General features: G+C 39.0%; 138 protein-coding genes, 2 tRNA genes and 4 pseudogenes. 118 read left to right on the top strand and 26 right to left on the bottom strand.

Annotated features, from left to right (window positions below):
- Window positions 1-514: 514 nt before the first annotated feature.
- The 4 genes and pseudogenes from BTR25_RS13000 to BTR25_RS28180 all read left to right on the top strand — a co-directional run.
- Entirely contained in the window at window positions 515-1,630 is a 1,116-nt protein-coding gene (locus BTR25_RS13000; RefSeq protein ID WP_175596771.1) for an alpha/beta hydrolase, read from the top strand.
- Between the two features lie 165 nt (window positions 1,631-1,795).
- The gene (locus tag BTR25_RS13005; protein WP_075688484.1) at window positions 1,796-2,587 is read left to right on the top strand and encodes an ABC transporter ATP-binding protein; all 792 of its coding nucleotides are present in this window, start codon (window positions 1,796-1,798) and stop codon (window positions 2,585-2,587) included.
- A 270-nt stretch (window positions 2,588-2,857) separates the two neighbouring features.
- Window positions 2,858-3,688 (top strand): rhamnulose-1-phosphate aldolase, encoded by an 831-nt coding sequence (rhaD, locus tag BTR25_RS13010; protein WP_254842711.1) that lies wholly within the window; start codon window positions 2,858-2,860, stop codon window positions 3,686-3,688.
- Window positions 3,689-3,777: 89 nt separating this feature from the next.
- Window positions 3,778-3,925 (top strand): annotated as a pseudogene (locus BTR25_RS28180) (lactaldehyde reductase); the annotation flags it as partial.
- Here the strand turns inward: BTR25_RS28180 and BTR25_RS13020 are convergent.
- Together BTR25_RS13020 and BTR25_RS28765 are read right to left on the bottom strand one after the other, a co-directional pair.
- Window positions 3,919-4,374 (bottom strand): annotated as a pseudogene (locus BTR25_RS13020) (iron-containing alcohol dehydrogenase); the annotation flags it as partial. The pseudogenes BTR25_RS28180 and BTR25_RS13020 overlap by 7 nt on opposite strands.
- Window positions 4,375-4,434: 60 nt before the next feature.
- Window positions 4,435-4,509 (bottom strand): annotated as a pseudogene (locus BTR25_RS28765) (hypothetical protein); the annotation flags it as partial.
- Window positions 4,510-4,533: 24 nt separating this feature from the next.
- Between BTR25_RS28765 and BTR25_RS13025 the strand changes: the two are divergent.
- Both BTR25_RS13025 and BTR25_RS28770 read left to right on the top strand, forming a co-directional pair.
- Window positions 4,534-4,869 (top strand): annotated as a pseudogene (locus tag BTR25_RS13025) (lactaldehyde reductase); the annotation flags it as partial.
- Window positions 4,870-5,035: 166 nt separating this feature from the next.
- The gene (locus BTR25_RS28770) at window positions 5,036-6,490 is read left to right on the top strand and encodes a CAP domain-containing protein (RefSeq protein WP_483295259.1); all 1,455 of its coding nucleotides are present in this window, start codon (window positions 5,036-5,038) and stop codon (window positions 6,488-6,490) included.
- 56 nt (window positions 6,491-6,546) lie between these two features.
- Here BTR25_RS28770 and BTR25_RS13035 read toward each other — a convergent pair whose 3' ends face one another.
- Together BTR25_RS13035 and melA are read right to left on the bottom strand one after the other, a co-directional pair.
- Entirely contained in the window at window positions 6,547-7,251 is a 705-nt protein-coding gene (locus BTR25_RS13035) for a potassium channel family protein (protein WP_075688485.1), read from the bottom strand.
- A gap of 163 nt (window positions 7,252-7,414) precedes the next feature.
- Complete coding sequence (melA, locus tag BTR25_RS13040) at window positions 7,415-8,731, bottom strand: alpha-glucosidase/alpha-galactosidase (RefSeq protein ID WP_075688486.1); 1,317 nt, start codon at window positions 8,729-8,731, stop codon at window positions 7,415-7,417.
- Window positions 8,732-8,911: 180 nt separating this feature from the next.
- Here melA and BTR25_RS13045 point away from each other — a divergent pair, with 180 nt between their 5' ends.
- Window positions 8,912-9,817: an AraC family transcriptional regulator gene (locus BTR25_RS13045; RefSeq protein WP_254842707.1), complete on the top strand. Its 906-nt coding sequence runs from the start codon at window positions 8,912-8,914 to the stop codon at window positions 9,815-9,817.
- Between the two features lie 110 nt (window positions 9,818-9,927).
- Here the strand turns inward: BTR25_RS13045 and BTR25_RS13050 are convergent, their stop codons facing one another.
- Genes BTR25_RS13050 through BTR25_RS13060 form a run of 3 tightly spaced genes read right to left on the bottom strand, consistent with a single transcriptional unit; the run spans window position 9,928 to window position 12,990 of the window.
- The gene (locus BTR25_RS13050) at window positions 9,928-11,019 is read right to left on the bottom strand and encodes a Gfo/Idh/MocA family protein (protein WP_075688487.1); all 1,092 of its coding nucleotides are present in this window, start codon (window positions 11,017-11,019) and stop codon (window positions 9,928-9,930) included.
- Window positions 11,020-11,077: 58 nt separating this feature from the next.
- The gene (locus tag BTR25_RS13055; protein WP_075688488.1) at window positions 11,078-11,803 is read right to left on the bottom strand and encodes a ThuA domain-containing protein; all 726 of its coding nucleotides are present in this window, start codon (window positions 11,801-11,803) and stop codon (window positions 11,078-11,080) included.
- Window positions 11,804-11,829: 26 nt separating this feature from the next.
- A complete protein-coding gene (locus BTR25_RS13060) occupies window positions 11,830-12,990 on the bottom strand; it encodes a Gfo/Idh/MocA family protein (protein ID WP_075688489.1) in 1,161 nt (386 codons plus the stop codon).
- A gap of 132 nt (window positions 12,991-13,122) precedes the next feature.
- On the opposite strand from BTR25_RS13060, the gene BTR25_RS13065 reads away from it, so the two are divergent.
- A complete protein-coding gene (locus BTR25_RS13065) occupies window positions 13,123-13,890 on the top strand; it encodes a helix-turn-helix transcriptional regulator (protein ID WP_075688490.1) in 768 nt (255 codons plus the stop codon).
- A gap of 178 nt (window positions 13,891-14,068) precedes the next feature.
- Window positions 14,069-16,000, top strand: coding sequence for a fructose-1,6-bisphosphatase (gene fbp / locus BTR25_RS13070; RefSeq protein WP_075688491.1), 1,932 nt, complete (start codon window positions 14,069-14,071; stop codon window positions 15,998-16,000).
- Between the two features lie 153 nt (window positions 16,001-16,153).
- Here the strand turns inward: fbp and BTR25_RS13075 are convergent, their stop codons facing one another.
- Complete coding sequence (locus tag BTR25_RS13075; protein ID WP_075688492.1) at window positions 16,154-17,197, bottom strand: LacI family DNA-binding transcriptional regulator; 1,044 nt, start codon at window positions 17,195-17,197, stop codon at window positions 16,154-16,156.
- 356 nt (window positions 17,198-17,553) lie between these two features.
- Here BTR25_RS13075 and BTR25_RS13080 point away from each other — a divergent pair, with 356 nt between their 5' ends.
- The 6 genes from BTR25_RS13080 to BTR25_RS13105 all read left to right on the top strand — a co-directional run bounded on the left by BTR25_RS13080 (window position 17,554) and on the right by BTR25_RS13105 (window position 24,328).
- The gene (locus tag BTR25_RS13080; protein WP_075688493.1) at window positions 17,554-18,990 is read left to right on the top strand and encodes an L-fucose/L-arabinose isomerase family protein; all 1,437 of its coding nucleotides are present in this window, start codon (window positions 17,554-17,556) and stop codon (window positions 18,988-18,990) included.
- Between the two features lie 15 nt (window positions 18,991-19,005).
- A complete protein-coding gene (locus tag BTR25_RS13085; protein WP_075688494.1) occupies window positions 19,006-19,836 on the top strand; it encodes a transketolase in 831 nt (276 codons plus the stop codon).
- Entirely contained in the window at window positions 19,833-20,798 is a 966-nt protein-coding gene (locus BTR25_RS13090) for a transketolase family protein (RefSeq protein WP_075688495.1), read from the top strand. Before BTR25_RS13085 ends, BTR25_RS13090 begins: the two co-directional genes overlap by 4 nt.
- A gap of 12 nt (window positions 20,799-20,810) precedes the next feature.
- Window positions 20,811-22,301, top strand: coding sequence for a glycerol kinase GlpK (gene glpK, locus BTR25_RS13095; protein WP_075688496.1), 1,491 nt, complete (start codon window positions 20,811-20,813; stop codon window positions 22,299-22,301).
- A gap of 108 nt (window positions 22,302-22,409) precedes the next feature.
- Window positions 22,410-23,897 (top strand): glycoside hydrolase family 140 protein, encoded by a 1,488-nt coding sequence (locus BTR25_RS13100; RefSeq protein WP_075688497.1) that lies wholly within the window; start codon window positions 22,410-22,412, stop codon window positions 23,895-23,897.
- A gap of 308 nt (window positions 23,898-24,205) precedes the next feature.
- A complete protein-coding gene (locus BTR25_RS13105) occupies window positions 24,206-24,328 on the top strand; it encodes a cytochrome c biogenesis protein CcdA (RefSeq protein ID WP_175596772.1) in 123 nt (40 codons plus the stop codon).
- A 566-nt stretch (window positions 24,329-24,894) separates the two neighbouring features.
- Here the strand turns inward: BTR25_RS13105 and BTR25_RS13115 are convergent.
- The gene (locus tag BTR25_RS13115; RefSeq protein WP_075688499.1) at window positions 24,895-25,446 is read right to left on the bottom strand and encodes a cysteine hydrolase family protein; all 552 of its coding nucleotides are present in this window, start codon (window positions 25,444-25,446) and stop codon (window positions 24,895-24,897) included.
- Between the two features lie 122 nt (window positions 25,447-25,568).
- Between BTR25_RS13115 and BTR25_RS13120 the strand changes: the two genes are divergently transcribed.
- Window positions 25,569-26,003 (top strand): Lrp/AsnC family transcriptional regulator, encoded by a 435-nt coding sequence (locus BTR25_RS13120; RefSeq protein ID WP_075688500.1) that lies wholly within the window; start codon window positions 25,569-25,571, stop codon window positions 26,001-26,003.
- A gap of 182 nt (window positions 26,004-26,185) precedes the next feature.
- On the opposite strand, the gene BTR25_RS13125 is transcribed toward BTR25_RS13120, so the two are convergent.
- Window positions 26,186-26,521 (bottom strand): winged helix-turn-helix transcriptional regulator, encoded by a 336-nt coding sequence (locus BTR25_RS13125; RefSeq protein ID WP_075688501.1) that lies wholly within the window; start codon window positions 26,519-26,521, stop codon window positions 26,186-26,188.
- 209 nt (window positions 26,522-26,730) lie between these two features.
- On the opposite strand from BTR25_RS13125, the gene BTR25_RS13130 reads away from it, so the two are divergent.
- The 10 genes from BTR25_RS13130 (at window position 26,731) to BTR25_RS13170 (ending at window position 34,592) form a co-directional block, all read left to right on the top strand.
- Window positions 26,731-27,615: an SIR2 family NAD-dependent protein deacylase gene (locus BTR25_RS13130; RefSeq protein WP_217696970.1), complete on the top strand. Its 885-nt coding sequence runs from the start codon at window positions 26,731-26,733 to the stop codon at window positions 27,613-27,615.
- 117 nt (window positions 27,616-27,732) lie between these two features.
- Complete coding sequence (locus BTR25_RS13135; protein ID WP_075688502.1) at window positions 27,733-28,578, top strand: SIR2 family NAD-dependent protein deacylase; 846 nt, start codon at window positions 27,733-27,735, stop codon at window positions 28,576-28,578.
- On the top strand, window positions 28,575-29,198 hold the full coding sequence (locus BTR25_RS13140) for an HD domain-containing protein (RefSeq protein ID WP_217696971.1): 624 nt from the start codon (window positions 28,575-28,577) through the stop codon (window positions 29,196-29,198). The genes BTR25_RS13135 and BTR25_RS13140 overlap by 4 nt, the downstream gene beginning before the upstream one ends.
- 73 nt (window positions 29,199-29,271) lie before the next feature.
- Window positions 29,272-30,753, top strand: a complete 1,482-nt coding sequence (locus BTR25_RS13145) for a nicotinate phosphoribosyltransferase (protein ID WP_075688504.1) — start codon at window positions 29,272-29,274, stop codon at window positions 30,751-30,753.
- A 45-nt stretch (window positions 30,754-30,798) separates the two neighbouring features.
- Window positions 30,799-31,341 carry a cysteine hydrolase family protein gene (locus BTR25_RS13150; protein WP_075688505.1) on the top strand — a complete coding sequence of 181 codons (543 nt, stop codon included), beginning with the start codon at window positions 30,799-30,801 and terminating at the stop codon, window positions 31,339-31,341.
- A 49-nt stretch (window positions 31,342-31,390) separates the two neighbouring features.
- On the top strand, window positions 31,391-31,588 hold the full coding sequence (locus BTR25_RS13155) for a DUF896 domain-containing protein (RefSeq protein ID WP_075688506.1): 198 nt from the start codon (window positions 31,391-31,393) through the stop codon (window positions 31,586-31,588).
- A 27-nt stretch (window positions 31,589-31,615) separates the two neighbouring features.
- Window positions 31,616-32,494, top strand: a complete 879-nt coding sequence (gene hslO / locus BTR25_RS13160; protein WP_075688507.1) for an Hsp33 family molecular chaperone HslO — start codon at window positions 31,616-31,618, stop codon at window positions 32,492-32,494.
- Between the two features lie 71 nt (window positions 32,495-32,565).
- The gene (mnmA, locus tag BTR25_RS13165; RefSeq protein WP_075688508.1) at window positions 32,566-33,681 is read left to right on the top strand and encodes a tRNA 2-thiouridine(34) synthase MnmA; all 1,116 of its coding nucleotides are present in this window, start codon (window positions 32,566-32,568) and stop codon (window positions 33,679-33,681) included.
- A 36-nt stretch (window positions 33,682-33,717) separates the two neighbouring features.
- Window positions 33,718-33,876 carry a DnaD domain protein gene (locus BTR25_RS27600; protein WP_175596774.1) on the top strand — a complete coding sequence of 53 codons (159 nt, stop codon included), beginning with the start codon at window positions 33,718-33,720 and terminating at the stop codon, window positions 33,874-33,876.
- Window positions 33,877-34,319: 443 nt separating this feature from the next.
- Window positions 34,320-34,592 (top strand): YolD-like family protein, encoded by a 273-nt coding sequence (locus BTR25_RS13170; RefSeq protein WP_075688509.1) that lies wholly within the window; start codon window positions 34,320-34,322, stop codon window positions 34,590-34,592.
- Window positions 34,593-34,706: 114 nt separating this feature from the next.
- On the opposite strand, the gene BTR25_RS13175 is transcribed toward BTR25_RS13170, so the two are convergent.
- Window positions 34,707-35,135, bottom strand: a complete 429-nt coding sequence (locus BTR25_RS13175) for a hypothetical protein (protein ID WP_075688510.1) — start codon at window positions 35,133-35,135, stop codon at window positions 34,707-34,709.
- 781 nt (window positions 35,136-35,916) lie between these two features.
- Here BTR25_RS13175 and BTR25_RS13180 point away from each other — a divergent pair.
- Window positions 35,917-36,672, top strand: a complete 756-nt coding sequence (locus BTR25_RS13180; protein ID WP_075688511.1) for a phBC6A51 family helix-turn-helix protein — start codon at window positions 35,917-35,919, stop codon at window positions 36,670-36,672.
- 120 nt (window positions 36,673-36,792) lie between these two features.
- Here BTR25_RS13180 and BTR25_RS13185 read toward each other — a convergent pair.
- Together BTR25_RS13185 and BTR25_RS13190 are read right to left on the bottom strand one after the other, a co-directional pair.
- A tRNA-Arg gene (locus BTR25_RS13185) sits at window positions 36,793-36,866 on the bottom strand.
- 383 nt (window positions 36,867-37,249) lie between these two features.
- Complete coding sequence (locus BTR25_RS13190; protein ID WP_083652369.1) at window positions 37,250-37,957, bottom strand: YwaF family protein; 708 nt, start codon at window positions 37,955-37,957, stop codon at window positions 37,250-37,252.
- Between the two features lie 205 nt (window positions 37,958-38,162).
- Between BTR25_RS13190 and mutS the strand changes: the two genes are divergently transcribed.
- From mutS to BTR25_RS13205, 3 genes are all read left to right on the top strand, one after another.
- A complete protein-coding gene (mutS, locus tag BTR25_RS13195) occupies window positions 38,163-40,772 on the top strand; it encodes a DNA mismatch repair protein MutS (RefSeq protein WP_175596775.1) in 2,610 nt (869 codons plus the stop codon).
- A gap of 13 nt (window positions 40,773-40,785) precedes the next feature.
- Window positions 40,786-42,648: a DNA mismatch repair endonuclease MutL gene (gene mutL, locus BTR25_RS13200; RefSeq protein WP_075688512.1), complete on the top strand. Its 1,863-nt coding sequence runs from the start codon at window positions 40,786-40,788 to the stop codon at window positions 42,646-42,648.
- Between the two features lie 362 nt (window positions 42,649-43,010).
- A complete protein-coding gene (locus tag BTR25_RS13205; RefSeq protein WP_075688513.1) occupies window positions 43,011-43,463 on the top strand; it encodes a hypothetical protein in 453 nt (150 codons plus the stop codon).
- 46 nt (window positions 43,464-43,509) lie between these two features.
- Here the strand turns inward: BTR25_RS13205 and mreBH are convergent, their stop codons facing one another.
- Window positions 43,510-44,517, bottom strand: coding sequence for a rod-share determining protein MreBH (gene mreBH, locus BTR25_RS13210; RefSeq protein WP_075688514.1), 1,008 nt, complete (start codon window positions 44,515-44,517; stop codon window positions 43,510-43,512).
- A 390-nt stretch (window positions 44,518-44,907) separates the two neighbouring features.
- Here mreBH and miaA point away from each other — a divergent pair, with 390 nt between their 5' ends.
- From miaA to spoVK, 3 genes are all read left to right on the top strand, one after another.
- On the top strand, window positions 44,908-45,864 hold the full coding sequence (miaA, locus tag BTR25_RS13215) for a tRNA (adenosine(37)-N6)-dimethylallyltransferase MiaA (RefSeq protein WP_075688515.1): 957 nt from the start codon (window positions 44,908-44,910) through the stop codon (window positions 45,862-45,864).
- A gap of 25 nt (window positions 45,865-45,889) precedes the next feature.
- Window positions 45,890-46,123: an RNA chaperone Hfq gene (gene hfq / locus BTR25_RS13220; RefSeq protein WP_075688516.1), complete on the top strand. Its 234-nt coding sequence runs from the start codon at window positions 45,890-45,892 to the stop codon at window positions 46,121-46,123.
- Between the two features lie 239 nt (window positions 46,124-46,362).
- Window positions 46,363-47,310, top strand: a complete 948-nt coding sequence (gene spoVK / locus BTR25_RS13225) for a stage V sporulation protein K (protein ID WP_075688517.1) — start codon at window positions 46,363-46,365, stop codon at window positions 47,308-47,310.
- Between the two features lie 47 nt (window positions 47,311-47,357).
- Here spoVK and BTR25_RS13230 read toward each other — a convergent pair whose 3' ends face one another.
- Window positions 47,358-47,963: a trimeric intracellular cation channel family protein gene (locus BTR25_RS13230; RefSeq protein WP_075688518.1), complete on the bottom strand. Its 606-nt coding sequence runs from the start codon at window positions 47,961-47,963 to the stop codon at window positions 47,358-47,360.
- 218 nt (window positions 47,964-48,181) lie between these two features.
- On the opposite strand from BTR25_RS13230, the gene hflX reads away from it, so the two are divergent.
- The 4 genes from hflX (at window position 48,182) to glnA (ending at window position 52,660) form a co-directional block, all read left to right on the top strand.
- Window positions 48,182-49,441, top strand: a complete 1,260-nt coding sequence (gene hflX / locus BTR25_RS13235; RefSeq protein WP_075688519.1) for a GTPase HflX — start codon at window positions 48,182-48,184, stop codon at window positions 49,439-49,441.
- Between the two features lie 14 nt (window positions 49,442-49,455).
- Window positions 49,456-50,730: a methionine gamma-lyase family protein gene (locus BTR25_RS13240; RefSeq protein ID WP_075688520.1), complete on the top strand. Its 1,275-nt coding sequence runs from the start codon at window positions 49,456-49,458 to the stop codon at window positions 50,728-50,730.
- A 187-nt stretch (window positions 50,731-50,917) separates the two neighbouring features.
- Window positions 50,918-51,292 (top strand): MerR family transcriptional regulator, encoded by a 375-nt coding sequence (locus tag BTR25_RS13245; RefSeq protein ID WP_175596786.1) that lies wholly within the window; start codon window positions 50,918-50,920, stop codon window positions 51,290-51,292.
- A gap of 33 nt (window positions 51,293-51,325) precedes the next feature.
- Window positions 51,326-52,660 (top strand): type I glutamate--ammonia ligase, encoded by a 1,335-nt coding sequence (gene glnA, locus BTR25_RS13250; RefSeq protein WP_075688522.1) that lies wholly within the window; start codon window positions 51,326-51,328, stop codon window positions 52,658-52,660.
- Window positions 52,661-52,775: 115 nt separating this feature from the next.
- Here glnA and BTR25_RS13255 read toward each other — a convergent pair whose 3' ends face one another.
- The 3 genes from BTR25_RS13255 to BTR25_RS13265 form a co-directional block, all read right to left on the bottom strand.
- A complete protein-coding gene (locus BTR25_RS13255) occupies window positions 52,776-53,930 on the bottom strand; it encodes a tyrosine-type recombinase/integrase (protein ID WP_254842708.1) in 1,155 nt (384 codons plus the stop codon).
- A gap of 26 nt (window positions 53,931-53,956) precedes the next feature.
- Window positions 53,957-54,490, bottom strand: a complete 534-nt coding sequence (locus tag BTR25_RS13260) for an ImmA/IrrE family metallo-endopeptidase (RefSeq protein ID WP_075688523.1) — start codon at window positions 54,488-54,490, stop codon at window positions 53,957-53,959.
- A 65-nt stretch (window positions 54,491-54,555) separates the two neighbouring features.
- The gene (locus BTR25_RS13265) at window positions 54,556-54,921 is read right to left on the bottom strand and encodes a helix-turn-helix domain-containing protein (RefSeq protein WP_075688524.1); all 366 of its coding nucleotides are present in this window, start codon (window positions 54,919-54,921) and stop codon (window positions 54,556-54,558) included.
- A gap of 153 nt (window positions 54,922-55,074) precedes the next feature.
- Between BTR25_RS13265 and BTR25_RS13270 the strand changes: the two genes are divergently transcribed.
- The 59 genes from BTR25_RS13270 (at window position 55,075) to BTR25_RS13530 (ending at window position 89,065) form a co-directional block, all read left to right on the top strand.
- Window positions 55,075-55,311, top strand: coding sequence for a helix-turn-helix transcriptional regulator (locus BTR25_RS13270; RefSeq protein ID WP_075688525.1), 237 nt, complete (start codon window positions 55,075-55,077; stop codon window positions 55,309-55,311).
- A 41-nt stretch (window positions 55,312-55,352) separates the two neighbouring features.
- On the top strand, window positions 55,353-55,622 hold the full coding sequence (locus BTR25_RS13275; RefSeq protein WP_075688526.1) for a group-specific protein: 270 nt from the start codon (window positions 55,353-55,355) through the stop codon (window positions 55,620-55,622).
- 11 nt (window positions 55,623-55,633) lie between these two features.
- Entirely contained in the window at window positions 55,634-55,984 is a 351-nt protein-coding gene (locus BTR25_RS13280; protein ID WP_075688527.1) for a hypothetical protein, read from the top strand.
- Complete coding sequence (locus BTR25_RS13285; protein ID WP_075688528.1) at window positions 55,984-56,325, top strand: YqaI family protein; 342 nt, start codon at window positions 55,984-55,986, stop codon at window positions 56,323-56,325. The genes BTR25_RS13280 and BTR25_RS13285 overlap by 1 nt, the downstream gene beginning before the upstream one ends.
- A 124-nt stretch (window positions 56,326-56,449) precedes the next feature.
- Window positions 56,450-56,761, top strand: coding sequence for a hypothetical protein (locus tag BTR25_RS13290; RefSeq protein ID WP_075688529.1), 312 nt, complete (start codon window positions 56,450-56,452; stop codon window positions 56,759-56,761).
- Window positions 56,758-58,740 (top strand): ATP-binding protein, encoded by a 1,983-nt coding sequence (locus BTR25_RS13295; protein ID WP_075688530.1) that lies wholly within the window; start codon window positions 56,758-56,760, stop codon window positions 58,738-58,740. The genes BTR25_RS13290 and BTR25_RS13295 overlap by 4 nt, the downstream gene beginning before the upstream one ends.
- The gene (locus tag BTR25_RS13300) at window positions 58,740-59,618 is read left to right on the top strand and encodes a recombinase RecT (protein ID WP_075688531.1); all 879 of its coding nucleotides are present in this window, start codon (window positions 58,740-58,742) and stop codon (window positions 59,616-59,618) included. Before BTR25_RS13295 ends, BTR25_RS13300 begins: the two co-directional genes overlap by 1 nt.
- A 42-nt stretch (window positions 59,619-59,660) precedes the next feature.
- Window positions 59,661-60,125 (top strand): hypothetical protein, encoded by a 465-nt coding sequence (locus BTR25_RS13305; RefSeq protein WP_075688532.1) that lies wholly within the window; start codon window positions 59,661-59,663, stop codon window positions 60,123-60,125.
- The gene (locus tag BTR25_RS13310) at window positions 60,094-60,795 is read left to right on the top strand and encodes an MBL fold metallo-hydrolase (protein ID WP_075688533.1); all 702 of its coding nucleotides are present in this window, start codon (window positions 60,094-60,096) and stop codon (window positions 60,793-60,795) included. The genes BTR25_RS13305 and BTR25_RS13310 overlap by 32 nt, the downstream gene beginning before the upstream one ends.
- A 39-nt stretch (window positions 60,796-60,834) precedes the next feature.
- Complete coding sequence (locus tag BTR25_RS27605; RefSeq protein ID WP_175596776.1) at window positions 60,835-61,002, top strand: hypothetical protein; 168 nt, start codon at window positions 60,835-60,837, stop codon at window positions 61,000-61,002.
- A 112-nt stretch (window positions 61,003-61,114) separates the two neighbouring features.
- Window positions 61,115-61,768 (top strand): Rha family transcriptional regulator, encoded by a 654-nt coding sequence (locus BTR25_RS13315; RefSeq protein ID WP_075688534.1) that lies wholly within the window; start codon window positions 61,115-61,117, stop codon window positions 61,766-61,768.
- Window positions 61,769-61,940: 172 nt separating this feature from the next.
- A complete protein-coding gene (locus BTR25_RS27610) occupies window positions 61,941-62,768 on the top strand; it encodes a replication protein (protein WP_075688535.1) in 828 nt (275 codons plus the stop codon).
- Entirely contained in the window at window positions 62,674-63,522 is an 849-nt protein-coding gene (locus tag BTR25_RS13325; protein ID WP_075688615.1) for an ATP-binding protein, read from the top strand. Before BTR25_RS27610 ends, BTR25_RS13325 begins: the two co-directional genes overlap by 95 nt.
- Window positions 63,519-63,893: a hypothetical protein gene (locus BTR25_RS13330; RefSeq protein WP_075688536.1), complete on the top strand. Its 375-nt coding sequence runs from the start codon at window positions 63,519-63,521 to the stop codon at window positions 63,891-63,893. The genes BTR25_RS13325 and BTR25_RS13330 overlap by 4 nt, the downstream gene beginning before the upstream one ends.
- The gene (locus BTR25_RS13335) at window positions 63,886-64,140 is read left to right on the top strand and encodes a hypothetical protein (RefSeq protein ID WP_075688537.1); all 255 of its coding nucleotides are present in this window, start codon (window positions 63,886-63,888) and stop codon (window positions 64,138-64,140) included. Before BTR25_RS13330 ends, BTR25_RS13335 begins: the two co-directional genes overlap by 8 nt.
- Complete coding sequence (locus BTR25_RS13340) at window positions 64,133-64,360, top strand: hypothetical protein (protein ID WP_075688538.1); 228 nt, start codon at window positions 64,133-64,135, stop codon at window positions 64,358-64,360. The genes BTR25_RS13335 and BTR25_RS13340 overlap by 8 nt, the downstream gene beginning before the upstream one ends.
- Before the next feature lie 194 nt (window positions 64,361-64,554).
- Entirely contained in the window at window positions 64,555-64,710 is a 156-nt protein-coding gene (locus BTR25_RS27615; RefSeq protein WP_175596778.1) for a hypothetical protein, read from the top strand.
- A 114-nt stretch (window positions 64,711-64,824) separates the two neighbouring features.
- Window positions 64,825-65,031 (top strand): hypothetical protein, encoded by a 207-nt coding sequence (locus tag BTR25_RS13345; RefSeq protein ID WP_075688539.1) that lies wholly within the window; start codon window positions 64,825-64,827, stop codon window positions 65,029-65,031.
- Between the two features lie 16 nt (window positions 65,032-65,047).
- On the top strand, window positions 65,048-65,695 hold the full coding sequence (locus BTR25_RS13350; protein ID WP_075688540.1) for a dUTP diphosphatase: 648 nt from the start codon (window positions 65,048-65,050) through the stop codon (window positions 65,693-65,695).
- Entirely contained in the window at window positions 65,695-65,838 is a 144-nt protein-coding gene (locus BTR25_RS27620) for a DUF6011 domain-containing protein (RefSeq protein ID WP_175596779.1), read from the top strand. Before BTR25_RS13350 ends, BTR25_RS27620 begins: the two co-directional genes overlap by 1 nt.
- Entirely contained in the window at window positions 65,838-66,305 is a 468-nt protein-coding gene (locus BTR25_RS13355; protein ID WP_075688541.1) for a DUF1064 domain-containing protein, read from the top strand. The genes BTR25_RS27620 and BTR25_RS13355 overlap by 1 nt, the downstream gene beginning before the upstream one ends.
- A gap of 110 nt (window positions 66,306-66,415) precedes the next feature.
- Window positions 66,416-66,541, top strand: a complete 126-nt coding sequence (locus BTR25_RS28450; protein ID WP_303046833.1) for a hypothetical protein — start codon at window positions 66,416-66,418, stop codon at window positions 66,539-66,541.
- The gene (locus BTR25_RS13365; protein ID WP_075688543.1) at window positions 66,541-66,780 is read left to right on the top strand and encodes a helix-hairpin-helix domain-containing protein; all 240 of its coding nucleotides are present in this window, start codon (window positions 66,541-66,543) and stop codon (window positions 66,778-66,780) included. Before BTR25_RS28450 ends, BTR25_RS13365 begins: the two co-directional genes overlap by 1 nt.
- A gap of 136 nt (window positions 66,781-66,916) precedes the next feature.
- Entirely contained in the window at window positions 66,917-67,885 is a 969-nt protein-coding gene (locus BTR25_RS13370) for a phosphoadenosine phosphosulfate reductase domain-containing protein (RefSeq protein ID WP_075688544.1), read from the top strand.
- A gap of 181 nt (window positions 67,886-68,066) precedes the next feature.
- Window positions 68,067-68,258 carry a hypothetical protein gene (locus BTR25_RS13375; protein ID WP_083652371.1) on the top strand — a complete coding sequence of 64 codons (192 nt, stop codon included), beginning with the start codon at window positions 68,067-68,069 and terminating at the stop codon, window positions 68,256-68,258.
- 51 nt (window positions 68,259-68,309) lie between these two features.
- Window positions 68,310-68,468, top strand: a complete 159-nt coding sequence (locus tag BTR25_RS27625; protein WP_175596780.1) for a hypothetical protein — start codon at window positions 68,310-68,312, stop codon at window positions 68,466-68,468.
- Window positions 68,469-68,515: 47 nt separating this feature from the next.
- Window positions 68,516-68,692, top strand: coding sequence for a hypothetical protein (locus tag BTR25_RS27630; protein ID WP_175596781.1), 177 nt, complete (start codon window positions 68,516-68,518; stop codon window positions 68,690-68,692).
- Window positions 68,665-69,102, top strand: a complete 438-nt coding sequence (locus tag BTR25_RS13380; RefSeq protein WP_139311239.1) for a helix-turn-helix transcriptional regulator — start codon at window positions 68,665-68,667, stop codon at window positions 69,100-69,102. Before BTR25_RS27630 ends, BTR25_RS13380 begins: the two co-directional genes overlap by 28 nt.
- 84 nt (window positions 69,103-69,186) lie before the next feature.
- Window positions 69,187-69,258: transfer RNA gene (locus BTR25_RS13385), tRNA-Arg, on the top strand.
- Window positions 69,259-69,285: 27 nt separating this feature from the next.
- Window positions 69,286-69,420, top strand: coding sequence for a hypothetical protein (locus BTR25_RS28455; RefSeq protein ID WP_303046834.1), 135 nt, complete (start codon window positions 69,286-69,288; stop codon window positions 69,418-69,420).
- 60 nt (window positions 69,421-69,480) lie between these two features.
- A complete protein-coding gene (locus BTR25_RS13390) occupies window positions 69,481-69,696 on the top strand; it encodes a hypothetical protein (protein WP_075688546.1) in 216 nt (71 codons plus the stop codon).
- 207 nt (window positions 69,697-69,903) lie between these two features.
- Window positions 69,904-70,278, top strand: a complete 375-nt coding sequence (locus tag BTR25_RS13400; protein ID WP_075688548.1) for a PH domain-containing protein — start codon at window positions 69,904-69,906, stop codon at window positions 70,276-70,278.
- A gap of 52 nt (window positions 70,279-70,330) precedes the next feature.
- The gene (locus BTR25_RS13405; protein ID WP_075688549.1) at window positions 70,331-70,759 is read left to right on the top strand and encodes a terminase small subunit; all 429 of its coding nucleotides are present in this window, start codon (window positions 70,331-70,333) and stop codon (window positions 70,757-70,759) included.
- A complete protein-coding gene (locus BTR25_RS13410) occupies window positions 70,749-71,996 on the top strand; it encodes a PBSX family phage terminase large subunit (RefSeq protein WP_075688550.1) in 1,248 nt (415 codons plus the stop codon). The genes BTR25_RS13405 and BTR25_RS13410 overlap by 11 nt, the downstream gene beginning before the upstream one ends.
- Entirely contained in the window at window positions 71,997-73,319 is a 1,323-nt protein-coding gene (locus tag BTR25_RS13415; protein ID WP_075688551.1) for a phage portal protein, read from the top strand.
- Window positions 73,319-73,573: a hypothetical protein gene (locus tag BTR25_RS13420; RefSeq protein ID WP_075688552.1), complete on the top strand. Its 255-nt coding sequence runs from the start codon at window positions 73,319-73,321 to the stop codon at window positions 73,571-73,573. The genes BTR25_RS13415 and BTR25_RS13420 overlap by 1 nt, the downstream gene beginning before the upstream one ends.
- Entirely contained in the window at window positions 73,573-74,475 is a 903-nt protein-coding gene (locus BTR25_RS13425) for a minor capsid protein (protein WP_075688553.1), read from the top strand. Before BTR25_RS13420 ends, BTR25_RS13425 begins: the two co-directional genes overlap by 1 nt.
- Window positions 74,476-74,485: 10 nt before the next feature.
- Complete coding sequence (locus BTR25_RS27635) at window positions 74,486-74,656, top strand: hypothetical protein (RefSeq protein ID WP_175596782.1); 171 nt, start codon at window positions 74,486-74,488, stop codon at window positions 74,654-74,656.
- 7 nt (window positions 74,657-74,663) lie between these two features.
- Window positions 74,664-74,969, top strand: coding sequence for a hypothetical protein (locus tag BTR25_RS13430; RefSeq protein WP_075688554.1), 306 nt, complete (start codon window positions 74,664-74,666; stop codon window positions 74,967-74,969).
- A gap of 9 nt (window positions 74,970-74,978) precedes the next feature.
- The gene (locus tag BTR25_RS13435; protein ID WP_075688555.1) at window positions 74,979-75,281 is read left to right on the top strand and encodes a hypothetical protein; all 303 of its coding nucleotides are present in this window, start codon (window positions 74,979-74,981) and stop codon (window positions 75,279-75,281) included.
- A 3-nt stretch (window positions 75,282-75,284) separates the two neighbouring features.
- Window positions 75,285-75,557, top strand: a complete 273-nt coding sequence (locus BTR25_RS13440) for a DUF2829 domain-containing protein (protein WP_075688556.1) — start codon at window positions 75,285-75,287, stop codon at window positions 75,555-75,557.
- Between the two features lie 43 nt (window positions 75,558-75,600).
- Window positions 75,601-75,783 (top strand): ribosomal-processing cysteine protease Prp, encoded by a 183-nt coding sequence (locus BTR25_RS13445; protein ID WP_075688557.1) that lies wholly within the window; start codon window positions 75,601-75,603, stop codon window positions 75,781-75,783.
- A 95-nt stretch (window positions 75,784-75,878) separates the two neighbouring features.
- The gene (locus BTR25_RS27640; RefSeq protein ID WP_175596783.1) at window positions 75,879-76,535 is read left to right on the top strand and encodes a DUF4355 domain-containing protein; all 657 of its coding nucleotides are present in this window, start codon (window positions 75,879-75,881) and stop codon (window positions 76,533-76,535) included.
- A 13-nt stretch (window positions 76,536-76,548) separates the two neighbouring features.
- Complete coding sequence (locus BTR25_RS13455) at window positions 76,549-77,463, top strand: hypothetical protein (RefSeq protein WP_075688559.1); 915 nt, start codon at window positions 76,549-76,551, stop codon at window positions 77,461-77,463.
- Window positions 77,464-77,484: 21 nt separating this feature from the next.
- Window positions 77,485-77,853, top strand: coding sequence for a hypothetical protein (locus tag BTR25_RS27645; protein WP_075688560.1), 369 nt, complete (start codon window positions 77,485-77,487; stop codon window positions 77,851-77,853).
- A 2-nt stretch (window positions 77,854-77,855) separates the two neighbouring features.
- Window positions 77,856-78,182 (top strand): phage head-tail connector protein, encoded by a 327-nt coding sequence (locus BTR25_RS13465; protein WP_075688561.1) that lies wholly within the window; start codon window positions 77,856-77,858, stop codon window positions 78,180-78,182.
- Window positions 78,179-78,520 carry a hypothetical protein gene (locus tag BTR25_RS13470; protein WP_075688562.1) on the top strand — a complete coding sequence of 114 codons (342 nt, stop codon included), beginning with the start codon at window positions 78,179-78,181 and terminating at the stop codon, window positions 78,518-78,520. Before BTR25_RS13465 ends, BTR25_RS13470 begins: the two co-directional genes overlap by 4 nt.
- On the top strand, window positions 78,517-78,864 hold the full coding sequence (locus BTR25_RS13475) for a hypothetical protein (protein WP_075688563.1): 348 nt from the start codon (window positions 78,517-78,519) through the stop codon (window positions 78,862-78,864). The genes BTR25_RS13470 and BTR25_RS13475 overlap by 4 nt, the downstream gene beginning before the upstream one ends.
- A gap of 4 nt (window positions 78,865-78,868) precedes the next feature.
- Window positions 78,869-79,201 (top strand): DUF3307 domain-containing protein, encoded by a 333-nt coding sequence (locus tag BTR25_RS13480; RefSeq protein ID WP_075688564.1) that lies wholly within the window; start codon window positions 78,869-78,871, stop codon window positions 79,199-79,201.
- A gap of 14 nt (window positions 79,202-79,215) precedes the next feature.
- A complete protein-coding gene (locus tag BTR25_RS13485; RefSeq protein ID WP_075688565.1) occupies window positions 79,216-79,626 on the top strand; it encodes a DUF5072 family protein in 411 nt (136 codons plus the stop codon).
- Between the two features lie 11 nt (window positions 79,627-79,637).
- Complete coding sequence (locus tag BTR25_RS13490) at window positions 79,638-80,114, top strand: phage major tail protein, TP901-1 family (RefSeq protein ID WP_075688566.1); 477 nt, start codon at window positions 79,638-79,640, stop codon at window positions 80,112-80,114.
- Window positions 80,115-80,133: 19 nt separating this feature from the next.
- Window positions 80,134-80,436 carry a segregation and condensation protein B gene (locus BTR25_RS13495; protein ID WP_075688567.1) on the top strand — a complete coding sequence of 101 codons (303 nt, stop codon included), beginning with the start codon at window positions 80,134-80,136 and terminating at the stop codon, window positions 80,434-80,436.
- A 56-nt stretch (window positions 80,437-80,492) separates the two neighbouring features.
- Window positions 80,493-80,870, top strand: coding sequence for a phenylalanine racemase (locus BTR25_RS13500; RefSeq protein WP_075688568.1), 378 nt, complete (start codon window positions 80,493-80,495; stop codon window positions 80,868-80,870).
- 4 nt (window positions 80,871-80,874) lie between these two features.
- Window positions 80,875-83,952, top strand: a complete 3,078-nt coding sequence (locus BTR25_RS13505) for a phage tail tape measure protein (RefSeq protein WP_075688569.1) — start codon at window positions 80,875-80,877, stop codon at window positions 83,950-83,952.
- Window positions 83,949-84,734: a phage tail domain-containing protein gene (locus BTR25_RS13510; protein WP_075688570.1), complete on the top strand. Its 786-nt coding sequence runs from the start codon at window positions 83,949-83,951 to the stop codon at window positions 84,732-84,734. The genes BTR25_RS13505 and BTR25_RS13510 overlap by 4 nt, the downstream gene beginning before the upstream one ends.
- A gap of 19 nt (window positions 84,735-84,753) precedes the next feature.
- A complete protein-coding gene (locus BTR25_RS13515; RefSeq protein ID WP_075688571.1) occupies window positions 84,754-85,326 on the top strand; it encodes a hypothetical protein in 573 nt (190 codons plus the stop codon).
- A gap of 15 nt (window positions 85,327-85,341) precedes the next feature.
- Window positions 85,342-85,686: a hypothetical protein gene (locus tag BTR25_RS13520; protein WP_075688572.1), complete on the top strand. Its 345-nt coding sequence runs from the start codon at window positions 85,342-85,344 to the stop codon at window positions 85,684-85,686.
- A gap of 30 nt (window positions 85,687-85,716) precedes the next feature.
- The gene (locus BTR25_RS13525) at window positions 85,717-88,113 is read left to right on the top strand and encodes a hypothetical protein (protein ID WP_075688573.1); all 2,397 of its coding nucleotides are present in this window, start codon (window positions 85,717-85,719) and stop codon (window positions 88,111-88,113) included.
- A 76-nt stretch (window positions 88,114-88,189) separates the two neighbouring features.
- Complete coding sequence (locus BTR25_RS13530; protein WP_254842709.1) at window positions 88,190-89,065, top strand: hypothetical protein; 876 nt, start codon at window positions 88,190-88,192, stop codon at window positions 89,063-89,065.
- Window positions 89,066-89,161: 96 nt separating this feature from the next.
- Here the strand turns inward: BTR25_RS13530 and BTR25_RS13535 are convergent, their stop codons facing one another.
- On the bottom strand, window positions 89,162-89,494 hold the full coding sequence (locus BTR25_RS13535) for a hypothetical protein (RefSeq protein WP_075688574.1): 333 nt from the start codon (window positions 89,492-89,494) through the stop codon (window positions 89,162-89,164).
- Window positions 89,495-89,653: 159 nt separating this feature from the next.
- Here BTR25_RS13535 and BTR25_RS13540 point away from each other — a divergent pair, with 159 nt between their 5' ends.
- Genes BTR25_RS13540 through BTR25_RS13560 form a run of 6 tightly spaced genes read left to right on the top strand, consistent with a single transcriptional unit; the run spans window position 89,654 to window position 94,010 of the window.
- Window positions 89,654-92,266 (top strand): phage tail protein, encoded by a 2,613-nt coding sequence (locus tag BTR25_RS13540; protein ID WP_075688575.1) that lies wholly within the window; start codon window positions 89,654-89,656, stop codon window positions 92,264-92,266.
- Between the two features lie 11 nt (window positions 92,267-92,277).
- The gene (locus tag BTR25_RS13545) at window positions 92,278-92,601 is read left to right on the top strand and encodes a hypothetical protein (RefSeq protein WP_075688576.1); all 324 of its coding nucleotides are present in this window, start codon (window positions 92,278-92,280) and stop codon (window positions 92,599-92,601) included.
- Window position 92,602: 1 nt separating this feature from the next.
- The gene (locus BTR25_RS28460) at window positions 92,603-92,731 is read left to right on the top strand and encodes a CD1375 family protein (RefSeq protein WP_303046835.1); all 129 of its coding nucleotides are present in this window, start codon (window positions 92,603-92,605) and stop codon (window positions 92,729-92,731) included.
- A gap of 26 nt (window positions 92,732-92,757) precedes the next feature.
- Entirely contained in the window at window positions 92,758-93,042 is a 285-nt protein-coding gene (locus BTR25_RS13550; protein ID WP_075688577.1) for a hypothetical protein, read from the top strand.
- Window positions 93,042-93,308 (top strand): phage holin, encoded by a 267-nt coding sequence (locus tag BTR25_RS13555; protein ID WP_075688578.1) that lies wholly within the window; start codon window positions 93,042-93,044, stop codon window positions 93,306-93,308. Before BTR25_RS13550 ends, BTR25_RS13555 begins: the two co-directional genes overlap by 1 nt.
- 15 nt (window positions 93,309-93,323) lie before the next feature.
- A complete protein-coding gene (locus tag BTR25_RS13560) occupies window positions 93,324-94,010 on the top strand; it encodes an N-acetylmuramoyl-L-alanine amidase (RefSeq protein WP_075688579.1) in 687 nt (228 codons plus the stop codon).
- Window positions 94,011-94,052: 42 nt separating this feature from the next.
- On the opposite strand, the gene BTR25_RS13565 is transcribed toward BTR25_RS13560, so the two are convergent.
- From BTR25_RS13565 to BTR25_RS13580, 4 genes are all read right to left on the bottom strand, one after another.
- Complete coding sequence (locus BTR25_RS13565) at window positions 94,053-95,063, bottom strand: type II TA system antitoxin MqsA family protein (RefSeq protein ID WP_075688618.1); 1,011 nt, start codon at window positions 95,061-95,063, stop codon at window positions 94,053-94,055.
- 58 nt (window positions 95,064-95,121) lie between these two features.
- Window positions 95,122-95,469, bottom strand: coding sequence for a hypothetical protein (locus BTR25_RS13570; protein WP_075688580.1), 348 nt, complete (start codon window positions 95,467-95,469; stop codon window positions 95,122-95,124).
- A 258-nt stretch (window positions 95,470-95,727) separates the two neighbouring features.
- A complete protein-coding gene (locus BTR25_RS13575) occupies window positions 95,728-95,934 on the bottom strand; it encodes a hypothetical protein (RefSeq protein ID WP_075688581.1) in 207 nt (68 codons plus the stop codon).
- Window positions 95,935-96,108: 174 nt separating this feature from the next.
- The gene (locus BTR25_RS13580) at window positions 96,109-96,300 is read right to left on the bottom strand and encodes a helix-turn-helix transcriptional regulator (protein ID WP_075688582.1); all 192 of its coding nucleotides are present in this window, start codon (window positions 96,298-96,300) and stop codon (window positions 96,109-96,111) included.
- 151 nt (window positions 96,301-96,451) lie between these two features.
- Here BTR25_RS13580 and BTR25_RS13585 point away from each other — a divergent pair, with 151 nt between their 5' ends.
- The 7 genes from BTR25_RS13585 to BTR25_RS27650 all read left to right on the top strand — a co-directional run bounded on the left by BTR25_RS13585 (window position 96,452) and on the right by BTR25_RS27650 (window position 101,004).
- A complete protein-coding gene (locus tag BTR25_RS13585; protein ID WP_075688583.1) occupies window positions 96,452-96,706 on the top strand; it encodes a hypothetical protein in 255 nt (84 codons plus the stop codon).
- A 143-nt stretch (window positions 96,707-96,849) separates the two neighbouring features.
- Window positions 96,850-97,221, top strand: a complete 372-nt coding sequence (locus tag BTR25_RS13590) for a hypothetical protein (RefSeq protein ID WP_075688584.1) — start codon at window positions 96,850-96,852, stop codon at window positions 97,219-97,221.
- Between the two features lie 13 nt (window positions 97,222-97,234).
- A complete protein-coding gene (locus tag BTR25_RS28465) occupies window positions 97,235-97,363 on the top strand; it encodes a hypothetical protein (RefSeq protein ID WP_303046836.1) in 129 nt (42 codons plus the stop codon).
- Entirely contained in the window at window positions 97,353-97,487 is a 135-nt protein-coding gene (locus BTR25_RS28470) for a hypothetical protein (RefSeq protein ID WP_303046837.1), read from the top strand. The genes BTR25_RS28465 and BTR25_RS28470 overlap by 11 nt, the downstream gene beginning before the upstream one ends.
- Complete coding sequence (locus tag BTR25_RS13595) at window positions 97,468-98,139, top strand: M23 family metallopeptidase (protein WP_075688585.1); 672 nt, start codon at window positions 97,468-97,470, stop codon at window positions 98,137-98,139. The genes BTR25_RS28470 and BTR25_RS13595 overlap by 20 nt, the downstream gene beginning before the upstream one ends.
- Complete coding sequence (locus tag BTR25_RS13600) at window positions 98,118-100,799, top strand: ATP-binding protein (RefSeq protein WP_083652374.1); 2,682 nt, start codon at window positions 98,118-98,120, stop codon at window positions 100,797-100,799. The genes BTR25_RS13595 and BTR25_RS13600 overlap by 22 nt, the downstream gene beginning before the upstream one ends.
- Before the next feature lie 46 nt (window positions 100,800-100,845).
- Entirely contained in the window at window positions 100,846-101,004 is a 159-nt protein-coding gene (locus BTR25_RS27650) for a hypothetical protein (RefSeq protein WP_175596784.1), read from the top strand.
- A 322-nt stretch (window positions 101,005-101,326) separates the two neighbouring features.
- Here the strand turns inward: BTR25_RS27650 and BTR25_RS13605 are convergent, their stop codons facing one another.
- Together BTR25_RS13605 and lexA are read right to left on the bottom strand one after the other, a co-directional pair.
- Window positions 101,327-101,620: a hypothetical protein gene (locus tag BTR25_RS13605; protein WP_075688586.1), complete on the bottom strand. Its 294-nt coding sequence runs from the start codon at window positions 101,618-101,620 to the stop codon at window positions 101,327-101,329.
- Between the two features lie 141 nt (window positions 101,621-101,761).
- On the bottom strand, window positions 101,762-102,385 hold the full coding sequence (gene lexA, locus BTR25_RS13610) for a transcriptional repressor LexA (RefSeq protein WP_075688587.1): 624 nt from the start codon (window positions 102,383-102,385) through the stop codon (window positions 101,762-101,764).
- 160 nt (window positions 102,386-102,545) lie between these two features.
- On the opposite strand from lexA, the gene yneA reads away from it, so the two are divergent.
- The 8 genes from yneA to BTR25_RS13650 all read left to right on the top strand — a co-directional run bounded on the left by yneA (window position 102,546) and on the right by BTR25_RS13650 (window position 111,529).
- Window positions 102,546-102,866 (top strand): cell division suppressor protein YneA, encoded by a 321-nt coding sequence (yneA, locus tag BTR25_RS13615; RefSeq protein WP_075688588.1) that lies wholly within the window; start codon window positions 102,546-102,548, stop codon window positions 102,864-102,866.
- Between the two features lie 12 nt (window positions 102,867-102,878).
- On the top strand, window positions 102,879-103,526 hold the full coding sequence (locus tag BTR25_RS13620; RefSeq protein ID WP_075688589.1) for a YneB family resolvase-like protein: 648 nt from the start codon (window positions 102,879-102,881) through the stop codon (window positions 103,524-103,526).
- 84 nt (window positions 103,527-103,610) lie between these two features.
- A complete protein-coding gene (locus BTR25_RS13625) occupies window positions 103,611-103,841 on the top strand; it encodes a DUF896 domain-containing protein (protein ID WP_075688590.1) in 231 nt (76 codons plus the stop codon).
- An 818-nt stretch (window positions 103,842-104,659) separates the two neighbouring features.
- Window positions 104,660-106,666: a transketolase gene (tkt, locus tag BTR25_RS13630; RefSeq protein WP_075688591.1), complete on the top strand. Its 2,007-nt coding sequence runs from the start codon at window positions 104,660-104,662 to the stop codon at window positions 106,664-106,666.
- A gap of 411 nt (window positions 106,667-107,077) precedes the next feature.
- Complete coding sequence (sirA, locus tag BTR25_RS13635) at window positions 107,078-107,518, top strand: sporulation inhibitor of replication protein SirA (RefSeq protein WP_075688592.1); 441 nt, start codon at window positions 107,078-107,080, stop codon at window positions 107,516-107,518.
- 75 nt (window positions 107,519-107,593) lie between these two features.
- Window positions 107,594-107,815, top strand: a complete 222-nt coding sequence (locus BTR25_RS13640; protein WP_045519419.1) for a YneF family protein — start codon at window positions 107,594-107,596, stop codon at window positions 107,813-107,815.
- A gap of 167 nt (window positions 107,816-107,982) precedes the next feature.
- Window positions 107,983-109,734, top strand: coding sequence for an ABC transporter transmembrane domain-containing protein (locus tag BTR25_RS13645; protein ID WP_075688593.1), 1,752 nt, complete (start codon window positions 107,983-107,985; stop codon window positions 109,732-109,734).
- Between the two features lies 1 nt (window position 109,735).
- Complete coding sequence (locus BTR25_RS13650; RefSeq protein WP_075688594.1) at window positions 109,736-111,529, top strand: ABC transporter ATP-binding protein; 1,794 nt, start codon at window positions 109,736-109,738, stop codon at window positions 111,527-111,529.
- 210 nt (window positions 111,530-111,739) lie between these two features.
- Here the strand turns inward: BTR25_RS13650 and BTR25_RS13655 are convergent, their stop codons facing one another.
- Window positions 111,740-111,913: an aspartyl-phosphate phosphatase Spo0E family protein gene (locus BTR25_RS13655; RefSeq protein WP_075688595.1), complete on the bottom strand. Its 174-nt coding sequence runs from the start codon at window positions 111,911-111,913 to the stop codon at window positions 111,740-111,742.
- Window positions 111,914-112,170: 257 nt separating this feature from the next.
- On the opposite strand from BTR25_RS13655, the gene BTR25_RS13660 reads away from it, so the two are divergent.
- The gene (locus tag BTR25_RS13660; RefSeq protein WP_075688596.1) at window positions 112,171-112,878 is read left to right on the top strand and encodes a cytochrome c biogenesis CcdA family protein; all 708 of its coding nucleotides are present in this window, start codon (window positions 112,171-112,173) and stop codon (window positions 112,876-112,878) included.
- The last annotated feature ends 26 nt before the right edge of the window (window positions 112,879-112,904 follow it).

The raw sequence follows: 112,904 nt of genomic DNA on the forward strand, positions 1-112,904 counted from the left end.
GAGGACGAGGAAAAAGCGCTGCAACGGTAAAAACTGAGCTAAAGTTTTGCCCGAGGACGAGGAAAAAGCGCTGCAACGGTAAAAACTGAGCTAAAATTTTGCCCGAGGACGAGGAAAAAGCGCTGCAACGGTAAAAACTGAGCTAAAGTTTTGCCCGAGTACGAGGAAAAATAGTTACAACGGAAAAACTAAGCTAAGTTTTGCCCGAGTACGAGGAAAAATAGTTACAACGGTAAAAACTGAGCTAAAGTTTTGCCCGAGGACGAGGAAAAATAGTTACAACGGTAAAAACTGAGCTAAAGTTTTGCCCGAGGACGAGGAAAAAGCGCTGCAACGGTAAAAACTGAGCTAAAGTTTTGCCTGAGGACGAGGAAAAAGCGCTGCAACGGTAAAAACTGAGCTAATTTATATTAATGAAGCTCACTATGATATAAAAGACTTTTATAAATCAGATAGACTAAAAGAAAAAGGATAAATGCCCAATTCTACCACTAACCTTAAAGGAGCCGTCAAGATGCGAAAATACGATTCTACTGCAATTGAAAAACTCCAACATGGTACTACTATCATTGAAAATAATGGAGTCAATATTATCTTAAAACCTAGTCCAGGGGAAGAAAGATCCGGATTTATTGATCCAATGGAATTGAGTCTGTTGGAAAATCATTGGGCGGGAAATCCAAATGATGATGCCCCGAAAGAACTGCCACCAATGGAAGTACTCATTCCGATTATGAGAGAAAATATGGGATTTCCCAACTTTAATTTAAATACAGTGGAAATACACACAAAATATGAAGAGATAACTGAAAGTGGAAATAAAGTTGGATTGTGGCGGTACTATCCAAGGAAATCTGAAAAGAATCGAAAGCGTCCAGCACTTGTATTTTTCCATGGAGGCGGCTGGATCGGCGGAAGTGTCTATACGGTAGAAAACTTCTGCAAATTAATAGCTGAATTAGCAGATGCAGTAGTATTTAATGTAGATTATTCTTTAGCTCCTGAAAAGCCCTTTCCAAATGGTTTAAATGATAATTATTATGCTGTAAAACATGTATTTGATCAGGCGGAAGAATATGGTATTGATCCTGATAAAATTTGTGTGGGTGGAGATAGTGCGGGTGGAAATTACGCTGCTGCAGTTTGTTTAAAATCAAAAGATGAAGGTACACCAAAAATTGCGATGCAGGTACTGATCTATCCAGGAGTAACCAAAGCTGACGCAAAAGTTGAGGGATATGAATGGAGTGAGGACTTTTTTGAGGTTTCTGAAGAGCACAAATCCATTATTAATAATGGATTACTTTCGCTCGGAAAACCATCCAAACCTGAGGACAGTCTTTTTCTAGGAGCATACCTTTCAAATTTTGAAGATATTTATCATCCATACGTTAGTCCAATGTTAGCAAAGTCGCATGAAGGACTTCCAAAGGCGGTTTTGGCGGGGGCAGAATTTGACGGCTTACGTGTGCATACGGAATTTTACGCAAAGCAGCTTCAGGACGCCGGAGTAGATGTGATCTGTTTTCGTTATAAAGGGATGACTCATGCCTTTATTGATAAATTAGGACATGTTCCACAAGCAGAAGACCTCGGTATGGAAATCGCAAATGCGATAAGGAAGCTATAGTAGTAGAGTAATAGAGGATGATCATTTATAAACAGCACTCCAATTATTTTATTAATAATCGGGTGCTGTTTTTTCTGTATCAAAGAGTTAAGCAAGTCGAATGAAAATTTTAAATACTAGGATAATATTACAATATAAATGTTCGTTTGGTGGGGGAAAGTTATGATGATACTGAAGTTAGAAGATGTTTCATTAAGACGAGATGGAAAATCGATTTTAAAAAATATTGATTGGGAAATCAAAAGGGGTGAGCATTGGGCTCTTTTTGGATTGAATGGTGCAGGAAAGACGGCCATATTGAATATACTCAATGCTTATTATTTTCCCACTTCGGGCAGTGTAACGGTACTGGGTAAAGAATTTGGCAAAACCTATCTTGGTGAGAAGCTAAGAAAACAGATTGGGTTTGTCTCCTCCTCTCTTCAAGAAAAGTTCCACCAGGGAGACAATGCCTTTGAGGTAGTATTAAGCGGGGCCTTTGCATCGATTGGCCTTTATGAAACACCGACAGATGATATGAGAGAGAGGGCTATTCGTTTACTTAAGGATCTTGGATGTATGAACTATGCAAACCGCAACTACGAAACATTGTCACAAGGGGAAAAGCAGCGAGTTTTAATCGCCCGCGCCTTAATGGCTGATCCATCACTGCTCATATTCGATGAACCTACAAATGGGCTTGATTTTATTGCTAGAGAAGAGTTTTTAGAAACGGTTGAGAGGATTACCAACAACGATAATGCCCCAGCGATTATTTATGTAACCCATCATGTAGAAGAAATTTTGCCGATTTTTAATAAAACGCTCTTACTGAAAGCAGGACAAGTTTTTGCAGCTGGGGATACTTTTGAAATGATATCCAGTCATCAGCTTACCGATTTTTTCAATATCCCGGTTGAAGTAATTTGGACCAACAAAAGACCTTTGCTTTCCAAAGTACGCCAAAACGTAGAATAAAGGACTCAAGAACAAGCAGACCTTCTTATGGTCTGTTTTTTTATTTTAAACAAAAGAAAACGGATACAATCGTGACGAGGATGTTAACGAAACAAAGGTAAACAAACTATAATTGTGTCAAAAATGTTAAATAAACAATTATAAACAAAAGTTAAATCTGTGTTTATGTTGTTTTTTGTTGGTTGTGGGAGTATGATAAACATGTAAAGAGAAATCAATTAAATTAATTAACATAAAGACTAATCGAATAAGGAGAGATTGACCATGAGTATGACAATGATCGGAAGTCCATTATATACAGCACCGTTTTTTCAAGAAATGTTGGAAACTACCTCTAACCTATACCGTTTAGGCTGGGACGAACGAAATGGCGGGAATATCAGTTATTTATTACACGAATATGAAGTCCTTCCATATTTAAATGTAGACAATGTTTTACGAACAATCCCGATGAATTTTGATGCTTCAGCACTTGCGGGCAGATATTTTATCGTAACTGGTTCTGGAAAATACTTCAAAAATGTAAAGACAGATCCTGCCGCTAATTTAGGTATCATTCGCATTGGAGCAGATGGAAAAAGCTACGACATTCTCTGGGGATTTGAAAATGGCGGTGTTGCAACAAGTGAGCTTCCAACGCACTTAATGAACCATATGAAACGTTTATCAGTGGATAAAAACCATCGTGTGATTATGCACTGCCATGCGACCCATCTACTAGCAATGACGTTTACGCATAGTTTGAAGGAAGAAGATATTACAAAAACATTATGGGAAATGTGTACAGAATGTATTGTTGTGTTTCCAGATGGTGTTGGAGTTATACCGTGGATTGTACCTGGTACGAATGAGATTGGCGAAGCTACTGCAGAAAAGATGGAGCATGTACGCTTAGTGCTTTGGCCGCATCATGGTATATTCGGCGCTGGGACTACAATGGACGAAACCTTTGGTCTGATTGAGACCGCTGAAAAAGCGGCAGAAGTTTATACGATTGTTTGTTCTCAGGTCGGGAAAAGACAAACCATTACCGATGCTCAACTACAGCAACTTGCAGATGCGTTTCATGTGGTTCCTCGTAAAGGAATTTTGAATATATAGATTTCATATTTAAATAGTAGGGACAATTTTTGTTCCTTATTTTAAAAATAAATTTGTGAAAAGTTGAACAATCTTAAGGAGGAAAAAATATGAGTGTCTATTATGTTCCGAGTACAAATTTAATGGGTAGAGGCTGCTTGAAGGAGCTGGCTCCACTTGTAAAAGACCTTGGGTTTAAAAAAGCTTTAGTCGTAACTGATAAATTTTTAAACCAAACAGGTATTGCTGGGAGCCTCAATTGCATGTGTTAGGGCATCCATTCCCGTGGCGGCTGTTAAAGCAGCAGGCTTATCTACCATTAATTCAGGGTCATTAACAGAAATCGTGACTAAACTGTTTTTATCCACCATTACCATCTTCACTTCACGTTCTACATCTGTTATGACATAGTTTATCGTAAACTCACTAGACGTCCCGGCCGTCGTATTAACTGCCACAATTGGAATCGATTTATATTCGGTTTTGCCTACTCCTTCATAATCCCGAAGGTCCCCACCATTTGTTACAAAAAGGCCGATTGCCTTTGCTGCATCCTGTGGAGAGCCACCTCCAACAGAAACGAGTACATCGCATTCATTCGTATTAAAAGCACCCACTCCTGCATACACATTTTCAATCGATGGATTTGGTTTAACATCGTCAAATACAACATAATCAAGTTGGATTGAATCAAGCTCAGTTAAGACTGCCATCGCATGGACAAATCCTAGACCTGCATTATTAAAGGCGATTCCCCCTAAGAACATCACATAGGTCATTTGTTCACGAGCTTCAATATCATGTCCGTCTTTTACCGCACGAGGCAGGTAGTTAAAAATAATCTCAACTGCCGCAAGGGCTGTTGCGTCTGTAACAGCATAGGCACCAGGTGTAACGAGCTACTGCCAATCGTAGAACGTGAAAATGCTAAACGTGATCCAAGAAAATTCCGTGCGATAGCAAAAGCTACTGGTATTAAGGTTGACGGGAAAACGGATGAACAATGTGCAACAGAAGTAATTTTGGCTATCCAAGCTTTATCTAAAGAAGTGGGAATACCAAGCAAATTATCTGAATTAGGTGTGGATCAAGTTGATCTTGAAAAACTGGCGGATAACTCTTTGAAAGATGCCTGTGCACCAGGTAATCCATTCCAGCCTACAAAAGATGAAGTAATCGCTATGTTTAAAGAAATTATTTAAGAACCTTAGTTAAAATATTTTTCCCTATATGTTTTAAAAAGCATTCGGTAATTTTTACCGAGTGCTTTTTTTATTGAATACCTTAAAATTTACCATCAATATAATCCATCAAAAAATCAAAAATAAGAAGGCAAAAACAATTTATTTTTGCAAGGGGGTAATAGTGTTGATAAAAAAACCATTAGGTATATTAATGACTGGAGTTTTGACTTTAGGACTTGCGGCTTGTAATAACGGTGATAACGCTACTAATGATACAAGAACGAGCAGGGTGGACCGAGACAATAATATTACAAATGTACGAAACGGTCGTGACAATACCTTTAGGAATGTTCGCAATGACAGCGGTACTGTTAATGACAATGGCCGTACTAACCGTGGGCGCAATGTCAACAATAATAATAATGGTTTCTTTCTGGGAAATGGCCGGGATGATGGTATTGACCACAATGGTCCGCTGACAGAAGATTATACAAATAGAGATAACAGTGATAGCGATCTCGACCGTGGTCGAAACAACAATAATCGTGGGTTGTTCAATGTTAACAACAACCGTAATGGTGATCGATTAACTGGTAATAATACGAATCGAAATGTGAATAACACAAATCGAAATGCCAACAATAGCCGATTAAATGTAAACAACAATAATCGTACTGGTACCCAGAACTTAGAATACGACCGAAACTTTAATTCAAATTGGTACAATGTCAACAATGGCCGTTACGACCAAAACCGCAGTTTCTTTAACAATAGTACAAGACGTGATCAAGATAATGGTTTGTTTAATGTAAATAATCAAAGAGACAATGACCGTAATCTATTTAACGTCAACAATACAAGAGATGATGTTCGTCTTCCAAATAAAGCCAACAATAACCGTACTAACGCAACTGATGTTGGTGATGACAATATCTCAGCTGACCGAACATCACTAGATAGCAAAAATTACCCTCATACAAGAGCAATCTTGATACAAGAGGCGAAGTTTAAGTATATACCGTTTGGATCTGCTCAGTGGCGTAGTTATGGACAGCAAGGACAAACACAGCAGCAACCAGGACAACAGCAGCAGGCAACACCACAACAACCTGCAAAACAGCAACAGCAAGCAACGCCACAAAAACCAGCTGAGCAGCAACAGCAAACAGCACCACAACAACCTGCACAGCAGCAACCGGCTCAAAAACAACCTGCAGCACAAGAACAACCAAAAGCACAAGCACCGGCCGCTACAGGTGATGCTAGTCAATTTGTACAACAGGTAATTGATTTAACAAACGCAGAGCGTAGCAAGAACGGGCTTCCTGCCTTAAAAGCTGATGCGCAGCTTAACGGAGTAGCACAAAAGAAATCCGTTGATATGCAGCAAAATAATTATTTCTCACACACAAGTCCAACATATGGTTCTCCTTTTGACATGATGAGAGACATGGGTGTGAGCTACAAAACTGCGGGTGAAAATATCGCCCAAGGACAACGGACACCACAAGAAGTTGTTAAGGCATGGATGAACAGCGAAGGACATAAAAAGAACATCTTAAGCAAAAACTTTACCCACATTGGTGTAGGATACGATAAAACAGGGCATCACTGGACACAAATGTTTATTGGGAAATAAGCCATATAAATACGAAAGGAATCCCTATAGTGGATTCCTTTCGTTTACATAATCGTTCATGAGTCATGCTTTTTTAGCTGTTTCAACATAACAATGAGCATTTCTAAATCTTCATTTGACAAATTGGGATATTTATTTAGTTCGCTTTTGATAAAAGCTATATGTGTTGTGCTTTCAGTCTCTTTATTGTTTGTTGTAAAGTAGGTTGCTACGCTACCGGTTATAGCCCCAATAATTCCGATCCCAGTTAACATCAGAATAATGGCAATAAATCGTCCTAAACCTGTTTCTGGAGAGATATCCCCATAACCCACTGTAGTTGTTGTAACAACAGCCCACCATATAGCATCAGTGAAATTTTCGATGTTTGGCTCTATCATTACAATGGGGATAGAAGAGACTAAGATGAGAATCACAACGATGCCAATCATTTTATCCAAGTTATTTGTCTTAAGAATGGAAATAAGAGTAGGGAAGTAACGATTTAGAAACCCAACTAGGCGGAACAAGCGCATTAGTCGTACTAAACGAGCAGCCCTAAAGATAGAATCAAATGGGATAATTGCAATAAACTCGAATGGATGTTGTTTAATAAAAGCCCATTTATTTTTTGCTTTACCTAATCGATAAAAGATATCAGCAGCAAAAATGATTAAAATGATACGATCAAGCCATAGGTACTGGTTTTCCGTATCGAATATGAGCAAAACCGAAGTGATCGCCATCACCGCAAAAATAACCTCATATATTTTACTCAGCATAAGTCACCTTCTTTTTTTAGGGGGAACCCATGTTAAAATTTATTCCCCATTTAAAATGATTAATACAATAAAGGTTTTGAACACGTATAGTTTATCTCAAGAAAACCGAGAAAATTACGTATTCAAAACCTTTTATTAAAGAGTGAAAATTTTTATCATTATTCTATCTAAATTTACGATCTTCAAATTTTGGAATCCAGTCACCGTGTGCTTCAATTAAATCATCGCACATCGCAATGATGTCGTCCATTGATAATTCAGCGGCCGTATGAGGGTCCAGCATTGCTGCCTGATAGATGTGTTCTCTCTTTTTCGTTACCGCTGCTTCAATTGTTAAAAGCTGTGTATTAATATTTGTCCGGTTTAGGGCTGCTAACTGTTCTGGAAGTTCTCCTACATAGCAAGGAGTGATTCCACTGCGGTCAGCAACGCATGGTACTTCAACAACAGCTTTTTCCGATAAATTGCTAATTAAGCGTCCTGTATTTAAAATGTTGCAGCCAAATTTAAATGGAACATTCGTCTCAATCGCTTCAATAATACGGGAACCATATTCGTGAGAACGGGTATGGGTAAGTTGTGCATTGTTGATCATCTCGTCGCGCATTTTGTCCCAGCGTTCAATTTGCTCTACACAACGACGCGGATACTCATCAAGAGGGATATTGAATTTCTCAATTAAGTGGGGATAATTGCGTTTAATGAAGTACGGATGATACTCGGCATTATGCTCAGATGATTCCGTTACGTAGTATCCGAATTTGTCCATTAATTCAAAACGGACCATATCATCATGTTTTGTTTGTTGTTTTTCTCTGGCACGGCGTTTAATTTCCGGATATAAATCTTTGCCGTCGCGTTTGATCTCAAGAAGCCAGGCCATATGGTTGATACCTGCAATTTTTTCCTCCACTCCTTCATGATCCATTCCTAAGGCTTTAAACAGGTGCTCGCTGCAAACCTGTACGCTGTGGCATAATCCGACTGTTTTAACATTTGTATAGCGCAGCATGGCACCTGTTAATGTTGCCATCGGATTTGTGTAGTTTAAAAGCAGGGCATCCGGACAAACCTCTTCGATATCCTTGGCGATATCCCACATAACCGGAATGGTGCGAAGCGAACGGAAAATACCGCCAATTCCGATGGTGTCAGCAATGGTTTGACGAAGGCCGTATTTTTTAGGGATTTCAAAATCTATAACGGTGCTTGGTTTGTAGCCGCCCACTTGAATGGCATTAATAATGTATTTTGCTCCTCGCAATGCTTCTTTGCGTTTTGAATAGGCTTTCACTACTATGTTTGCCTGTACGCTCTGTTTTAAGTTGTTTAACATATTTTCCGAGTCTTTTAAGCGCTGCTGGTCTATATCAAATAAAGCGAACTCGAAACCGGATAATGCAGGAACATACATGCAATCACCAAGAACATTTTTTGCAAAAACAGTACTTCCTGCCCCAATAAATGTGATTTTTGACATAAACTTACCTCCTGTAAAGTGAAAGTGGGACTGCCAATTGAATCTCCTAATAGGATAAAAAATTGTTTTGAAAACGACTTAATGTCCCATATTCATCTTTGTTTTTTTGTTGTTATAATAATAGTAAAACGTTTATATAGTAACCTCAATGGTAAGTTAGTGTGATTGGAGGGTAAAATATTGTCTTTGACTTATAGGGAGAAACCTGTGAAGGATTATGGAACGTACGGTTTTCGTTTTCAAGATGTGCTTTCTAACGATGTGGCAAACATTTTCGTGCTTGGCCGGGAAGAGAAAATGCAGGGTGATGTTTATGATTGGGATGGGTTAAAGCGGAAAGATGTCGGCACATATGTGTTTCAATACACACTCTCAGGCGAGGGAAGGCTTGACATAGCAGAAGAAAGTTATACAGTTAAGGCAGGGGAAGCCTTCATTGTCGAGATTCCTAGCGATCATCGTTATTACTTTCCAAAGGATAGTAAGGGATGGGAGTTTATGTTTATTACCTTAGTGGGAAGAGAAGCGGCCGATTGCTGGAGGTTTATGAATGAACAGAACGGTCCTGTCTTGAAAGTGCCCCCGAATGCAAAGCTGATCCAGCTTTTATTGAAAATCTATCAAGACACATATGATCAAAAGATTACAGATACATATTACGCTTCTGCAAGAGCTTATGAGTTTATTATGGAGTGTTACCGTCTCATAAGGAATATTGAAAAAGAAACGAAAGGTTTCTCGCTTCAAATTACAAAAGCTTTATCCTTTATTCAAACACATTATCATGAACCGATTACGCTCGACGAAATAGCGGAAGTATCCGGTTTCTCAAGATATTATTTTATTAAGCAGTTTCAACACCAACTAAATATGACACCTGTGCAATACCTTACCAAAATCAGGATCCAAAAATCGGCGGAGCTTCTTCGCTTAACGAACTCCTCTGTTACAGACATTGCTGCCCAGGTAGGATATGCAAATGCCAACTATTTCAACAAAGTATTCCGCAAAGTAGTTGGTGTATCCGCCGGGACGTTTCGTACTAGTAAAGACGTTGTCGGAATTGATCATTTGATCATTGATTAAGCTTATGGAAATATGAATCAAATTGTATAAAAGGGCTCTCCAACAAGTGGGGAGCCCATAACTATTCGTTTTGACATGGTGTACTAGTAATCAGTATAGATTCACAATGATCAAGCCTGTAATTCCAGCGACACAGATTCAGGACGTTCACATGTACTTTCCATTAGATAATGTTTACCACTATCTGAGGAATCATGGAAGCCATGCATTGCTTCTAAAACGTGATACGCTAATTCGCTATTTGCCCGATATTTCCCACCTTCGAGGATGGCTTTTGCCATATCCGCAACGCCAAGCCCTCGATTGTTTTGGGAATATCCATAGGCAAGAGGCACCTCTATAAATTCCTTTTCGTCACGTTTTCTTATTTTGACAGGTCCGCCGAACGTATTCGGATCAGGGACAAGTAAAGTTCCTTCACTGCCATAAATTTCAATAGGAGGCAGCGATGTACCGCCAAAGGCATCAAAGCTTGTTGTAATACTTCCTATTACACCAGAATCAAAATCAATTACTCCTGAAATATGTGTTGGAGTGGATACTTCAATTTTTGTACCTGCTTTTGGTGTGCTAAGCACCGTTCTTTCTTGATAACTGATACGAGCTGAACCGGCAATTCGTTTGATCGGTCCTAAAAGAGCCACTAAGGCTGTTAAGTAATAAGGTCCCATATCAAACATAGGTCCGCCGCCATTATCATAATAAAAGGTAGGGTCTGGATGCCAATGTTCGTGCCCGCGGCAAATCATGAATGCTGATGCACCAATCGGAACTCCAATTTCACCTTGTTCGATTAGATTGATAGCTGTTTGAATACCAGCACCTAAGAAGGTGTCAGGTGCACTGCCAACAAGAAGATTATGTTTCTTTGCGGTTTCTAAAATTTGTTTTCCTTCCTCGCGTGTCACAGCAAGTGGCTTTTCCGTATAAACATGCTTGCCCGCTTCAAGTGCCTGAATGCAAACAGAGGCATGTGCTTTAGGAATGGTTAGGTTAATCACGAGTTCAATCGTGGGGTCAGACAGTAGCTCTTCTACGGAACAAGCCCTAGGGACACCAAACTTTTCAGCTTGTAATTGTGCACGCATCACATCTAAATCGGCACAGGCAACAAGCTCGAGTTGGGGGAACTTCGGACAGTTTTCCATATAAATAGAACTAATATTTCCACAACCGATGATACCAATTTTAAGTTTTTTCATTAGGATCCTCCAGTTTATTCTATTTTACATTCCATAAGCTCTTCGAAATTCACTTTCCTTATTGGCTGTCTCCCATACCTGTGTAGGTACGTACATTTCCATAATTAAGCGCAGTATCTCGTTTTTTTCCTTCTGCAGCCCACAAAAATCCACGGCGCATAATGAGTGAAACTTCCGGTATGGCAATGATATTAGCTTGATGGCCTAATGAACTATAAAATACATTTCCCAGACCCCAGCGTTTCGTCCAAACTACAGGCATATCAACTGCTTTATTCGCAGCATGTGGCCCGTCAAAAACCGGGAAGCGAGTGGTAGCTAGTACTTCAACAGCTGGATCGTAGTGAAGGTAATATTGCTCACTAGCGACTTTAAAATCAGAGAGACCCTCTAAAAGTGGACTGGAGGAATGTTTGATGTTGACTGTATATTCCACACCATCATTTCCTGGATGTGCCACCCAATTTCCGCCCGTCATAAACTGCCAGTCCACATTATTTCGAAAAGAATCGCACATTCCACCATGGCATCCAGCTAAACCTGTACCAGCAGCGACTGCTTCAGAAATATTTAAGACATACTTTTTTTCAATTTCACCCATCGTCCAGTGAGGAACGATTAAATCCAAGGATTTTAACTTTTCTTTGTCTGCATAAGAATCGAGTGAATTAGATACTTCTACTTGGAAGTTTTCCTCCTCAAGGATCCCTTTAAAGATTTCAGCTACTTGTTCCGGCTGATGACCATCCCATCCGCCCCAAACAATCAATGCACTTTTTTTCATGGTAAAAGCACTCCCTTAATAATTTTTTATACTTCAGATATTGAAATCCATTGGCGTTTTTCAATTGATAAATCAACCGCTTCTAAGACTTCCTGGCACTTTACGCCATCACGGAAGTTTGGAACAGGCTGTCGATTTTCCCGGAAAGAATCCATAAGTTCAACCATTTCATGAATAAACGTATGTTCATAACCAATTGTATGTCCTGGCGGCCACCAGTTTTCTGCATAAGCGTGCGCAGGGTCAGTCGCTAAGACACGGCGGAAGCCTTGGACATCGTCTCGGTCATCAACGAAATAAACCTGCAGTTCATTCATCCGCTCAAAATCAAAAATAACACTGCCCTTACTGCCATTGATTTCAAATGAATTTGTACAGCGATGTCCAGCCGCAAAGCGAGTAGCTTCAAAGCTTCCTAAAGCTCCGTTAGCGAACCGAGCTAAAAATAGGGTAGCGTCATCCACTGTCACTTCGCCCTTTTCATCGCTATCATTGCCTTTTGCTGATAAGCCTGTCATCTGAGAAGGAATTGGCCGTTCTTTAATAAACGTTTCGTTCATACCAATCACTTCGGTAATATCGCCAATTAGATAATGAGATAGATCAATTAAATGAGCCCCGAGGTCTCCGTGAGAGCCAGAACCTGCAATTTCTTTCTGAAGTCTCCAGGCTAGCGGGAAGTTTGGATCTACGAGCCAATCCTGTAAAAACCAGGCCCGGAAATGATAAATATCGCCGAGTCTTCCTTCGTCAATAAGCTTTTTAGCCAGCATAACAGCAGGGGCAAAGCGATAGTTAAATCCAACCATATGTTTTACCCCAGCAGCCTCAACGACCTCAAGCATTTCTCTAGAATCCTTTAATGTAAGCGCTAACGGTTTTTCGCAAAAAACATGTTTACCAGCTTGAGCAGCAGCAATGGTGATTTCTTTATGTACATCACTAGGTGCATTGATATCGATTAAATCAATGTCATTTCTTTCTAGGAGGCTTTTCCAGTCGGTTGTAAATTCCTCCCAGCCGAATTGCTTGGCTGCAGTGGTCACACCATTTAGGTCACGGCCACAAATCACTTTCATCTCAGGATGAACCGTATTCGGGAAAAAGAGTGGAAGGTCCCGGTAAGCATGACTGTGTGCTTTTCCCATAAATTTATAACCAACCATTCCGATTCTAAGTTTCTCCATAGCGTATCTCCTTTTGTATGTCATCAGAATAACTCTACTATCGATAAATCTATCATTTATTGGTTTGACACAACAAGTAAAAACTTATATAATCCTAGACAAAATTTACTCTTTACTGAGGATGGTCCTAAGATGTTAATATATGAAGCACACCATTTTGATTACATATCAAACTATCATACATTGAATCTGAACTTTCCAAGCCATCTCCATCGTGGTTATGAATTGTTATTCCTCGTTGATGGGGAAATGGAAGTGATTATTAGGCAAAGAAGTTACCAGTTGAAAGCTGGACAATTCTTACTCATATTGCCATATGAAATTCACTCGTTTATTACAAAGTCACATTCTCGGGCTAATATTTGTGTTTTTTCGCCAGACTATGTTCCGACATTTCAAAAGATGATAGAAAATAGTTCACTTGAAAATCCGGTTTTCAATCTTTCTTTTGAAGCAAATACACTCATTTCTAGGTCACTTTTCAAAGAAAACCCAAATCTGCTAGAACAAAAAGCCTGTCTCTACTTATTATTATCAGAGCTAATGGGACAAACCAGCTTAATGAAAGGCGAAAAACAAGATCCAGAGCTGCTACATAAGTTGTTAACCTATATTCAGGATCATTTTACAGAATCAATTTCTTTAAAAAGCATCGCCGGAACATTAGGGTACAGTTATAACTATTTATCGAAGTATTTTAATACTCATATTCGTATGTCTTTTGTGGATTTTTTAAATGAAACGAGAATAAACTATGCTTGTTATCTATTAATCTATACAGAGAAAAATATTACAGAGATTGCTTATCTTTGTGGTTATGAAAGCATACGGTCCTTTAATCGCAACTTTGTAAAGATAAAATTATGTGCACCAAAGGAATACCGACATTCAATATCTTAAAGAACCTTAAGCTCCCTGAAGTAGAGTTCCTTCTCCATGTCTAGAGGGAAGTAGTCGTTTATATAAAGATGCCGCAAATTATTAATGCGGCATTTTTTGTGCTAGGTTATGTTTTTTCTGATAATATAAAAATTAATCGAAATCGTAAGTGGTGAATTTTGAAAGGGGATACATAATTTTGAATTCAAAATATCTAGATGTACTTGTTCAAAAGTATGATTGTGAAGAAAAAGTGGTAACTGAAATTATTAACCTGGAAGCCATTCTTAATTTACCAAAGGGGACAGAACATTTTGTCAGTGATTTACATGGAGAGTATCAAGCTTTTCAACATGTGTTGAGAAATGGTTCAGGGAATGTAAAAGAGAAAATCAGAGATTTGTTTCAAGATGTTTTATTTGAAAAAGAAATAAATGAATTTGCGACATTAGTGTATTATCCTGAAGAAAAATTAAAATTAATTAAAAATTATTTTGGCGATGAACAAGAATTAAACCAATGGTATATAGTAATCATCGAGCGGATGATAAAACTTATTTCTCATGCTTCCTCCAAATATACACGGTCAAAACTACGAAAAGCATTGCCGAGTCAGTTTGTGTTTATTGTAGAAGAGCTGCTTTACAAAACGAATATATCTACAAATAAGGAGCAGTATTATAAAGAAATTGTCGAACAAATCATCTCCTTAGGGCAGGCTGATAAGCTTATAACAGGGCTAGCATATACAACTCAGAGATTAGTAGTTGATCATCTTCACGTAGTTGGAGATATTTATGATCGAGGTCCAGAACCTGATAAAATTATGGATACTCTAATCAAATATCATTCTGTAGATATTCAGTGGGGAAACCATGATGTCCTATGGCTAGGTGCTTTTGCTGGTTCAAAGGTTTGTCTCGCTAATATCATTCGTATTTGTGCAAGGTATAATAATCTGGATATTATTGAAGATGTATATGGAATCAATCTTAGACCCTTGCTGAATCTGGCGGAGAAATACTATCAGGACAATCCTGCTTTCAGACCTAAGGCACATTCAGAGAAGAATCAATCGGATCATGAAAAATTACAAATTACGAAAATTCATCAAGCCATTGCGATGATTCAGTTTAAACTCGAAATGCCTATTATAAAGAGACGCCCGTATTTTAACATGTCAGAAAGGCTTTTGCTTGAGAAAGTTGACTATGATAAGAATGAGATATCCATTTATGGAAAAACATACCCTTTAGAAAATACTTGCTTTGCAACGGTAAATCCCGAGCAGCCTGATCAATTTTTAGAAGAAGAAAAGCAGGTTATGGAAAGATTATTATTTTCAGTCCAGCATTCAGAAAAACTGGCTAGACATATGAATTTCCTTATGAAGAAAGGGAATCTTTATTTAAAATATAACGGGAACCTTTTAATTCATGGTTGTATTCCTTTAGATGAGGAAGGGAATATGGAAAAAATGGTTATTGAAAATAACACCTATTCGGGTCGTGAGTTACTTGATGTTTTTGAACAATATTTACGGCATGCTTTTGCACATCCTGAAGAGACAGAGGATCTTGCGACAGATATGGTCTGGTATTTATGGACTGGAGAATATTCATCACTCTTTGGAAAAAGAGAAATGACCACTTTTGAGAGGTACTTTATTAAGGACAAGGCAACCCACAGAGAGAAAAAAAACCCATATTACCATTTACGCGAAAATGAAGAAATTTGTGGTAAAATTTTAGCTGAATTTGATCTGAATCCTGACCAGGGTCATATTATAAATGGCCATACACCAGTTAAAGAAATTGAGGGAGAAAATCCAATTAAAGCAAATGGTAAGATGATCGTGATCGATGGAGGGTTTTCCAAAGCCTATCAATCAACAACGGGTATAGCAGGATATACGTTACTATATAATTCCTTCGGTATGCAGCTGGTCGCCCATAAGCATTTTAATTCAAAAGAAGAGGTTCTACTTAATGGGACAGATGTTTTATCAATAAAAAGAGTGGTAGATAAGGAGTTAAAGAGAAAAAAGGTTAGAGAAACGAATGTTGGAGAAAAATTATTACAGGAAATCTCTATATTGAATAGTCTAAGAGAATATCGCTATATGAATTGAAATCATTTAGGAGATTGAGCAGGCATACTTTTTATAAACAGTAAATTTAGGAGCACCATATAAAATGAAGAGGACGAAGACTCTCAACCAAAAGGTTGAGAGTCTTCGTTGTTTTTTTGAAGAATAGCTATGGTACATGCTACTTGATGATATTCAATTCATTTGTTTATTTTCTGTACATGAATTTCTTTCAATGATTTCGGTATCAATAAGTAATTTTATTTTATCTTCATCGTTGGTCTCAATCTGTCTTATTAGCTTCTCAACCGCTAGTGATGCAATCTTATCCTTTTTCACATGGATGGTAGTCAATTCAGGAGTAATTACTCTTGATTCAAAGATATTATCAAATCCAATGATAGAAATATCAACTGGCACTTTAATCCCTAATTCAGTAAAGGATTTGATGACGCTAATGGCCATATAGTCAGTTTCACAAAATAAAGCTGTTGGCAGATTGTCCAAACTTTTTTTAATCTTATCTGTAAAGGCCTCTTGTGGTGAAATGGTTGTCGGCGATATGGAAAAATAATGATTGTTTTTGATTGTTAGATTTCTTTCTGTTAGTGCTTGGACAAACCCTTTTTTTCTCATATTAAAGTTATACATTCTGATATTCGACTCAACATACCCAATCTCTCTATGTCCTAAATCCATTAGATATTGTCCAGCTTGATAAGCTCCAAAGGCATTGTTCATTACTACAAAGTTTGCATCTAACGTTTCAAAACAGGTATCCAAAACAACTAAATTTGGTTGGATGCCAGCAATAATATTAATTTGATCTGCTGTTAGGTTGGTACCCAATAACAATATTCCTGCAGATTTCTGCTCATTTTCGAGTCTCGTAATTTCCTCTTCAAGGCTCTCTATATTTATAGGTGAGACCATTAAGGAATATCCGCTAGAGCCAGTTTGATTATCAATATTTTTTATTAATTCCATAAAGAAAGGAAGAGATTCGAATTGTTCAGTAACAATCCCCGCATTTGTGACTGCAATAAATCTTAATATTTTTGTATTTGTTTGAAAATACTGTTCTGCTTTGATTATGGGCCGAGGTATGTAACCGTGTTCCTCTGCAATCTTTAATATTTTATCACGCGTCTTCTGACTAACCCCGTTTTTTCCGTTTAATGCTAAAGAAACCGCTGATTTTGAAACATTAGCTAATTTAGCTATGTCATCTATTTTCATAAAATAGTACACCTTCCTAAATATACACATTGTAATGATATATAAACCGAATTATACCACATTATGATTGTGTTTAGTTGATTTTTAGTTATTTGTTTAGTTTAGTTCATGATAATGATTTGCCTTACTAGCAATTCTAACAGTATTCAAGCTTGTTTTTTGGAATTAGTTATAAAATTTTAGTAGTTTAGTTAATTTATAACTAAATTTTTTTATGAATTTATTGACTATAAGTCTACTTGTTGGTAAAATTTCATCAACAACTAAATTATTTTATGTGTTTTAGATGGTTTTTAGATGATTGTAACTAAATGTTTAGTTTATTACTAAAAAATGTACTTTGGAGGCGTAAAGTGATGCAAAAGGTTAAATTAGGTTTTGCTCCAACGAGAAGATTTGTATTTAGTAAAGAAGATGCTCTAAAATTTAAAAATTTAATTAGAGAAAAGATAGAAAGCTTTGGACTAGAACTGGAAATTGTCGATCTTGAGGGGATTAATGAGGAAGGGTTATTATATGATCGCTCTGAAGAATCAACCATTATAAAAAAATTTAGAGATGCCGAAGTAGATGCTCTATTTTTCCCTCATTGTAACTTTGGAACAGAAGACATTGTTGCACGTGTGGCTAAAGCAATTGGTAAACCCGTTCTACTTTGGGGTCCAAGAGATGAAGCTCCGTTACAAAATGGAATGCGACTTCGTGATACACAATGCGGTCTGTTTGCAACTGGCAAAGTTCTGAGAAGGTTTAATGTTCAGTTTACATACATTACGAATTGTAGCGTTGATAGCCCTGTTTTTGAACGCGGATTTAAGAATTTCATAGCTGCTGCCAATGTTGTTAAGCATTTTACTAATCTTCGAATCTTGCAAATCTCAACAAGACCAACTGATTTCTGGTCGGTGATTTGCAACGAGGGTGAATTATTAGAAACCTTTGGCATTCAAATTCACCCGATTACGCTCGATGAATTGAAAAAAGTAACGCTAAAAATTGAAAAGACAGATAGACCAGAATTAGATGAAGCGATCGGTTATATCAAAGAAAAGCTTGACTGGAGCGGTGTAACAGACCAAGATGTTCGACGAATTGCTTCGTTAAAAGTAGCGATGAAACAACTGGCTGCCGATACAGGAAGTACTGCGATTGCCATTCAATGCTGGTCCACCTTACAAGACATAATTGGCATCATGCCGTGTCTAGCCAATGCGATTCTGACAGACGAACAAATTCCAGTAACATGTGAAACCGACATCCATGGTGCCATTACTTCGATTATGGTTCAGGCTGCCACATTGAATAAGAAACCAACGTTTTTTGCAGACATTACCGTTCGTCACCCGGAAAATCCAAATGGGGAGTTATTATTCCATTGTGGAAATTTCCCTGTTTCGTTAAGTGTAGAAGAGAAGCCCAAGCTAAACAAGCATTTCTTATTTGATGATCATGCGCCAGGAACCCATGAAGGGGAAATTAAGGGTGGAGAGATGACACTTGCTCGTTTTGATGGAGACCATGGGGAATACTCCATTTTCCTTGGTAAAGCAAAAGGCATTGAAGGTCCGTTCACTAGAGGTTCCTATGTTTGGGTGGAAGTAAATGATTGGCCATTATGGGAAGAGAAATTGGTCAAAGGTCCATATATTCACCACTCAGTTGGTGTCCATGAGGACGTTATTCCGGCTTTGTTTGAAGCGTGCGAGTATATTCCTGGGTTGAAGCCTGATCCGGTAGATCCAACTGAAAGTGAAATTAGAGCATGGCTTCGCGGCAGCGACCTTAATAAATAGACTGGGGGTATAAAGATGAACAAAATCGAGTATCTAAAACGAAAAGCAACCGAAATTCGTATGGAACTGCTGACCATGATATATGAAGCGGGTACTGGTCATACAGGTGGTTCATTATCCAATACGGATATCTTAACTGTTCTTTACTATCATATCCTGAATGTCGACCCCAACAATCCTAAATGGGAAGAACGTGACCGTTATGTACAAAGTAAAGGACATGCGGTTGAGTCGTACTGGGCGATCTTAGCGGATAAGGGATTCTTTCCAAAAGAAGAATTAAAAACGTTTTCTCAATTTAATACAAGATTAATCGGTCACCCTAACAATAAGGTACCTGGTGTCGAAATGAATACAGGTGCGTTAGGACATGGTTTGCCAATTTCAGTAGGTATGGCCTTGGCTGCGAAAATGGATGGGAAATCGTTTCGGGTCTATACATTAATGGGGGATGGCGAGCAGGCAGAAGGGTCCGTTTGGGAAGGGGCTATGGCAGCTTCACACTACCAGCTTGATAATTTAGTCGCGATCATTGACCGGAACGGATTGCAAATCACAGGAAGTACGGAAGATGTTATGAGTCTCGAACCATTTGGAGCTAAATGGAGAGCGTTTGGTTGGGAAGTGGTTGAGGTAGATGGAAATGACATCGAACAATTGGTAGATGTTTTGGAAAATACACCTAAAACTAGTGGGAAACCAACTCTCATCGTTGCCAATACAGTCAAAGGCAAGGGAATCTCATTTGCAGAAAATGTAGCTAAGTGGCACCATCATGTACCAAGTAAAGAGGAATATCAATTAGCAATGGAAGAACTTTCAAAACAACTGGAGGTGCTACAATGAGTAATATTGCTCTACAAGGTGCAAAAGGAAATAAGATCGCCAATCGTCAAGCAATCAGTGAGACTTTATTAGATTTAGCAAAGAAAAATAAAGATATTTTAGTAGTAACCAGTGATTCAAGAGGATCAGCTTCTCTAGTGGAATTTGGTAAGCAGTTACCTGATCAAATCGTCGAGGTCGGAATTGCAGAGCAAAATCTCGTCGGAATTGCTTCAGGCTTGGCGGCTTCTGGAAAAAAGCCATTTGTTGCATCGCCAGCTTGTTTTTTGAGCATGAGAAGTATTGAACAAATCAAGGTAGATGTTGCCTACTCCAATACAAATGTTAAGTTGATTGGCATAAGTGGTGGCATAAGTTATGGTGCGCTTGGTATGTCCCATCATTCTTTACAGGATCTTGCAGTGACCCGCGCCATTCCTGGTCTGGATGTGATGATGCCTGCAGATCGTCATGAGGCGAAGAAAATGATCGAAGCATTAGTTGAGTATGATCGACCAGTCTATCTTCGAATTGGCCGTAATCCGGTAGATGATTCATATGTATCAGAAGATTACGAGTTTCAAATTGGTAAAGCCGTGACGATGAAAGAAGGTATAGACATCACGATTATTGCAACAGGGGAGACAGTCAGAATTGCATTAGATTCCGCAGAAGCTCTGAAGCAGGATGGCATAGATTGCAGAGTGATCAATATGCATACGATTAAGCCACTAGATAAGGAAACGATCATAAAAGCAGCCGAAGAAACAGGAAGAATTATTACGATCGAAGAACATAGCATTTATGGTGGATTAGGTTCAGCGGTTGCTGAAGTTGTGTCACAAAGTCACCCCGTTCCTGTCAAAATTCTTGGTTTGCCAGACGAACCAGCCATTGCTGGAAAAACCGCAGAAGTTTTTGAATACTACGGATTGAGTATTGAAAATGTAAGGAAGCTCGCCATTCAAATGGTTGGTAAATGATGAGGTGATCTTATGGGAATAGAGAAATATATCCTCGCGATTGACCAAAGTACCTCTGGAACAAAAGTATTGCTTGTGAATACGAGCGGGCGAATAACTCATAAATGTTCTAGAAGTCATACGCAATACTATCCGCAAACCGGATGGGTAGAGCATGATCCGGATGAAATCTATGAAAATGTTAAGAAAATGTTAAAGGAATTGCTGCAAACTTCTGGGGTTTCCAAGGATGAGTTAGCTGTTTTAGCCATTACCAATCAAAGAGAGACGGTTGTCGTTTGGGATAAAGAAACAGGAATGCCGATTTATAATGCGATTGTTTGGCAAGACAGAAGAACTTCTGATTTTTGTAAAGAGCTAAAAGAACAGGGATATGAAGAAATGATCCAATCTAAAACCGGCTTAAAAGCAGACCCTTACTTTTCTGCCTCTAAGATAAAGTGGATTTTAGATCATGTCGATGGAGCCAGAGACAGAGCAAGAGAAGGCCAGCTTTTGGTAGGAACAATTGACAGTTGGCTCATTTGGAAATTAACACAAGGGAAGGTTCATGCAACAGATTATTCGAATGCAAGCCGGACACTTCTCTTTAATATTGAAACACTTTTGTGGGATGATGAGTTATTGGACTTATTTGAAATACCAAGAACAATGCTCCCTGTTGTAAAAAGTTCCAATGAAATATTTGGTGTAGTGGAAGATCCTAATCTCCCGTTCACCTCCCTCCCTATCTCCGGTGTAATCGGAGATTCTCAAGGTGCTTTATTTGGCCAAAAATGTTTTGAACCGGGGATGGCAAAAGCCACTTATGGAACAGGGACTTCTGTCATGATGCACACGCGAGAGTTGGTGAAAGGTACCAATGGTTTAGTAACTTCTATTGCCTGGGGCCTAAATGGTAAAATAGAATATGCACTCGAAGGGATTATTAATAGTACCGGTGATGTGGTCAAATGGTTAATAGAACAGTTAGAATTGATTGATCAGATTGATGAGGCTGAAGCATTGGCAAGCTCTTTACCAGATAATCAAGGGGTCTACCTTGTTCCTGCATTTGTCGGCTTAGGAGCTCCGTACTGGAATCCGTATACTCGCGCTGCGATTTTGGGAATGAGTCGAAATACAGGTAAAGCACATATTGTGCGGGCAGCATTAGAAAGCATTGCTTACCAAGTTAAAGATGTAGTTGAATTAATGCAAGCCGAATCCAATATTCATATAAAGAATTTAAACGTGGATGGGGGAGCAACTAGTAACCGATTCCTAATGCAGTATCAAGCGGACATGTTGGATACAGAAGTAACCGCTTCCCGAGTAGCAGAATTATCTTCGATGGGAGCTGTGTATTTAGCTGGTTTAGGAGTAGGAATCTGGAAATCTACCGATGAAATCTATCATCTAAATTCCGAACACGAATTATATCATCCGTTAATGGATCGTGATCTAAGAAATAAGTTTTATCAAGGATGGAAGGATTCAGTACTTGGGATATTAGTTAAATAATAAGATTAAAACTTAAAGATAAGTCTCTAGCGAACACAGAAACGTTAAAGGGATAGCTGGAGTTTTAACAATCTAATCACTAAGTAATTTCTTTCTAAGGAGGAAAAAATGGAAAGGTTAAAAATCTCAGAGAATGGAAGATATTTTACGCATCAGGATGGTACGCCATTTGTCTGGTTAGCAGATACTGATTGGACTATTGTCCAGAGATTAAAATGGGACGATGCAGAATACTTAATGCAAAAAAGAAAATCACAAGGGTTTACAGTACTACAAATTGTTGCACTGGATCCAGAACAAGATAGGGAAATGAGAAATCCAGCTGGAGATAAGGCTTTATTAAATGATAATTTGAACACTCCAAATGAAAAGTATTTTCAGTACTTAGACTGGATATTAGACAAAGCGGAGGAATATGGATTTTATGTTCTCTTACTACCTGTATGGGGAGAACTTGTTGTTGGTCATAATTGGATGGGGGAGTTTTCTGAGAAAATTGTTACGAAGGAAAATGCTTTTCAATATGGACAATGGATTGGTAATCGCTATAAAGACAGAACCAATATCCTTTGGTGTATAGGTGGAGACAGGCAGCCTATTCATCTTGGTGTGGATTATAAGGATGTTTGGCGGAATATGGCCGAAGGTATTGCAAAAGGGGTTTTACAAAAGGATATTAAACATAACGAAAAAGATCCTGATTGGCAAAAGCTTTTAATGACTTATCATGCATGCCATGAAGCCGAGACCGGGGAATGTTCAACCATGTCTTATTGGACGGATGAGGAAGCCTGGATATCATTTATCATGATTCAATCCGGACATGGGTTAACACCGAAAAATTATGAACTAGTGAGAAATGATTATAATCGAAAAAACCCAATGCCTGTTTTTGATGGAGAACCAGCTTATGAAGACATGCCAACAACCTGGCCAATTAAGTCTGATTTCCATGGGGGATGGATGGTGAGGAAACGGGCCTATTGGAGTTTGTTTGCAGGGTCCTTTGGTCATACTTATGGGCATCCATCCGTGTGTTGGATGATTTCAGAAAGAGAAAGGGACAGCTTCAGGAGATATTCTTGGTTTGATGCATTGGACCAAGAGGGTGCATGGCAAATGAAGATACTGCGAGATTTTCTTGAATCAAGGGATTTAAGTCAGTGTATTCCATGTCAAGAAATACTGACAGAACAGAGTGAAAAAAGTCAAGACATTCTCGATGAACATACTCAGGCATGCGTAGAAAGGAATGGGGAATTCACTTGTATTTATTTCCCGTCAGGGGGAAAAGAAACCATTGATTTAAGCTGGTTAAATGGCCATAATCTCCAAATGTGGTGGTTTAATCCCAGAGATGGGCAATGCTATTCACAAGACAACAGGGCTTCAGAAGAAGCTATTATTCTTTCAGAAATAGCTCGATATGAAAAAGGTACCTTCATTAGGGTAGTAACCCCCACTAGCGGAAAAGGTCAGGATTGGATATGTGTAATTGAGCGTAGAGACAATAGTGCAACAAAACCCGGAAAAGCACAGGTTTATGGGGAAATGCCTATACCTCCTGAGGTAAAAAAAGCTTTTCCTGCATGGTGATTTTTAATTTTCAAGATTTAAGCAAGGAGTTTTCCAAAGCATGCTGGCTTATAAGAATGAAATAGTCTTCTGAAGGGGGAAGCAAGAGGCATAAACTCTTGCTTTTTTTTGTAGTGTAGATGGCTTTTCCTGTTTATCAATCATTCAGGAGGAAGTTCGGGACAGAGAAACTGTCCTCAATCCAGGCTTTTAAGTAAGGTAACCACTATCCGCATAGATAGTATGCGTCGAGAAAGTGCATACTTGTTTGCAAATTCATACCCACTATATAATGATTTAAAATCCAAATATGTATAGGGGGAGATTTTTTGGAGGAAATTGCGATTTGGGTGGCATTCGCAGGAGGATTAATAGCATTTTTTTCTCCACGTTGCCTGCCTTTATATCCATCATTTATCTCTTATATTACGGGGGTAACGGTGGTGAATTAAAAAATCAGCAGGGTCATTCTACTATTAGGAAAATAGTTCTATTACATTCAATTTATTTTTCAATCGGATTTACAATCGTTTACTTTGCATTAGGTTTCTCAGCGAGTTTCATTGGGAAGATTTTTTTCAACTACAATGATGTAATAAGAATGTTTGGCGGCATATTTCTCGTAGTAATGGGAACGTTTATGTTGGATATTTTCAAACCAATTTTTTTAATGAAAGAACATCGCTTTCAATATACAAAAAAGAAAGTGGGATTTTTTAAATACAGTACTATTTTGAGGAAAAGCTCAGCAAATAAATATATAAAATTCCCAACAGATTAACAGTATCTCCAGCACTCGATATACTACGTGAGCACATTAAAGAGTACTGATTTTGAAAAAAGTGCATGACTAGAATGTAGGGATACTGTATCGTTTTGGTTCGAGTTTGATATTGTGAGACAAGCAGTAGTAAACTGAAGATATACCGTTGGATTAAAAGTCCATCATCAGAAAAAATGGGAGCTGTTTTATGAACAACTCCCATTGATATTTCAATATTTATTAATAAAGTTTGTGTTAGCTTTGTTGTAAGAAATCCTCAGTTGAAATTACATTGCAATACATGCTTTGAAGAGCGCTTATAAACGCATAATGAACCTGTTCCGCTGGTACAACCTGATCTTGGTAAGATAACTCTCTTGTCGCACATGCATCCTCAATTAGTGTAGTTTCAAAACCTAGATCGACTGCAGCTCTAACGGTTGCATCAATACACATATGTGTCATCATACCCACAACCACTACCTTGGTTACACCTTGTTCTCTTAATTTGCTTTCTAACTCAGTCTTTAAAAAGCTGTTAGGGAAATTCTTTTCAATAATGGTTTCGTGTTCTAATGGCAAAACCGTTTCATGGATATCAGCTCCCTCTGTATTTGGAAGAAAGAAGCCTAACTCTGGGCTGCTTGCGAAATGCTGAACATGAAAAATATTATCTTTGTTATTTTGTCTAAACCAATCAAGAACTTTAGCAGCATTAGCGGCTGCTTTATCAGGATTGCTTAACTCCATCTTTCCGTTTGGAAAATAGTCGTTTTGTATATCAACAATGATTAATGCTGTATTCATTTTTATCCACCTCATCAAATAATTTTTATTACAAGTATTATGATATAAAATATCTTGATTTTGTTCGATACTTTGATGAAACACTTTTAGCTCAAAGCATTTCATGGTGAAAGGAATTTAGTATGGAACTTGATAATATTGATTTTCAGATTCTTCGGATACTATCCGAAAATTCACGTATTCAATGGAAAGACTTAGGGGAACAAATTCATATGACGGGCCAAGCAGTAGGAAATCGTATTAAAAAACTTGAGGAAAGTGGGGTCATTAAAGCTTACTCCTTAATCGTCGATGAAATGAAAGTAGGACTCATCTTTACAGCGTTTGTCATTATCTATATGAAAACAGCAAATCATGATTCGTTTATACGTTTTTTAAATGATCGAAATGAGGTAGTTGAAGCTCACCGAGTATCGGGAGAAGGCTGTTACCATTTAAAAATAAAAGTTGATTCTCAAGAAACATTAAATCTATTTATTAATAAGATTCTCGATTATGGGAATTACACTTTGTATCTATCCATACAAGAGACTAAACATGCTACTTTCAATACCTAGTTATTTAAAATCTGAATTATTGCTTAGCTCAAAATATACGGGGATCATTATGCTCTCACTTTCCATATTTTTTTCTTTAAAAATATAGGCTTAAAAAAAATGAAAGAATATAAAAACTAATAGCATAGAATAGCAAAAAAGGTATAATTCTCTCGAATATTGAGTATTATACCTTTTTTCTTTTATTTATTTTGATTATGCTCTCCCCATTGGCACATTTCTTGGACAATAGGCCAAAGCGTGTGTCCTTTTTCAGTAAGACTATATTCAACCTTTGGAGGAATTTGTGGATATTCCTTTCGATGAATTAAGCCATCATCCTGCATTTCCTTTAATGTGCTACTGAGAGTTTTATAGGTTATTTTCCCGATCATTCGCTGAAGTTCATTATAGCGTACTGTTCCGTTTTTTATTAAATGGTAAATAATTAGCAGTTTCCATTTGCCGCTGATAATGGAGAGCGTGTAGCCAAAAAAGGGCTCTTGGCTATCAGTAACATTAACCTGGGATTTTTCCATTTTACACTATCCTCCTAGATAGTATGCGTCAAAAAAGTGCATACTTGTTTACAAAACTATATCAACTATATAATACATTCGAACCCAAGTAAAGAAGGGTTTGAACTGAAGATTTATACACACCTCTGAGTCAACTATTGTTTTGAGCGAGGTGTTATATAAGTGAATGTATTTCAACTTTGAAATCAATCATTAGGAGGGCAAAAAATATGTTATCACAACAATATCAAGAAAATATAGAAACAATACTGCAAAAAATTGAAGAAGCTGACGCGATTGTAGTTGGCGGTGCCGCTGGCATGTCTGCGGCAGCCGGATATAACTGGTATCAAGATGATGCAAACTTTCGTAAATATTTTAACGTATTCGCAGAAAAATACGGGATTGACAGTATCTTTGGAGGCTTTTACTATCGATTCCGTACTGAAGAAGAACGGTGGGCATACCTTGCCACTTTAATTAACTTTGTAGCGGAGGTCCCCATCGGCCAGCCTTATAAGAACCTAAATCAAATTTTAAGCAATAAAAACTATTATATTCTTACAACCAATCAAGATACTCAATTTTTACAAGTATTCCCGGAAGAAAAAGTCAGTGCCATTCAGGGTAACTGGACATATTTACAGTGTAGTGGTCGCTGTCACGACGGTATTTATCCTTATGCGGAACAAGCAAAGGAACTGTGTGCCCACATCGAAGGAACGAAGATTCCATCCAGCATGGTTCCAAAGTGCCCGGAGTGCGGCGGCCCTATGGAACTGTGGGTACGTTCCTTTGTATTTTTGGAAGGAACCAAATATAGAGACGAGCATAAAAAATATCGTGAATTTCTTTTGGAAAATCAACATAAGAAAGTCCTCTTTTTAGAGTTGGGCGTCGGTCTAATGACTCCAATGTTCATCAAAGAACCCTTCTGGAACATGACTCACAGTTGGCCGGATGCATACTACATTACCATCAATCCAAATCCGGAGCATAACTTGCTGCCGAGCGAACTGAAGGATAAGGGACTCGCTGTTAATGAAGATATAGCGCAAGTACTACGAGATGTTCTGGAGAAACAGCAAAAAGAAACGAAACAAGACGTGGTTTGAACGGATCAACACGCCTTTTCCATATGAAATTGCTAAAAAAAGGCTTTAATTCTTAATAGGAAAATTCAATTTTAGTTGAGAGTAACTCATCAATATCTTATAAAGGTGGAGGATCACATGAAAGAGAAATATCGTAAGGTTTTAACAAAAATAGAAGAAGCTGACGCCATTCTAATCGGCGCTAGTAACGGCCTTTCCATTTCGGAAGGCATTCATATCTTTGCGGATGATTCATCTTTTCAGGAAAATTTTGGCAATTTCCGTGAAAAGTATGGTTTTCGCAGCATCATACAGGGATGCTTCTTTCCATTTCCATCAGAGGAAGAAAAGTGGGCTTTCTTCAGCCGTATGTTTGAATATTTTTTAATTAATAGAGAAGCTAGCCAGGTTATGAAGAACCTTTATGAACTGGTGAAAGATAAAAATTATTTTGTGGTTACCTCTAATATAGATGCTCATTTTCCACTGGCAGGATTTCCAAAGGAGCGCCTTTTTGAAATAGAAGGCAATTGCCGGAATTTACAATGCTCACATGGTTGCCATAATCGAATTTATCCAGGCGATGATGTCTTAAGCAAAATGGCTCAAAATCAGGAGAACGGAAGAGTCCCTTCGGTGCTTATTCCTAAATGTCCTGAATGTGAAGGCCCAATGCAAGTTCATATCGAAGTCGACAGAAATTTTCTAAGGGATGAGTCTTGGCAAGCAAGCTTGGAGGCTTATCAGGATTTTATCGGGAAAGCCCAGGGTAAAAAATTAGTCCTGCTTGAATTAGGTGTCGGTGCCAGAAATCAAATGATTAAAGCCCCATTTATAAATGTAACCAATCATGAGGAATACGCTACCTACATTACGTTTAATAAAGGCAGCGAGCTATATGTTCCAGATATAATTGCTGCTAAATCCATCGGGATCGACGGCAATATTGCGGAAGTGTTACAGCAATTGGTTCAGATGAAATGAACAGATTCAGCGTATTTGAAAACAGGGGAGGGTATAAAAAGGTGTTTCTAAATAATATTGTGAATGATCCTGCCTATCAACCAATCAAAAAGTCTTATGAACGAATGGTTACATTCATGGAGGAAAAAGTAGAGTTTTGGCTGCCAGACAGTGAGTGGCATACGAAGACCCATTGCGCTCGCGTGCTGCTCTTGGCACTCCTCATCGGACAACAAAAAGGCTTGAGTGATGAGGAGATGGATGCACTGGGAATGGCGGCTATTTTCCATGATTCCCGCCGCCTCGATGATGGGATTGATAGGGGACATGGCAAGCGTGCGGCAGAGTATTACAAAGATTATTGCCGTGAGCACGATTTGTCGTATGATGTGAAAACCTACTACATCACCTATTACCATGACCAGGATGATTCCCTTGGTTTGTCAGAAATTGAAAAATCCCCTAGTTTAAATGAACAGGCCGTGCTGCTGTATCAAATTTTCAAGGATGCTGACGCACTGGATCGTTTCCGTCTGGGCCCTAATGCCTTAAATGTAAATTTTCTTCGGACAGAAGAAGCACGTCGACTTGTTGACTTTGCAAAATATCTCCTAAAGAAAAGTAGTGAAACTAATTTGTGAAACTATAGAGAGAAAGAGCTTACTTATTGTGAGCAAGTCCGAGCATATTTTGTAAGCTTAGGAGGAAAGTGTTATGAACAAGTATATTGATGATAGTTTTGCCCTGCACACGGACTTGTATCAAATCAATATGGCAGAATCCTATTGGGAAGACAAAATTCATACCAAAAAAGCCGTATTCGAATTGTATTTTCGAAAAGTGCCATTTGGAAACGGTTATGCAATCTTTGCGGGGTTGGAACGTATCATTCATTATCTTCAAACGCTTCATTTTACTGAAAGTGACTTGAATTATCTAAAAGAACTTGGCTATCAAGAAGACTATATAGATTTTTTACGAACAATACGTTTTACAGGAACTGTTCGTTCCATGAAGGAAGGGGAAGTTGTTTTTGGCAACGAACCCATTCTTCAGGTTGAGGCACCGCTCGCTGAAGCACAACTCATCGAGACGGCCTTGTTAAATATAGTAAACTATCAAACACTTATCGCAACTAAAGCTTCTCGAATCAAACATGCCGCGGGTGACCAACCCGTCTTAGAGTTTGGAACAAGACGTGCACATGAATTCGATGCAGCATTGTGGGGGACAAGGGCTGCTTATATTGGCGGGTTCTCAGGCACAAGTAATGTCCGGGCAGGAAAACGATTTGGCCTTCCTGTTTCAGGAACACATGCTCATTCCTTTGTTCAAGCGTATCGAGATGAATACACCGCTTTTCATAAATATGCAAAACGTCATAACAATTGTGTCTTTTTAGTGGACACCTATGACACCCTAAAATCAGGTGTTCCTACGGCGATCAAAGTAGCGAAGGAACTGGGCAGCAATATAAATTTTACAGGTATTCGGTTAGATAGTGGAGATTTAGCTTACCTATCTAAAGAAGCAAGAAAGTTATTAGATCAAGCAGGATTTATTGACACTAAAATATTTGCTTCGAATGATTTGGATGAACATACCATTATGAGCTTAAACGCACAAGGAGCGAAAATCGATGCATGGGGAGTTGGTACAAAAGCTATAACTGCCTATGATCAACCGGCTTTAGGTGCTGTGTACAAGCTGGTCTCCATTGAAGATGAAAACGGTCAGATGAGAGATACCATCAAAATATCTGCATGCCCTGAAAAAGTCACGACACCAGGATTAAAAAAAGTATACCGTATTATCAATAATTTAACGAAAAAGTCAGAAGGCGATTATATCGCCTTAAGCTTTGAACAACCAGAAAAAGAATCCAAGCTCTATATGTTTCATCCTGTGCATACGTACATTGGGAAATTCGTCACAAATTTTACGGTCAAAGACTTGCACGTTGATATTTTCGATCAAGGTACACTTGTGTATGAATGCCCGCAGGTCCAAGAGATTCAATCCTATGCTCGGCAACAGTTAAACCTTTTATGGGAAGAGTACAAACGATCTTTAAATCCGGCCGAATATCCTCTAGTTCTAAGTCAAGCATGCTGGGACAACAAAATGAAGAACATAGAGGAAGCAAAAGAACACAACCGACAATCAGTACCCTTATTAGGCATACTTCCCGTTTAAACAAAGATTCCGATTTTAAAATATTACTTTTGGAGTTGATCTAAAATGGCAAAAGAAGCCTTATTAATTGTTGATATGAGTAATGATTTTGTAGCTGACCATGGAAAGTTAACTGTTGGTAAACCAGCGCAAGAAGTAGTGCCGTATATTAAGGAATTGGCTACTAGATTTTTAGCAGAGGGAAATGTAGTTGTGGTAACAATGGATGCACACCAACCAAATGACCTACACTTTGACTTATGGACACCACATAATATAGTAGGAACAGCAGGGCAACAATTGTATGGAGAATTATTTGATTGGTTTCAAAAAAATAAAGACAATGAGAATGTAATATATACACCCAAAACGAACTATAATGCATTCTTTAAAACAGATTTGGCTGAAACTTTAAGAAGTTTCGGAGTAAATAAGGTTCATACTGTTGGGGTATGTACGGATATTTGTGACTTTTTAACAGTTGCAGGAGCGGATGCAGAGGGATTCAAAACAGTCATTCATAAACGAGGTGTAGCAACATTCACTGACCTTGGAGAAACAATGGTAAACCATATGAAACTTTGCTTCCATACTGAAATTATTGAATAAAAGAACCCCCGTTAGGTCGGTGAAATACATGATTGATTTTTTACAATGAATTAATGAACTAGCGAACAAGCAGCGTGAAGAAGGTTTAACCAATGCTGAGAAAGTCGAGCAACAGGTGCTACGAGAAGATTATTTGCGTGCAATCCGTGGACAAGTGCTCCATACTTTTTCAAAGATGAAGGTACTGGATCCACTTGGAAATGATGTAACACCCGAAAAAGTCCAAAATTTAAATACAAAAGTATAAAAGCATATATCAAGAATGGAGATTAAAGTGAAAGATTATTTAATAAAAGCCATTGCTCACAATAAACAAGTACGTGCATATGCCGCTATTACAACTGAAACGATCGAAGAAGCAAGACGCCGCCATGATACGCTCGCGGTTGCTTCTGTGGTATTGGGACGTTCAATGACAGCAGGAGTCATTCTTGGTGCCATGCTAAAGGGCGAAGAAAAACTAACTATTAAAATGAATGGCGGTGGACCAATTGGGACTATCCTTGTTGATGCAAATGCCAAGGGTGAAGTGAGAGGGTATGTTTCAAATCCGCATGCCTACTCAGTGGAGAATCAGCAGGGTTTACTTGATATTAAATCAGCTGTGGGCACAAATGGAGTCCTTTCCGTTACCAAAGATATCGGCTTGTATCACCCATTCATTGGCCAAGTTCCCATAGCGTCGGGTGAAATCGGTGAGGATTTCGCCTCATATTTACTGCATTCAGAACAAGTTACTTCCTCTGTAGGCGTAGGTGTCCTTGTGAACCCGGACTTTACCATTCAAGCAGCTGGAGGTTTTATTATTCAGCTGATGCCAAATACAGAAGAAGAAACCATTCGTTTCATTGAAGAGCGTTTACGAACGATGCCTTCCATTTCTTCGATGATTGGGCAAGGTATAACACCGAAACAAATACTTCAACAAATACTTGGTGAAGAAAATGTCAGCGTTCTTGAAACAATGACAGTTGGATTTCAATGTGAATGCTCTAGAGAGAGAATTTCGAACGCGATTTTAAGTATAGGAAGCAAAGAGATCCAAGATATGATTGATACTGATGGGAAGGCTGAAGCACAATGCCATTTCTGTAATGAAAGCTACTATTATAGTAAAGAGGATTTAGAAAGATTATTAAAAGTGAGCATTTAATAATCTTTTCCTTCCACTACCAGTTGGGATTACTTCCTATGATAGAAAGATAATAGAAAGGTGGGAGACAAATGGAGAAATCACCAAAAGACACACGTGTAGTTGTAGGAATGTCAGGCGGGGTCGATTCTTCCGTTGCGGCACTGCTCCTAAAAGAGCAAGGCTATGACGTAATCGGAATATTCATGAAGAACTGGGACGATACGGACGAATTTGGTGTTTGTACGGCTACAGAAGATTACGAGGACGTGATCCGCGTTTGTAATCAACTGAATATTCCCTATTATTCCGTGAATTTTGAAAAGCAGTATTGGGACAAGGTATTCACCTACTTCTTAGAGGAATATAAATCAGGAAGAACGCCGAATCCTGATGTAATATGCAATAAGGAAATCAAATTCAAAGCATTTTTAGATTATGCCATGAGCCTTGGAGCTGATTATGTGGCTACAGGGCATTATGCACGAGTGGTCAGAGAAAACGGAAAAGTTCACATGTTAAGAGGGAAAGATGAAAATAAGGATCAAACTTATTTTCTAAATCAATTAACAGAGGAGCAGTTAAGTAAGGTTTTATTTCCGATAGGCGATATGGAAAAACCAAAAGTAAGACAAATAGCTGCCAATGCTAATTTGGCGACAGCAGCCAAAAAAGACAGTACAGGCATTTGTTTTATTGGTGAACGAAATTTCAAAGAGTTCTTAAGTGGTTATTTGCCTGCCCAAAAGGGGAATATGGAAACATTCGACGGCAGAGTTGTCGGACATCATGATGGATTAATGTACTATACAATCGGACAGAGGCATGGACTGGGGATTGGAGGAAACGGCGATCCTTGGTTTGTGATTGGAAAGGATATTGAAAGGAATGTACTATATGTTGGACAAGGCTTCCACCATGAAATGCTATATTCAGACAGCATTATTGCTGATCATGTAAGCTGGATTTCAAAGGGTGCTATATCTGATACATTTGAATGTACGGCAAAATTTCGTTATCGCCAACAAGACAATAAAGTAATGGTAGAACGGTTGGATGATTCTAAAGTTAGAGTGACTTTCCACGAACCAATTCGTGCCATAACGCCTGGACAAGCAGTTGTTTTTTATCAAGGAGAAGCATGCATGGGTGGAGGAATTATTAACCAAGTGTATCGTGACGACAAACAATTAACGTATGTAGGGTAAAGAGAAACTAAATTGTCTCCTGTAGGAGGTCCCATTTTGAAGTATTTAAGAGAGAGTGGCATGAATCAACTCGAAACGAATAAGACACTTTCTGAGAAAGAAAGGAAACAAATTTTATCCCTACTAGATAAATATTCAATAGAAGAAATAGAAATGGCAGTACGTCGAATTAACACGAGCAAGAATAATAATTAAATAGATATTCGGGTGAAGCCTTCGTGTAATGACGAAACATGTAGAAGAAATCAGAGTTGAAGTTAGCTTTGTTCCGACAGGCATTTACACCGGAATTAGAATTCTATTATTCTGAATAGAAAAAGCCTTGAAAAAATCAAGGCTTTTTTGACGTCCCGAAGAGGATTCGAACCTCCGACCTACAGTTTAGGAAACTGTTCGATATGGTCCGGTGAGCTACTCGTTATGTAATTCGCTTATGTCATCGCATTGTCAGCGGATTGATTGACCGATAGTGTCGACGTTAGTCCTACGGCTTTTTATTTTGTAACCTACATACGCTATTTTGCCGAATAGTCAGCGGATTGTCAATATACGGCGTTTAATGACGTTTTTATTTTTGCATACATATCGAACATAAGTTTGCATATAATGGTATTTTTACGTTAAAGGAGATGACCGTTATGGCAATTCGTGATCGCGGTAAAATTAAATGGCAAGGGGCGTTCTTTATGCCGGAGCAAGTGAAAATGCAGCGTGACTTGTGGCAGGATATAAAGCGTGAATCTAAGCCGATTTTAGACGACTATCAGACGGAGGAGTTCGATTTGCGCATTAAGTACGCAATGGAATATAAACACGCTGTCAGGCTAACGGTGTGGAATGACGGCTTCACTACGGACTATACTGGGCGAATACAGCGCGTTGATCCTATTACGCATGAGCTTGCGCATTGAAGTAAAGCCAGGCGAATATGAGCGGATACAGTTCGGAGACGTGACCGCAGTAAAGGTCGTAGATTGAGCGAAATAAAAAAGAGGAGAACCCGCGCAGGGTAATCCTCGAATCGATTAAAGACAACCAATAAAGGTCAAGTCAGGTTTGAGATATGCAATTCTAACGAGATCAACAAAACCCGTAATAGAAAATCTAATGATTTGATCGGCTGCTGGATCTGGGTTGTTTCGGAATGCAATTATAAATTGCCTTGGAGTTGTTTCACCAGATACTAAGCCCATACCTGCTAGCCGGACTATACATGTTCCATTGTCTTGGGTGCAGGAAACAACCTGAATGCTTGTCGAACTAAACGAGAAACTCCTATTCGGGTTCCTGCCATTTTGATCAACAAATGTTGCTGAAACTGAAGATAATGCAAGTCTACTTGCACAAGCATCAACAGTAATAGTTAAAGGTCCGTTCCTTCGGCAATCACTTGTTTTTAGAGAAACATTAACAACTGTTTTTGAGTCAACTCCGCATAAACATCTTAATCCCATCGTTTCACCTCCGTTACACTGTCGTTACTTCTATCGTATTTTTTATTAGCTAAGCCCGTTTGTGCTTACGTCATTACCTGCGTCGATACTCTTGCGTGTGGTCTTCCGAACACTTCCGCTTACTTCCGGTACTATTACCGTTGCCAATTCCGTGTTTGTAACATGACTAGTCCGATTAGTATAATCGGATATATAATAGAAGGAATGCGGATTTATCGCGAAAGTGCTGCGTTACAATAGTTTACAATAGTACGGATATTCATGGTAACAACGCGTAACGCACCTGAAGAAAACCAGCCGAGGCGAAGCTGGGCGTTACCTTGTCGAAAACTCAGGGGGTAAGACCGGAAATAATCGCGGGAAATAGGCGCCAGTTTATGCACTGCGGTCGTCATTCGGAAGCTGATCGAGCGCTTCAAACCGCGTCAGACCAACGATGCATAAGAACATGCATAACTGGGAATAACGCGTAAGTTTACAAACGTTAATATAGCGCGGTTTATGCAGCAGCTGTATTTCCGAGTATCTTTATTATGTAAACCTAAAATACATATACAATACATCTATATGCATTGATTCTTGCATAAAATAAGCATAAAAATACACTGTGAATTGTGCTGAAAAAAAGAACAATTCAGAAAGTAATCCCCGGGGTACCTCCAGGTCGGCCAGGAGCCGCCTGACCAGCGAACATTGCTACCAGAAATGAAAAACCGAACCCTAAAAATTTTCTAGCAAAATTTTAAAACTCGAGGTAACAAATACGAAAGGTGATGATTGAATGACAAATCCACGATTTAAGTTCGACGAGCGGTTATTGAAAGATAGGCAGCGATTGGCAGCTTTGTTGCTTGTAGAAAATGCTTTTGCCCCGAAAAAGGAACGGAAGAAGAAAGAAAAAATAGCTGAGGAGGTAGGGGTTACCAGGATGCAATTACACCGCTGGGATACGGAAGATACGAACTTTATTGCATATAAAAACTTCTTAGCTTCTAGAGTCGTAGATTCCAAGCTTCCATTGGTTTACGCCAAATTGATAGAGAGTATCGAAAACGGGTCCATAAAAGGCATTGAGTTATTCTTAAAGAGGATGGGAGAGCTGAGCGACAAACATGAGGTCACGATCAACGATACCAGAGACAACCAGACCTTCGAAGAGAGAAGGGCGGCGCTCTTACAGCGGTTGGGAGAGAAGAGGTCATTTATGAAGGGCTATGTAACAAGAGAAGCGATTGAAGCCACTCTGCATAACTGGCTGATTAAGACTAAACCTATCGATGAGTCAGGAGTCGGATACGATAACCCTATAAGGGATGACGGGGTAAGCGGTAGGAGGATTAACAAGATGATGATCGCGGAGGCAATGAAGTCGATTCCAGATAAAAACATTAACTATTGCTTGGCGGCTAGGTTTATCCATGACCAGCCGGTTAGGAAAATTACAACACATCTAGGTATCTCGAGACCGACTTTTTACAAACTTTGCGAAAACGGGTATCATGCTATGACAAGAATGACTTTATGTGAAGGATTTTAGGGATTGGAGCACCTTCATGTTTAAGGAAGGTGCTTTTAAAATTTGCTCCCCATTATCGGCAAATATAAATATGAGAAGAGGATATAAAGAAGAAACGTTGTTATACCAACGTTTCTCGTACGTCCCGAAGAGGATTCGAACCTCCGACCTACAGTTTAGGAAACTGTTGCTCTATCCTGCTGAGCTATCGGGACACAATAAAAATAAAATCAACACACAACTTGAAAATCCCGTCCTGACCTCAGAAAGAGTATTCAAGATGCAACTCGGTCAGTACGCTGTAGCAATTTCAAGGAAGCATATTCAACGTACAGAGCTATCGGGACACGGTTTAAAAATACAATTTTGTGTTTCTTGAAACAATTCCGGTTAATACCCCGTCCTGACCTCAGAAAGAAAAATCAAGATGAAGCTCGGTCAGTACGCTGTAGCAAACTCGGGAAGCATATTCAGCCGTGCTGAGCTATCGGACACCACTAGAAATTCCCGTCCTGACCTATAAAGTCATTTTAGGAACAAATTTAATTATAAGGAGATAATGGAAAAAGGTCAACTAATAAATGTCCTAGCCTTAATTCTAAACCTGATTTTTTTTGCGAAAGATGATCCAAATGACAAGGCTGAGTACGATTAACAAGCCTTCCATTGAAAAAATATAAATTGGATAGGGTCCTAGGAAATCCAATAAACTTCCTGTTTTTGGTTTATGATTTAGAAACATATAGTTGCCGGTAACGAGCTTATTGATGGCCATAATGATCGGCAGTAGGATATTAAGAAAAATTAGTAGCTTAAGTACGGACCATATGGTTGGTCTATATCCTTTAACCCAAGTAAAATATAGGGCTACCCAAATCATCATCAGATGGGTATAAAAGAAATGCACAAACCGAAAATGGGGAAAATCAAAGTGCAGCAATGGAGTGAAAATCGCTTGTGATGCTCCCAATAAAGCAGTGAATAACAATAATTCATAAATGAAGACTTTTCGGGTCCACAGTAATAGAATAGCTAAGATAAGGCTTATGCTGCATAATTCCAACGGCAGTGCATGACTGATATGCCAAATCCCTATTTTTATCATCCACAAATGATAAACTACCTCGATGATTAGAAGCGATAGTGCTACTCCTATTTCAATTCGTCGCCAATCTTTGCATTTTAATCGTTCTTTTAACAAAAAAAGGAATAATGAACCAATGAAAAGTAAGGCAATCATTATAAAATGGCTTACTGAAAACATCACAAAAGTATAATTCTGACTGCTGCCGCTAAACCATTCCACATTAATCACCTCACCTTGTCTCTACTATAAATATGCTGAAATCTACATATTTACTATTATACTAAAGATTTTATTTGATTTTCCGTAATTGCTTCATAAAAGCAGACTTTTACAAGAATAGGTTTTTTCTACCTAATATAAGCCCTGTTTTTTATGATATAATAGTTTGTCGAAGATACTCGAAATGATGAACATGGAGGTCATTATGGCTGCTTATACGCCGATGATACAGCAATACTTAACCGTAAAGGCAGATTATCAAGATGCTTTTTTATTTTTTCGCCTTGGCGATTTCTATGAAATGTTTTTTGACGATGCCATCAAAGCTTCACAAGAATTAGAGATTACCTTAACGAGCCGTGAAGGTGGAACCGAAGAACGAATTCCGATGTGCGGTGTACCCCACCATTCAGCTCCTAATTATATTGAACAGCTGATTTCAAAAGGCTACAAAGTGGCGATATGCGAGCAAATGGAAGACGCCAAATTGACAAAAGGAATGGTTAGACGGGAAGTTGTTCAGTTGATTACCCCTGGAACTGTAATGGAAGGAAAAGGGTTATCAGAAAAAGAGAATAATTATATAGCCTCGATTACACAATTTGATGATGAGACCTATGGTTTTGCTTATAACGACATTTCTACTGGTGAAAGTCAGGTAACATTACTATCTAGTAATGTTGAAGAAGTGCTGAATGAGCTTGCGGTCCTCGGTGCGAAGGAAGTAGTTGTCGCTGGCAGCTTTGACACTAGCTTGCAAAAGAAGATGAAGGAACGCGATGTTCTCGCGATTTCGATTGAAGATAATAGTTCGGTAGAAAGTAATTTTTCACATCTATTAGCAGATCTAAACCAGGATAAATTGAAGCAGACGGCAGCAAGGCTATTAAATTATTTATACAGATCTCAAAAAAGAAGCCTTGACCATCTTCAACCGGTGACCACCTATCAAATACACCAGTTTATGAAGATTGATTATTATTCAAAACGCAACCTGGAATTAACTGAAACGATCCGCTCAAAGGGGAAAAAAGGTTCATTACTATGGCTGCTTGATGAAACGATGACGGCAATGGGCGGCAGAATGCTAAAGCATTGGATTGACCGTCCGCTGATTACACGTGAAATTATTGAGTCCCGCCATAAGCTGGTCGAGATTTTAATGAGCCATTATTTTGAGCGTCAGGAGCTCCGTGAAAAATTAAGGGAAGTCTACGATTTAGAACGGTTAGCCGGCCGGGTGGCTTTCGGTAACGTGAACGCTCGTGACTTAGTTCAATTAAAGCGCTCCTTAATTCAAATTCCTTTTTTAAAACAAATTCTTGAAAACATGCAAAACGAAGAGATCAATAAAATGGCTGAGCTTCTTGATCCTTGTGAAGAAATTACCGATTTGCTTGAGCAGGCAATTGTGGACAATCCTCCGCTTTCATTAAAAGATGGAAATATGATCCGTGACAGCTATAATGCTCAATTGGATCAATATCGCGATGCAAGCCGCAACGGTAAAACGTGGATTGCCCAGCTTGAGCGTGAGGAACGGGAGAAAACAGGAATTAAATCGTTAAAGATCGGCTATAACCGTGTGTTTGGTTATTATATAGAAGTAACTCGTGCGAATCTGCATCTGTTAACAGAAGGGCAGTATGAAAGAAAGCAAACCTTAACGAATGCTGAACGTTTTGTCACTCCGGAGTTAAAGGAAAAAGAAGCGTTAATTTTACAAGCAGAAGAAAAATGCGGTGAGCTCGAATATGAGTTATTTACTGAAATTCGTGAAATCGTGAAGGAACAAATTCCGCGACTACAAGCGTTAGCGAAAACCGTTAGTGAGCTTGATGTCCTTCAATGCTTTGCACAAGTGAGTGAAGACCGTCGTTATGTAAAACCGCAGTTTTCTGATGAGCGACGAGTGGTCATCAAGGATGGCAGACATCCTGTAGTTGAAAAGGTCCTCAACACGCAGGAATATGTCCCAAATGACTGTTATATGGATAGCGACCGAGAAGTGTTGCTGATTACGGGTCCAAACATGTCGGGTAAAAGTACGTATATGCGCCAAATTGCCCTAACAGCGATACTTGCGCAAATCGGCTGTTATGTACCGGCAAAAGAAGCGGTTCTGCCGATTTTTGATCAGGTGTTTACTCGGATTGGTGCTGCCGATGATCTGATTTCAGGTCAAAGTACGTTCATGGTGGAAATGCTCGAAGCAAATAACGCCATTACCAATGCCACTCAAAACAGCTTAATCCTTTTTGATGAAATAGGCCGTGGAACTTCTACCTATGATGGAATGGCACTTGCACAGGCGATTATTGAATACATTCATACTCGTATTGGTGCGAAAACACTTTTCTCTACACATTATCATGAACTAACTGTTCTTGAGGCTGACTTGTTAAAGCTGAAAAACATTCACGTAAGTGCGATTGAGCATAATGGAAATGTGGTTTTTCTTCATAAAATTAAAGAAGGTCCGGCAGATAAGAGCTACGGAATTCATGTTGCCCAGCTCGCTGAATTGCCAAGTGACTTGATTCAACGTGCGAAAGAAATATTGTCCGCACTTGAGCAGACGGATGTTCAGAGTGTACCAGTTAACGCTGAGGTTGTTCAGGAATCTGTGGAACCTGAAGCAGAGAAACCAGCCCAGCTGTCTTTCTTTGATGAACCCCAGGATACAAAAAAACCTGACCTGTCCTCTAAGGAAAAGCGTGTAATAGATAAAATGAAGCAGCTTGATATTTTGGATTTAACACCGCTTCAGGCGATTAATATCTTGTATGAGCTACAGAAGAAGTTAAAAAACTAGGTGGTGAACGCGAATGGGGAAGATTATCCAATTAGATGATGCGCTCTCAAATAAAATTGCTGCCGGAGAGGTAGTCGAACGGCCAGCATCTGTCGTGAAAGAGATAGTAGAAAACGCGATTGATGCTGGCAGTACGGTCATTGAAATTGAGGTTGAAGAAGCGGGACTTGCTAAAATCCGGATAACCGATAATGGAAATGGGATTGAGGAAGAGGATGTGCTCATCGCTTTTCAGAGACATGCAACCTCGAAAATCAAGGATGAAAATGACTTGTTCCGCATTCGAACTCTAGGTTTCCGTGGCGAGGCTTTACCTAGTATCGCGTCTGTTTCCAGACTGGAAATGAAAACCTCAACCGGAGATGGTGCCGGTAATCGGGTGGTCATTGAAGGCGGTAAGGTTATTGTATTTGAAAAAGCTTCGAGCAGAAGAGGAACGGATATTACGATTACAGACCTTTTCTTTAACACGCCAGCACGCTTAAAATATATGAAAACCATTCATACGGAGCTTGGAAATATTACCGATGTCGTGAACCGGCTTGCCCTTTCTCATCCAGAAGTCGCCTTTCGTCTGATTCATAATGAGCGAAAGCTGCTTCAAACCAATGGGAATGGCGATGTCCGCCAGGTGCTTGCCTCGATTTATGGAATGAGCATTGCGAAACAGCTTGTACCGATTTCGGGAAGCTCACTAGATTATAAAATAAGCGGATATGCCTCAATGCCTGAAGTGACTCGTGCATCGAGAAATTATATTTCAACTATGATTAATGGTAGGTTTATTAAAAATTATGCACTGGCTAAAGCGATTCAGGAAGGGTACCATACCTTGCTGCCGATTGGCAGATTTCCGCTTGTGCTTCTAAATATTGAAATGGACCCGTTATTGGTTGATGTTAATGTGCATCCATCGAAAATGGAGGTTCGGATTAGTAAAGAGGCAGAGCTGAACGATCTTGTAACTAGGATTTTGAAAGAGGCTTTTAAATCGAAGGTACTGATTCCAACTGCTTATAATGTTGAGAAGAAAGAGGCTCAAAAGTCAGAGCAGACCAGATTGGTTCTTGACGAGTCTAACAACAGTAAGCCTGTTAAGAACGAGTTTCATTGGGAACCGCCAGTTACAGCTACACATGTGAGAGAAGAGCGCACGATTGTACAAACTTCCCATAAAGAAGAAAGTGTGGAACAAGAACCTGTATGGGAATTTACACCTCCTGTGGTTAAGAAGGAGGAGCCATCATTTGAGGACACCTCTACCAGTGGTGTGACCGAAGAACAAAATGACAGCCGTGTTCCTCGAATGTATCCGATTGGTCAAATGCACGGAACCTATATTTTTGCACAAAATGAAAATGGGTTATATATCATTGATCAGCATGCTGCACAAGAGCGTTTAAAGTATGAGTATTTTAGGGAAAAAGTCGGCGAGGTGTATTCTGAGCTTCAGGAAATGCTTGTGCCGCTAACCTTTGAATACTCAACTGACGAATTTTTAAAAATTAATGAGCACCGAAGTGAATTGGAGAAGGTTGGGGTTTTCTTAGAGGAGTTTGGGATGAATAGCTTCATTGTCCGCTCACATCCGCAATGGTTCCCAAAAGGCGAGGAGACACAAATTATTGAGGAAATGATAGAGCAGCTTCTCTTGATGAAAAAGGTTGATATTAAGAAGCTTCGTGAAGAAGCAGCGATAATGATGAGCTGTAAAGCATCGATCAAAGCCAACCGTCATCTCCGGAACGACGAGATCCAAGCGTTGTTAGATGATTTGCGAAACGCATCTGATCCGTTTACCTGTCCGCATGGCAGGCCCATCATCGCCCACTACAGCTCCTATGACATGGAAAAAATGTTCAAAAGAGTGATGTAAAACATTAGATACAGATTTTTAGAGACCTAAATCGGGTCTCTATTTTTATTTGAAGTTGATTACTGACTAAAACCCCTTCAGGGTAAGAGTTAGAGATTACTTATGAGGGTGATAAGTGATCAGAACACCAGTAAAATAGGGAAAAGGGGTAACTTAGAAGGTATATAAAATGACCTGTCTAACAACACTGTATATTTTTGAAAAATAGGTAACTAATAAGATTTTTTTTCGTCTAAATAATAAAGAATAGCGAAAAATATATTTTCTCATCGCTGTTGTTACATGTTGGCATTAAAAGGTAAACGTGAAATAATATAGATGAGGATTAGGTACAAAGGTCTGTGAAAAAAGGAGGTGTCTCTATGGTGGTATTTGGCATCTTAAGTTCTTTTTTACCAATAGTTATTATTATTTTTGTGATTGTTTATGCAGTGAAGAATAAAGAAATGGGGGATGAAGCAGTGATACGCCATCTTTATACCTATTTAGTACTGTTTGCCACGTTGATGATGGTAATCGGCGGAGGGATATCTATTTTTATGGCGAGTGCCGATTTAATTAGTCCGCCAAGTTATTACCAAAGTTATGAAGATTATAAACAGATTCGGATAGACGGAAAGATAAGGAATGAGACAGATGCTGATCTCACAGAAGAGGAACTTCGTTCGGGCTACGAACAAGCGATGAAAGATCATAAGAATCGCGAAAGAGAATCAGCAAAGAACCAACTGATTAAGAGTCTTGGCTTTATTGTTATCCCGCTGCCGATCTTCCTATATTTTAATAACATGAGAAAGCGCCAGAGTGACATTTAGCGTGAAAAGAAAAAGAGTGCAACCAAGCACTCTTTTTCTATTGAGATTATTTTGTTGCTACTTGAAGTTTTTTGATATATTTAAGTGCTTGTCCAGTTCCAAAGGCAACGGATTCCAATGGGCTAGATGCCAGTTGGACAGGTACAAAGATTTCTTTGCTGATCCATTCTTCCATACCATTCATTAGTGCACCGCCGCCTGTAAGTATGACACCACGGTCAACGATATCACCGCTAAGCTCTGCCGGACAATCCTCAAGAGTGGCACGAATCGCTTCCAAAATATGAAGCAGCGATTCTTTCATGGCCTTTCTAATTTCGTAAGATGAAAGACTAATAGTTTTTGGCAAACCTGTTACAAGGTCGCGGCCGCGTACTTCCATAAACATCTCTTCATGGTCTATTAAAGCATAGCCGATTTCCATTTTAACCTTTTCCGCTGTGCGCTCACCAATTAAAACATTGTATTCTTTCCGTACATGTTGAATAATTTCCTCATCAAACCGGTCGCCGCCAATTTTGATTGAATGGCAGGCAACAACACCGCCAAAGGAAATAATCGCAACCTCTGTGTTTCCCCCGCCAATATCAACGACAACATTCGCGACAGGCTCATCTACTGGCAGCCCAGCACCAATCGCGGCAGCAACGGGCTCTTCGATTAACTGTATTTTCTTTGCTCCGGCATTTCTAACCGCATCATGGATGGCTCTTCGTTCAACGCTAGTAGAGCCAGATGGAGTACAGATGACCACATTCGGTTTGCGAATGGCAAAGCCAAGTTTTTTAGAAGCCTTTCGCATGATATGCTTGAGTAATTCCGTTGTAAGGTCATAGTCTGCGATTACTCCTTCTTTTAGAGGGCGAACCGCCACAATTTTTTCAGGAGTTTTCCCAATCATTTCTTTTGCCTCGGTCCCTATGGCCACAACGTTTTTTGTGACGGTGTCAATGGCGACAACAGAAGGCTCATTTAGAGCAATTCCTTTATTTTTACTATATACCAATGTATTTGAAGTTCCTAAATCAATACCGATATCAAAAGTAGATAACATTTTTTCACCTTTTTCTCCTATTTTTCAACAAAATAAGCTACGATTTAGAGTACCACGAATATGGGGTATAGGGGTGAATGTAAATGAAACGTTATGGTAATGTAATAGTTTACTATAAATTTTTTGTGGTTGTTACGGGAACGTTATCAAAATGTAACCTTTCAAGAAATATTTCTCGGAAATAACAAAAAACTTCCATCAGTGGGGATCTTACTGCCCGTTAATGCGGGATAAATATAATTTTCCTATTCTATATGCATAGAATAGAATTTTTTTGTTAATACTTGTTTGATGTTCAACTGCTTTTTAAAATTGTGTTACGATAACGGTGTGAACGGTGATCCAAGTATCACCAGAAACTGAATTTGCAAATAAGGCAGTGTGAAAATATTGGAATCAAAACAGAAATTATTAGTTATAATCGGCCCAACAGCAGTAGGAAAAACAAAGCTAAGCATCGAGCTGGCGAAGAAGTATAATGGTGAAATTATTAGTGGTGATTCGATGCAAATTTACCGCGAAATGGATATAGGTACTGCCAAAATAAAGATTGAAGAAATGGAAGGAGTACCACATCACTTAATAGACATTAAAGACCCTGACGAGAGTTTTTCCGTTGCAGAATTTCAACAGCTTGTCCGAGCAAAAATAAACGAAATTGCCTTAAAAGGTAAATTGCCCATTATTGTTGGCGGTACGGGGCTTTATATTCAATCAGTCATTTATGATTATCATTTTTCCGAGGCAACTGCCGATGATACTTTTCGGATCGAGTTAGAAGCGCGTGCGAAAGTGATTGGCAATGAGGCATTACATAAGGAATTAACAAGGCTAGACCCAGTCAGTGCAGCGCAAATTCACCCCAATAATGTAAGGAGGGTCATAAGAGCACTTGAAATTTTTCACTGTACTGGTAAGATGATGAGTGAATATCAAAAAGAGCAAGAGCCTGATTTACTTTATCAAACAGCTCTCATTGGATTAACCATGGAGAGGGAAAAATTGTACGAACGAATCAACCTCCGCGTTAAGTTGATGATGGACGAAGGACTTCTAGATGAGGTACGCCGATTGTACGATCGCGGCTTGCGTGATTGTCAAAGTATCCAAGCGATCGGATATAAAGAAGTGTATGAATTCTTTGAAGGCAAGGTCAGCCTTGAAGATGCCGTAGAAAACTTAAAACAGAATTCACGGCGTTATGCAAAGAGGCAATTAACTTGGTTCAGAAACAAAATGGATGTACAATGGTTTGATATGGCAGATGTGCCAAATTTGTCAAAAAAAATAACGGAAATTTCTCAATATGTTGAAGGAAAGCTCCAAGTAAAATCGAATACATATTAGTAGAGATAAAAGAGGAGGATATACAATGAAAACCACCATCAATATTCAAGACCAATTCTTAAACCAATGTCGCAAGGATAACACGCATGTAACGGTATTTTTGTTAAATGGATTCCAGTTGAGAGGCCAAATTAAGGGCTTTGATAACTTTACTGTTCTTTTTGAATCTGAAGGGAAGCAGCAGTTAGTATACAAGCATGCCATTTCGACGTTTGCGCCGCAAAGAAATGTTCAGCTTGATCTAGATGCTAATAACTAATCCATAAAATAAATTCGAGCTCCTTTTAGGGGCTCTTTTTTATTTTTATAATGAAATACAGACTGGGTGAATACATATATAGAATGAAGGGTGTTTGTTTGGAATGCTGTAAAGTTGGACACGAGCATATGGGAGTAAGTGTCCTAATTGATGTTTAAACTGCGTAAAAACCTAGAGTTCTAGGTAGCCATAATCAGGCTTCAACACGAATATCGCTGGCAGAATGAGAGGTGAAAGCTTTGGATCAACCGATTCGTATGAAAAGTAACGGCCAAATAAGCGTCGTCCTCAACTCGCAAAAAAAGAAGTCGTTAGCTAAGGACTTGCCCAAACCACAAGTTGTTCCAAAGGATATTCCCCCTGAGCACTCGGCTCTAAAGGAAATCGAAGAAGAGCTTGGGGCACTAGTTGGAATGGAAGAAATGAAACGAATGATAAAAGAAATTTACGCATGGATTTTTGTAAATAAAAAAAGAGAAGAAATGGGGTTAAAAACGAGAAAACAAGCACTTCATATGATGTTTAAAGGCAATCCGGGAACAGGGAAAACAACGGTAGCCAGATTGATCGGGAAGCTTTTCTTAAAAATGAATGTTTTATCAAAAGGGCATTTAATTGAAGCGGAACGAGCGGATCTTGTTGGAGAATATATTGGCCACACTGCGCAAAAGACGAGAGACTTAATTAAAAAGGCACAAGGGGGAATCCTCTTCGTTGACGAAGCTTACTCACTAGGACGAGGGGGAGAAAAGGATTTTGGCAAGGAGGCAATTGATACGCTGGTCAAGCATATGGAGGATAAACAGCATGAGTTCATTTTAATTCTTGCTGGATATTCTCGAGAAATGGACTATTTTCTCACTTTAAACCCTGGGCTCCACTCCCGATTTCCTCTAGTGATCGACTTTCCAGATTACGATATTGAACAGTTGATGGATATTGCGGGTAGGATGCTGGTGGAAAGAGAATATGCCTTGAGTCATGAGGCGGAGAAAAAACTAAAGGATCATTTGATTTGGGTTAAAGCAGTCCTAAGTCCAACCAGCTTTTCAAATGGCCGTTATGTCCGAAATATCATTGAGAAAACAATTCGCTCTCAAGCGATGCGTCTGTTAATGCTGAATAGTTATGACCGTCACGAACTGATGACCCTCAGGAGCAATGATTTAGTTTTTGAGGAGGATTAAATAAAAAATCGGCGAGCCTTCTCGAATCGCCGATTTTTTCATGAAATTTAATGTGCGCCTAATCTCCTGGAGGGCAATTTCCATTTGAAGGTATAGGAAAGGACGCGAAGGAGCGTAACTAATGCGAACAATGTATATAGCTCCCAAGGGGTAACTACTACTTTTAAACCAATCATAAGACCTGCAAAGATTGCCCAAACGGCATAAATTTCTGCTCTCAACACGGTAGGTTTTCTGCCCGCAAGCAAGTCGCGGATGATACCGCCCCCGATACCAGTTAGAACTGCAGCGACGATGACGGCACTTAATGGATGATTCATGTTGACTGCATAAATCGCACCCTGTATCGCAAAAGCAGATAGTCCAATCGCATCAAAAAAGTTTCCCCATTTTTGCCAGTGCTTTAAAAGGTTATTTGGAAATAAGTATACGGCTGTAATCGATAGCAAGGCAATTTGAAAAAATACTCCTTGTTCCCATAAAGCAGAGACAGGAACGCCGATTAACAAATTTCTAATTGCTCCCCCACCAAAAGCGGTAACGATTCCTAAAATATATACCCCTAAAATATCATACTCTTCTTCCATCGCAATAATGGCACCACTGATCGCAAATGCAATCGTGCCAATCATACTTAAAACATCCCACGTCATCCTCTGTATTTCCCCTCATTGTAATCTAACTATTTATAATATATATATATATATGACCAAATAATTGAATGTTCAATGGCAAACAATATGATTTTAACACGATGGGGTGAATAATCAACAACTTTTTCCTCAACACAATAAATTCTTTTGGTAAATTAGAGTATTCATTTATTTTTTGGTATGATTAGGAAAGAAAATTAGGAAAGCAGGGTGTTGTTTTGGAGCAAGAAGTTATCTTAGAGAAAGCCATCTTAGTTGGCTGCCAAACGCAAACACACGATGACATAAGATTTCAATATTCTATGGAGGAACTAGCATCCCTTACGGAAACTGCGAAAGGGAAGGTTTTGACCACCCTTATCCAGAAGCGGGATCGAATTCACTCAGCTTTATATATAGGAAAAGGAAAAGTAGAAGAACTGAAGGCGCTAGTCGAAGAGCTTGAAGTGGATCTTGTGATTTTTAATGATGAACTGTCACCAAGTCAAAAGCGAAATCTTGGTGCTGAATTAGATGCTCGAATTATTGACCGGACCCAACTGATCTTAGATATCTTCGCACAAAGAGCCCGGTCAAAGGAAGGGAAGCTGCAGGTCGAACTAGCCCAGCTGCAATACCTGCTCCCGCGGTTAGCAGGGCAGGGGATTGCACTGTCTAGGCTTGGAGCGGGTATTGGGACAAGAGGTCCTGGTGAAACAAAGCTAGAATCCGACCGCCGTCATATCCGCCGGAGAATTGATGATATTAAAACTCAGTTATCGGTTATCGTTCAGCATCGTGACCGCTACAGAGAAAGACGGAAGAAGAATAAAGCCTTCCAGGTTGCGATTGTTGGTTATACAAATGCCGGGAAATCTACACTGTTCAACAGATTGTCAGAGGCAGACTCCTACGAGGAAAATCAATTGTTTGCGACACTTGATCCGATGACGAGGAAATTAATTTTACCAAGTGGATTTTTAACATTAATTACAGATACCGTTGGGTTCATTCAAGACTTGCCAACAGCGCTAATCGCTGCTTTCCGTTCGACATTAGAAGAGGTTAAAGAGGCTGATCTGTTGCTGCATGTCGTCGATATGTCGAGCGAAGATTACTTTCAGCATGAAAAAACAGTAAACAAGCTATTAGAGAATCTTGATATCAAGGAGATTCCACAGCTTACGGTTTATAATAAAAAAGATATTAAGCATCCAAACTTCGTGCCCACCTCCAATTCGTCATCTGTATTCATAAGTGCGTTTGATGAGGAAGATCGAAATGAATTAAAGAAAAAGCTGCAGGGTATGATTATCGAATTAATGGAGCCATACGAGGTAAGGGTCCCGTCGGATGAAGGGAAACTCCTTTCGCAATTAAAGAATGAGACGATTTTAAGAGAACTAACCTTTAATGAAGAAAGCGAGTTATATCAATGCAAAGGATACTCGCTGCCTGACCATCAAATTAGCGGGCAATTACAGAAATATAAAAAGTAGATTGGAGTAACATCATGTTTCAACAGTTAAACAACGGGGAAAAGCTGAAGAAAATTGTAGAAGACGTTGAGCGTAAAATAGCTGACGTACATAAGCGTATCGATGAAAAAATTGAAACCAATCAGTTTCAAGTATTGAGAAGCTACCAAAAGCATAGAGTAAGTGATTCTCACTTTATTCCGTCCACAGGATACGGATATGATGATATTGGCCGAGATACACTTGAAGTGATTTATGCGGATGTTTTTGGAGGAGAGGCGGGCTTAGTCCGGCCGCAAATTATCTCAGGGACACATGCTATTTCCATCGCTTTGTTTGGGGTACTTCGTCCTGGGGATGAACTGCTGTATATTACCGGTAAACCTTATGATACACTCGAAGAAATCGTCGGGATCCGCGGCAATGGAGTCGGCTCATTAAGGGAATTTGGGATCACATACGATAGTGTAGCACTCACAGCTGAAGGGGCGATTGACTATACGACTGTCGCTGAGAAAATTAAACCAAATACAAAAATGGTTGGGATCCAGCGTTCGAAAGGATATGCCAATCGGCCATCCTTTACGATTGCTGAACTAGAAGAAATGATCTCGTTTGTTAAGGAGATAAAAGAAGATGTAGTAGTGTTTGTAGATAACTGTTATGGAGAGTTTGTTGAAGAACTTGAACCATGCCATGTTGGAGCAGACCTTATGGCTGGTTCACTTATAAAAAATCCCGGCGGCGGGATTGCCAAAACAGGAGGCTATATTGTCGGTAAAAAGAAGTGGGTAGAAGCTTGCTCGTACCGAATGACATCGCCTGGAATTGGAGCGGAAGCAGGGGCTTCCCTATATAGTCTTCAGGAAATGTACCAAGGCTTTTTCTTAGCTCCGCATGTTGTCGGTCAAGCCTTAAAGGGAGCAGTATTTACTGCAGCTCTTCTTGAAAAACTTGGAATGAATTCTTCGCCTAAATGGGATGCCAAAAGAACCGATTTAATTCAATCGGTACAATTTGATGACAAAGATAAAATGGTGGCCTTCTGTCAGGCGATTCAATTTGCGTCACCGATTAATTCACATGTGACTGCCTACCCAGCCTATATGCCGGGTTATGAGGATGATGTGATTATGGCGGCGGGTACTTTTATTCAAGGTGCAAGTATCGAGCTGACTGCCGACGGACCGATAAGACCTCCATTTGTAGCCTATGTACAAGGCGGGCTTACCTATGCCCATGTAAAAATGGCTGTTTGTTTAGCAGTGGACCGTCTTGTGGATAAACAATTGATTTCATTGAATTTGTGAAGAAACCTAGGGGCAACCTAAAACCATAAATGTTGCCCCTTTCATAGATTTTAAATTTTTCAGAAAAAACCATGTAAGAAAACCTTACATATCATTGACATCTTTTCTTACACGAAATATAATAGCAATATAAATTAGCAAAAGGAGAGGAGAAATTTAAGTGAGTGGAAAAGAAATTCGCCGCTCGATGCCATTGTTTCCGATCGGAACGGTCATGCAGTTAACAGACTTAACCGCAAGACAAATCCGCTATTACGAAGAGCACCAGTTGATTTCTCCAGCTAGAACAGAAGGAAACAGACGCTTATATAGTTTAATAGATATTGATAAACTATTAGAAATTAAAGATTTAATTGATCAAGGCGTTAACATGGCTGGAATTAAACAGCTTCTATTGGTTAAAGAGCAGCAATCTAACTTAATAGAACAACACGCCGCCAAGGGAAAGCAAGTGCTTACCGATGACCAACTGCGAAATCTCCTTCGCCAAGAATTACAGCAGGCAGGAAGATTTAACCGCTCGTCACTGAGACAAGGTGATATGTCACGTTTTTTCCATTAATACTATTTTTAAATAACCTTAGGGGGAATAATAATGGCAAAGTTTACTAGAGAAGATATTAAACGTTTAGCGCAAGAGGAAAATGTTAAGTTTATTCGTTTACAATTTACTGATATCCTTGGAACTATTAAAAATGTTGAAATTCCTATCAGCCAGTTAGAAAAAGCACTCGATAACAAAATGATGTTTGATGGTTCTTCTATTGAAGGGTTTGTAAGAATTGAAGAGTCTGATATGTATTTATTTCCAGATTTGAATACATGGGTAGTATTCCCTTGGACAGCTGAGAAAGGTACAGTAGCTCGTTTGATCTGTGATATCTATACCGCAGAAGGAGCTCCATTTGATGGCGATCCTCGTAACAACTTAAAGAGAGTATTAAAAGAAATGGAAGAACTAGGATTTACTGAATTTAACCTAGGACCTGAGCCAGAATTCTTCTTATTCAAACTAGATCAACAAGGTGAGCCAACTTTAGAATTAAACGACCAAGGCGGTTACTTTGACTTTGCTCCAACAGATTTAGGTGAAAACTGCCGTCGTGATATCGTGCTAGAATTAGAAGAAATGGGCTTTGAAATTGAAGCATCTCACCATGAAGTGGCTCCAGGCCAACATGAGATTGACTTTAAATATGCAGATGCTTTAACGGCTTGTGACCAAATTCAAACCTTCAAGCTTGTTGTTAAAACAATTGCCCGTAAGCACGGTTTACACGCAACGTTCATGCCAAAACCTTTATACGGTGTAAACGGCTCTGGAATGCACATGAACCTTTCATTATTTAAAAATGGTCAAAATGCATTCTTTGAACCAACTGGTGACCTTCAAATGAGTGATACAGCGCGTCAATTTATAGCGGGTATTTTGAAGAACGCTACTGGTTTCACAGCGGTAACCAACCCAACTGTAAACTCTTATAAGCGTTTAGTACCAGGCTATGAGGCACCTTGTTATGTAGCGTGGTCTGCTAGAAACCGTTCACCATTGATTCGTATTCCTGCTTCCCGCGGTTTAAGTACTCGCGTAGAAGTTCGTAGCGTTGACCCAGCTGCTAACCCATACCTAGCAATGGCTGTTCTTCTAAAAGCTGGCTTAGATGGAATTAAGAATAAATTAACTCCTCCTGCTCCAGTTGACCGTAACATCTATGTTATGAGCAAAGAAGAAAGAATTGAAGAAGGTATTATCGACCTTCCAGCGACACTTGCTCAAGCATTAGACGAATTGAAGTCGAATGAAGTAATTGTAGCAGGTCTTGGCGAACACATCTTCGAACATTTTGTAGAAGCCAAAGAGATCGAATGGGATATGTTCCGTACAGTGGTACACCCTTGGGAAAGAGAGCAGTACCTAAGCATGTATTAATTCATGGAAAGCCTTGACGTTCTAAGCGTTAGGGCTTTTTTTCTTTTGTGGGCAGTTCTTTTTGCCAGCTGGTTTGGTTGAATCTGCCCCGAAAATACCCACATTTATTCGAAATCTAGTAAACATTTTTAGTGTATTCTTCATACTTATCAATTGCTGTAATCTCCATTTTCTTTGAAACATGTGAGTATACATCGGCGGTTACTTGATAACTGCCATGTCCTAAGCGTTCCTGTAATGTTTTCATATCAACACCTGCTTCAAGTGCTAAAACAGCGTGAGTATGTCGTAACGAGTGAATAGGTAGCGATGATAGTCCTGCCCTTTTTAATATTCTGGAAAATGCATTGAACAAAGTTGATTTCGGCAAGTAGTTTCCATCATTCCGACAAAACACTAGATTAAGATCATGATGATATATCTCATTTAACGTCAATTTGTTTTGATTTTGATACTTGATTTGAAAATGAAAGTCATTCGCTAATGATTGGCTGATTTTAATCGTTCGTACAGAATGATAGGTTTTCGTATCCCCAAACATCAAATTCTTATCCTTGCTTGCTTTCTGGAAGTCGAAGGACTTTGTGATCGAGATAGTTCTCTCTTTTAAATCGATATCTGTCCATTGTAAAGCAGCAGCTTCTCCTTTTCTCATACCAGTGTCAATGAGAGCCTTAAAAAAGATCCAATAGTTGTATTCATATTTATAGGCCTCTTGAAGGAAGCGCCCCACATCATTAGAATCGATAAATTGCAAATCCTTTTCGTTTACTTTCCCTTTAATCGTTGCACCTTCACAAGGATTATATTCAATTTTCCTATCGATAATAGCTCTTTTAAACATCTCATACATAATTGTATGATTAATTTCTACTAAGCTTTTGCTGTAGCCTTGGCTTGCTAAATGATTAATAAACTTTTGATACATCATCGGTTTTACATCCTTTAATTGGACGTTTTTAAAGTAAGGGAGGATATGCAACCGAATATTTTGTTCTTTGTTTTCATAGGTACTTCGGCGAATGGTGTCTTTTTTGTGTTCGTTCAGCCAATAATCCAAATAATCTTTTAAGGAAATTGAACTAATCTCAAATCCTTCCATGATTCTTTTTTCTTCCTCGGCTGCGGCCAGCTGTGCTTCTTTACTGGAAAGGAATCCTTTCTTTGACTTCTCCCTAAACTTTTGAGTGATTGGATCCTTATATCGAATCCGGTATTCATAGTAGACTTTTTTATCATTTTTCTTCATATATTTGTGGATGCTTGCCACGTTTATTCACTCCTCTCATTTACATTTTAAATGACAATCTCCTTTTCATATCGTGTTATATCTTTCCAAATCGATTCGTGAAACTGAAATCCAATCACCTGACGTTCAAAATGTATGAGTTTTTTTTGAGCGGAATTTTGAGTCACATTAAATGTTTCCATGATAAAAAGCACAGCTTCATTCCAGGTGGGTGGCAGTCCCGAGTCGATGAGCATGAAGGTAGGTACACAAAACTGCAGAGCGAAATTGTTCGCTTTAACCTCTTGGAATTCCGAAAAGGTCTCAGTCATTTCAAGCTGATTGCCACTGTGATATAGGATATGTGCTAATTCATGGCCGAAATCATCCCATTGTTCAGGTTCTGATTTATAAATATCGAGGACTATGCTAAATAAACCTTCTTCTCTTTCGATAGCCTGGCTTTCATAATCTGCAATATGAATCCAGATATCCAATTTTTCAGCAATTTTATACAATTCAATCTGATCTGGCCGGCGGATGCCGAAGGATAAATACATTGTTTTAATTTCTTCCTCTAATGGTGTTAGGACATAATTCATATACTTCTCCTTAAAATAGAATGTATGTTCGGTTTATTTGTAAAAATAAAAAGCCAATCGGCTAATTATTGTTTATCCCCAGGTTTACGGTCTTTTTCCTGTTCTTCTAAATACTTTAAAAAGTCTAATGCTTTTTGTCTGTTAGCAGCAGACGACCTTTTTCCTTCTTTAAACCATAACCCCAGCTGCGGATCTTCAATTAATTCTTCAGCAGACTTTTCTTTTCCTTGGTCATTGGTTTCTCTCCCCAGAAGGTCATCGGTAGTTGTATTGAAATAATCAGCAAGTTTTTGAAGAGTTTCGTAATCCGGTTGGCGAGTACCACGCTCATAGGCTGTGTAAGCTGGTCTAGTGATTTTCAAATAATCAGCAACTTGTTTTTGAGTTTTATTATTTTCATTTCTAAGTTTAGAAAGTCTTTCTGAAAGCAATGGTATCACCCCTTTTTATCTATAATACTGTAACAGATAGTTACTTTAAACAATTTGTAACAAATTGAAACTTTTTTTGTTGATATGTATTGACTTGGTAACGAAGTGATACTATACTAAGAGTAACGAAACGTTACAAGGTGGTGATACAATTTGAGAACATGGCTGAAAGAATTACGAGTACAAAGAGGTTTAACGCATAATTCAGTCGCTGAAAAATGTGAAATCGAACGCGCTTACTACACTATGATTGAATCAGGAGATAGAACTCCTAGTGTAAAGGTTGCTAAGTCTATCGGTGATGCAATTGGCTTTGATTGGACTATTTTTTTTGAAAACCAAGGTAACGAAATGAAACATCCCAGCGGTAATGAAGCCACCACATCCTAGTTTGTCCATTGTCTATTCAACTCATGAGAGGAGGTATCAACATGCTGCAAGTCAACGTTGACGAGCAAGAAGTAAAGCAACTCTGTTTAGAAAAAATTGAAGAAATGCTCAAGGATGTTGAAAAAGATTTAGTCTTTTGGAGTCGGAAGGAACTTATCAGAAGAACTTGCCTCAGTTGGAACACCATCTTGGATACATTCTTTTATGATCCAAGATTTCCAAAACACAAAGTCGGCAATAAATGGCTGTTTCCAGCCGATGCAACAAAGAAGTTTTTGCTTCAGTGGTTGAGTGAACAAACAAGTAGATAGGGGGAAAGAAAATGAAGGTCGTTTTAACTAAGGAGCAGGCAGAAGCCATTGAATATTGGCTGAATACTTACACAGGTGGCAAAGAGGAATTGATTAAAATTCAGATTACTGATGCTGAGTGGGTGGATGAATGCGAATCATTAAACGCTATAACACTTGATACGCTTATCCGTGCATTGTATGTGGGTTTCGAAATTGAACCTAGTCCAGAGGAAAAAATGGTGCAGATATACAAAGATGCACAGAGATTTTACAAAAAATATATTGCTGAGGCCAGCGGTACTTTTCATGCGGGTCAATTGGAAGGCATTCAGATTACGCTTGATTTATTCAATATTAAAATCAAAGGAGTGAACTGTTAATGGGACTCGAAAACCGGCTGGTCCTCGATGGTCAGTGGAGGCACCTGGAACAATGCGGTTTAGAAGGTGTACTGGAACAACATGAATGTTGTGGGATTGATTTTTATGGATTTGAAGTGATCGAAGGTGATGAAATTGTCATCGATAAAGCTAATTTTGAGGAATTAATCTTAAAGGAGCATTTAAAGCGGTACTTAGTGGAACGATGTGATTTTAAATTCTTCAATCTCCACGGAATGGGGGTGGTGTTGGATCAGTTCCAATTAAAAGTATTCGCGGAGCAGGATTTAGAAAAGGTACTGCATGAAGAATATGGATTTCAGTTTATGCAAGCCAATTAAAAATTCCGTGCTAAGAACACGGAATCGAGAGCGTGTCATATAGAATCAACGCCAAACCAAAACTTACTTTTATTTTATATGATGCCCTCCAATTAATCAAATAACAATTTGAGGAGGAATAACAATGAGAAAAGAAATGAGTATTGATGAAAAACTAGTAATCATCCGTGAGGCAATGGAAAAAGGAGCAGAAGTACACGTTTCTTTCCACGGTGTAATTAGTCAATCTGCTGGTAAGGAAATCATTGAACGAATGGCTGAACTAACTGGTGCAAAAATTAGACATTCAGAAAAAAATCAAAGTTATGGATTTGAAGTATTAACAGGGCCTAGTGGTTTTGATGCAGCCGTTTTTTACGAACCAAGTAAAGAAGATTATAAATCAAAACTGTTAAAACAATTAGCAGAATTGGAAGAGGAGGTGACCACTCTATGAATCGATTAACCCTCACTCGTCTTTCATTGCGAAATTTCAAGGGTGTTCGTGAATTAGTCATTGAAATGAATAGTCAAAATGTCCGGATTTTCGGTGATAATGCTACGGGCAAAACTACGATTTTCGATAGCTTTATTTGGTTGCTATTCGATAAAGACAGCCAGAACAAAAAGGATTTCGCCATTAAAACACTAGCTGGTGGTAAGGAGCTTCACGGACTGGAACATGAAGTAGAAGCAACGTTCAACTACAACGGACGTGATTTAACTCTTCGGAAGCTGTATACCGAGAAATGGACCAAGAAGCGTGGTTCTGCAACATCTGAGTTTTCAGGTCATACCACCGATTACTTTGTGGATGGGGTCCCTTCTAAGAAAGGAGAATACACTGCGAAAGTAGATTCCATCATCAAAGAGGATATTTTCAAATTACTCACTTCGCCATCTTATTTTAATGATCAAGTGAAGTGGCAGGACCGTCGGAAAACGTTGCTTGAAATTTGCGGAGACATAACAACAGATGAAGTGATTGCTTCCAATCATCAGCTCTCTCGACTTGATGAAATACTTAACGGTCGCAGTATTGAGGACCAAAGAAAAATTATTGCAGCTCGTCGTGCTGAAATCAACAAAGAATTGGATAAAATCCCTGTCCGTATTGATGAAATTAAACGATCTTTACCTCAATTGGATGTAATCGAAAAGCAATCACTGGAAGCTGAAATAACTCAGTTAAACAACGATATTGATGAAAAAATGACACTCATTAATAACATTCGCAACGGCAGTGCTATTTCGGCGAAGCAAAAAGAAATTCAAGAAATTGAAATCGCTATGTTGCAAATTAAACAGGAGCACCAGGCGACTTCGAACGATAAGGTTTATTCGTTAAAAGCACGGATTCAAGAAGAAAGTTCAAACGCTACCATTCTTCAATCTAAGGTTGATTCAATCAAGCAACGAAAGCAGATGAATCAGTACGCGGCCAAAGATCTGAACGACGGTATGGAGAAGCTTAGGTCTGAATGGCACGAGGTGAACGAACAAGTTTTCACTCATGAATCGGACTGCAGTTGTCCAACTTGCGGACAGTCACTACCAGAGGAACAAGTTCAGGCGGCTAGAGATAAAGCCTTGGCACAGTTTAATAAGACTAAATCTGAACGTCTGGAATCAATCAACAAGAAAGGCAAACAATCAAAAGAAAAGTTCAATGAATTAAAAAATGCCAATGACCAATTTGACAAAGAAATTGAAAAAATTGAAGGTCAACTCCTAGAAAAAAAGGAGTTAGTTACGAAACAAAAGGATGATTTATCCACATTAGAAAGTTCTGTTGTGGATATCTTAGAGAATCCATTCTACTCAACAAAAATAACAGATAAACAACAACTCGAAAGTGATATTCGCAATTTAAGGGAAGCCGCAGACCAATCCATCCTGTCAATACAAACGGAAGATTCCGAATTAAGGATGAAAAGAGATCTTCTTCAAGGTGAGTTAGGGAAGTTCTCAGTAGCGGCTCAATCTCAAGCCAGAATACTTGAACTTGAAAACCATGAAAGAACCCTTGCTGCTGAGTTTGAAAAGCTGGAAGAGGAGCTATACCTCACAGAAGAATTTATCCGAACCAAGGTAAATCTACTGGAAGATCGCATCAACAGCAAGTTCAAATACGTAACATTCCAATTGTTTGACCAGCAAATAAACGGCGGATTAACAGAAACCTGTCAGACTTTATACAACGGAGTGCCATATGACAAAGGATTGAACAATGCAGCTCGCATTAATTCCGGCTTGGATATCATAAACACTCTTTCAGAGCATTACGGATTCTCAGCTCCTATCTTCGTTGATAATGCAGAAGCCGTTACGAAATTGATTGACACAAAGGCGCAGGTAGTTAGCCTGGTCGTTTCAGAACATGATAAGACACTTAGGGTTGAGCAAATAGAAAGTAGCTTAGAGGAGGCAATTTAATGAGTAATCAATTAGCACTAATCAAGAAAGATACGGTTGATGTAGTTGCGGCAAAGGTAAAAGAGTTTCAAGAAAAAAACGAACTTCATTTCCCTGCTAATTATAGCCCGGAGAATGCTATGAAATCAGCATGGCTGTTGTTACAAACCATTAAGGATAGAAATGGGAAACCTGCTTTGGAAGTATGTACGAAAGATAGTGTAGCCAATTCACTTTTAGATATGGTGGTTCAAGGTTTAAATCCAGCGAAGAAACAAGGTTATTTTATCGTATACGGAAACTCGCTAGTTTTTCAACGGTCCTATTTTGGTACCATGGCCGTTACCAAACGTGTAGCCAAAGCAAAGAGCATTGATGCAGCTGTCATTTATGAAGGTGACGATGTTGACTACGAAATGGTAAACGGCCGTATCACCAATCTTACCCATAAACAGAAATTCGGAAACATCAACAAAGACAAAGTGATTGGAGCTTATGCAACCATCGTTATGGATGACGGAAGCGTTTATCACGAATTAATGACGATTGATGAAATCAGAAAAGCCTGGAGCAAAGCGCAATTTTGGGCGAAGGGTCAGGCAGTAGAAAAAGATGGAAGTACGCATGATGAATTCAAAGGTGAAATGGCAAAGAAAACCGTCATTAATCGTGCATGTAAAAAGTTCATGAATTCCTCTGATGATAGCAGCTTAGTCATGCAACACGTTAATCGAGCTGATGAAGCAGCAGAAGAAGCAGAACTAGAAGAAGAAATTCGAAGTAACGCTAATGGTGAAGTCATTGATATTGAGTTTGAAGAAAGACCAAATCAGCAGGAGTTACTGGATGATAGGGAGCTTGAGAAGGAACCTGTAAGTGCCGGCGGTCCTGACTGGTGATTGAAAAGAGGGGATTTTCCCCCTCTGATAAGGAGGTAGCAAATGACTAAAACTCATTGCCAATCAGGAACGAAATTGCATTATATCTGGATTGAAATGCGTCAAAGGTGTCAAAATCCGAATCATCCAAGGTATGAACTATATGGCGATCGTGGAATTAAAGTTTGTGAGGAATGGCAATCTTTTGAACCGTTTTATTCTTGGGCTATTGAAAATGGATACAACGAAGGCTTGAGTATAGACAGAATGAACAATGATGGGAATTATGAATCAAATAACTGTAGGTGGGCAAATCAATCTACTCAAATGGGTAATACTCGAAGAACTAAAAAAATTGAATATAAAGGCAGGATACAAAGCCTTGCGGAGTGGGCAAGAGAATTAGGTCTCAATTATTACACACTAAGAAGCAGGCTTAGAAATGGCTGGGATGCAAAACGAATGTTTGAAACTCCAATGGAGGGTCGTAAATACTATGCTCGACATAAATGCAATAGCAACCGGTAGTAAAGGGAATGCCTATTTAATTGATGACGGTGTAACTAAGCTTCTTCTAGAATGCGGTATAGCATGGAAAGAGATTCAAAAAAAACTGAATTTTAGAACTTCGGAGATTAAAGGGTGCTTAGTCTCTCATAATCACAATGACCACAGCAAATCCATAAATGACGTTATGAAGGCTGGAATTGACGTATACGCTTCGAAAGGCACCTTTGAGACTCTTAGGATTAACAACCATCGAGTGAAGCCTGTTAAAGCCCGTGAGCAATTCCAGATAGGTACATGGACGATACTCCCTTTTGAAGTGGAGCATGATGTTTCTGAACCAATTGGATTTCTTTTAGCGAACAAACAAGGTGAGAAGGTGCTTTTCGCTACAGACACATACTTTATTCGGTATAAATTCCAGGGACTTACTCACGTTCTTGTAGAGTGCAACTATAGCAAAGAAATCCTTAATCAAAATGTAGCTGCTGGAATTATTGATAAGGGTAGGAAAAAACGGTTAATGCGGTCACATTTCAGTTTGGAGAACGTGAAGGAATTTTTAAAAGTAAATGATTTATCCAAGGTACAGGAAATTTGGTTGTTGCATCTTTCAGATACAAATTCAGATGCGGATCTATTTAAACGAGAAATACAGGAACTAACCGGGAAAGTGGTTTTTGTTCCTTAGAAACCAAGAGTAACGATAATAATAGAGGAGGTATTTAAAATGAAATGGGTTCAAATTAATGATTTAGCCTATGAACATGTATTTGAATTAGAAGGCGATGAAAGTACTACTATTCATTTGGTCGGTGATATTGAAAAAGCTAAAAGTAAATTAAAGATTATTTTCGGTTCTAGTGTGGAAATTGAAACATTTGAAGATGAAGAATAGCCACTATTCGAACAAATACGAGGTTATAAACCTCTTTTCTTTTAACCTAATTGCGAAATTTGATGAACGAAACAAAGTATAGAAAATAATTTGTTGCATAGGAGAGGGCGAAATGAACCAATTAGTATTTATTGAGAGCAATCAAGCAGTTACAGACTCACTAATTGTCGCAGAGGTTTTTGGAAAACGGCACGACAGAGTGCTTCAAGATATTCGAGATTTAGGTTGTAGTGAGGAATTTAGAGTCCACAATTTCGTGGAGTCCTCTTACATTAATTCTCAAAATAAGGAACTGCCAAAATACTACATGAACCAAAAAGGCTTCACACTTTTAGCCATGGGTTACACCGGGAAAGAGGCTATGAAATTTAAAGAGGCTTACATCAATGAATTTGAACGAATGGAACACGAATTAAAGAAGCCTAGAATTCTCTCGGATAAAGAACAACTTATGGCATCGATGAAATTATCTTTAGAAGCTGCAGAAGAAATTGCTGTTGTCAAAGAAGAAGTGAAAGAGGTTCGAGGCATGGTGGAAAATCAAATTACCTTAGATCACGGGGAACAGCGTCGCATTCAAAGGGCAGTTAATTGCAGGGTTTACGAATTGGAAACTGATAAAGAGTTTAGAAAAAAGCTATTTAGCGAGCTTCATAGAGAGATTAAGGATCGTTTTGCAGTAACCAGCTATAAAGACATCAAGAGGAAGGATATGCAGACAGCTATCCGGTACATAGAGGGCTGGGTGCCAAGGAGGGTGTCATGATATTAGGTATATTCTTTCTAATTTTGTTCGCATTCGTTATGGGTATGATAATCGGGGATTTTACTGCAGAAAAATAAAAAACCTCTGCGCCAACAGAGGTCCTTACAAAATAACACATTATTAATATATCACGATGTACAAGAATTATACCAAGAATTTAGGGGTGATGGGCTTGGCGGACGTTCAACTAGAACATGGATACACCAGGATTGCTAACGACATTTTAGAACATATTGCTAGAATCAAGCTAAGCCCCACTCAATATAGAATCCTTTTCCTTGTATGGCGGTGCACTTACGGTTTTCAGAAAAAAGAACATGATATGTCATTATCATTTATTAGCGAAGGAACAGGATTAGATAAAAGAAATATTCGAAGAGAGCTAAAGGTGCTTGAGGATAAGAAAATCATTCATCAAAACATCAAAAATGGCAGTTACAGAAAATTATCATTTAACAAAAATTATGATCAATGGTTGGTTGAAATCGAACCATGGGTGAAATCGACCATGGGCGAAACTGACAATGCTACCATGGGCGAAACTGACAATGCCACCATGGGCGAAACTGACAACCAAAAAAGAAATAATAAAGAAAATATAAAGAAAAAAGATGTAGTAGTAAAAGGGGATATAGCTGTGAATCGTATTTTAGATATTTTGGAAAAAAGCAAAATCCTCGGTGAAAAGGAAATTACAGAATTTCTTCGTGACGATATTGCGGACGTCATCGATAACTTTGGATTTGATCAACCAGAAGAAATGATTATAGCGGCAATTAAAGAAACGGCAAGAGGAAACGGTAAAACTTGGCTTTATGTCTATAAAAAATTAGTAGCTTGGAAGAAACAAGGAGTAAAGAGTATTGCAGATTTAGAGAATCTTCAAGGCGAGGAGGTCCAAAACAATGGCAAGAAGTATCGCAGAGGTACTGGCAGAACTGCAGGAGAGAGTAAAAAAGAACCATTCAACTTCTTCGGTGATAAAGTCGGCAGATACTGAGCATTACAACTGCTCAAATTGTAAGGATAAAGGTTTCCTTCTGGAAATGGTTCCAGACCTCCTTCCTGACGGAGAACAAAAGAAATGGCCCAATGGTTCATTAAAGTTCTATGAAGTCTTAAAGGACTGTGTGTGTGCTCCTAAAAGGCAAGCTACTCACCTTATGAAGTTTAGCGAGATTACGGATGAGTTTAAGAAGATGACATTTGGCAACTTTACCTTGGAGGGAAAGCCTGAAGCCATTCAGAAAGCTCACCAGTGTGCCGTAGATTACTATAAATCGTTTGACCATATTAAAGACCAAAGATGTAACTCTATTAGTCTATTGGGGCAGCCAGGAGCTGGCAAAACACATTTACTGACAGCACTTGCTAATAACCTAATCATGAAAAAACAAATCAGTGTTTTATACTTCCCGTTTGTGGAAGGCTTCAATGACTTGAAGGATGATTTCAATTTACTGGAGGAAAAACTCACGAAAATGAAACGTGTCGGAATCCTGTTCATTGATGATTTATTCAAAGGGAGAAAGGATCCTACAGACTTTCAAATTGAGCAAATGTTCGCTGTTATTAACTATCGATACCTTAACCATAAGCCAATCATGATTTCGTCAGAAAAGACGGTGGACGAGCTGTGCGATATCGATGAGGCATTAGGCACTCGGATTTATCAAATGAGCAAAAATTATACGGTTGTGATTAAAGGAGATCGAAAGCTTTTAAATCATAGATTGGTGGGTGTAGAGGAATGAAACTAGGTGACAAAGTTACCACCTTTAAAATCTTAGTTAAATCTAATGAATACCTTCCAGACAATCCAGACTTGATGACACCTGAACAAAAACAAAAATGGGAAGACGGTGACCCAATTTGGGTAAAAAAACGCGTGATAAAAAAATTTGAAAAGGCAAAAGAAGGCATCGTTGTTGGAAAAAGAAAAATCAGCGTTGCGAACCTCTTGGATTGGGTAGAAGGAGATTTTTATTTAGGTGAATATGCCCCAGACGGTCGATATCGTTCGATAGAGACTACCTTTGAAAATGTATACTTAGTGGCTTGTAATTTGAAAGGTCTTTATTATGTCAGGCCTGAGGATGTAGAAGGGAGCGAAAATCATGTTTAAAAGCGGCGACTGGATTATTGATAACAATAGCGGCACGTTTGGTACGGTTTCCAATGTATTTGTTGATGGTGTGACGGCACACTTTGGCAGGAGGGTAGTCATTCGAACCTTCGACCAAATTTCTTTAGCCCCAGTAGAAATCCCTCAGGAGGATTTACTAGCCATGCAGCATCTAGCTGTAGAAACAGGCGATCTTGAGTGGTTCTGTGAACTAGGCAAACGGTTAGGAGTGGATGTTCATGGATAAAAACTCGCAAAAATTAATTGATCAGCAACAGGTGGAAATCAATTACTATGATGCGCAGCTTTTAAGAGCAAGAAATGAAATTGCTGAATTAAAGAAGAAATCCCGTTTTGCTACTTACGAAAAAATGCTGAAAGAAAACACTGCCCTTGCACAAGAGGTTGCCAGGCTGAAAGGAGTAATCAATGAATATCAAAACAGTACCCAATTGTCCAGAGTGTAAAACGGTTGGCACGGTGGTGAAACATAAACAGTTGATCGTTACCTTAGAATGTCCCAATTGCGATAAAACGTGGAATACCTTATCTAAAACTTGTAAAAAGTGTGGCAAGCCTAACGGGTTTGCGGTGGAAGGTACTTGTGGTTCATGTTATTCGGAAATGTATCGTTGAACCAAAAAGTGAAGGAGGGAAAACATTGAAAAAGGTTTGTTGTGACAAAGTTGTTGAAACGAATTCGGTGTATTGGAATCCTTACAACGAAGTGGTTCAATGTCATAATTGCGGTCATGTTTATACACCATCAAGCAAATTAAAATATTTCTTAAACCGCCTATTTAAGTGGTGGGTTTGATACGCATTTCGAAGTATGACGCTTGTTAAAGGTTTTAAATGACTTTGACACATTGGTACTCACAACAAAGAAAAACGTCTCAGAATCCAAAATTGAAAGGCTGAGGTGGATGTATTGGGTGTACTCTTAAAAGCTATGAATCTAAAAAAGAATATGAAGCAGCAGATTGTACTGGAACGGTTAAAAGAATTAGGTGTCACTCATTCACAGCAAGGGAAAGTCATCGAAGAACTAGATTACAACGAATTAAAATTCGAATTGGTCATCGCGGAAATGAACCAAGTGGATATCGAGCATCCTGACCATAAATGGTTTCGATAAGAAAGGGGAGAGTTAAGTGGATTTAGAAAAAATGTTAGAAATGCAGAAAGCATTGGATGAACGGATTATTAAAGAAAAAGGACTGGAAGGACAAGAGTTATTTCCAAATACAGTCTTAGCTTTACAGGTTGAGCTTGGTGAGTTTGCAAATGAAGGTCGTTGGTTTAAACATTGGAGTGATAACAAAGTGCCAAAACATGGCGTTAATGCTCTTATAGATTGTCCGAAGTGTTCAGGAAATGGGTTCTGGTTCGCTGGAAATCGAGTTTGGTGTAGTAACTGTAAACATACTGGCAAGATATTTAATCCCCTTCTTGTGGAATTCGTTGATGGTGTTCACTTTTTCTTATCCATTGCCATTCAAAAAGGTTGGGAAGATGCTCTATGGGTTTATGAAGAACAATTAGATCCGGAAGAGTTTGATAATAATTTAACCGATTATTATCTCGAAATGGTATACCATCTAAACACTTGTTATATGCACAAATATTCAAAGGATGCCAAGATAGCGGGTTATCAGGCTAACCAATACTGGTTCAGAATGGCTTGGATATTGTTTCTGAACATTGGAATTAACGGCTTTGACTTTACACAAGAGCAAATCGAGGGAGCTTACTTTGCTAAAAATGCAGTGAATCATAAGAGGCAGGAGGACGGCTATTAATGATATGTCCGGTCTGTAATCGTCCGTTAAGGAGCAAGAAAAGTGTTGCCAAGGGTATCGGTCCTGTGTGTGAAAAGAAATTGGAAAAATTAAAAGATAATCATGATGAAAACCAGTTAATGGCCGATTTGAAGGTGGAGTAATGGGAAGTAAATATGGTTCAAAAAAAGTAGAGTTTGAGGGTCATATTTTTGACTCTCAGCTTGAGGCTAGGTATTTCAAACAATTGAAATGGCTTGAAGCAAATAAACAGATTTTATTTTTCCGTATACAACCTCGCTATTTACTGCAAGAAGCCTTTGAAAAGAACGGCAAGAAATATCGACGAATCGATTATCTGGCTGATTTTGAAATACACCATTTAGACGGAAGCATTGAAGTAGTCGATTGCAAAGGAGTTGAGACTACCGACTTCAAGCTGAAGAAAAAGCTTTTTGAATACAGATTTCCTCATACACTTTCACTGGTTACATACTCCAAGATAGATGGGGGCTGGATCACGCTAGAACAGCTGGCAAAAAATCGAAAGTTGAGAAAGGCTGTGAAGGAATCTGGAAGTAATGGTGGTAATCGCAGACGACAGAACAGCATGGATGAAACAAGAGGATAAATGGGCTGCTTGTTTTTATCGCTGCCCTCTATTTAAAAATTGCTCTAGTCGATTCGGAATGGATTGTAAGAGATTAGGCGGTACCAAAATAGCGAAGGTGAGGGATGGTAATGCCAAAAAAAGTAAAGCGGAAAAGAAGGCTTAAAAAGGCAATCACTAAGCGCCAGAAAGAAATTGAAAAAAACAGCTTTCAAATTAGCGTGGCGAAATTATTGGGTGAAAGCAGGTATCCTTAATGGGTAGCTTATCCAGAAAAATAAAAAGGGAAATACGACCCAATGTGTCTCATGTAAATCTGAAGTTATTGGAGCAGTTAGCAGAAGATCGCGGTTTTAATAAAGGGGCAGCTGAACAGCGAAAGAAAGATATTGAAAGTGTGGTAAATCTACTGGCTGACCTTGAAGAAGTGTCTGGAATAGGCGAAAAGACAGCTGATAAAATCCGATTCCATGTTATGAGCAAGTTTGGAAAATAAAAAAACTCTTGCTGTTATGAAAAACAGCAAGAGTGTACTACAAGTTGGCCCATCTACAAGACTAGCAATCTAATATACGTTTGTAAACGTTTTACAAAATATGACACAAAAAATACATGATTAGGGAGGACTAGGAGTGCAAAACCATATTATTTTTTTCTCCGGTGGTAAGAGTAGTTTCTCAGTAGCTGATTATGCGAAAACCAAATATCCAAACGACAATATCGTTTTGTACTTCACTGATACCCTTTGGGAAGACGAAGATCTTTATCGTTTCATTCACGAGGCAAGCGACAAATTGACGCTACCCTTACTGATTCATAGCCGGGGCATTACACCACCACAGCTCATGGTCCAGCAAAGGTTTATGGCTAACAATCGAGTAGGCACATGCAGCAAAGAACTGAAGATGAAAGTTTCATCCAATTACCTAAAGAAAGGCATCGTACCTGAGATTGAGAAGTGGCACAACAAAGAGTACTTAAAGTCAGAGGAATTTATCCAGGGCGCAACCCTATATTTTGGAATAGGCTTTGAGGAAATGCACAGAGAAGGACCTATAAGGGCGAACTGGAAACCGTTTAAGGTAGAGATGCCTCTCATAGAAAACGTGATTAATAATGATGAAGTTTTGAAGAAATATAGAATTCGGCAGCCGAGACTCTATGACATGCAATTTACTCACAACAACTGCAAAGGTCGATGCGTGAAGGCTGGACAAGGGCATTTTAAAAACTTGCTCATGAAAGACGAAAAGACATTTATTGAGCTAATGGAACAAGAAATCATTATCAGCGAGTATATACGGTATTGCAAACAACCGGCAATCAAAAGCGGAAAGTCAAAAGATTATCTCTATAACGATGTTTGGGAATTTGTAAGCTATGGGAAAAAGTCCGAAAAGATAAAGCATTTCTTAGAAACCAGTGAATACGGCAGACGGTGGAACTTTGGTGAAGACAGCAAAGGTAATCCAATTAAAAAACCATATACATTCATGAAAACCAAGTCATTAGAAGAATTGGAGAAAGAACCGGTTCAGTGTGATATTTGGGATATTGGTGGTTGTGGTTGCTTTGTCGATTATGAAGGAGAGGATGATTGAATTATGAGATACATTAGCTGCAGTCACTGCATGCAACTAGTTAAAGGTAGTCAAACAAAAATAGTGGACGGGGTAAGAATTTGTCATCCTTGTAAAACGAAAAGGGATAAAGAGCTGGAAAAAGCATTTGCTATGTATTCCAAAACTAGTAAGTAAATCGACTCAAAGGAGGTTAACCACATTGAAAGAATATGCAGTATATAAAGGCGAAGAATTATTATGCGTTGGCGATGTGGTTGAATGTGCGGAAACCTTAGGAGTGAAGATTACCACGATCTACACATATGCAGCCAAAGACAGGAGAAAGAGAGCAGAAAAAAGCAAGAATCCAGATCGCTGGACATTGGCTTACGCTATTGATAACGAAGAGTAAGAAGGGAAGTCTTGAAACAAAAAGTGAAGAAAAGGAAGAGGTGAAAATCGAATGAATGATATCTCTAAAGAAGAATTAGAGCGTATTGCTACAAAGCAGAGTGCTGTTATTAAACAGCTTCACAACTATATTTTTATGAACGAAAACATCAAAGAAGAAGAAAGAGAGTTTCTGATTGCAGTTTTAGCAACTGTTATTCGTCTGTATTAGTTTTAGTTCACAATCCGAAGTAAGATGGACGAAAAAGGAGGGATCAAGTGGGCAGTTGGAAAGATGGTAGACCCAAACAATTAAAAAAGGTTGTTTATGCCTTGAATGATACCAAACTTAAACAGGTAGTAGAAGCTCATGAAGACCGCGGCTGGTCAAGAGCGAGTGATAATAAAGAGTACGGTTATGGATTGGGGTGTCTGATGGTTTGGAACAAACAGTAGCTTATAATAAGTATGATATTTATGAGATGATTGATAACTATAAAGATATGATTAATATTATTCGTCATTACGAGGATAACTTAGAGGGTGTAGACTTTAAAGGAGTCGCGCAATACGGTGTAGAAGCATCCTTGCCAAGCGGAAAGGGTTTAGTATCCAAAGCACTTGAAAATGAAGTTGTGCGCAGAAATGAACGTTTTAAGCGTATCTCTGATTATACGAATAAAGTAAACTACATCAATACTAAACGTAAAAAGCTAACTGATCATAAAGAGATTGAAATATTGGATTGCTTGCTGGATGGTTTAAGCTTATCGGCCATTAGCAGGGCCATGAGATTGAGTCGGCAACAGATTGATAAAATACGGTCTGATATTGTAGACAAACTAGTAACTGACAACACATTTTGACATATACCTAAAATTATGCAAAGCTTAATTTATCAGAGATTTCTAAACACGGCGGTACTGTTAATCAGTGCCGTCTTTTTTTGTGCCTCTTTAGTGTAATGGACAGCACAACATGCTTCTATCTTGTTAGTCCGGGTTCGAATCCTGGAAGGGGCTTAACTATAAAGGGTGGGTGATGTTTATATGAAAAAAGATAAACAACAGCAAGAGAAGTCACCTATGAATAAGGAGAAGTTAAGCAGGAAAGATGTAGAGGAATTAATGGGTACCAGGCGTGAAACTTATAAAAGAGTCCATGGTGCAGTGAGAAGGAAATAAGATTTAAGTGAAATATAATCCTTTTATCTCAGACATATATTTATCTGAGGAGGGGATCTTATGTTAGGAGTTAATATTATTAATGTTGTTTTAAGTAATAGAGAAAAACCACTCGTAATAAAAACAAAGAATGATATCGAAGAGTATTTGTCTACTTTTTTTAACGAAGAAGGGACTGAGTTATTAAATTCGCTAATTGAGATTGAACCAAACACATGGATTAATCCGAGTCATATTGTTTTTATTAAAGCGGAATCTAAATTATTGGATTGGTAAAAAAATTGCAAGCATCCTTATGGGTGCTTTTTTATTTGGAGGCGGTGAGGATGTAGTTGACGGGGCATTCAGAAGGCTGGCGTGCGAGGTCAGGTACTGGAAAGAAGCGATTGAGTTGGAGAGTTTGATTAGCATGACGGACAAGAAGGAATATTTCTCCTTTTATCGAATAACATATAGAACGATAAAAAAGGAGAATGAACATAGATGAGAGAAGAAAAAACTTTATTGGAATTTGAAACCTATTTATTCGGTCTCAAAGGGAACAAAGAAGGATTTTTAAAGATTCCAACCGAACGATACGAATTAACGAATGAACGATTAAAGATCGCGAAGCAAGGACTTATGACAGCAACCAAAAACGATATCGAACTGTATAGGATTAAAGATATCACGGTTATGCAAAAGTTAAAGGACAAAATCATCGACGTGGGCGATATTGAAATTATTAGCACCGATGCTTCAAGTCCGAAGTTAGTCCTAAAAAGAATTAAAAACCCCAATGACGTGAGAGAAAAAATCAGAAGCGCCGCAAGAGATGCGAGAGAAGCTGCGGGCGTTTCATATAGAGTTGATTTATAAGAGCCTAACCAGGGCTCTTTTATTTTGTCTGAAAGCGAGGTGGTGATATGCCATGAGTAAATTAACACTTAAACAACAACGCTTTGCTGATGAGTATATCATCACTGGAAACATTTATCAGTCAGCTATTAAAGCCGGTTATAGCAAGGCTTATGCAAAAGGTAACGCTAGCAAATTAATGGAAAATGTGAGTATAAAAACTTATATAGATAAACGCCTCGAAGAAATTAAATCTGAGAAGGTTGCAGATCAACAGGAGATCATGGAATATCTAACGTCCATTCTACGAGGAGAGCAACAAGAAGAAATACTTCGGGGTATTGGCGAAGGGGCCCAAACCATTGATGACATCGCAGTTAGTGCCAAAGACAGAATCAAGGCCGCAGAAATGCTAGGTAAACGCTACGCAATGTGGACCGATAAAATAGACCAGACAAACACGAACCTCGAAATAAATGTAGGTGAGTGGGATGACGAGTAGCATTGTTTTAAACTTTCCAAAGCCCAGCAAAGTGTTTAACAAACAGATTTACGACCAATTAGAGGATTACGACACTTTCACCGAAGTTCATTACGGAGGTGCCTCTAGTGGTAAGAGTCACGGTGTCGTACAGAAGGTTATTTTAAAGGCGTTGAAACCTTGGACTAAACCGAGGCGGATTCTTTTCTTGCGTAAAGTAGCAGCAACTGTCAAGGATTCCATTTTCGAGGACGTACAGGCGTGTTTAAGCAGTTATGGGGTACTTGGTAAGTGTAAGGTCAACATGAGTGATTATCGCATTGTACTGCCTAACAGAGCGACGCTAATCTTCAAAGGGATGGATAACCCGGAAAAGATTAAATCCATTAAGGGTTTATCTGATATTGTCATGGAGGAAGCTACCGAGTTTACCCTAGATGATTACACGCAGCTGACATTACGTTTGCGTGACCAGGGCCACAAACAAAGGCAAATATATTTAATGTTTAACCCAGTGTCCAAAGTGAACTGGGTTTATTCGTATTTTTTTATCAATAATCACTCGAATACCAAAATCATTCAATCGACGTATAAAGATAATCGATTCCTGGATGATTCTACTCGAGCGAATATTGAAGACCTGGCAAACAGAAACCCCGCATACTACAAGATTTATGCGTTGGGGGAGTTTGCTACACTCGATAAGCTAGTCTTCCCTAAATACGAGAAAAGACTTCTAAATCGTCAAGAACTGGCTCAGCTGCCTTCTTATTTTGGTCTCGACTTCGGGTACATTAACGACCCCTCAGCTTTTATCCATTTGAAAGTGGATGAGGTGAATAAGCGTATTTATTTTTTAGAGGAATACGTGAGAAAGGGATTGCTTAACGATCACCTAGCAAAAGCCATTATCGATTTAGGGTATCAAAAGGAAGTGATCACAGCTGATTCAGCAGAAAAGAAATCCATCGAGGAAATAAGACGCTCGGGTGTTAGTCGAATACGATCAGCCAAGAAAGCACCTGACAGCGTTATTCAGGGTATACAGTTCTTATCTCAGTATGAGTTTATTGTTGATGAGCGCTGCGTGAAGCTGATTGAGGAGCTTGAGAACTACACCTGGAAGAAAGATAAAAATACAAACGAATACACGAACATACCGGTAGATAGCTACAACCACGTACTAGATGCGAGCAGGTATGCTGTTGAAAATATCCATAACCAGGTCAAGATTAAGACTTTCAAAGGAGGCTTGTAAATGCCTTTATTTACCTATCCAGCAGAGGAAGAAATTACTTCCGAGGTTGTAGATAAATTTATTAAGCAACACCAGGCAGAAGTACCCCGCTATAACCGGTTGAAAAATCTATATGAGAGCAAGGCGCCTATCTTAGATCGAGAAGCAAAAGATAGTTATAAGCCGGATAATCGTTTGGTCGTTAACTATGCTAAATACATTACAGACACCTTTAACGGCTATTTCATTGGAATTCCAGTAAAGATTGCTCACGATGACGAGGGGATAAATGAACGAACGGATACATTTCTAAAATTAAACGATATGGATGATAACCTGGCGGAATTAAGCAAGATTTCATCCATTTATGGTCATGGATTTGAGTTGCTTTATCAAAACGAGCTATCAGAAACCTGCTGCACCTATAACAATCCCCTAGATATGTTTATTGTTTATGATGATACGATCGCACAAAAGCCTTTATTTGGGGTCAGATATAGAAACACGGATGATGGCATCAAAGGTCAATTATTTACAGCAACAAAGGAAATAACGATTACTGAGGGTAAAGATGGATTGATTTTATCAGACAACAAACCTCACTATTATGGAGATGTGCCTATCATCGAATATATCGAGAATGAGGAAAGGCAATCCATATTTGAATCGGTTGAATCTCTAATTAACGCCTATGACAAAGCAATTTCCGAAAAAGCAAATGATGTGGATTATTTTGCGGATGCCTATTTGAAAATCTTAGGTGTAGAGCTAGAAGAATCTAGTCTACAAAGTATCCGGGATAATCGAATTATTAATTTATTCGGATCAGATAACATCAAAGACATTATTGCGGAGTTTATGGAAAAGCCGAATGGGGATGCGAGCCAGGAGCATTTACTGGATAGGCTAGAGCGATTGATATATCAAATTAGCATGGTGGCCAACATTAACGATGAATCATTTGGGCAAGCGTCCGGAGTGGCACTTGAATTCAAGCTGCAGCCGATGAAAAACATGGCCGCGATGAAGGAAAGAAAGTTTACTAGTGGGCAGAATAGACGCTTTAAAATGGTGTTCAACCTTCCCACCAACATGGAAGCATCTAAGAAAGACGAGTGGAGAAACCTTGATTTTACGTTTACTCGCAATATCCCACGGAATACCGCAGATGAGGCCGAGACAGCAAGCAAACTAGCAGGCGTGGTAAGCAAAGAAACACAGTTGAGAGTCTTATCTATTGTGGATAACGTAAAAGACGAAATGGCCCGTATTGAAGCTGAGTCTGGTGACAGTGGATTTAATACGGATCTTAATGGGGATTTTGTTCCTGGAGGTGAAGAGTGATGAATGACTCTTACGTAATGGCACTTGAGGAATTATTAGAGAAGTGTGTGGCAGCAATGAGGACCGTAGGTGAAGCACTAAAGATTATTTGGGAAAATGCAAGTGAGGTATTGGAGGGCATAAAGGCATTTTTCAAGAAGAAGCAAACAGAACAAGAAACCAAAGCAGGATGGTACGTGCCCAATAAGATTATTTTAACTAGCCAAGTACTAAACCGTAAACCACGAATGGCGGTCGCCAGGAGTAGATTATAATGGCAAACGAAAGAAAAACTTACTGGGAAAAACGTATGGAGCAATTATTCGATGCTCAGGATAAACGCAACAACATGTTTGACAAGAAGATGCGTAAGGAATACCTTCGCACTGAGGAAAGCATAAAAAAAGAGATTGCTAGTTATTATGCCAGGTACGGCAAGGATGATGTCATCGAATACCGAAAATTGGTACTCGGGCTATCCAAGGCTCAACGTGATCTGCTCTACAAGGATTATGAGTCCTTTGCCAAAAGATTTCCTCAGTATGCAGAGTTAATGCCTATCCGTGAGAGTATCTACAAACTCAACCGGCTGGAAGGATTGCAGCTATCTGTTAGACAACAACTACTCGAGCTCGGAGCCTTTGAGCAAAAGGGAATGGAAAAACTTTTAAAAGAGGCATACGAAAGCGGATATCTATCCACAATGGGAGGACTGCAAAACGCACCTTCCTTTTTTGCTGTAAACAGTATTGTCATGCAACAGACGCTAAACGAGGCGTGGGTAAATGGCGGTAACTTCTCCAGCCGAATATGGGGCAATAAAGAAAAACTGATTAACACCTTAAATAACGAGATTCGAGACGGGATTATCAGAGGGGATAGTTATCAGCAGATGGCAAAAGTGCTGGAACGTCGTATGGGTGTAGGTGCTAAAGAAGCTTTAAGGTTAGCGGTTACCGAAAGCTCGTTTGTAACCAATCAGGCCAATAAACATGCGTTTATGGATGCAGGGATTGAACGCTATGAATACAGCTCAGTGTTGGATCATAGAACGAGCACGGTATGCAAAAGTCTAAATGGTCAGCAGTTTAATATTAAAGATGCAAAAGCAGGGATAAACTTTCCTACTATGCATGTCTGGTGCCGAGCAACAACGATTCCGATTGAAAATGATTAGAGGTGAGAAGATGATCGTTATAACGCTTGGAGATATAGTCAATGTTATTTGGTGCTTAACCTTGTTAGCTATGGCAACCTATTTTATTTACTCCTTTACAGTTGAGCGAAAGAGAAAGAAATTACTTGTTGAATTAGAAAACAATGTTAAAAAAGAGAACTGGAAGATTAAAGAGAGGTGAAAATAAATTGAAAGTGATTTGTGATGAGTGTAAAAAAGAGTTTGAAATTGATCTGCAGACTGAAATCGCTAAGGACAACATCGAGAAAAACTTTTTTGTGTGTCCTAATTGTGATAAGGAATACATTGCTTTTTGCACCAATCAGAGTGTTAGAAAGAATCAAGCATCTATCAGAATGCTATACCGTGATTTACGAGTTGCAAAAACAAAGAAACAGAATGATAAAATAAAATCAAAAATTAAAGAGTTAGAAATAGTAATTAAAAATGAGATGGATAATTTAAAGGGTTTAATAATTACTAGTACCGACTAGAGGTGAAATATGATTCCAAGTAAAGTGAAGATAGGCGGAATTGAATACAGTGTGGAAGAAAAAGAAGTTGTTATTATAGATGGCAATACCAACTATGCAGGGAAAATAGACTACCATCAAGCTACTATTGAAATTTTAAAAGGTTCACCGGAACAGAGGAAAGAAGAAACATTAATACACGAAATACTTCATGGAGTTTTTTATGAATCCGGCTGTGTGATTGAAAATGAAGAAGAGATAGTGAGCAGAGCATCGAGAGTACTTTACCAGGTGTTAAAAGATAACAAACTATCATTTGGAAAGCAGGAATAGAAAATGAATTTTGGACAAGCAATAGAAAATGCAAAACAGGGTGAAAAGATATTTCGTTTAGGCTGGAATGGTAAAGGAATGTTTGTTGTTTATCAAAAAGGTTATCCGCAAGGGATCCCATCCAATAAACAAACAGCAGAAGCGTGGGGACATAATGAGGGTGATTTATTCAAAGTGGAACCTTACCTTCAAATTAAAAATGCACAAGGTTCACATTCAATGTGGGTTCCCTCTATTGGCGATATTCTAGCAGAAGATTGGGAAGTCATTAAATAAATAAGCCTTGCCTTACAGATAGTGCTTTTTTGGAGGAAATCAAATGACTAAAATTGAAGTGACCGTTGGTGAGGATGGATATATGAAGATTGAAGCTGCCGGACATACGAAGAGCATTGTTTGTGCCTCAGTTTCCACCTTGTTGCAATCATCAGTCCGCTTTTTACAAGAATTATCCGAGCAATATCCCGATGATTTACAAATAACCATTAAAAGTCCTGAATAGGGCTATTTTTATTGCCCAAACCGTATTGAAGGCATAAAAAGCTATATGCGTTAAATAAGAGCCCACCAAGGCTATAAAGAGTGAGGAGAATGTATATGAAATTAAACAACTATATGAGCGATGAGTATTTATCAAAAAAGTTTTTATTGCCGTTAAATATTAAATTATTCGCTGATCCAGATCCAGAACCTAATCCGGAACCGTCACCTGAGCCAGAACCAGCACCCAATCCGGAACCGGCACCTGAACCAGAACCACCTGCCAAGACCTACACTCAGGAAGAGTTTGAAGCTGAAATTAAGCGCCGTGTTGCTCGTGAAAAGAAAGCAGCAGAAAAGGCAATTGCTGAAGCTGAGAAGCTCGCTAAGATGAATGAAGAGCAGAAAAGACAGTACGCGTTTGAAAAACTTCAAAATGAATTAGAAGAATACAAACGAAAAGATGCTTATAACACCATGTCAAAGGAAGCGGCTAAAATGCTTGCAGAACATGAGATTGTTGCAGATGAGCAAGTACTTTCTTTTGTCGTGAAGGAAACGGCAGATGAGACTACAGAAACGGTGAATGCTTTTGTAGAGCTGATCAAAACGAAGGTGCAAGAAGGTATCAAAAAATCATTAGCAGGCACGCCACCTAAAAAAGGGAATACGCCTGCGGGTAAGATCGCTTCGAAAGAAGAGATCATGAAAGAGAAAGACTCAATTAAACGACAAAAATTAATTCAAGAGAACATTCATTTGTTCACAAACTAAGGAGGAATAATCCATGAAAAATCAGTCTAAGAAATTCTTAATGCCATTAAACATCCAGCAATTTGCAGAAACAAACTTAACTAAAACCGGTGATCTAGCAATCGTACAATCTATCGACTTTGTAGAGCGATTCCAGGATAACTTAACAAAATTAGTAGAGGCGCTTGGAATTACTCGCAAAATGCCGGTTGCAAACGGTATGACCATTAAAACGTACACTTCACAGGTGACAATGGCATCGGACCTTGCGGTCGGAGAAGGTGAAACCATTCCACTTTCTAAAGTAACGACAGAACCTGGACCATCTATCGAGCTTTCTTTCAAGAAATTCCGTAAAGCTGCCTCTGTTGAATCCATTCAAAAGCATGGATATGATCAAGCGATTATCGAAACAGACGATAAGCTTTTAAAAGAAATTCAAAAGGGTATTCGTACGGATCTGTTCAATTTCTTAGCTACAGGTACTGGGACTGCAACTGCGGAAACATTACAAGGTGCTTTTGCTCAAGCCTGGGGTAAAGTGCAAGTGTTATTCGAAGATGATGCTGCACAAACGGTAACATTCGTTAACCCTATGGACATCGCAGATCACTTAGCAAAGGCTGATTTATCTGTCCAAACTGCGTTCGGCTTACAATACGTTCAGAACTTCGCTGGTGTAGATTTAGTAATCATTAACTCATCTGTACCAAAAGGGACGGTTTATGCCACGGCTCCAGAAAACATCGTACTAGCATACGTTCAAATCACAGGTGGAGAAATCAATAAGGCATTCGACTTTACGACTGACCAACTTGGATATATCGGTGTTACGCACGACATCCAAAAGCAAAACTTAACGGCTGAAACAGTAGCCTTATCGGGGGTTAAATTGTTTGCTGAACGCCTTGACGGGGTTGTTAAAGTATCAATTGCACAGACTGTCTAAGGATAGAAAGGGAGATAAATAATGTCTTATGAAGTTATCGAGAATTTCTTTGATATTGAAGATAACAGACGACTTTACGAGGTAGGCCAGTCCTACCCTCGTGAAGGGTTTAAGCCGAGTGAGGAACGAGTGGTGGCCTTATCTTCTCGAAATAATAAAGGGAAACAGCCTTTTATTAAACTAGTAGAAGACAAAGAAGCTCCAAAAGATGATGAACCAGGTATAGACTTGGAAGATTTAAAAAAAGATGAGCTGCTTTCTTTCATCAAAGAAAACCTAAACGGAGAAGATGCTCCGACTAAAGGAAAATCAGAAAAGGTTGCTGATTATGAAGCAAGATTACGAGGTTTTATTGAAGAAGGGCTTGTCGCATTAGAAAGTGGTGAGTAGCAATGGCCATACAGGATAGGGTTTTTGTCCGAAAGCCTGATATTAAACCTGAATTGCTGGACGAGTTGGAAACGACTGCAACGGACCGCATTAAATTGCGCCTGGGCGTATCAACGTTTCCAGAAGAGCTAGAATCAATCGCGGTAGAAGTGATTTGCGCAATGCACAACAAGTTATATCACGAGGGTATCAAAACAGAGAATGTAGACACGTTCAGTGTTGCCTTTGTCGATGATATTTTAAAAGAATATGAGACGGATTTTGCTAGATATCTAGCCTTGAAGGAAAAAGCAGATAATCGTAATAGAGGGGTGTTGAGGTTCTTATGATCTTCACACCTCTTTTTTTATATGTGAATCAGCAAACAGGCGTAGACGATCTTAACAATCCAATTAACACGCTTGTGCTATTAGGAGAATCGACAGGCATGTTTTCTAGCTGGACCAACAAGGAGCTATCGGCTGACAATATCACTTTAGCAGCCAATAAGCGTAGCGTTACAGTGGAAAATAGAAAGATTATTACGAAGGCCTCGAAAACGGACCTCTTACTCGCTGACAAAATTAAGTTCGACGGCAAGTACCACGACATATCTGAAATCAAAGGCGATGACACTTCCCGTTGGCGGATTTTAATCGTGAATCGATACGGAAGTGAAAGCTTATGAGATTTGAGTGGATAGGTGCTGACGAGTTGGGGAGAAAGCTACTCGAAAAGAGTGCTGCTGATTTTGAAGCTGTCAGTAAAAAGAATGTGCGTGATATATTCACCAGGTCTCAAAGAGCTGGAGGTACACCAGTAGGGGATTATACTGGTGGCGGGCAATTGAGAAAGTCCGCTAGATATAATGGAGACGAAATGGGATATGGGGTACACTATGCCCCTCACGTTGAATATGGGCATCGAACAAGAAGTGGTGGATATGTACCAGGGCAGTATTATCTAAAGCAAAATGTAGACACACAACGCCCCATTTATAAGCAAGATCTAAGAGATAAGTTAAAGGAGTAACCCAATGTATCTATTGATACTAATGTTTGCCCATTTATTAGCAGATTACCCGTTGCAAGGTGAATTTTTAGCTAATATGAAAGGGAAAAATCTAATTGTTTTAATTAGTCATGCAGGGATATGGACAGGATGCATTGCAATTGCTGGGTATCTAATTGGTTTTGATATTAGTTACTTAGATATCGCATTATTATTTGTAGTTCATGCTGTCGCGGATTATTTAAAAGCAACAAATAAACTTTGGTACAAAAATTTGGACAGCTTAAAAGGTGGTCTTTTAATAGACCAATTAATTCATCTTGGACAATTGTTTTTATTTATCGGAATGAATGTTTAAAGGAGTAATGCAGGATGATTAAAAAACTATCATTTACAACGGTACTTGCTGCCGTTATTAAAAAGGTGCAGGACAATACGGGCTTACGTTGTTATGATAGCGTACCATCCAACGCTCCTATGCCTTTTTATTATGCCGAGATTGTGGGACAAGTACCTGACCCTAGCAAGACTATGTGGAAGGAAAGGTATCAAATTTTTATCCACGTATTTGCAGACGGACAGAACGGATCTGTTCCTATCTTTGACGCCATCCAGAAACTAGAAGAAGCTTTGTCAGAAGAAATCGAGTTGCCTGAAGAGTATGAGGTGATTATGCAGACTCCTACAGGGGTGCAACAGATTATGGACGAAGCAGACGGCACGAAACACGCCATCATGGGCTATGATTTTACTATTTTTTACGGATACAAAATGAAAATCTAGGAGGAATTTAGATGACTCAAGCATTATATACAGAATTAACTGGCAAGATTAACAAGGCTATCGCTGGTAAAGATATCTTGCTATCCATTTGGGATACAACAGGCACTACCCTACTGGCCATTGCTGGCCAGCAAGGTCTTACGATCAATCGTGATAAAGATACCATTGAGGTTACTTCAAAGGACACTCAAGGTGGCTGGAAAGAGAACGTAGTCGGCTTTAAAGAGTGGTCAATCGATAACGACGGCGTTTATGTACGTGACCATGACTCTCATCAATTATTAAAAACTATTTTTGACGGTGATGATCCTGTCTTAATTAAAGTCACTAACCAAAAAGCGAAGACAGAAATGTTTGCAGGTTTGGCGCTATTAACAAGCTACCCGATTGAAGCTCCATATGATGATGCTGTCACTTATTCTATCTCGCTCCAGGGCACTGGGGCATTAGTGGATCTTGAAGATGCAGCAATCGTACCGGAAGTTTAATTAGGGGAGGAATTGAAAAATGTTTGAAGTTGAAGGAACCGTATACACGCTGAAATATAATACGAAAAAAGTTAAAACCATTGAATTAGTAGCAAAGACAAGCATTGTAGGAGAAGTAACCAAGAATAACGGTATCATGCCTTATGCCACCTTAGAAACATTGTTTTCAATGGCTCTAGTAGAAGAATCCACCAATGAAGTGGTGAAGCAAAAAGTAGCTGCTGAGATGTTTGAAAAAGTAGTAGAAGAAAACGGGTTAATTACCGTCAATATGGCGATTGTGGAGAAACTACAAGATGATATGGGTTTTATGTTCCGTTAGAGCTGATCGAAAGTGATCTGCCTAACGATTACGTGCCTACCCCTCAGGATATTAGAATGGCAGAATTGGCTAGAGACTTTTCGTATGAAAGGGATCTAGCTTTTTTTGTTGTTCAAATCGGCCTGTCTCGTGCTGAATTTGACATGTTAACCGAAAAAGAAAAAATGTTTATCCGGAAAGAACATGAAAACAAGTTTATGAAAGATACCACTTGGACCCGTAACGCTGTATTAAACGCAGAAGCGAACATAAACCGCAAAAAAGGGAAAAAGTTTATTGAGCTGTTTCCGAAAAAGAACCTGGCGGACAAGGAATACAACGAAAATGCAGTTAAGAACATTTTAGAGATGGAAGCAACCAAAGGCAAAGGCTGGGTTGATTTGGTCTATAAGGCAAATGGAATGAAAAAGCCTATCCCTAAGGGAAAGGGGTAAATAGATGGCGGATTATACATTAAGCGCCAAGATAACAGGAGATGCCAGTGGATTTACAAGGGCATTTCGTAGCGCAGCTGATACTGTAAATCAGTTATCTGAAAAGACAAAAGCAGCCGGTGAAAAGATTAGTGAGTTTGGTAAAAAGACTGCTACTGCTGGTGCTATTGTTACTGCAGCTACTTTACCAATTCTTGCTTTGGGTAAATCAGCAATACAAACTGGTATGGATTTTGAATCAAGTATGTCTAATGTTGCGGCCATATCAGGTGCAACAGGGGCAGATTTGAAAGAATTAGAGAAAAAAGCTCGAGAGATGGGTGCGTCAACAAGTAAAAGTGCAAGTGAAGCGGCAGACGCCTTATCATATATGGCACTTGCAGGCTGGGACAATACTCAGATGATGGCGGGACTTGAACCAATCCTCAGATTATCCGAAGCAGGAAGTATTGATTTGGCTAGAGCATCTGACTTGGTAACTGATTCGATGTCAGCTTTAGGTGTAGAGGTTAAAGACCTGCCTAACTATTTAGATAAAGTTGCTAAGACATCTCAAAAGGCAAACACGGACATTGACACACTTATGACTGCTTTTTTAGCAGTTGGGGGAACGCTAAAAAACCTTAGAACTCCTATCGCTGAATCAAGTGCCTTACTCGGTATAATGGCAAACCGTGGTTTAAAAGGTGCTGAGGCAGGGAACGCGTTAAACTCAATCCTTGTAAACTTAACTAGTGGTGCGGGTCAAGCAGGGAAAGCGATGGAAACTCTAGGAGTCTCTGCTTTTGATAGCCAGGGTAATTTTAAAGGCGTAGAAGCCACTTTGCTTGAAGTCAAACAAGCAATGGCAGGACTCAACGAAGAACAAAGAACCCAAATGATTAGCATGATTGCAGGTAAGGAACAAATGAAAGGTTTTAACTTTTTGTTAGACGGTTTAGGTATGGAGTATGGAGATTTAAAGGCCGAGATTGAAGCCTCTGATGGCGCTTTAAGTAACATGGCTAAAACGATGCAAGATAACTTAAAAGGGGATTTATCCTCTCTTTCATCAGCGCTATCCGAATTAGGTCTTGTGCTGTATGACAAGATCGGCCCTTACCTAAGGCAAGCTACACAATATTTAACCGAATTAGCTACAAAAATCGGCGCATTATCTCCTAAGACGCAAACGATGATTGCTATAATGGCTGGTCTAGCTGTTTCGATTGGACCCGTACTAATGATATTAGGATTCATGATAATGGGCATAGGCGCTCTTGTATCGGCTCTAGGATTTTTGATTAGCCCTATTGGATTAGTGATAGGCGCTATTGTCGCTTTAGGTGCTTCGTTTGCTTATCAAATGGCCAAGAATGAAGCCTTTAGGAATAACGTAATATCCGTCTTTAATTCCATAAAGGATAAAGTAATGAGTGTTGTTCAGTTTCTCACTCCTATATTTCAAAATATATGGGCAACCTTACAGCCCATACTAGTTAACATTGGAAACGCCTTAAGTAATGCTTTTCAAAACTCAGGCCCAGCAATCATGGAAGCTCTCGGTACAATTGGCACAAAAATAGCAGCCGTGTTTAAAACGGTTTGGGGAATTATTCAAACGATTATCCCTATTTTCACAACTTTCTTTTCAAGTCTAATCGGTGGGTTTCAATCTGCTAGCGGAGTCGGTAGTGGGTTTATCGTTCAGCTAATTTCTATTCTTACCGGCCTAAATCCAATCGTTAAAATAGTCATTATGTTGTTTCAAAATTTTGGTCCGCAAATAACAGCAGCCTTTTCCGAAGTAGCCGCAATGCTTATTCCGGTAGTAGCAACCATAGGTACAGCTATTGGGCAGTTAGCAAGCGCGGTCATCCCTATTTTAATGCAAGCAATATCCACGCTAATCCCTATCTTTATGCAAGTAGGTATGACGATCATGGGAATTGTTAGCACCGTGTTACCCGTTTTAATTTCTCTATTTAATCAGCTGGTACCCATCATCATGGACGTAGTGATGATTTTTGCGGGGATTATTGCCCAGGTCGTACCTTTAGTCGGGGTATTAATCAGTGCTCTCTTACCGGTCATACAGAGTGTTATAGCTGCGTTTATGAATATTGTACAAACAGTAGCTCCAGCACTTATCGCCATCATAGGTGTGATTATGGCGGTTATTAAGGTGCTTGTCCCGATTATTATGAGCATTGTTACTGTGGTCGTACAGATCGTCGCAGGCATTATATCCGTAATCAGTCCTCTTGTGGCATTTGTAGCCGGAATCATAAACGCAATTATGGCGGTTATCGCCCCAATTATTGTTTTTGTGGCAGGTGTTATCGCGGCTATTATCGATGTAATCCGTCCGATTGTCATCACGGTTACAGGGATATTTAATACAGTTTTTACTGTGATCAGTGGCGTGTTTCGAAACGTATCCACTTTTATCGGTACTGCCATTAATCAAATAGGATCAGTTATCAGTGGACTAACATCCAAGGTGTCCGATGTATTTAACAAAATTAGAAGCACTATATCCGGAATCATGGATAGCGTATCTAATAAAATCACTGGAGTTTTTAATGCCATTCAAGGCGCCTGGAGCGGGCTAACCTCGTTTGTAAGTGGGATTTTTAGTGGTATTTCAGGAAATGTCGCTAAGCTTGTTGGACAAGTAAAAGGCTTTGTTAATGGAGTAATCGGAGGCATTAACAGCGCGATTAGCCTAATTAATAAAATACCTGGCGTCAGCATTGGAAAAATCCCTTATCTTGCTCGCGGTACAGATGATTTTGCTGGTGGTTTTGCTCGAATGAATGAAGGGGGCAGAGGCGAGCTCGTTAATTTGCCAAACGGAGCCCAGGTGATACCTCACGATGTATCTATGAGGTATGCGAGGGAGGCAGCTAAAACTAATAGCAGCAATGTGGATAGACAGGACCGTACAAAAGAATCGGGATCATCAGGAGTTACTGGGCCGATTGAACTGGTAGTCAATCTCGACAGTATTGAAGTGGCCAGGGCTACTTATCCACACATCGATGATATGCAGAATAGCAAATTCACCTCTAAGTTGATTTTTGGAGGGATGAAAACATGAATTTAGTCATTGAAAGAAAAAATGGGGAACAAATCGATTTTGAAGAATCAGGGATTAAAACTCTTGATTTTGTGATTGATGCCCCGGAACCTATACACGAAACAGAGGTAATCGAAGGAGCTGACGGCTTAATCGATCTAGGGACAACCTACGGACCTAGAAAGATGCGCGGCTCTTTTTATTATGAAGCTGAGAGCATATCCGAATACGCTTTAAAACGGAATGAAGCTTTTAGGTTGTTTTTAACGAGAGAATCCGTGTATTTGATTGATAGCAGAGAACCTGAAAAACGCTGGCTCGTAAAATCGAGCGGTTTTTCACCGAAACAGGTCAACAAATACGGATTTTTTGAAGTGGAATTTGGCTCTTTTTTGCCTTGGGCAGAATCAATCGAAACTACCTTGGAAATGTCAGTTGCTCAAATTAGCGGCAATAAGATACAAAAATACAAACATGCGACCAGTACATTTGAAATTTTTAATGCGGGCAGTCAAGCAGTAAATCCTAGAAGGATGCTTCTTTTAATCACGTATAAAGGTACATCCACTAACTTAGCAATTAAAAACCTAACAACAAGCGATGAGTGGAATTTTACTGGCACGACTACTACAAACGACACGATCATACTCGATGGCATCCGGGCCACGAAAAACGGATTATCTATCTTTAGAGATAGCAACCGTAAACTGATAAACATTGCACCAGGGTGGAATGAATTTCAACTAGTAGGTGCAGCTGGAACGTTTGAAATATCATTTGAGTTTAGATTTTATACCTTATAAAAAGGAGTTGACGAAAAAGATGCCGCATAATACAAAAGCGCAAAAAAGAGACGCTAATTATTCGAAAGTTGAACAATTTTTTAATCCTACTACCGATCAGTACGAGGTTCAGGAGGGCTCGAACGGAGCTGCTCATGTCAAACTAACTGGGAGTAACATTCCACAAGGGCAGGAAATACCAGTTAAGATTGCTGGAGCCGACAGCAGCGGCGGTGCGGTTAATACGAGTATCAAAGAAGCACAGGCAATTATTCCAGTAGACATCCAAGCAAGATTAAGCCAAACCATTCAAACGCATAGTGGGGCGATTATCGCACCAAGTAATGCAAATAGTGGGGCATGGATTGATGTAGACGGGTTTGATAAAGTTGGGGTTACAATGATTTCTGATTTAGCAAATAATAACCAAGTTGTACAAATTCATTGGTCAAATGACAATACAAACCAGCACGGAACGGAAGTTTTTCCTAGTATTGCATTAAAAGAAAAACCTTATATTACAGATATAAAAGCACGTTATTGTCGTTTACAATTGCAAAATGGGGACACAGCACCACACACAATGAGTGCATGGTTATATTTAAAATCCTAAAAGGAGGAATGACAAATGCCATTTAACGGGCCGATTGACGGAGATTGGACAAACGTTGACTTTAAAAAACCAGGGTGGGTTAGCGGTGTAATGGAATTAACCCACGAAGAAGTTTTATATGTACAAGAGCAAACACAAGTCATTATTGATGCGTTTATAGTTGAAAACGGATATGAGCCACCATCTAATGAATACGTATTACCCGAATACAATAAACAAGATTGGGAAAAGTGCATCAACGGTGACACCTATGCGGTCATCAAGTCCTATGATTCCTTAGTTCATACGCTAGGTATTGATGCAAACGGAATTGTGCAACCTGAATCAACAGAAGAATTGGACACGGAGAGCGTGGAATAACGCTCCCTGTACGTGAAAGGCGGTGAACGTATGAGTTTAAACCTTTGGAAGTTGGCGGGATTATCTACTAGTTTCAATCCTTTGCCGACAGGTTTGACAGCTAACAATAGAGTATCTTTAAATGTACTTCAACCTTATGTAGTAACACTCAAAGCTAAATCAATGTCGGGCGGTAGGTTGGAATTAATAAATAATCTAGTAAATAAAGGTAGATTTACGTTAGATGGTAACTTCAAAACATATACCTTTGAGATTACACCTACACCAAATTCAACGGGTTTTCATTACTTGTATGACGTGGATTCTAAAGGCGACATAATAATCGAGGACATTCAACTAGTTCAAAAGCCTTTGCCGAAATTAACGATTAATGGGATAGACGGGTTTTTGAGTGGGAAGTGGAATATAAGTCCTGACGCAACAGTGATTGATGATGAGACCCTTGAATTGAACGCTACAGGGACTTATCGAGCGAGTTTATTGGATATTGATGTGAAACCTTTAAGTACTTATACTGTAAGTTTTGACGGTGATGGGCAGTTAGTTATACAAGACCGAAGTGACAATTCCTATTACACGCCAGGAATGTCAAAGGGGAGGTTATTGTTTACTACAAAAGGCGGCACTAACCGTATAAGAATTTGGTTTCAGAACACGAATGTACTAGGCAAATTCACCTTCAAACGCCCAATGTTAAATCTAGGAACCACCCCCTCCCCATACGAGAAAAAACGTGGGGAACGTATGGTGTTGCCTGTTGCGAAGAAGAATTTGTTTAACTTTAAAAATTATGTAAATGCTGGGTTTACACATATCTCTAATGGGTACAAGGCAACAGGATATTCAAATGGCGTTTCTTCAATCAATCCGTTTTTAAAACCTAATACAACTTATACATTAACTTGTAATGTTGAAAGTACATCAGGTAGTGCTTCTGGTGCGTATGGTAGGATTACCTTGCAAAATGGCGTTTCATTTTTCCACTTAAATGCAGGTGCTTCTGTAGGCTTTAAACAAAACACCTTTACGACACCTTCTGATATTGCTTTGTATAATACGCTTATAATTTACGGTTCAGCTACAGCTAATGAAATAGTTGAAATAACTGACATTATGCTAGTAGAAGGCACAACCGCCACACCATACGAGCCGTATGCGGTACAAGTGAACAAGAAACCGTTGAAGTACGTGCCGAAGAAGAATTTGTTACCTACTTTTAACTGGGTAAAGGCAGATATTTATTGTAGGTATGATGTTTTGATAGTCAACAAATACACATACGCTTTACAAGCGGGAAGTGGGTATGCAATTGGAGTAGATGAATTTACTTCAAGTGGTTCACTTGTCAAATGGAACCCTTACGCTAGTTCATTGGTTATAACACCGCAACCAACTACAAGCGTCTTTAGAGTTTGGTTAAGACGTATAGATAATACAAACATGCAACTTTCAGAAATTGAAAGTGCAAGACCACAGTTAGAACATAGTTCACAATCCACACCATACGAACCGTACCAACTCGTCCTACCACGTGCCAAAACAGGGTTAGCGTTTAACGGCACATCGGATTACTTGCAATTACCGAGCATGACCATGGATAGCATTGAGATTGATTGTTTGATTGATTCGAAAGTTTCAAGTAAATCACAATATATTTTTGATGCTAGGGGTGGTTTAGCGGATGGGTATTTGTATTTTAGGACTATCGGGACAATTGATAAAGGTACAAGTTTTTCATATTTAGTTGATGGAATCACAAATGGAAATATACCAGAAAAACAGCGTACAAAAATTAAAGCTATTTTCACAAACCCTTTCACCGATGATGTTTCTATTTTTAGTAGATTTGAGATAGCTTCGGGGTCAAGAGAAACCTTGAAAGGCACACTCTACAAAGTAACGTGTTATTTAAACGGTGCAGTTGTCGCAACATACGACTTTGAAAACCCTAGCAATATTGTAGGCGATAAAGTCATACCAAACGCGAAAAACCTTATTCCTAGCTTTGAGGATAGCCGTTGGAATTTACACCCTAATTTCAAAGTGTTGGGGAAAGATGTTGGGCGGTTGGACGGAATTGGAGATTTTTTAGATAGTACAATTGTTTTAAATGTTTCGCCAAACACTAGCTATCTTGCAAGCAGTTTAAATGGTGGTGAATTTTCTGTTAGACAAGGCATAGGAGTAATAGGTACATCGTTATTTTATATTGATAACGGATTATCTTTGAAACAAACTAACGGGATATTTACAGTGCCTTCAAACGTTAATCAAGTAACAATAAGACTTTCAAACAGGGCGGCAAGAGGTTCATTCGACTTCATCAAACCGCAATTGTACGAATTAACAGGCAAGGAAGGTACGATTGTGGGCAGACCACAGCCATTGAGGCGAGCTGCTAAACGGTTGTTGTATGCGAAGAGGTAAAACCTATTTACAAGAAATCATCTTATCACACCCAAGTTTTGGTATACTTTTTAGAAAAGGACTGTGAGGTGTAATTATGATGGATTTCATAAAAGAGATTAAAACTTTTTTAAGCTATGTAGATGTTGATATCTTTTTAACCAAAATTGATGAATTTAAAAAAATTGATTTACAAAGCATAACAGATGCCGAATTGTTTGCTGCTATTAGTAATGTAATGATATTTAAAACTGAAAACGGCTCAGAATTTAGATTTCCTGTTTTAATGGGCTCCTATCCAAGCGGTACTAAATTTTATCGAGTTCGAAAACTCGAATCTGATGATACAATTATCCCTTTAAAAGGAATGAGAGTTGAACAGGATGCATGGAACCCTCCTGCTAATATAATTAAGGCAATGGGAAGGTTAAATAAGGTAAATGAGTCCTTATTATATACTGCACCTGGGGACCCTCTTGTAGCAATTAAGGAAGCAAAAGTAAAAGATGGTGAATTTTTTTCTTTAATAGTATATAAGGCAAGAGATGAGATTAAGGTTAATAGAATAGGTAATTTTGAAAGAATTGAGCAGCTAACAGAATTAGAAAATTTAAAATTGAGGTTATTAATTAACTTTTTAAGAGATGAATTTACCAAAGATGTTGGACAAGGTACTGAATATCTATATAGAGTTTCTGAAAGAATTGCAAAAGATTATTTTGATTTACCTCCGAAAGTTGCTCAAGATGCATGGCTTTATCCATCTGTTGCAAAGAAAGAATCTTTTAATGTTTGTTTTCGTCCTGAACTTGCAAAGGAATTATTGGATCTGCAAGGGGTAGTCATTTGTAGGTTAAGCGATAAGGGAATTGAATCCAAAGCTATAGCAAATGGGTTCGATGATGAAGGCATTTTCAAATACCATGCAATAGGAAGCCAGCTACAAAAACAAGTTTTTCCTGAAATTACTTAACTAACGAATGTCTTATGTGAGATAAGACCTTATCGGTGAGACCAACAAAAAGGTCATAAAAAATCCCGGCTGATTAACAGTCGGGATTTTAATTCACTATTTTCCAATTCCATAAAAGCCTGCAAAAATCTCGTCTTTAGCATTTTCTAAGTAAGCATTGTATGGTATTTCATTTTCTAAGCTATTTATACAGCGAATCATTTCGGTACTATTTGTTGCTTTCCACGCGCCTGCATCAAAAGTAATTTTTTTAAATTTGGTTAAATCTAATTTTATTTCGTGCCCTTGGTCAGTGTGAATCCAGCAGTTTTCAGAGCTGATTTCATAGAAGTCCAACTTAACATCATTTAAGGCTACTTGATCAACTACCAAAATATTATGCTTTAAATTGTTATTTTTCAGGTATTCCAACAGGGTTACTAAGGGCATTTATCTGTTCCTCCTTGTTTATGACTAATTAACTATATGTACCGAAATTCATAAACATGAAGGAAAAAATAGTTTGTGTAAAAAACAAGCACATAAAAGATATCACGTACAGTAGAGTCCTTTCAGGGCTCTTTTTATTTATAGAAGGGCGGTGAGAAATTGCTCATTATTACAGATATAAGCGGCAATACAGAAGCATTAACCGGCTATAAAGGGTTAAAGCGATTTAGAAACGTCAGCGGAGAGAAAACGCTGGCTTTTTTATTGCAGCCAACAGAACAAAATGCTCACTCCTTTAACCTAGTGCAAGAAGAATCAATTGTGGAATTTAAAGGTGAAGAGTACCGAATCAAACAAGTATCGGAAAAAAACAAAGGTAAAACATTTTATAAAGAGGTCGTGGCCATCCACACATTTTTTGATTTAATCGATGACCATATTTATACGTTGCACACGGGGTCTATGACCTTTCAAGCATTTCTTCAATTTGTTTTTGCTGGAACACCTTATACTTGGGATATTATAGACACTTTTTATGCTAAAGACTGGGAGAAATTTGGAGATGATAATCGAATAGCTTTATACCAAGCAGGGATAAAGCGCTACGGTGCGGAGTTCACTCGAAGTGGTACACACCTAACCTTTAAGCAAAAAATAGGCAATGCAACAGACTTCCAATTTCGGTATAGCTACAATATTAAAACCCTAACCAGAGATGTGAACACCAATAACCTATCCACCTATATCAAGGGGTATGGCAAACAAAATGAGGATGGTACGTATGTGATCCAATCAGAGTACACCTCACCTAATGCGGATTTATTTGGCATTAGACACGCTAAGCCAGTAAGAGACGAGCGCTACACGACACTAGATGGTTTAAACGAGCGCTTAGTGGCAGAGTTAATAGATAAACCAGAGCTATCCATCACCATTGATTTTGTGGACTTGAGACGTGCTGGTTATCCTTATGATGTGCCTAACGAGGGTGACGATGTATTTTTAATCTATGAGCCGATGGGATTAGACCTTGAAACTCGAATCATGGACATAACTGAGGAGTTTACAGAGTTTAATGATTATCCGATTAAAACGGATGTCACTCTAGCAAACTATCGTAACAACATGACGGATAAATTAGTTGAGTTTAGCCGTACACAAAAAGACATAAACGGTATTCTAGAGGGCACTAGAAAACTACCTTACAGTGTGTTAGATGATGCGGTTAAAAGGGCAACCGAGGCGATGCAGAGCGCCCAAACAGAGCTTGAGTTTAACAACGGTATTATTGCCCGTTCGAAAGATAATCCTAATCATCTTGTTCTGTTTAACTCAGCAGGTGTGGCTGTTAGTGTGGACGGTGGGTTTACGTTTCGTACAGCCATGACGGCTGATGGTTTTGTCGCTGATTTAATCACAGTTGGGACTATGCTTTTTGATAGGTTGCGAGGCGGTTCTCTAAGTCTTGGTGGGTTACTAAATGAGCACGGGGAATTAGTGATTTTAAAAGAAAATGGAGAAGATGCATTAGCAAACTTTAACTTTAATGGTGGATATATAGAGAAGTTGGCAGTTGATAATTTTATAAACGATCAAGTAGCATATCAACAAAAAGTTGCACTTAATTTTTATGTAGATCCTATAAATGGTAATGATTCAAATGATGGAAGGTCTTGGACAACTCCTAAAAAAACAATACAACCAATATTAGATTCATTACCAAAAATTATCAACGCCCAAGTAAGTATTTATGTTCATTATAGTAACGGTCGAAATGTTAATGAAAAAATTAAAATTACAGGTTTTTCCGGATCAGGAGGTCTTTTATTAGATTTTCAGACTACAGATAATAAAATTAATGGGAATTTACTTATTAAAAACTGCTCATTACCTATTGATGTACAAAACTTATCAATAAATTGTAATGAAAATGAACATAATGCAGTACTGAAAATAGACAGATGTATTGACGTATATGTGGCAAACACTGTTCTATATGGAAATGATATTGTATATGCAGCAATATTAATTGAATGTGGTAGTGGAGCACGTTTAAGTGGAGTACGTGGTTGGAAATCAAGTGACGTTATAAGGGCGGCATACAATAGCAAGGTTTTTCTTACAGGTTGTGACGGTTTAGGAACTGCTGGTTTAGTAGCCGTTGATGGAGCCATTATAACAGGTCATGGAAATGCACCTGCTGGGACAACCTTCAATAGTTATACTGCAAGGGGAGGAAAAATATTAGATACCTTCACTCATCCAAGTGCACCAACACCACCAACACCACCGCCACCGCCAGATACAACAGTTGAGTTTACGAATGAAGGTTATCATTGTTACAATGTGTCGTATGGTTATTGGAACGCAGATGCAAGGGAACCTCGTCAAGCAAGTTGGGGTTATGGTAGACAATCTGGATTTTGGTTTTTTGGAAATCAATTAGACGTATTAGTAGGTAAGAATATCAAGGGAATGAGTGTGTATGTTGAAAGAAAAAGTGGGGGTGTAAATAATCCAGCTCCTGTGCAAGTTAGGTGGCATGGCCATAAAACACAGCCCTCTTCACCAAGTCCCGCAACTCAGTCATCACAATATTCTGAAATTAGTTTAAGTGTAGGAGGCAACGGTTGGGTAAATGTTCCTTCTTCATTTTATAATAACTTTTCGTCTGGTGCAGCAAAAGGTATAGGGGTCTATATTTCAAATGACTTAAAAGAGGATTATGCGGTAATGACAGGAACGTGTAAGGTGAAAGTGACGTACGCTTAGGGGGAGATACTATGAAAATAGTATTATATAAAGATGCACAGGTTATAAGTATAGTAGATGAAGTCTATAATCCTATTGTGAATGGGAATAACATTACATGGGATGACGGGTCACTAACGGGGATAAAAACAGAGTTTCTTTTACTGGATGACTTAATAATTGTCTCAGGTGAGGTAACACCCGAAATTATTGCTCAAGATAAGAAACTATTATTTGGTAAAAAAGATGAGGTAGCCGGACTAAAAGCTCAACTGCAGGAAGCAAAAGAAGCAAATGAAATGAATGCAATGGCTATCATGGAACTCGCTGAAATGCTCTTAGGGGGAGGTGAGTAATATGTTAGCGATGCTATATGCTACTTACATTATTAAAGGTCAAAAACAGTATTCGGATGTACCTGATCTGTTAAAACCCCAGGTCAAACAAATATTGGAAAACGAAGGATTAGGGCACCTAGCAGCTTAGGTGCTCTTTATTTTGGAGGTGCTGTCTTGGAATTACAATGGGGAGTTTTAATATCGTTTGCATCGGTGGTCATTGCTTATCTTGCTTTCAGTCTTAACAAACAAAACACTACAAAATCAGAAACTCGTCAGGATGCAAAAATCCAGGCACAGCTCGATTATATCGGCAAAGGTGTGGATGATATCCGCATAGATTTAAAAGCTAATGAGCGGCAAATGGTGGCGTTAGGCGAACGTGTAACAAGGGTAGAAGAGTCAACCAAACAAGCGCATAAAAGGCTTGATACAGTTGAAAAGGATGGGTGCTCATAATGATTAACTGGAAAGTACGTTTTAAAAATTGGCCATGGGTGGCAGGTTTTGTCTCACAAATCATGATTATCGTGCAGCTAGTATTAGTTGCTCTAACTGGATTAGGCATTACAGACTATCAGTTAACAGAAGAGGTAAAAGGATGGGTGTTAGCACTAGCTAACGCTATTTTTATGCTATTAGCGATGTTGGGGTTAGTCCAGGATCCTACTACCTCAGGATATGGAGATAGCGAGAGAGCCAAAGGGTATGAAGAACCTAGATAAAGGAGAGGGTAAATAATGGCTGATTGGATTCAAGATGGCGGGCATGGTGGTACAGATCCAGGAGCGGTAGCAAAAGGTAACACAGAGAAAGTATATACATTAGAGGCGGCACTTTATGTTAATAAACGACTAGCAGAACACGGCATTGGTAGTGATGTTACTCGGACCGCTGATACTACATTGGCACAAGGCGCACGTACAAGTACTTGCAAAAAGTACCTGAAAGGTATTTCTCACCATTTCAACGCTGGTGGCGGTTCGGGTGTAGAAACTATCCACTCAATCTATGCAGATGGAAAATTTGAATATAGTATTATTAATGAGTTTATAGCTGCTGGATACCCGGTCCGACCGAAACCAGTGTACTTCAAAAAATACGGTACTGGTGACTATTACTATATGCACAGAGAGACAGGTGCTTGTCGAGTAACCATCATTGAGTATGACTTTGTGGATGGACCTCAATCAGAAAAGATTAAAGATAAGAAGTATCGCGAGGGTATGTATGAGTGCGTGGTCAGAGCGATCTGTAAAGAAGAAGGGGTACCGTATAAACCGATTGTGCAACCTAAGCCAGTGACAGCTCCGACAAGTGGATTATACAAAGTCCAGGTAGGTGCATTTTCACAAAAAGAAAATGCAGATCGTCTTGCAGCTGAGTTAAAAGCAAAAGGATACTCTACCTACATTGTACATGAGTAAGAAAAAAAGCCCTTACTCGATTTGAGTAGGGGCTAAATGTTATTAATTCAATTGAAGGGTACCAGCGTAATCATAAGATATTATTTCTCTGTCTTCTGTGTTTTTCCATCCTTCTTCTTCATGTGAGAAGTCACTTATTGCTCCTGATCCATAATTTTTAAAGTGTTCTTTAACTGATTGCATTATTTTAATTTCATCTCTTTCAAATAAGGTATCATCGAAATCCTGCTTGGATTTTATATTAATAAAGGTGTACTCGTTATAAAAATCATACTCTATTTCTATTAAGTCATTTTTAGCTATTGAAGATAATAATAAATCATGATCTTTAGGTACCGGTCCATAGGGTAAGCGTACATAGGGAGTTCCACTCATAGAAAGTAAATTTCGTTTATAATTTAAAAAGTCAGTATAAAATAACAACTTCATTAGTTTGGTTTTTGGGACACCATTTTGAGTGAAATATAAAATCATGTTTATTAATTTATTAAGGCTAAACTGACTATATCCTGAATCTATTGTTTTCTCATGTAATTTATAATTAATTTGAAGAGCTTCAACTAGTCCTTTTTCGACTTTTGCTTGGTCGTTATTATTAAGTTTCTCAGTAATCTTTGCTTGTTCCTTATCGTTAAATTTATGTTTATTAAGTGTAAAATACTCATCTAGAGATTCCGGGTTTTCTTTAAGCTTTTTAAGAACATGCATATGTGAAGAATCTGGAATGTATTTTCCGGTTTCGTACCGTACGATTGTTGATTTACTCCACCCCAAAATGCGCGAAAATAAATCCATTGATAACCCATATTGGTTACGGATAGATTTAATTTCTTCCAGAGACAAACCGATACGCATTTCATAAAGGTTAGTAAGTGATTTCATTGTCTCTGAATCCAAAATTTCATCATATAAATCTTCATCGCATTTCTTACATTGTAGAACACGTTCAGTTATTTCAAAGGTTTCGCCCTTAAAAGTATAGGTGGCATGACGTTCAATAATCGCAGCTTCAACATCTTGATGACAATTATCACAAAATTTAGCTACTATCATAGTGTCCTCCATTGTTTATTTCCCCCATCACTTTAATTTTTTATTTGATAAAGAATTGCTACCAGTCTTCGTGGAAAGATAAACATACACAACCACGGTGATCGATTTTCATTTTAATATAAGTCAAAAAACCATTAACTTCCTTTTTGAAAATCCATATGGTTTTGCCGTCATTAGGTCGATCATTATCAATGCATGGACCATCGATATAATCACTTGGGGTTAACTTTAGTACTTCATCCCATACCTGATTAGGTTGAGTTAAACCAATATGCAAAAGAGCTTCTTTCCATTTAACCTTACTACCAGAAGGATGGCTGTATGTTCTAGGTATGAAATCTTTCTTTCCGATAGAGATGAGTTGTTTAGCTTCACGTAGAAAGGCTATTGCATTAATATTAGACAAAAGTATTCCCCATTAAGTGCAAAAAATCATCTCCGTAAAAGTAGTATACCCAAAAACAGTACCAATTGATACCGAAATGTAATGGAATCGACAAAAGTTATCGTAATGTGACACGTTTCGACGATTTATATTATAGAGGAATAACAATGAAGGACTTTAATGATTATAACGGATATAGAAGATCTTTGGCGATTAATTTCCAAATTAAATTGTTTTTTTCTTTGAAAGGAAAAAAAGCCCTTATCATTCGAGAGGGGCTTAAACCATTTCTTTAATTACCTCAGTGACATCCTCGCCGTCAATTTTTAGTATCTCTAATTCGGCGCCGTAAGGCATTTCTCTTTTTATCTCTTTCCACCAGGATAGGGCTACCTGTTCTTTGCTTTTTCCTCTTAGCGGAAAGGAACCTCTCCTCATTATCTTACTTTCACTTGAAATGTAGTGAACCTCAATTAAGATACTCATAAATTCTCCTTGATTACATTTATGTTACAGTTTAAGCGAAACAGGCATTATTGCAATACCCCTGCATAAGCTTTAGCGTAGTGCTAGCGCGCTACAAGCGTCCCTAGCCCCATTGCATGCTTACATAAAAATGAACATTCCTAAGCCCTCCAGTACTGTCTGGCGGGCTATTTTTTATTCTTCGTACCAAATATCCTCAATTCTCTTTCCTAAAGTTTTCGCAATTCTAAAAGCCAACGGCAAAGCAGGTATACTCTTCTCATTAATAATGGAGCTTATTGTTGTCATACTTGCATTTACTTTTTCACTTAACCATCTTTGAGTCCTTCCTTCTTCCTTCATAATCTCCTTTAATCTACATTTCATTTTCAATTCTCCTTAAAATATTTTTTAAGTAGACTTGCATTATTTTGTAAAAAGCCCAATATACTTTAGCAACTGGTTAGTTAAGTAGTTCTAAACTGGTTGCAAAAAATCCTGCTAGTTGTAAACCAGTTAGTAAAGGAGGCCATAAGTCGTGGGCATAGAACGCGTTGTATTGTGTTTAAATACTGAAGACCCGGAACAGCGAAATCTTTATGAATTCGTTACAAAATTACCCAGCGGGAAGAAAAGAAATGCCAGCGGTTTTTTAAAAACGTTAGTGGATCGTGAGTATCAAAAGCAGAAAGCAGAGTATTTAGCGGAAAAAGCAAAAAAGACGCCTGAGGCGCCTCGTGTGGAAGTGATTAAAGCTAATAATGGTGGAATTCGTTATATAAAAAAGGATTAACCTACAAGCACATTAACTAAAATGCCTACAGCTGCACCTACTCCAGCACCGATAAGAAAGAACATTCTGTTCACCTCTTTATAAGGAATTAATTTTATTTTGCCCTGGTCATTTGAAATTATTCAAAAGGAGCGAAAAAATTTATGAGAACTCAAACATTAAATTTTAAGCAATTTGTAAGCAATGAGAAATTTCCAAAGGGTGATTTACTAAAAATGCTGGAAGATAAAAAATTGTTGAAATTGGTTAGTATTGGTGGAGGGCTAATGGCAGTAATGGTACCGAAATCAGCCTGGGCAGCGGCTGAGGTAACAGCTGACCAAACCTTCGATAAAATGTGGAAAGCAGTTATGAATTGTGTGGACTGGGTTGTGGTAGGCGTGTTTATTTTTGCAGGTGTTGCCTGGATGTTTGGGCATCGACCTAAAGCGCTTGAGCTAATAATAGGCGGGGCAGCTGGTTATATACTTGCGCGTCATGCAATTGATATTCGTGATTTTCTAAAAGGAATTTAAGGAGGTAGTTGTAGTGAGCAGGTCTATCGTATTCCTAGAACAACTTTTGAGGATAGCTACCGTACAAAAAACCGAGGAAGTGGAGTTCCTTGTCCAACTACTGTTTGAATTAAAAAGGGAGGGAGACATCGATGGGAACTAAAACGGTGATCATGCTGTGTTTTGTCGCCTATCGTTTATACGTCAAAAATAAACCGATCAAGTCGGTAAACTTTAATCAATTCCTTCAAAAAGGAGGGAAAGTTCATGAAATTCCAGTTATCTAGTGAATATGGCGAACTTTCGATGGTGCGTAACAATATTCCACATAAAGGGATTGATTTAGCAATGCCAGAAGGCACGGAGCTTCGGAGTATCATGGATGGAGTGGTCGAGAAAGTGGTGGATTTCGGCCCAAAGAATTTAGGTAAAGGGGTATTCGTTCGAAATGAGGACGGTACACTTTCCATCTATGGCCATATGTCAGATATAAAAGTTGTCGAGGGTGAGAAGCTCCAGGCAGGTGAGTTTATTGGCTTTTCAGGGAATACAGGAAACTCTACTGGAGCTCATCTTCATTATGGGATGAAAGATGCTGGTGGAGATTGGATAGACCCGACACCTTTAGCAGATCAAGTCTCAAACATGTCAGGCGAAAAAGTAAGTTTTGGTCAATTCTTAATGGATAAATACAATGCTTTTGCCGATAAGGTTATCGGGGCTGAGATGGATATGGTAGCAAAACCGGCAGCCAATACACTCCAGGAGTGGTTAACCTGGTTAGGTCATACCCTTACGGACCTAATGCCTGAGATCGGCACAGGAATCACAATAGCAGCTGGAATAGCCATTATGTTTTCAGGTAATTTTCCAAAGTATATAACCCGGTGGGGATTTGCGATGATAGGAGTGGTCTCATGGATTATCTTAGGAAAATAAAATCGATCAAACTATCTGAGTATTTTGCTTATCAAAACAATGCCATGGTCACTTATCGAATCATCCCTCATATGTCCGTGACCAATAATCAAAATTCGAAAATGTGGAGAGTCCTTCATAAGATGTACGAAATTTACGATAAGATGCCATCCAGAATAAGTCGAGAGGGGTTCAAATTTACTTATCGGGAGAAGGATCAGATTTGGTTTGACGTCATTTTTAAACAAGATAAAGGAGAAAAACGGGTTGAATTTTATGTAAGTACGTCTGAAATATGGGCGAAGAAGTTCAGAGAGATCCTCGAGAACTACATGAAAGTGACAGTTGAAGTGGTAGAAACCAAAGCTCTAGAAATCCCTGATAGTGATAAAACAGTCCTTCAGGAAATACGCCTATTACGACATGACATTTTTTCTCTCAGAGTCAATTCCACCGAACAAACTACACCGATTGCTTCAATCCTCACCGCATTAGATGACATATCCATGGACGGCGACTTTGCCAGACTATCAGTTTGTACTGAAACAACGGACCGTAAGAGATGGGCTCAGAATGGTCACTGGGCACAGGAAAAGTTAAGTAAGGGGCGAATTCCTGTGAGAGCAAGAATTACCCCTAGTAAGGCACAGAAAGCGTTAAAGAATGGAATCTCGGTTATCGCTAATGAAGTATATGACGTTTTAAATGACACCATGAACGCAATCGGCAATACGTTTTTTAAGAGTGATAAAGGCTTTGAAAAGAAGAAAATCGTTGATAAGAAAAGTGCATTGATTGATGAGTTAAATAGCAGTAGACCTAGTGCAAAATCATCTGAAAAACTCAATCACCCGGTTTGGAAAACCCGGATCAGAGTAGCTGCTGTCACGGAAAATAAGCTTCGTGCTGATTTAATTGCAAATACCATCAGTAGCTCTTTCTCGGAAATCGCTGGAGACAACGAGTTAGTTCCTTTTAAGATACGCTTTAAAAGGCGTAAACGTGAAGTCATTGAGGAATTAAATACGCTGCACTTATCCAAGACAACCAAAGCCGACGGAGATGTTTCTCTGTTATCGTGTGATGAGATATCAAAGGTAGCTATTCAAATGCCTACCTCAACTATTCAGCAGCGGTATGAAAACGAGCTGGCCGTAAACAAAAAGGTTGAAACGGACATTTCCTCTATATTTATACACAAAGAATCAAAAGAGTATGTGGATATCGATGGAATCAAGATTAGTGTAGGTAGCAATAACATTAAAATTAATGATCAGCAGCCTAAGAAAAAACAAGTAAAAAGCAACAGCATACTTTTCGGGCATTCGGAATTAAAAGGGAAAGAGAATCCAATGGGCATCCCTTTAGGCAACCCTGAGGAAACGTATAAGGGTTATGTAGCCATGGGTGGGATGGGGAGCGGGAAAGATACCTTTATCCAGAACTTTGTTACGGAGGCGTCTCTCAATCACGATATCAGTTTTATTGTCATTGACCAGGTGAATAAAGATGGATTGCAAGGCATGGCAAACGGTATCCGTGATACCCTTCCACCAGAAAGACTCATTGATATCGATTTATCAGACGAAAACTATTTGCCTCCTCTAGATCTAACAGAGGTAATGGAAAAGATAGGCCGAAAAGGTGCGGACCGTTTCGCCAATGAACTCATCGACTTTTTCGGAGATGTGGAGTCAATGGGGCAGAGCCGTAAAATCTTAAGAGCCTTTGCCCAGGCGTCCAACGGCAGCCTTTATAACATCAAACTCTTACTAGAGGACGAAGGTTTCCGGGAAGAGACGGCTAAAAGATTACGTCTTGAAGGTAAGCCGAGAATAGCAGAGGAAATCGAGAAGTACTTAAGCGTGTATGAATTGCATGAAAAGAAAAACAGTAAAGGGGAAATCACCTCATCCGAGATGAAATGTACAAAGGATGGGCAAAAGGCGCTGGACGGGAAAGCAAGTGCGATTCTGAACCGACTAGATGAGTTTATGGGCGACTCTACACTATTCGAGATATTTGCCCAGCCTCCTAAGAAAGAAATGAATTTGGAACAATGGATGAAAGAGGGGAAGGTTATTATCTTCCGAGTACCTGACCGTATCCTGTCAACGGTAGCCGTTCGTACATTAGTCCACTGGATCACGCTAAAAGTCTTAATGACTCGTATGCTTATGACCGTAGAAGACCAGGGCAATGGAGCGTTTATCGTCTTCAACGAGCCTCAGACCTACCTGTCTGAAAATGCGGGATTAGCTAAGTTATTATCAAGAATCGCTGTCCAGGGTAGGAAGGAGAGACTAGGATCCATATTTGCCTGTCATCACATGGGGCAGTTAAAAGAGATATCCGAGGACTTGATCGGGGGCGGAGTAAATTGGTTGCTGTTTAAAAATGATAACGAAAAAACCTTCTCGAAATTAGAATCTCAGCTACACCCTATTACGATAGATGAAGCTTTAAACATTCCAAACACAAAGACGACCAGGCACGCCATCTGCATCTTAAATTTTGGCGGAGAACGCAAGCCAGCCTTTATGGTCAGGACGCTTAAGCCGTCTTATGAGAGATATAAACCTTATGACAATTCATTCCTTACTAAGCGGCATTCGAGGATGTTTGGAAGGCACTTTGAAGAGATTGAGGCTTTGCTTGAAAGAGCAATAGTTGGTTCATAGTCGCACAGACTATGAACCTTTTCTGGTAAGAAGGGAGAGATGCACAATGCGTCCAGTTGTCATTGAAATGAGAAAAGGTAAGCCGGTTGTGATCAGTTGCCCTAAGAAGGTTCAGTTGATTATTAGAGAACCTAAAAAGAAATCTTTCAAGAAGGAGCTCAAGACCCTGGTATACCATATTAAAACGATTTTGGGTGTCCAATAGGACACTTTTTTTCTTTGTTTAGTCCAGAATAATCTGCCCACACAAATGCCCCCATCTTGCCCACATGGAGTTATAAAACAATACAAAGATATGAAAATATAAAATAAAAAAGACCCTATACCCTAGTAATTTAGAAACGTTATATAATATAGAAGGAACAGGGTATATAATCCGTACAGTGGTACACCCTTGGGAAAGAGAGCAGTACCTGAGCATGTATTAATTTATAAAAATTCCTTGCCGCAAAAAAGCGGCAAGGAATTTTTTGTTTATCCCGCATTAACGGGTAGTAAGACCACGCCTGATGGAAGGTTCACTTTATCTATAGTTTCCAATTTGGAAAGTGTTCTTCCTTTTGTTTTTGATACTCGGTCATTCTAGAGTAAGAGTTGCCAATGGCTGCCACAATTCCTCCTTGAGAACCGTTTGTTTCTACTTGATCGGTCAATTCTTGGAGTTTCAAATTTGCAAACATTTTTGCCGTTTTAGACAAACTTTCAATGGTGTCCATTAATTCTGGATGGTCCTGATAATGGCTTTTGGCAACAAAGGAAATCGTATCAAGCTTATTTCTAATCAATTTCAGCGTCTCGATATCAAAAGCTTCAATTTTCATAAGTTTCCTCTCCTTATACTCAGTATATGGAGATAAAGGGGAAATAGGTACGAAAGTGAAAAATGATTTGTTGGGTATGTTAATACGGTTATGAACACTGCACAAATAAAAAAACTAGCAGCCATGTGCTAGTTTTTTGGATTAATGGATATGACGATAAACTCCGATTACTTTACCTAAAATTGAAACGTTCTTTAAAATAATCGGTTCCATTGTGGAATTTTCAGGCTGTAAGCGAATGTAATCTTTCTCTTTGAAAAATCTCTTACAGGTTGCTTCGTCTTCCTCGGTCATGGCAACTACAATATCACCATTGTTAGCAGTTTGCTGTTGCTTCACAATCACATAATCCCCGTCAAGGATACCTGCTTCTATCATACTCTCACCCATGATTTCTAGCATAAATACTTGTTCGTCAGCGGGTGCTAATCTCTCAGGAAGCGGAAAATACTCCTCAACATTTTCAATAGCAGTTATAGGCATTCCAGCTGTTACCTTACCAACAACCGGAACATTGATAACATTATTTCTAGGGATGTGTATGTGCTCATCCATTTCTAGTATTTCAATTGCTCTTGGTTTGGTTGGATCTCGCCTGATAAGTCCTTTGCTCTCTAATCTAGCTAAATGTCCATGTACTGTGGAACTAGATGCTAGTCCAACTGCTTCACCAATTTCCCTAACAGATGGCGGATATCCTTTTTTCTTAACTTCCCCCTTGATGAAGTCGAGAATATCCTGTTGCCGCTTTGATATCTTTGTCATATAGATACACCTCGCACTATTTATGTATTGTCTTCATTATATCATGGCTATTAAAGATATACAAACATAAGTTCGAGAAAACGGTTGACAACAAACGAATGTTCGGATTATAATAAAATTAAATAAGGCGAACATATATTCTGGTGAGGGGATTTTAATAATGAAAAACCTTTTGAATCAATACTCTTATGCTATTTTTCTAATAATCTTAAGTTGCTCTCTAGCATTTCTTTTATCTTTACGAGGTAACGCTGTTGAAGACAACAAATACCTTTCGGTTACTATATCTGAAGGGGACTCTCTTTGGAAAATCTCTAGTGAATATGCTAATCAGCACTCTTTATCAAACAAGGAATTTGTCAGCTGGGTAAAAAAACATAATAATATTAGGGATATCATTTTGCCTGGTGAAGTCATCATCATTCCCGTTAACCATGAAGTCTTGTCTTCAAATGAGTTTGCAAGTGCAGCTGGGGAATAGAAAGAGGAAGTAATGCAAGCGATCATATACTGTAGGGTAAGTACAAATAAAGAAACTCAAGAAACCTCTTTAAAGCGTCAGGAGGAGGAACTTCTTAACCTCGCTAAACAATATCAATTTGAAGTATTAACGGTCATTAAGGAACAAGCTAGTGGGTATGATCTTGAAAGAGACGGGATTCTAGAGTTATTAGATTTCCTAAAAGAAAAGCAAGCACAGGCTGTTCTGATTCAAGATGAGACCAGGTTGGGAAGAGGAAATGCGAAAATCGCCTTGCTTCATTGTATTTTAAAAGAAAATGCCAAACTATATAGTATCTCTAATAATGGTGAGTTACAGCTGTCAGAATCCGATGCCATGGTCATGAAGATTGTCGGTATGGTTGAAGAATATCAAAGGAAACTACATAATATTAAAATTAAACGCGGGATGAAACGTGCGGTGAAACAAGGATATAAACCAGAGAAAAATCTTAAAAACCAAGGAGATCATTCTGGCAGGGAGAAAATAGAAGTCCCGCTTGAGGAAATTGTTAGACTACGCAAGAATGAATTAACTTTCTCAGAAATCGCAGCTACTCTAAGGGGTTTCGGATATAATATCTCAAAAGCCACCGTCCATAGAAGATACCAAGAGTATGTAGACTCACAAAAGCAGTAGACCATTTGCCTTGTCAGATGGTCTTTTTTTTAGTAGAATCATTCCTTATTAGAATGTTTAATACGTGAAAGGAGCTTTTTATAGATGCTCTCAAATGAAAAAATGGCAAGAATCAATGAATTAGCTAGAAAAGCAAAGACGTCTGGATTAACTGAAACGGAAGCAAAAGAACAATCAAGTTTAAGAAGTGAGTACTTAGCTACCTTCCGCAGTGCGATGTTAGATACATTAACCAATACAAAAATTATTGATCCAGAAGGAAACGACGTAACGCCTGCCAAAATTACAGAAAGAAAGAAAAATAACCTTCACTAAGGAAAACATCAATTGTTTTCCTTTTTTACATGGCATAGTAAAGGAATGGTGATTTTTTTAAAATCTGCGCGACTCCTCGTAAATGCTACGCATCTACGCATTTACGCATTTCCTTTGTGCGCTGTTCATTTGGAGAAGGTTGCTCAACGTCAACGTCCTGGGGGATAACGAAGCTGGTGAGATCCCATAGGGGGAACGGAGGGCACTGAACAAGTGCCAGCTTACCTCTCCCGAAGACGCGGGACAAAGTTTACCAAAACAAGTGCCAGATTGTCTCTCCCGAGCAAGTCGCGGTACAAAGTCTACTGAAACAAGTGCCAGATTGTCTCTCCCAAGCAAGTTGCGGGACACAGTCTACTGAAACAAGTGCCAGAATGTCTCTCCCGAGCAAGTCACGGGACAAAGTCCACTGAAACAAGTTCCAGAATGTCTCACCTGAGGAAGTTGCGGGACAAAGTCCACTGAAACAAGTGCTAGAATGTCTCACCTGAGGAAGTTGCGGGACAAAGTAAAGTGCCAGATTGTCTCCAATCAGCACCCAAGTTCATAACAGCCTAAATTTTAGCACTTTTTCAGTGGCCTCAAGGAACGACCGAGAAGGCTCGCCGGTGAGCCCGCAGAAAGGGAGCAAGCAGACTTCACAAAAAATCTACACTTAACACAATTAAACAGTTTTTACATAAAGCCTCATGTCTGTGGCAAAATAAAGAACAAAATGAGTTTTATTCTCCATTTTGATGTTATTTGTTGAATTACCAACAAGAGAACTATATTATTAAATTTGTTATTATCCTATTGAATCGGGAGTGATTTTGTACATGTTTGATACTATTGATGCATTGGCCGTAACGTCTATTCGTACACTTTCCATTGATGCCATTGAAAAAGCCAATTCTGGACATCCTGGGATGCCAATGGGCGCGGCACCAATGACTTATACACTATGGACTCGTTACATGAACCATAACCCTAAAAATCCACATTGGTTTAACCGTGACCGTTTTGTTTTATCAGCAGGACATGGTTCGGCACTATTGTATAGCATGCTGCACCTATCTGGTTACAACTTAACGATGGATGACTTAAAGCAATTCCGTCAATGGGGAAGTAAAACTCCAGGACATCCTGAGTATGGCCATACAGAAGGCGTTGAAGCAACAACGGGTCCACTTGGACAAGGGATTGCGATGGCAGTTGGAATGGCAATGGCAGAACGCCATGTAGCGAGTGTCTACAATAAAGATAATTATGAACTTGTGAACCATTTTACATACAGTATGTGTGGTGACGGTGACTTAATGGAAGGTGTGTCTGCTGAAGCAGCATCGCTGGCAGGACATTTGAAATTAGGCCGGTTAGTCGTCCTATATGATTCAAATGATATTTCACTTGATGGTGATTTAGATAAATCATTCTCTGAAAGTGTCAAGGAACGTTTCCAATCCTATGGCTGGCAGTATATCCGTGTTGAAGATGGCAACAACCTTGAAGAAATTTCTAATGCTTTAGAAGAAGCAAGAGGGGACCTTGATCACCCAACCATGATTGAAGTAAGAACGGTCATTGGTTATGGATCACCAAACCGTGCTGGAACTTCAGGGGTACACGGTTCACCGCTTGGGGCAGATGAGTTAAAGCTGACGAAGGAAGCGTATAAGTGGACTTTCGATGAAGACTTCCATGTACCGCAAGAGGTATACGAACACTTCCAAAAACTCATTGTTGAAAATGGTGAGAAAAAGGAAAAGGAATGGAACGAAACCTTTGCTCAATATAAGAAAGACTATCCTGAGCTTGGTGCTCAGCTAGAAGAAGCATTAAATCATAAACTTCCTGAAGGCTGGGACAAAGATATTCCTGTATACAGTGAAGGGAAAAGCCTTGCGAGCCGTGCATCTTCTGGTGAAGCGTTAAACAGTATCGCACAGAACCTGCCAATCCTAATCGGTGGATCTGCAGACTTAGCAGGCTCAAATAAGACCATGATTAAAGGATCTGGCGACTATATGCCTGGTGCCTATGAAGGCCGTAATATCTGGTTTGGTGTCCGTGAGTTTGCAATGGGCGCAGCGATGAACGGTATTGCACTACACGGCGGGGTAAAAGTATTTGGTGGTACATTCTTTGTATTCTCAGATTACCTTCGTCCGGCAATTCGTTTAGCGGCATTGATGGGACTACCTGTCACATACGTATTCACCCACGATAGTATTGCGGTTGGGGAAGACGGCCCGACACATGAACCGGTTGAACAGCTTGCAGCATTGCGCGCAATGCCAGGTCTTTCTATCATTCGTCCTGCAGACGGTAATGAAACCTCAGCTGCCTGGAAGCTTGCAATCGAGTCAACGAACAAGCCAACTGCGTTAGTGTTAACTCGTCAAGACCTACCAACTATCAAAGATACTGATAAGAACGCGTATGAAGGTGTTTCAAAAGGTGCTTATGTCATTTCACCTGCTGACAAAGAAACTCCAGATGCACTTTTACTGGCAACAGGTTCTGAAGTAGGCCTTGCGGTTGAAGCACAAAAAGCATTAGCGGGCGATGGGATTCATGCATCAGTTGTGAGCATGCCTTCTTGGGATCGCTTTGAGCAGCAATCACAGGAATACAAAGATTCTGTCTTACCGAAGAGTGTGAAAAAGCGTCTAGGCCTTGAAGTGGGTTCTTCATTAGGCTGGCACAAGTATACAGGTGATGAAGGTGATGTATTAGCCATTGATACATTCGGAGCATCAGCACCTGGTGAAAAAATAATGGAGGAATATGGATTCAGCGTAAACAACGTTGTCGCTCGTGTGAAAGCATTATTGCAAAAATAAAAACCGTCCTTATGGTGAGAACGGTTTTATAATGAGAAATGACTATCTAATGTTTAATCATTGGGTAGTCATTTTTTATTTGGAATTAAGTAATGCACTTGTTGTTTTTGTCTTAAAAGCGAAGCGTAGAGCTCGAACGATTCCCTTGTCAAAGACTTTACTGCCTTGAAGGAATCGTTCCATCCCCAAAAATATCACAATCCAATAATAATGAATAATAGTCAAAATTGAACGTTCAATGAATGTCCACGAACCTGAGTGACAATGCCTTTATTTGTAAGATATAATTAAATTTGTAAGAATCTTATGAATTCGACAATAAAAGTGAAAGTTTTTGCCACCGTAAGACAAAAGATTTAATAGTATTTCCTTATAATGATTAAAAGGGTAATCAACGAAGGGGAGATTTTGGTGAGAAAATATCAACTTTATTTAATAGAAGATGAATTTGCCTCTCATTACTTCGGAAGAGAACGGATGTTTTTTCATCTTTTTCAGGAACATGACAAAGCAGACGGCGAACTTAAATTTATTACCAAAAAACAAATTTCCTATATAACGAAAACGGTAGAGGTTTTAAAAATACATCAACTCATTCAAAAACAGCTAGGGAAGAAAAAGGAATTTCGTGCAGAACGAGGTACCTATTCATTTGAATTAAGTGGAAAACTAAGTAGGGCAAATTTACAAGTGTTCCAAGATTTAATTACAGTAGAAGCATCCGGTAGCTATGAAGCGGAAACAGTCTTTTTTGAAGTGTTAAGAAAGTGTGAATCTTCCTTTTTAGCGCTGGATATGGACCATAAACGTTTCGGATGGTTAAAGCCAATAAAAGAAAGAAAATATGTTTAGACAGCGAAAGTGATATTGAATATTCCCGTTTAATTTAGTACACTGTATGATAGACAACATGAAGGAGGAAGTTTAATGGGTACAGGTTTATGGATTCTAGTTGTTGTACTAGCGTTAGTAGCTGGTGTAGCTCTAGGATTTTTCATTGCTCGCAGATATATGATGAGCTATTTAAAGAAAAATCCGCCAATTAATGAACAAATGTTAAAAATGATGATGATGCAAATGGGTATGAAGCCTTCTCAAAAGAAGATCAACCAAATGATGTCAGCAATGAATAAACAGCAAGGCAAATAATATCGGACAAGCACTCATACTAATGGGTGCTTTTTTATTGTCTCAACACATATTTATAATCTTTATTATTTTGGGAATTTTTGATAAAATTAATCGTTAGTAAATCGAAATGATTTTTCTAAAATAATAATCATTACTAAACAGAATGGCACGTCGGGGGAGTTATCATGAAGGTATTTTTAGATTTAGGCTGGTTTTTTAAGCAGGAAAAAAAATCGTACATATCCGGAATTATCATCTTAATGTTTGTAGCATTGCTGCAGCTTGTTCCGCCAAAGGTGATTGGAATCATCGCCGACCATATCAATGACAAGACATTAACGAAACCAATTTTGTTCGAATGGATCGGTATTCTTGCATTGGCTGGGATCGGGATGTATGTCCTCAGATATTATTGGAGAATTAAAATTTTTGGTTCATCGGTTAAACTTAGTAAGCTCTTGAGAAATCGCTTATATCACCATTTCACTAACATGTCCCCAGCGTTTTATCAAAAACGCCGAGTGGGAGATTTGATGGCCCATGCGACGAACGACCTGCAGGCGATCCAGCAAACAGCCGGTGCTGGGGTATTAACCTTAGTTGATTCACTTTCGACCGGTGGGTTCGTCATATTAACGATGGCGTTTACAATCAGCTGGAAGTTAACGCTAATCTGCTTAATTCCGATGCCGTTTATGGCGCTATTAACGAGCTGGTTTGGCACGATGTTGCATCGCACCTTCCATAAGGCACAGGAAGCATTTTCATCATTAAATGATAAAACACAGGAAAGTATTTCGGGGATTAAGGTAATTAAAACCTTTGGACAGGAAAAGGAAGATATTGAGGATTTCCGCAAACAGTCAGAAGATGTGGTTCAAAAAAATATAGTCGTGGCCAAAATCGATTCCCTTTATGATCCCACGATTTCCATTATTGTTGGTATTTCATTTTTCCTAGCGATTGCATTTGGGTCCAAATTTGTTTTAGCAGGAGAGTTAACCATTGGAGAGTTAATTGCCTTCACTACCTATTTGGGTCTATTAATTTGGCCGATGCTAGCCTTCGGCTGGTTGTTTAACATTGTTGAGCGCGGCCGTGCTTCCTATGATCGTGTTGCAGCCTTGCTTAGGGAACCGGTTGAGGTGACTGATCACAAGGATTCCTTAGAGATAGTTCCTAGCGGTGATATCCAATACGAAATCTCAGAATTTACTTACCCAGGCGAAAAAGAACCAATGTTAAAGGATATTTCCTTCCTATTAAATAAAGGCGAAACGCTTGGAATTGTTGGTAAAACTGGTGCTGGTAAAACCACCTTTTTAAAATTACTTATTCGGGAATTTGAGGATTATCAAGGTGAAATCCTTTTTGGCGGCTACAAGATTAAAAACTATAAGCTGGAAAAATTAAGAGAGGCAATAGGGTATGTCCCACAAGACCATTTCTTGTTTTCTGCCACAGTGGCGGAAAATATTGCTTTTACAAATCCATATGCATCGTTAGAGGAGATTCATGAAGCCGCGAAATTGGCGAGTATCCATGAGGATATTCTTCAGTTTACTGATGGCTACCAAACCGTTGTTGGGGAACGTGGAGTTTCCTTATCCGGTGGGCAGAAACAGCGAATCTCCATTGCCCGAGCGCTTATGATGAAACCAGAGGTGTTAATTCTGGACGATTCCTTATCCGCTGTCGATGCGAAGACGGAGGAAGCAATCCTTTCTTCCTTGAGAGAAAATCGCGAAGGAAAAACGACGATTATAACTTCACACCGATTAAGTGCCATTCAACATGCCAATCTGATTCTAGTTCTTGACGATGGAAAGATTTCTGAAAGAGGGTCACATGATGAACTAATGGAAATAGGCGGATGGTACAGAGAGATGTATTTACGCCAGCAGCTAGAAGAACTAGTTGAACATGGAGGGCAGTAGGATGGAAAAATCAGTACAACTAACTGAAAAAGAGCAAAGAAAAGTTCTATTTCGTTTGCTTTCTTATACAAAACCACACAAAAAAACTATAACACTAGCATTTGCGCTCCTTTTGCTGACTACATTAGGAGAGTTAGTTGGTCCTATTTTAGTAAAAATTTTCATTGATGATCACTTGACAGCAGGTAATATGGCCTTCCAACCTCTTTTTATTCTTGGAGCAAGCTACCTAGCTATTCAAATTGTAAAAGCGGGTTTATTGTTCTTTCAGCTGGTGAAATTTCAGGAAATCGCGTTAAAAATTATTCAGCAGCTTCGAATTGATGTTTTCTCTAAGGTCCAGTCACTCGGATTAAAATACTTTGACCAAACACCTGCAGGAAGCATTGTCTCAAGGGTTACCAATGATACCGAAGCGATAAAGGATATGTTTGTCACCGTACTGGCAACGTTTATCCAAAGTGGGTTCTTACTTGGTGGTATTTTTATTACGATGTTTATTTTAGACGTGAAACTAGCATTTTTCTGTCTGATTTTTATCCCGCTCATTGTATTCGTTATGAGTCTCTATCGAAAGTTAAGTGCACGATTTTATTTAGATATGCGCGAAAGATTAAGCCAGCTGAATGCAAAACTAAGTGAATCGTTGCAGGGCATGAGCATTATCCAAGTTTTTCGCCAGGAAAGAAGACTTCGGAGAGAGTTCGAAGATATTAATGAGAAACACTATAATGCTGGAATGAGAAATATTAAGATTGATGGATTACTACTACGTCCCGCTGTTGATTTGATTTCAATCTTAGGTTTAATCATCGTGATCAATTATTTTGGGTTAGCATCTTTTGAAACCTCAGTCGAAATCGGGGTGCTTTATGCATTTGTTAACTATCTGGATCGCTTTTTTGAACCAGTAAACAACATGATGATGAGGCTGTCACTGTATCAACAAGCCATTGTTGCGGGCTCTCGAGTATTTGGATTATTGGACCAGGAAGAGCTGGCTCCAGCTCAAAAGGAAGAAGAATCACTTTCGATTGCAAAAGGAAAAATCGAGATTAGGAATTTAACATTCTCCTATGATGGAAAACGGGATGTCTTAAAGGACATTACATTCACCGCCAACCCAGGGGAAACCGTTGCATTGGTCGGTCATACAGGAAGTGGAAAAAGCTCAATCATCAATCTATTAATGCGCTTTTACGAGTATGAGCGTGGAGATATATATATTGATGGTGTTTCGATTCGCAATTTCTCCAAGCAAGAATTAAGAGAGAAAATGGGCCTTGTCTTACAGGATCCGTTCTTGTTTTATGGTTCTGTGAAGGACAATATTCGTCTTCATAATACGATTTTAACCGATGAACAGGTTGAAGAGGCCGCAAAGTTTGTTCAGGCACATTCCTTTATTGAGAAATTAGAAGACACTTATGAGCATCGGGTTGTTGAGAGAGGTTCTACCTTTTCAAGTGGTCAGCGGCAGTTAATTGCCTTTGCTCGGACGATTGCAGCCAATCCGAAAATCCTTGTTCTCGATGAGGCAACCGCGAATATTGATACGGAAACAGAGGAAGCGATTCAAACAGCCCTTGCAAGAATGCGAAAAGGCCGGACGACGATCGCCATTGCACACCGTTTATCCACTATCCAGGACGCAGACCTAATTCTAGTTCTTCACCAGGGTGAAATAGTAGAAAGAGGATCCCATCAAGAGCTGCTAGCTTTAGGTGGACTCTACCATAAAATGTTCCTCTTGCAAAATGGAGCAGTTGAACGTTTAGAGGATGCTGTTAATTAGAAGGACATTCACGTAAGCCTCAATTGATTTTCGCGAAATCCGCGAGACTCCTGCAGGACAACGAGACAGATGAGACCCCGCAGGTCGGAACGACCGAGGAGGCTCAGCGGTGAGCCTGCGGAAAGGGAGCGGATTTCGCGAAAATCATGACGTCATCCAAAAAAGCCTGACAGAGATGTCAGGCTTTCGCTATGAAAATACCTATATATATTAGCTTGCGTTCGTAACCTTTTGAATGAACCTACGATTATATTCATTTAATAGATGGTCTAACTCCTGGCTGTAGCGGATGGCAACGGATGAAGTCAAACCGTTCGTCTTCGCTACTTTAATGAGTTCAGCACGCTTGTTTTCTATCATTGAGATTAGATCTTGTTTGATCACGGCCGAGATCCTTTCCGGAGAAACTCCCATAATTTTAGTAAAAAAATAGGCAACAAAATGACAATGTTTTACTAGTATAACCTATCTTGGGAATAAATTCAAAGAAATTTGTAAAAAAATAACCAAATATACGTTTGGTGTTTTTTGGAAGAAATGAACGCGATTTCTAGAGACACAAAATATTCATGTTAACCATTATCATTTAGTCTATTGTTTTGTTAAAATAAAGGAGTATCGACTATAGTGGGAGTGTTAATATGTCTGATGTAAATATTATTTTGGCTTTAGGTGCTGGATTTTTGAGTTTTATTTCACCATGCTGTTTGCCGCTTTACCCAGCGTTTTTATCCTATATCACCGGGATGTCTGTCGGGGAGTTAAAAGCTGAGAATGCTCTTCTCCAAAGAAGAAGCCTACTACATACTATTTTTTTCTTAATTGGATTCTCAGCCATCTTTATTGCAATTGGCTTTGGTACTTCGTTTATTGGCCGCTTTTTCTTAGAGTACAAAGATCTAATCCGTCAACTAGGTGCAATCTTTATCATCCTTTTTGGATTAATGATTGTTGGGGTATTCAATCCTGATTTCCTAATGAAGGATCGTAGAATTGAATTCAAGCATAGACCTTCTGGTTATATTGGTTCAGTATTGATTGGGATGGCATTTGCTGCAGGCTGGACACCTTGTACCGGTCCAATTCTAACTTCAGTTATTTTACTTGCTGCCTCAAACCCTGGTTCAGGTGTATTATATATGACCGCTTATTCCCTAGGTTTCGCTATTCCATTCCTGATTCTTTCTTTCTTCGTTGGAAGAATGAAGTGGATTCGCCAAAACAGTGGTAAGATTGTAAAAATCGGCGGTTGGATTATGATTGCCATGGGGGTTGTCCTTTTCTTCGACTGGATGACGAAAATTATTATTATCTTTAGCGGCATGTTTGGCGGATTTACAGGGTTTTAAAAGCTTGCATGTTCTGTTCAGGACAG

It is taken from the genome of Bacillus sp. MRMR6, assembly GCF_001940785.1.
Taxonomy (GTDB): Bacteria; Bacillota; Bacilli; order Bacillales; family Cytobacillaceae; genus Neobacillus.

Excerpts from the sequence above, each read along its gene's own strand:
- BTR25_RS13590 (WP_075688584.1), top strand. The coding sequence starts at position 96,850 with ATGAGAACTCAAACATTAAATTTTAAGCAATTTGTAAGCAATGAGAAA.
- BTR25_RS13075 (WP_075688492.1), bottom strand. The coding sequence starts at position 17,197 with ATGAAAATAGATGACATAGCTAAATTAGCTAATGTTTCAAAATCAGCG.
- melA (WP_075688486.1), bottom strand. The coding sequence starts at position 8,731 with ATGTCAAAAATCACATTTATTGGGGCAGGAAGTACTGTTTTTGCAAAA.
- BTR25_RS13640 (WP_045519419.1), top strand. The coding sequence starts at position 107,594 with ATGGGTACAGGTTTATGGATTCTAGTTGTTGTACTAGCGTTAGTAGCT.
- BTR25_RS13060 (WP_075688489.1), bottom strand. The coding sequence starts at position 12,990 with ATGGAGAAACTTAGAATCGGAATGGTTGGTTATAAATTTATGGGAAAA.
- BTR25_RS13090 (WP_075688495.1), top strand. The coding sequence starts at position 19,833 with ATGAGTAATATTGCTCTACAAGGTGCAAAAGGAAATAAGATCGCCAAT.
- BTR25_RS13560 (WP_075688579.1), top strand. The coding sequence starts at position 93,324 with ATGGCTGATTGGATTCAAGATGGCGGGCATGGTGGTACAGATCCAGGA.
- yneA (WP_075688588.1), top strand. The coding sequence starts at position 102,546 with ATGAAAAACCTTTTGAATCAATACTCTTATGCTATTTTTCTAATAATC.
- BTR25_RS13335 (WP_075688537.1), top strand. The coding sequence starts at position 63,886 with ATGTTTAAAAGCGGCGACTGGATTATTGATAACAATAGCGGCACGTTT.
- BTR25_RS13470 (WP_075688562.1), top strand. The coding sequence starts at position 78,179 with ATGATCTTCACACCTCTTTTTTTATATGTGAATCAGCAAACAGGCGTA.
- BTR25_RS13365 (WP_075688543.1), top strand. The coding sequence starts at position 66,541 with ATGGGTAGCTTATCCAGAAAAATAAAAAGGGAAATACGACCCAATGTG.
- rhaD (WP_254842711.1), top strand. The coding sequence starts at position 2,858 with ATGACAATGATCGGAAGTCCATTATATACAGCACCGTTTTTTCAAGAA.
- BTR25_RS28460 (WP_303046835.1), top strand. The coding sequence starts at position 92,603 with ATGTTAGCGATGCTATATGCTACTTACATTATTAAAGGTCAAAAACAG.
- BTR25_RS13480 (WP_075688564.1), top strand. The coding sequence starts at position 78,869 with ATGTATCTATTGATACTAATGTTTGCCCATTTATTAGCAGATTACCCG.
- BTR25_RS13445 (WP_075688557.1), top strand. The coding sequence starts at position 75,601 with ATGACTAAAATTGAAGTGACCGTTGGTGAGGATGGATATATGAAGATT.
- BTR25_RS28455 (WP_303046834.1), top strand. The coding sequence starts at position 69,286 with ATGAAAAAAGATAAACAACAGCAAGAGAAGTCACCTATGAATAAGGAG.
- BTR25_RS13660 (WP_075688596.1), top strand. The coding sequence starts at position 112,171 with ATGTCTGATGTAAATATTATTTTGGCTTTAGGTGCTGGATTTTTGAGT.
- BTR25_RS13050 (WP_075688487.1), bottom strand. The coding sequence starts at position 11,019 with ATGAAAAAACTTAAAATTGGTATCATCGGTTGTGGAAATATTAGTTCT.
- BTR25_RS13510 (WP_075688570.1), top strand. The coding sequence starts at position 83,949 with ATGAATTTAGTCATTGAAAGAAAAAATGGGGAACAAATCGATTTTGAA.
- BTR25_RS13485 (WP_075688565.1), top strand. The coding sequence starts at position 79,216 with ATGATTAAAAAACTATCATTTACAACGGTACTTGCTGCCGTTATTAAA.
- BTR25_RS27620 (WP_175596779.1), top strand. The coding sequence starts at position 65,695 with ATGATATGTCCGGTCTGTAATCGTCCGTTAAGGAGCAAGAAAAGTGTT.
- BTR25_RS13475 (WP_075688563.1), top strand. The coding sequence starts at position 78,517 with ATGAGATTTGAGTGGATAGGTGCTGACGAGTTGGGGAGAAAGCTACTC.
- BTR25_RS13055 (WP_075688488.1), bottom strand. The coding sequence starts at position 11,803 with ATGAAAAAAAGTGCATTGATTGTTTGGGGCGGATGGGATGGTCATCAG.
- BTR25_RS13330 (WP_075688536.1), top strand. The coding sequence starts at position 63,519 with ATGAAACTAGGTGACAAAGTTACCACCTTTAAAATCTTAGTTAAATCT.
- BTR25_RS13275 (WP_075688526.1), top strand. The coding sequence starts at position 55,353 with ATGCTGCAAGTCAACGTTGACGAGCAAGAAGTAAAGCAACTCTGTTTA.
- lexA (WP_075688587.1), bottom strand. The coding sequence starts at position 102,385 with ATGACAAAGATATCAAAGCGGCAACAGGATATTCTCGACTTCATCAAG.
- BTR25_RS13315 (WP_075688534.1), top strand. The coding sequence starts at position 61,115 with ATGAACCAATTAGTATTTATTGAGAGCAATCAAGCAGTTACAGACTCA.
- BTR25_RS13205 (WP_075688513.1), top strand. The coding sequence starts at position 43,011 with ATGGTGGTATTTGGCATCTTAAGTTCTTTTTTACCAATAGTTATTATT.
- BTR25_RS13465 (WP_075688561.1), top strand. The coding sequence starts at position 77,856 with ATGGCCATACAGGATAGGGTTTTTGTCCGAAAGCCTGATATTAAACCT.
- BTR25_RS27645 (WP_075688560.1), top strand. The coding sequence starts at position 77,485 with ATGTCTTATGAAGTTATCGAGAATTTCTTTGATATTGAAGATAACAGA.
- BTR25_RS13535 (WP_075688574.1), bottom strand. The coding sequence starts at position 89,494 with ATGCCCTTAGTAACCCTGTTGGAATACCTGAAAAATAACAATTTAAAG.
- BTR25_RS13420 (WP_075688552.1), top strand. The coding sequence starts at position 73,319 with ATGAATGACTCTTACGTAATGGCACTTGAGGAATTATTAGAGAAGTGT.
- BTR25_RS13180 (WP_075688511.1), top strand. The coding sequence starts at position 35,917 with ATGACAAATCCACGATTTAAGTTCGACGAGCGGTTATTGAAAGATAGG.
- BTR25_RS13175 (WP_075688510.1), bottom strand. The coding sequence starts at position 35,135 with ATGGGATTAAGATGTTTATGCGGAGTTGACTCAAAAACAGTTGTTAAT.
- BTR25_RS13435 (WP_075688555.1), top strand. The coding sequence starts at position 74,979 with ATGATTCCAAGTAAAGTGAAGATAGGCGGAATTGAATACAGTGTGGAA.
- BTR25_RS27635 (WP_175596782.1), top strand. The coding sequence starts at position 74,486 with ATGATCGTTATAACGCTTGGAGATATAGTCAATGTTATTTGGTGCTTA.
- BTR25_RS13085 (WP_075688494.1), top strand. The coding sequence starts at position 19,006 with ATGAACAAAATCGAGTATCTAAAACGAAAAGCAACCGAAATTCGTATG.
- BTR25_RS28470 (WP_303046837.1), top strand. The coding sequence starts at position 97,353 with ATGGGAACTAAAACGGTGATCATGCTGTGTTTTGTCGCCTATCGTTTA.
- BTR25_RS13035 (WP_075688485.1), bottom strand. The coding sequence starts at position 7,251 with ATGCTGAGTAAAATATATGAGGTTATTTTTGCGGTGATGGCGATCACT.
- BTR25_RS13500 (WP_075688568.1), top strand. The coding sequence starts at position 80,493 with ATGGCAGAATTGGCTAGAGACTTTTCGTATGAAAGGGATCTAGCTTTT.
- BTR25_RS13290 (WP_075688529.1), top strand. The coding sequence starts at position 56,450 with ATGAGAAAAGAAATGAGTATTGATGAAAAACTAGTAATCATCCGTGAG.
- BTR25_RS13595 (WP_075688585.1), top strand. The coding sequence starts at position 97,468 with ATGAAATTCCAGTTATCTAGTGAATATGGCGAACTTTCGATGGTGCGT.
- BTR25_RS13555 (WP_075688578.1), top strand. The coding sequence starts at position 93,042 with ATGATTAACTGGAAAGTACGTTTTAAAAATTGGCCATGGGTGGCAGGT.
- BTR25_RS13130 (WP_217696970.1), top strand. The coding sequence starts at position 26,731 with ATGTTATCACAACAATATCAAGAAAATATAGAAACAATACTGCAAAAA.
- BTR25_RS13545 (WP_075688576.1), top strand. The coding sequence starts at position 92,278 with ATGAAAATAGTATTATATAAAGATGCACAGGTTATAAGTATAGTAGAT.
- BTR25_RS13440 (WP_075688556.1), top strand. The coding sequence starts at position 75,285 with ATGAATTTTGGACAAGCAATAGAAAATGCAAAACAGGGTGAAAAGATA.
- BTR25_RS13620 (WP_075688589.1), top strand. The coding sequence starts at position 102,879 with ATGCAAGCGATCATATACTGTAGGGTAAGTACAAATAAAGAAACTCAA.
- glnA (WP_075688522.1), top strand. The coding sequence starts at position 51,326 with ATGGCAAAGTTTACTAGAGAAGATATTAAACGTTTAGCGCAAGAGGAA.
- BTR25_RS13150 (WP_075688505.1), top strand. The coding sequence starts at position 30,799 with ATGGCAAAAGAAGCCTTATTAATTGTTGATATGAGTAATGATTTTGTA.
- BTR25_RS13525 (WP_075688573.1), top strand. The coding sequence starts at position 85,717 with ATGAGTTTAAACCTTTGGAAGTTGGCGGGATTATCTACTAGTTTCAAT.
- BTR25_RS13400 (WP_075688548.1), top strand. The coding sequence starts at position 69,904 with ATGAGAGAAGAAAAAACTTTATTGGAATTTGAAACCTATTTATTCGGT.
- BTR25_RS13295 (WP_075688530.1), top strand. The coding sequence starts at position 56,758 with ATGAATCGATTAACCCTCACTCGTCTTTCATTGCGAAATTTCAAGGGT.
- BTR25_RS13115 (WP_075688499.1), bottom strand. The coding sequence starts at position 25,446 with ATGAATACAGCATTAATCATTGTTGATATACAAAACGACTATTTTCCA.
- BTR25_RS13530 (WP_254842709.1), top strand. The coding sequence starts at position 88,190 with ATGATGGATTTCATAAAAGAGATTAAAACTTTTTTAAGCTATGTAGAT.
- BTR25_RS13300 (WP_075688531.1), top strand. The coding sequence starts at position 58,740 with ATGAGTAATCAATTAGCACTAATCAAGAAAGATACGGTTGATGTAGTT.
- BTR25_RS13425 (WP_075688553.1), top strand. The coding sequence starts at position 73,573 with ATGGCAAACGAAAGAAAAACTTACTGGGAAAAACGTATGGAGCAATTA.
- mnmA (WP_075688508.1), top strand. The coding sequence starts at position 32,566 with ATGGAGAAATCACCAAAAGACACACGTGTAGTTGTAGGAATGTCAGGC.
- BTR25_RS13310 (WP_075688533.1), top strand. The coding sequence starts at position 60,094 with ATGCTCGACATAAATGCAATAGCAACCGGTAGTAAAGGGAATGCCTAT.
- BTR25_RS13580 (WP_075688582.1), bottom strand. The coding sequence starts at position 96,300 with ATGAAATGTAGATTAAAGGAGATTATGAAGGAAGAAGGAAGGACTCAA.
- BTR25_RS13355 (WP_075688541.1), top strand. The coding sequence starts at position 65,838 with ATGGGAAGTAAATATGGTTCAAAAAAAGTAGAGTTTGAGGGTCATATT.
- BTR25_RS13135 (WP_075688502.1), top strand. The coding sequence starts at position 27,733 with ATGAAAGAGAAATATCGTAAGGTTTTAACAAAAATAGAAGAAGCTGAC.
- BTR25_RS13125 (WP_075688501.1), bottom strand. The coding sequence starts at position 26,521 with ATGGAAAAATCCCAGGTTAATGTTACTGATAGCCAAGAGCCCTTTTTT.
- BTR25_RS13065 (WP_075688490.1), top strand. The coding sequence starts at position 13,123 with ATGTTAATATATGAAGCACACCATTTTGATTACATATCAAACTATCAT.
- BTR25_RS13285 (WP_075688528.1), top strand. The coding sequence starts at position 55,984 with ATGGGACTCGAAAACCGGCTGGTCCTCGATGGTCAGTGGAGGCACCTG.
- BTR25_RS13245 (WP_175596786.1), top strand. The coding sequence starts at position 50,918 with ATGCCATTGTTTCCGATCGGAACGGTCATGCAGTTAACAGACTTAACC.
- hfq (WP_075688516.1), top strand. The coding sequence starts at position 45,890 with ATGAAAACCACCATCAATATTCAAGACCAATTCTTAAACCAATGTCGC.
- BTR25_RS13390 (WP_075688546.1), top strand. The coding sequence starts at position 69,481 with ATGTTAGGAGTTAATATTATTAATGTTGTTTTAAGTAATAGAGAAAAA.
- BTR25_RS13490 (WP_075688566.1), top strand. The coding sequence starts at position 79,638 with ATGACTCAAGCATTATATACAGAATTAACTGGCAAGATTAACAAGGCT.
- BTR25_RS27625 (WP_175596780.1), top strand. The coding sequence starts at position 68,310 with ATGAATGATATCTCTAAAGAAGAATTAGAGCGTATTGCTACAAAGCAG.
- BTR25_RS28450 (WP_303046833.1), top strand. The coding sequence starts at position 66,416 with ATGCCAAAAAAAGTAAAGCGGAAAAGAAGGCTTAAAAAGGCAATCACT.
- BTR25_RS13140 (WP_217696971.1), top strand. The coding sequence starts at position 28,575 with ATGAACAGATTCAGCGTATTTGAAAACAGGGGAGGGTATAAAAAGGTG.
- BTR25_RS13565 (WP_075688618.1), bottom strand. The coding sequence starts at position 95,063 with ATGATAGTAGCTAAATTTTGTGATAATTGTCATCAAGATGTTGAAGCT.
- BTR25_RS27650 (WP_175596784.1), top strand. The coding sequence starts at position 100,846 with ATGCGTCCAGTTGTCATTGAAATGAGAAAAGGTAAGCCGGTTGTGATC.
- BTR25_RS13080 (WP_075688493.1), top strand. The coding sequence starts at position 17,554 with ATGCAAAAGGTTAAATTAGGTTTTGCTCCAACGAGAAGATTTGTATTT.
- BTR25_RS13280 (WP_075688527.1), top strand. The coding sequence starts at position 55,634 with ATGAAGGTCGTTTTAACTAAGGAGCAGGCAGAAGCCATTGAATATTGG.
- BTR25_RS13325 (WP_075688615.1), top strand. The coding sequence starts at position 62,674 with ATGGCAAGAAGTATCGCAGAGGTACTGGCAGAACTGCAGGAGAGAGTA.
- BTR25_RS13575 (WP_075688581.1), bottom strand. The coding sequence starts at position 95,934 with ATGAGTATCTTAATTGAGGTTCACTACATTTCAAGTGAAAGTAAGATA.
- mutL (WP_075688512.1), top strand. The coding sequence starts at position 40,786 with ATGGGGAAGATTATCCAATTAGATGATGCGCTCTCAAATAAAATTGCT.
- tkt (WP_075688591.1), top strand. The coding sequence starts at position 104,660 with ATGTTTGATACTATTGATGCATTGGCCGTAACGTCTATTCGTACACTT.
- mutS (WP_175596775.1), top strand. The coding sequence starts at position 38,163 with ATGGCTGCTTATACGCCGATGATACAGCAATACTTAACCGTAAAGGCA.
- BTR25_RS13240 (WP_075688520.1), top strand. The coding sequence starts at position 49,456 with ATGTTTCAACAGTTAAACAACGGGGAAAAGCTGAAGAAAATTGTAGAA.
- glpK (WP_075688496.1), top strand. The coding sequence starts at position 20,811 with ATGGGAATAGAGAAATATATCCTCGCGATTGACCAAAGTACCTCTGGA.
- BTR25_RS13170 (WP_075688509.1), top strand. The coding sequence starts at position 34,320 with ATGGCAATTCGTGATCGCGGTAAAATTAAATGGCAAGGGGCGTTCTTT.
- BTR25_RS13120 (WP_075688500.1), top strand. The coding sequence starts at position 25,569 with ATGGAACTTGATAATATTGATTTTCAGATTCTTCGGATACTATCCGAA.
- BTR25_RS13625 (WP_075688590.1), top strand. The coding sequence starts at position 103,611 with ATGCTCTCAAATGAAAAAATGGCAAGAATCAATGAATTAGCTAGAAAA.
- BTR25_RS13405 (WP_075688549.1), top strand. The coding sequence starts at position 70,331 with ATGAGTAAATTAACACTTAAACAACAACGCTTTGCTGATGAGTATATC.
- BTR25_RS13515 (WP_075688571.1), top strand. The coding sequence starts at position 84,754 with ATGCCGCATAATACAAAAGCGCAAAAAAGAGACGCTAATTATTCGAAA.
- BTR25_RS13605 (WP_075688586.1), bottom strand. The coding sequence starts at position 101,620 with ATGAAAATTGAAGCTTTTGATATCGAGACGCTGAAATTGATTAGAAAT.
- BTR25_RS13005 (WP_075688484.1), top strand. The coding sequence starts at position 1,796 with ATGATACTGAAGTTAGAAGATGTTTCATTAAGACGAGATGGAAAATCG.
- BTR25_RS13230 (WP_075688518.1), bottom strand. The coding sequence starts at position 47,963 with ATGACGTGGGATGTTTTAAGTATGATTGGCACGATTGCATTTGCGATC.
- BTR25_RS13100 (WP_075688497.1), top strand. The coding sequence starts at position 22,410 with ATGGAAAGGTTAAAAATCTCAGAGAATGGAAGATATTTTACGCATCAG.
- BTR25_RS13305 (WP_075688532.1), top strand. The coding sequence starts at position 59,661 with ATGACTAAAACTCATTGCCAATCAGGAACGAAATTGCATTATATCTGG.
- BTR25_RS13000 (WP_175596771.1), top strand. The coding sequence starts at position 515 with ATGCGAAAATACGATTCTACTGCAATTGAAAAACTCCAACATGGTACT.
- BTR25_RS27605 (WP_175596776.1), top strand. The coding sequence starts at position 60,835 with ATGAAATGGGTTCAAATTAATGATTTAGCCTATGAACATGTATTTGAA.
- mreBH (WP_075688514.1), bottom strand. The coding sequence starts at position 44,517 with ATGTTATCTACTTTTGATATCGGTATTGATTTAGGAACTTCAAATACA.
- BTR25_RS13600 (WP_083652374.1), top strand. The coding sequence starts at position 98,118 with ATGGATTATCTTAGGAAAATAAAATCGATCAAACTATCTGAGTATTTT.
- BTR25_RS13650 (WP_075688594.1), top strand. The coding sequence starts at position 109,736 with ATGGAAAAATCAGTACAACTAACTGAAAAAGAGCAAAGAAAAGTTCTA.
- BTR25_RS13505 (WP_075688569.1), top strand. The coding sequence starts at position 80,875 with ATGGCGGATTATACATTAAGCGCCAAGATAACAGGAGATGCCAGTGGA.
- BTR25_RS13520 (WP_075688572.1), top strand. The coding sequence starts at position 85,342 with ATGCCATTTAACGGGCCGATTGACGGAGATTGGACAAACGTTGACTTT.
- BTR25_RS27640 (WP_175596783.1), top strand. The coding sequence starts at position 75,879 with ATGAAATTAAACAACTATATGAGCGATGAGTATTTATCAAAAAAGTTT.
- BTR25_RS13495 (WP_075688567.1), top strand. The coding sequence starts at position 80,134 with ATGTTTGAAGTTGAAGGAACCGTATACACGCTGAAATATAATACGAAA.
- BTR25_RS13410 (WP_075688550.1), top strand. The coding sequence starts at position 70,749 with ATGACGAGTAGCATTGTTTTAAACTTTCCAAAGCCCAGCAAAGTGTTT.
- BTR25_RS13260 (WP_075688523.1), bottom strand. The coding sequence starts at position 54,490 with ATGAATTATGTCCTAACACCATTAGAGGAAGAAATTAAAACAATGTAT.
- BTR25_RS13145 (WP_075688504.1), top strand. The coding sequence starts at position 29,272 with ATGAACAAGTATATTGATGATAGTTTTGCCCTGCACACGGACTTGTAT.
- BTR25_RS13415 (WP_075688551.1), top strand. The coding sequence starts at position 71,997 with ATGCCTTTATTTACCTATCCAGCAGAGGAAGAAATTACTTCCGAGGTT.
- BTR25_RS13645 (WP_075688593.1), top strand. The coding sequence starts at position 107,983 with ATGAAGGTATTTTTAGATTTAGGCTGGTTTTTTAAGCAGGAAAAAAAA.
- BTR25_RS13455 (WP_075688559.1), top strand. The coding sequence starts at position 76,549 with ATGAAAAATCAGTCTAAGAAATTCTTAATGCCATTAAACATCCAGCAA.
- BTR25_RS13340 (WP_075688538.1), top strand. The coding sequence starts at position 64,133 with ATGGATAAAAACTCGCAAAAATTAATTGATCAGCAACAGGTGGAAATC.